The sequence below is a fragment of the Lentzea sp. NPDC036955 genome (assembly GCF_055608005.1).
On the sequence record NZ_JBVJRC010000009.1, the window covers coordinates 339,261 to 450,481 of the forward strand.

General features: G+C 70.9%; 111 protein-coding genes and 1 pseudogene (2 of these 112 cut by a window edge). 44 read left to right on the plus strand and 68 right to left on the minus strand.

Annotated elements, in window-relative coordinates:
* Positions 1-902, plus strand: the 3' portion of a protein-coding gene (locus tag ACZ7CF_RS30840; protein ID WP_470371227.1) for a GlxA family transcriptional regulator. Its footprint begins 43 nt before the window's first position; the window shows 902 of its 945 coding nt (coding positions 44-945); the start codon falls outside the window, past its left edge; it ends in the stop codon at positions 900-902.
* Here the strand turns inward: ACZ7CF_RS30840 and ACZ7CF_RS30845 are convergent.
* Positions 807-1,340 carry a MarR family winged helix-turn-helix transcriptional regulator gene (locus tag ACZ7CF_RS30845; RefSeq protein WP_360396302.1) on the minus strand — a complete coding sequence of 178 codons (534 nt, stop codon included), beginning with the start codon at positions 1,338-1,340 and terminating at the stop codon, positions 807-809. The two genes, ACZ7CF_RS30840 and ACZ7CF_RS30845, sit on opposite strands and share 96 nt — an antisense overlap.
* 95 nt (positions 1,341-1,435) lie before the next feature.
* Here ACZ7CF_RS30845 and ACZ7CF_RS30850 point away from each other — a divergent pair, with 95 nt between their 5' ends.
* Both ACZ7CF_RS30850 and ACZ7CF_RS30855 read left to right on the plus strand, forming a co-directional pair.
* Complete coding sequence (locus ACZ7CF_RS30850; protein ID WP_360396300.1) at positions 1,436-1,993, plus strand: YceI family protein; 558 nt, start codon at positions 1,436-1,438, stop codon at positions 1,991-1,993.
* 150 nt (positions 1,994-2,143) lie between these two features.
* On the plus strand, positions 2,144-2,794 hold the full coding sequence (locus ACZ7CF_RS30855) for a response regulator (protein ID WP_458431317.1): 651 nt from the start codon (positions 2,144-2,146) through the stop codon (positions 2,792-2,794).
* Positions 2,795-2,800: 6 nt separating this feature from the next.
* Here the strand turns inward: ACZ7CF_RS30855 and ACZ7CF_RS30860 are convergent, their stop codons facing one another.
* Positions 2,801-4,375, minus strand: coding sequence for a sensor histidine kinase (locus ACZ7CF_RS30860; protein WP_470371288.1), 1,575 nt, complete (start codon positions 4,373-4,375; stop codon positions 2,801-2,803).
* Positions 4,376-4,531: 156 nt separating this feature from the next.
* Between ACZ7CF_RS30860 and ACZ7CF_RS30865 the strand changes: the two genes are divergently transcribed.
* The gene (locus ACZ7CF_RS30865) at positions 4,532-5,185 is read left to right on the plus strand and encodes a hypothetical protein (RefSeq protein WP_470371228.1); all 654 of its coding nucleotides are present in this window, start codon (positions 4,532-4,534) and stop codon (positions 5,183-5,185) included.
* A 60-nt stretch (positions 5,186-5,245) separates the two neighbouring features.
* On the opposite strand, the gene ACZ7CF_RS30870 is transcribed toward ACZ7CF_RS30865, so the two are convergent.
* Positions 5,246-6,403 carry a hypothetical protein gene (locus ACZ7CF_RS30870; protein ID WP_470371229.1) on the minus strand — a complete coding sequence of 386 codons (1,158 nt, stop codon included), beginning with the start codon at positions 6,401-6,403 and terminating at the stop codon, positions 5,246-5,248.
* A gap of 110 nt (positions 6,404-6,513) precedes the next feature.
* Positions 6,514-7,068 (minus strand): CGNR zinc finger domain-containing protein, encoded by a 555-nt coding sequence (locus tag ACZ7CF_RS30875; RefSeq protein ID WP_360396292.1) that lies wholly within the window; start codon positions 7,066-7,068, stop codon positions 6,514-6,516.
* A gap of 85 nt (positions 7,069-7,153) precedes the next feature.
* On the opposite strand from ACZ7CF_RS30875, the gene ACZ7CF_RS30880 reads away from it, so the two are divergent.
* A complete protein-coding gene (locus tag ACZ7CF_RS30880; RefSeq protein ID WP_360396291.1) occupies positions 7,154-7,588 on the plus strand; it encodes a nuclear transport factor 2 family protein in 435 nt (144 codons plus the stop codon).
* A 4-nt stretch (positions 7,589-7,592) separates the two neighbouring features.
* Positions 7,593-8,273: an MOSC domain-containing protein gene (locus ACZ7CF_RS30885; RefSeq protein ID WP_360396289.1), complete on the plus strand. Its 681-nt coding sequence runs from the start codon at positions 7,593-7,595 to the stop codon at positions 8,271-8,273.
* Positions 8,274-8,303: 30 nt separating this feature from the next.
* Here the strand turns inward: ACZ7CF_RS30885 and ACZ7CF_RS30890 are convergent.
* Positions 8,304-9,427 (minus strand): annotated as a pseudogene (locus ACZ7CF_RS30890) (IS630 family transposase).
* Positions 9,428-9,735: 308 nt separating this feature from the next.
* Complete coding sequence (gene icmF, locus ACZ7CF_RS30895) at positions 9,736-12,954, minus strand: fused isobutyryl-CoA mutase/GTPase IcmF (RefSeq protein WP_470371230.1); 3,219 nt, start codon at positions 12,952-12,954, stop codon at positions 9,736-9,738.
* A gap of 185 nt (positions 12,955-13,139) precedes the next feature.
* Here icmF and ACZ7CF_RS30900 point away from each other — a divergent pair, with 185 nt between their 5' ends.
* The gene (locus ACZ7CF_RS30900) at positions 13,140-13,442 is read left to right on the plus strand and encodes an SH3 domain-containing protein (protein WP_360396285.1); all 303 of its coding nucleotides are present in this window, start codon (positions 13,140-13,142) and stop codon (positions 13,440-13,442) included.
* A gap of 83 nt (positions 13,443-13,525) precedes the next feature.
* Here the strand turns inward: ACZ7CF_RS30900 and ACZ7CF_RS30905 are convergent, their stop codons facing one another.
* Entirely contained in the window at positions 13,526-14,527 is a 1,002-nt protein-coding gene (locus tag ACZ7CF_RS30905; protein WP_470371231.1) for a polyprenyl synthetase family protein, read from the minus strand.
* A gap of 157 nt (positions 14,528-14,684) precedes the next feature.
* Here ACZ7CF_RS30905 and ACZ7CF_RS30910 point away from each other — a divergent pair, with 157 nt between their 5' ends.
* Positions 14,685-15,650: an aldo/keto reductase gene (locus ACZ7CF_RS30910; RefSeq protein WP_360396282.1), complete on the plus strand. Its 966-nt coding sequence runs from the start codon at positions 14,685-14,687 to the stop codon at positions 15,648-15,650.
* A gap of 47 nt (positions 15,651-15,697) precedes the next feature.
* Here ACZ7CF_RS30910 and ACZ7CF_RS30915 read toward each other — a convergent pair whose 3' ends face one another.
* The 7 genes from ACZ7CF_RS30915 to ACZ7CF_RS30945 form a co-directional block, all read right to left on the minus strand.
* On the minus strand, positions 15,698-16,888 hold the full coding sequence (locus tag ACZ7CF_RS30915; protein ID WP_458431310.1) for an acyl-CoA dehydrogenase family protein: 1,191 nt from the start codon (positions 16,886-16,888) through the stop codon (positions 15,698-15,700).
* A 1-nt stretch (position 16,889) separates the two neighbouring features.
* Positions 16,890-17,738: a 3-hydroxyacyl-CoA dehydrogenase NAD-binding domain-containing protein gene (locus ACZ7CF_RS30920; RefSeq protein WP_360396278.1), complete on the minus strand. Its 849-nt coding sequence runs from the start codon at positions 17,736-17,738 to the stop codon at positions 16,890-16,892.
* A complete protein-coding gene (locus tag ACZ7CF_RS30925) occupies positions 17,735-18,460 on the minus strand; it encodes an acetoacetate decarboxylase (protein ID WP_360396276.1) in 726 nt (241 codons plus the stop codon). The genes ACZ7CF_RS30920 and ACZ7CF_RS30925 overlap by 4 nt, the downstream gene beginning before the upstream one ends.
* A complete protein-coding gene (locus ACZ7CF_RS30930) occupies positions 18,457-19,203 on the minus strand; it encodes a crotonase/enoyl-CoA hydratase family protein (protein WP_360396275.1) in 747 nt (248 codons plus the stop codon). Before ACZ7CF_RS30930 ends, ACZ7CF_RS30925 begins: the two co-directional genes overlap by 4 nt.
* Positions 19,200-20,348 (minus strand): CaiB/BaiF CoA transferase family protein, encoded by a 1,149-nt coding sequence (locus ACZ7CF_RS30935; protein WP_470371232.1) that lies wholly within the window; start codon positions 20,346-20,348, stop codon positions 19,200-19,202. The genes ACZ7CF_RS30930 and ACZ7CF_RS30935 overlap by 4 nt, the downstream gene beginning before the upstream one ends.
* Positions 20,349-20,451: 103 nt before the next feature.
* Positions 20,452-21,357, minus strand: a complete 906-nt coding sequence (locus tag ACZ7CF_RS30940) for a LysR family transcriptional regulator (RefSeq protein ID WP_360396271.1) — start codon at positions 21,355-21,357, stop codon at positions 20,452-20,454.
* Between the two features lie 36 nt (positions 21,358-21,393).
* Entirely contained in the window at positions 21,394-23,940 is a 2,547-nt protein-coding gene (locus ACZ7CF_RS30945; RefSeq protein ID WP_470371233.1) for an AfsR/SARP family transcriptional regulator, read from the minus strand.
* Between the two features lie 116 nt (positions 23,941-24,056).
* Between ACZ7CF_RS30945 and ACZ7CF_RS30950 the strand changes: the two genes are divergently transcribed.
* Positions 24,057-24,518 (plus strand): hypothetical protein, encoded by a 462-nt coding sequence (locus tag ACZ7CF_RS30950; RefSeq protein ID WP_360396267.1) that lies wholly within the window; start codon positions 24,057-24,059, stop codon positions 24,516-24,518.
* Positions 24,519-24,539: 21 nt separating this feature from the next.
* Here ACZ7CF_RS30950 and ACZ7CF_RS30955 read toward each other — a convergent pair whose 3' ends face one another.
* Positions 24,540-25,136: a TetR/AcrR family transcriptional regulator gene (locus ACZ7CF_RS30955; protein ID WP_360396265.1), complete on the minus strand. Its 597-nt coding sequence runs from the start codon at positions 25,134-25,136 to the stop codon at positions 24,540-24,542.
* 99 nt (positions 25,137-25,235) lie between these two features.
* On the opposite strand from ACZ7CF_RS30955, the gene ACZ7CF_RS30960 reads away from it, so the two are divergent.
* Positions 25,236-26,177 carry a beta-ketoacyl-ACP synthase III gene (locus ACZ7CF_RS30960; RefSeq protein WP_360396263.1) on the plus strand — a complete coding sequence of 314 codons (942 nt, stop codon included), beginning with the start codon at positions 25,236-25,238 and terminating at the stop codon, positions 26,175-26,177.
* 110 nt (positions 26,178-26,287) lie between these two features.
* Entirely contained in the window at positions 26,288-27,607 is a 1,320-nt protein-coding gene (locus tag ACZ7CF_RS30965; protein ID WP_360396261.1) for a cytochrome P450, read from the plus strand.
* A gap of 112 nt (positions 27,608-27,719) precedes the next feature.
* On the opposite strand, the gene ACZ7CF_RS30970 is transcribed toward ACZ7CF_RS30965, so the two are convergent.
* From ACZ7CF_RS30970 to ACZ7CF_RS30995, 6 genes are all read right to left on the minus strand, one after another.
* A complete protein-coding gene (locus ACZ7CF_RS30970) occupies positions 27,720-29,957 on the minus strand; it encodes a type VII secretion system-associated protein (protein WP_470371234.1) in 2,238 nt (745 codons plus the stop codon).
* An 11-nt stretch (positions 29,958-29,968) separates the two neighbouring features.
* Positions 29,969-30,562, minus strand: coding sequence for a hypothetical protein (locus ACZ7CF_RS30975; RefSeq protein ID WP_360396257.1), 594 nt, complete (start codon positions 30,560-30,562; stop codon positions 29,969-29,971).
* A 249-nt stretch (positions 30,563-30,811) separates the two neighbouring features.
* Positions 30,812-32,179, minus strand: a complete 1,368-nt coding sequence (locus tag ACZ7CF_RS30980) for an NAD(P)/FAD-dependent oxidoreductase (RefSeq protein WP_360396255.1) — start codon at positions 32,177-32,179, stop codon at positions 30,812-30,814.
* Positions 32,176-33,003: a 4Fe-4S domain-containing protein gene (locus ACZ7CF_RS30985; RefSeq protein ID WP_470371235.1), complete on the minus strand. Its 828-nt coding sequence runs from the start codon at positions 33,001-33,003 to the stop codon at positions 32,176-32,178. Before ACZ7CF_RS30985 ends, ACZ7CF_RS30980 begins: the two co-directional genes overlap by 4 nt.
* Before the next feature lie 176 nt (positions 33,004-33,179).
* Positions 33,180-33,890: a DUF4142 domain-containing protein gene (locus ACZ7CF_RS30990; protein WP_360396252.1), complete on the minus strand. Its 711-nt coding sequence runs from the start codon at positions 33,888-33,890 to the stop codon at positions 33,180-33,182.
* A 91-nt stretch (positions 33,891-33,981) separates the two neighbouring features.
* Positions 33,982-34,557 carry a hypothetical protein gene (locus tag ACZ7CF_RS30995; RefSeq protein ID WP_458431301.1) on the minus strand — a complete coding sequence of 192 codons (576 nt, stop codon included), beginning with the start codon at positions 34,555-34,557 and terminating at the stop codon, positions 33,982-33,984.
* 115 nt (positions 34,558-34,672) lie between these two features.
* Here ACZ7CF_RS30995 and ACZ7CF_RS31000 point away from each other — a divergent pair, with 115 nt between their 5' ends.
* The 4 genes from ACZ7CF_RS31000 to ACZ7CF_RS31015 all read left to right on the plus strand — a co-directional run bounded on the left by ACZ7CF_RS31000 (position 34,673) and on the right by ACZ7CF_RS31015 (position 36,954).
* On the plus strand, positions 34,673-35,242 hold the full coding sequence (locus tag ACZ7CF_RS31000) for a sigma-70 family RNA polymerase sigma factor (protein ID WP_030468711.1): 570 nt from the start codon (positions 34,673-34,675) through the stop codon (positions 35,240-35,242).
* Entirely contained in the window at positions 35,239-35,982 is a 744-nt protein-coding gene (locus tag ACZ7CF_RS31005; protein ID WP_360396248.1) for an anti-sigma factor family protein, read from the plus strand. The genes ACZ7CF_RS31000 and ACZ7CF_RS31005 overlap by 4 nt, the downstream gene beginning before the upstream one ends.
* Before the next feature lie 157 nt (positions 35,983-36,139).
* On the plus strand, positions 36,140-36,481 hold the full coding sequence (locus ACZ7CF_RS31010; RefSeq protein WP_360396246.1) for a hypothetical protein: 342 nt from the start codon (positions 36,140-36,142) through the stop codon (positions 36,479-36,481).
* A gap of 2 nt (positions 36,482-36,483) precedes the next feature.
* Positions 36,484-36,954, plus strand: a complete 471-nt coding sequence (locus ACZ7CF_RS31015) for a YkvA family protein (RefSeq protein ID WP_360396244.1) — start codon at positions 36,484-36,486, stop codon at positions 36,952-36,954.
* Here the strand turns inward: ACZ7CF_RS31015 and ACZ7CF_RS31020 are convergent.
* Positions 36,889-37,374, minus strand: coding sequence for a GNAT family N-acetyltransferase (locus ACZ7CF_RS31020; protein WP_458434360.1), 486 nt, complete (start codon positions 37,372-37,374; stop codon positions 36,889-36,891). The two genes, ACZ7CF_RS31015 and ACZ7CF_RS31020, sit on opposite strands and share 66 nt — an antisense overlap.
* Positions 37,375-37,439: 65 nt before the next feature.
* Between ACZ7CF_RS31020 and ACZ7CF_RS31025 the strand changes: the two genes are divergently transcribed.
* From ACZ7CF_RS31025 to ACZ7CF_RS31035, 3 genes are read left to right on the plus strand one after another with little or no spacing between them, the layout of a single operon-like run.
* Complete coding sequence (locus ACZ7CF_RS31025) at positions 37,440-38,588, plus strand: PP2C family protein-serine/threonine phosphatase (protein ID WP_360396240.1); 1,149 nt, start codon at positions 37,440-37,442, stop codon at positions 38,586-38,588.
* Between the two features lie 7 nt (positions 38,589-38,595).
* The gene (locus ACZ7CF_RS31030; RefSeq protein WP_360396238.1) at positions 38,596-40,098 is read left to right on the plus strand and encodes a sensor histidine kinase; all 1,503 of its coding nucleotides are present in this window, start codon (positions 38,596-38,598) and stop codon (positions 40,096-40,098) included.
* The gene (locus ACZ7CF_RS31035; protein WP_360396236.1) at positions 40,095-40,535 is read left to right on the plus strand and encodes a response regulator; all 441 of its coding nucleotides are present in this window, start codon (positions 40,095-40,097) and stop codon (positions 40,533-40,535) included. Before ACZ7CF_RS31030 ends, ACZ7CF_RS31035 begins: the two co-directional genes overlap by 4 nt.
* Before the next feature lie 119 nt (positions 40,536-40,654).
* Here the strand turns inward: ACZ7CF_RS31035 and ACZ7CF_RS31040 are convergent, their stop codons facing one another.
* The 5 genes from ACZ7CF_RS31040 to ACZ7CF_RS31060 all read right to left on the minus strand — a co-directional run bounded on the left by ACZ7CF_RS31040 (position 40,655) and on the right by ACZ7CF_RS31060 (position 44,411).
* Positions 40,655-40,789, minus strand: coding sequence for a hypothetical protein (locus tag ACZ7CF_RS31040; RefSeq protein ID WP_360396235.1), 135 nt, complete (start codon positions 40,787-40,789; stop codon positions 40,655-40,657).
* A complete protein-coding gene (locus tag ACZ7CF_RS31045; protein ID WP_458431299.1) occupies positions 40,786-41,520 on the minus strand; it encodes a lysophospholipid acyltransferase family protein in 735 nt (244 codons plus the stop codon). The genes ACZ7CF_RS31040 and ACZ7CF_RS31045 overlap by 4 nt, the downstream gene beginning before the upstream one ends.
* Positions 41,521-41,544: 24 nt before the next feature.
* Positions 41,545-42,876, minus strand: coding sequence for a hypothetical protein (locus ACZ7CF_RS31050; protein WP_360396232.1), 1,332 nt, complete (start codon positions 42,874-42,876; stop codon positions 41,545-41,547).
* A gap of 240 nt (positions 42,877-43,116) precedes the next feature.
* On the minus strand, positions 43,117-44,106 hold the full coding sequence (locus tag ACZ7CF_RS31055) for an MBL fold metallo-hydrolase (RefSeq protein ID WP_470371236.1): 990 nt from the start codon (positions 44,104-44,106) through the stop codon (positions 43,117-43,119).
* A 35-nt stretch (positions 44,107-44,141) separates the two neighbouring features.
* Complete coding sequence (locus ACZ7CF_RS31060) at positions 44,142-44,411, minus strand: GNAT family N-acetyltransferase (protein ID WP_360396228.1); 270 nt, start codon at positions 44,409-44,411, stop codon at positions 44,142-44,144.
* A gap of 39 nt (positions 44,412-44,450) precedes the next feature.
* Here ACZ7CF_RS31060 and ACZ7CF_RS31065 point away from each other — a divergent pair, with 39 nt between their 5' ends.
* The 4 genes from ACZ7CF_RS31065 to ACZ7CF_RS31080 all read left to right on the plus strand — a co-directional run bounded on the left by ACZ7CF_RS31065 (position 44,451) and on the right by ACZ7CF_RS31080 (position 49,451).
* Positions 44,451-45,428, plus strand: a complete 978-nt coding sequence (locus ACZ7CF_RS31065) for an LLM class flavin-dependent oxidoreductase (protein WP_470371237.1) — start codon at positions 44,451-44,453, stop codon at positions 45,426-45,428.
* A 46-nt stretch (positions 45,429-45,474) separates the two neighbouring features.
* On the plus strand, positions 45,475-45,960 hold the full coding sequence (locus ACZ7CF_RS31070; RefSeq protein ID WP_360396224.1) for a hypothetical protein: 486 nt from the start codon (positions 45,475-45,477) through the stop codon (positions 45,958-45,960).
* 184 nt (positions 45,961-46,144) lie between these two features.
* The gene (locus tag ACZ7CF_RS31075; RefSeq protein ID WP_360396486.1) at positions 46,145-46,936 is read left to right on the plus strand and encodes an ABC transporter ATP-binding protein; all 792 of its coding nucleotides are present in this window, start codon (positions 46,145-46,147) and stop codon (positions 46,934-46,936) included.
* A complete protein-coding gene (locus tag ACZ7CF_RS31080) occupies positions 46,929-49,451 on the plus strand; it encodes an ABC transporter permease (protein ID WP_470371238.1) in 2,523 nt (840 codons plus the stop codon). The genes ACZ7CF_RS31075 and ACZ7CF_RS31080 overlap by 8 nt, the downstream gene beginning before the upstream one ends.
* 73 nt (positions 49,452-49,524) lie before the next feature.
* Here the strand turns inward: ACZ7CF_RS31080 and ACZ7CF_RS31085 are convergent, their stop codons facing one another.
* A complete protein-coding gene (locus tag ACZ7CF_RS31085) occupies positions 49,525-50,355 on the minus strand; it encodes a dienelactone hydrolase family protein (protein ID WP_470371239.1) in 831 nt (276 codons plus the stop codon).
* Positions 50,356-50,539: 184 nt separating this feature from the next.
* Between ACZ7CF_RS31085 and ACZ7CF_RS31090 the strand changes: the two genes are divergently transcribed.
* The gene (locus ACZ7CF_RS31090; RefSeq protein WP_470371240.1) at positions 50,540-52,465 is read left to right on the plus strand and encodes an endo-beta-N-acetylglucosaminidase; all 1,926 of its coding nucleotides are present in this window, start codon (positions 50,540-50,542) and stop codon (positions 52,463-52,465) included.
* Here the strand turns inward: ACZ7CF_RS31090 and ACZ7CF_RS31095 are convergent.
* Entirely contained in the window at positions 52,449-54,152 is a 1,704-nt protein-coding gene (locus tag ACZ7CF_RS31095) for a discoidin domain-containing protein (RefSeq protein WP_470371241.1), read from the minus strand. The two genes, ACZ7CF_RS31090 and ACZ7CF_RS31095, sit on opposite strands and share 17 nt — an antisense overlap.
* A 214-nt stretch (positions 54,153-54,366) precedes the next feature.
* Between ACZ7CF_RS31095 and ACZ7CF_RS31100 the strand changes: the two genes are divergently transcribed.
* From ACZ7CF_RS31100 to ACZ7CF_RS31110, 3 genes are read left to right on the plus strand one after another with little or no spacing between them, the layout of a single operon-like run.
* Positions 54,367-55,203 (plus strand): DUF1996 domain-containing protein, encoded by an 837-nt coding sequence (locus tag ACZ7CF_RS31100; RefSeq protein ID WP_470371242.1) that lies wholly within the window; start codon positions 54,367-54,369, stop codon positions 55,201-55,203.
* Positions 55,200-55,667, plus strand: a complete 468-nt coding sequence (locus tag ACZ7CF_RS31105; RefSeq protein ID WP_458431287.1) for a hypothetical protein — start codon at positions 55,200-55,202, stop codon at positions 55,665-55,667. The genes ACZ7CF_RS31100 and ACZ7CF_RS31105 overlap by 4 nt, the downstream gene beginning before the upstream one ends.
* A gap of 5 nt (positions 55,668-55,672) precedes the next feature.
* The gene (locus ACZ7CF_RS31110; RefSeq protein ID WP_470371243.1) at positions 55,673-56,644 is read left to right on the plus strand and encodes a LacI family DNA-binding transcriptional regulator; all 972 of its coding nucleotides are present in this window, start codon (positions 55,673-55,675) and stop codon (positions 56,642-56,644) included.
* Between the two features lie 4 nt (positions 56,645-56,648).
* On the opposite strand, the gene ACZ7CF_RS31115 is transcribed toward ACZ7CF_RS31110, so the two are convergent.
* The 12 genes from ACZ7CF_RS31115 to ACZ7CF_RS31170 all read right to left on the minus strand — a co-directional run bounded on the left by ACZ7CF_RS31115 (position 56,649) and on the right by ACZ7CF_RS31170 (position 68,224).
* Positions 56,649-57,308 (minus strand): hypothetical protein, encoded by a 660-nt coding sequence (locus ACZ7CF_RS31115; protein WP_470371244.1) that lies wholly within the window; start codon positions 57,306-57,308, stop codon positions 56,649-56,651.
* Positions 57,305-58,180 (minus strand): ATP-binding cassette domain-containing protein, encoded by an 876-nt coding sequence (locus tag ACZ7CF_RS31120; protein WP_470371245.1) that lies wholly within the window; start codon positions 58,178-58,180, stop codon positions 57,305-57,307. Before ACZ7CF_RS31120 ends, ACZ7CF_RS31115 begins: the two co-directional genes overlap by 4 nt.
* A complete protein-coding gene (locus ACZ7CF_RS31125; protein ID WP_458431283.1) occupies positions 58,180-58,545 on the minus strand; it encodes a GntR family transcriptional regulator in 366 nt (121 codons plus the stop codon). Before ACZ7CF_RS31125 ends, ACZ7CF_RS31120 begins: the two co-directional genes overlap by 1 nt.
* A gap of 327 nt (positions 58,546-58,872) precedes the next feature.
* Positions 58,873-59,067: an MbtH family protein gene (locus ACZ7CF_RS31130; RefSeq protein ID WP_470371246.1), complete on the minus strand. Its 195-nt coding sequence runs from the start codon at positions 59,065-59,067 to the stop codon at positions 58,873-58,875.
* A gap of 42 nt (positions 59,068-59,109) precedes the next feature.
* Positions 59,110-60,378: a lysine N(6)-hydroxylase/L-ornithine N(5)-oxygenase family protein gene (locus ACZ7CF_RS31135; protein ID WP_470371247.1), complete on the minus strand. Its 1,269-nt coding sequence runs from the start codon at positions 60,376-60,378 to the stop codon at positions 59,110-59,112.
* Between the two features lie 80 nt (positions 60,379-60,458).
* On the minus strand, positions 60,459-61,817 hold the full coding sequence (locus tag ACZ7CF_RS31140; protein WP_470371248.1) for a GH1 family beta-glucosidase: 1,359 nt from the start codon (positions 61,815-61,817) through the stop codon (positions 60,459-60,461).
* Complete coding sequence (locus tag ACZ7CF_RS31145) at positions 61,810-62,766, minus strand: ABC transporter ATP-binding protein (protein ID WP_360396200.1); 957 nt, start codon at positions 62,764-62,766, stop codon at positions 61,810-61,812. The genes ACZ7CF_RS31140 and ACZ7CF_RS31145 overlap by 8 nt, the downstream gene beginning before the upstream one ends.
* Positions 62,763-63,581: an ABC transporter permease gene (locus ACZ7CF_RS31150; RefSeq protein ID WP_360396198.1), complete on the minus strand. Its 819-nt coding sequence runs from the start codon at positions 63,579-63,581 to the stop codon at positions 62,763-62,765. The genes ACZ7CF_RS31145 and ACZ7CF_RS31150 overlap by 4 nt, the downstream gene beginning before the upstream one ends.
* Positions 63,582-63,587: 6 nt before the next feature.
* On the minus strand, positions 63,588-64,568 hold the full coding sequence (locus ACZ7CF_RS31155; protein WP_360396197.1) for an ABC transporter permease: 981 nt from the start codon (positions 64,566-64,568) through the stop codon (positions 63,588-63,590).
* Complete coding sequence (locus ACZ7CF_RS31160) at positions 64,565-65,473, minus strand: ABC transporter ATP-binding protein (RefSeq protein WP_360396196.1); 909 nt, start codon at positions 65,471-65,473, stop codon at positions 64,565-64,567. Before ACZ7CF_RS31160 ends, ACZ7CF_RS31155 begins: the two co-directional genes overlap by 4 nt.
* Positions 65,470-67,113, minus strand: coding sequence for an ABC transporter substrate-binding protein (locus ACZ7CF_RS31165; RefSeq protein ID WP_360396195.1), 1,644 nt, complete (start codon positions 67,111-67,113; stop codon positions 65,470-65,472). The genes ACZ7CF_RS31160 and ACZ7CF_RS31165 overlap by 4 nt, the downstream gene beginning before the upstream one ends.
* Before the next feature lie 115 nt (positions 67,114-67,228).
* Complete coding sequence (locus ACZ7CF_RS31170) at positions 67,229-68,224, minus strand: LacI family DNA-binding transcriptional regulator (RefSeq protein WP_360396193.1); 996 nt, start codon at positions 68,222-68,224, stop codon at positions 67,229-67,231.
* Between the two features lie 285 nt (positions 68,225-68,509).
* On the opposite strand from ACZ7CF_RS31170, the gene ACZ7CF_RS31175 reads away from it, so the two are divergent.
* The 3 genes from ACZ7CF_RS31175 to ACZ7CF_RS31185 all read left to right on the plus strand — a co-directional run bounded on the left by ACZ7CF_RS31175 (position 68,510) and on the right by ACZ7CF_RS31185 (position 70,112).
* The gene (locus tag ACZ7CF_RS31175) at positions 68,510-69,049 is read left to right on the plus strand and encodes an MOSC domain-containing protein (RefSeq protein WP_470371249.1); all 540 of its coding nucleotides are present in this window, start codon (positions 68,510-68,512) and stop codon (positions 69,047-69,049) included.
* Positions 69,050-69,115: 66 nt separating this feature from the next.
* The gene (locus tag ACZ7CF_RS31180; protein ID WP_470371250.1) at positions 69,116-69,961 is read left to right on the plus strand and encodes a helix-turn-helix domain-containing protein; all 846 of its coding nucleotides are present in this window, start codon (positions 69,116-69,118) and stop codon (positions 69,959-69,961) included.
* Positions 69,936-70,112: a DUF397 domain-containing protein gene (locus ACZ7CF_RS31185; protein WP_470371251.1), complete on the plus strand. Its 177-nt coding sequence runs from the start codon at positions 69,936-69,938 to the stop codon at positions 70,110-70,112. The genes ACZ7CF_RS31180 and ACZ7CF_RS31185 overlap by 26 nt, the downstream gene beginning before the upstream one ends.
* Here ACZ7CF_RS31185 and ACZ7CF_RS31190 read toward each other — a convergent pair.
* Positions 70,109-70,843, minus strand: coding sequence for an alpha/beta fold hydrolase (locus ACZ7CF_RS31190; RefSeq protein ID WP_470371252.1), 735 nt, complete (start codon positions 70,841-70,843; stop codon positions 70,109-70,111). The genes ACZ7CF_RS31185 and ACZ7CF_RS31190 overlap by 4 nt on opposite strands.
* A 273-nt stretch (positions 70,844-71,116) precedes the next feature.
* On the opposite strand from ACZ7CF_RS31190, the gene ACZ7CF_RS31195 reads away from it, so the two are divergent.
* The 3 genes from ACZ7CF_RS31195 to ACZ7CF_RS31205 all read left to right on the plus strand — a co-directional run bounded on the left by ACZ7CF_RS31195 (position 71,117) and on the right by ACZ7CF_RS31205 (position 74,198).
* Entirely contained in the window at positions 71,117-72,016 is a 900-nt protein-coding gene (locus tag ACZ7CF_RS31195) for an anti-sigma factor RsbA family regulatory protein (protein ID WP_360396185.1), read from the plus strand.
* 61 nt (positions 72,017-72,077) lie between these two features.
* On the plus strand, positions 72,078-73,376 hold the full coding sequence (locus ACZ7CF_RS31200) for a wax ester/triacylglycerol synthase family O-acyltransferase (RefSeq protein ID WP_470371253.1): 1,299 nt from the start codon (positions 72,078-72,080) through the stop codon (positions 73,374-73,376).
* A gap of 156 nt (positions 73,377-73,532) precedes the next feature.
* A complete protein-coding gene (locus ACZ7CF_RS31205) occupies positions 73,533-74,198 on the plus strand; it encodes an HAD family hydrolase (protein ID WP_470371254.1) in 666 nt (221 codons plus the stop codon).
* A gap of 154 nt (positions 74,199-74,352) precedes the next feature.
* On the opposite strand, the gene ACZ7CF_RS31210 is transcribed toward ACZ7CF_RS31205, so the two are convergent.
* From ACZ7CF_RS31210 to ACZ7CF_RS31220, 3 genes are all read right to left on the minus strand, one after another.
* Positions 74,353-75,639, minus strand: coding sequence for a serine/threonine-protein kinase (locus ACZ7CF_RS31210; RefSeq protein WP_470371255.1), 1,287 nt, complete (start codon positions 75,637-75,639; stop codon positions 74,353-74,355).
* A gap of 210 nt (positions 75,640-75,849) precedes the next feature.
* The gene (locus ACZ7CF_RS31215; protein ID WP_360396178.1) at positions 75,850-76,467 is read right to left on the minus strand and encodes a ScbR family autoregulator-binding transcription factor; all 618 of its coding nucleotides are present in this window, start codon (positions 76,465-76,467) and stop codon (positions 75,850-75,852) included.
* Complete coding sequence (locus ACZ7CF_RS31220; protein ID WP_360396176.1) at positions 76,464-76,877, minus strand: nuclear transport factor 2 family protein; 414 nt, start codon at positions 76,875-76,877, stop codon at positions 76,464-76,466. Before ACZ7CF_RS31220 ends, ACZ7CF_RS31215 begins: the two co-directional genes overlap by 4 nt.
* Before the next feature lie 251 nt (positions 76,878-77,128).
* On the opposite strand from ACZ7CF_RS31220, the gene ACZ7CF_RS31225 reads away from it, so the two are divergent.
* On the plus strand, positions 77,129-77,437 hold the full coding sequence (locus ACZ7CF_RS31225; protein ID WP_360396174.1) for a helix-turn-helix transcriptional regulator: 309 nt from the start codon (positions 77,129-77,131) through the stop codon (positions 77,435-77,437).
* Between the two features lie 447 nt (positions 77,438-77,884).
* Here ACZ7CF_RS31225 and ACZ7CF_RS31230 read toward each other — a convergent pair whose 3' ends face one another.
* Entirely contained in the window at positions 77,885-78,346 is a 462-nt protein-coding gene (locus ACZ7CF_RS31230) for a MarR family winged helix-turn-helix transcriptional regulator (protein WP_360396172.1), read from the minus strand.
* Between the two features lie 75 nt (positions 78,347-78,421).
* On the opposite strand from ACZ7CF_RS31230, the gene ACZ7CF_RS31235 reads away from it, so the two are divergent.
* Positions 78,422-79,594: an FAD-dependent monooxygenase gene (locus tag ACZ7CF_RS31235; RefSeq protein ID WP_458431265.1), complete on the plus strand. Its 1,173-nt coding sequence runs from the start codon at positions 78,422-78,424 to the stop codon at positions 79,592-79,594.
* Here the strand turns inward: ACZ7CF_RS31235 and ACZ7CF_RS31240 are convergent.
* The gene (locus ACZ7CF_RS31240) at positions 79,591-80,151 is read right to left on the minus strand and encodes a dihydrofolate reductase family protein (protein ID WP_470371256.1); all 561 of its coding nucleotides are present in this window, start codon (positions 80,149-80,151) and stop codon (positions 79,591-79,593) included. The two genes, ACZ7CF_RS31235 and ACZ7CF_RS31240, sit on opposite strands and share 4 nt — an antisense overlap.
* Before the next feature lie 87 nt (positions 80,152-80,238).
* On the opposite strand from ACZ7CF_RS31240, the gene ACZ7CF_RS31245 reads away from it, so the two are divergent.
* A complete protein-coding gene (locus ACZ7CF_RS31245; RefSeq protein ID WP_470371257.1) occupies positions 80,239-81,039 on the plus strand; it encodes a dioxygenase family protein in 801 nt (266 codons plus the stop codon).
* Here the strand turns inward: ACZ7CF_RS31245 and ACZ7CF_RS31250 are convergent.
* Positions 81,013-82,278, minus strand: coding sequence for a PucR family transcriptional regulator (locus ACZ7CF_RS31250; RefSeq protein ID WP_470371258.1), 1,266 nt, complete (start codon positions 82,276-82,278; stop codon positions 81,013-81,015). The two genes, ACZ7CF_RS31245 and ACZ7CF_RS31250, sit on opposite strands and share 27 nt — an antisense overlap.
* An 81-nt stretch (positions 82,279-82,359) precedes the next feature.
* Between ACZ7CF_RS31250 and gabT the strand changes: the two genes are divergently transcribed.
* From gabT to ACZ7CF_RS31270, 4 genes are all read left to right on the plus strand, one after another.
* A complete protein-coding gene (gene gabT / locus ACZ7CF_RS31255) occupies positions 82,360-83,643 on the plus strand; it encodes a 4-aminobutyrate--2-oxoglutarate transaminase (RefSeq protein WP_470371259.1) in 1,284 nt (427 codons plus the stop codon).
* Complete coding sequence (locus ACZ7CF_RS31260; RefSeq protein ID WP_470371260.1) at positions 83,640-84,950, plus strand: aldehyde dehydrogenase family protein; 1,311 nt, start codon at positions 83,640-83,642, stop codon at positions 84,948-84,950. Before gabT ends, ACZ7CF_RS31260 begins: the two co-directional genes overlap by 4 nt.
* A gap of 26 nt (positions 84,951-84,976) precedes the next feature.
* Positions 84,977-85,936 carry a LacI family DNA-binding transcriptional regulator gene (locus tag ACZ7CF_RS31265; RefSeq protein WP_470371289.1) on the plus strand — a complete coding sequence of 320 codons (960 nt, stop codon included), beginning with the start codon at positions 84,977-84,979 and terminating at the stop codon, positions 85,934-85,936.
* 62 nt (positions 85,937-85,998) lie between these two features.
* On the plus strand, positions 85,999-86,958 hold the full coding sequence (locus tag ACZ7CF_RS31270; RefSeq protein ID WP_470371261.1) for a zinc-binding dehydrogenase: 960 nt from the start codon (positions 85,999-86,001) through the stop codon (positions 86,956-86,958).
* 7 nt (positions 86,959-86,965) lie between these two features.
* On the opposite strand, the gene ACZ7CF_RS31275 is transcribed toward ACZ7CF_RS31270, so the two are convergent.
* Positions 86,966-87,436, minus strand: a complete 471-nt coding sequence (locus ACZ7CF_RS31275; RefSeq protein ID WP_360396157.1) for a hypothetical protein — start codon at positions 87,434-87,436, stop codon at positions 86,966-86,968.
* Between the two features lie 112 nt (positions 87,437-87,548).
* Here ACZ7CF_RS31275 and ACZ7CF_RS31280 point away from each other — a divergent pair, with 112 nt between their 5' ends.
* Both ACZ7CF_RS31280 and map read left to right on the plus strand, forming a co-directional pair.
* Positions 87,549-88,862 (plus strand): amino acid permease, encoded by a 1,314-nt coding sequence (locus ACZ7CF_RS31280; protein ID WP_458431259.1) that lies wholly within the window; start codon positions 87,549-87,551, stop codon positions 88,860-88,862.
* A 48-nt stretch (positions 88,863-88,910) separates the two neighbouring features.
* Positions 88,911-89,678, plus strand: coding sequence for a type I methionyl aminopeptidase (map, locus tag ACZ7CF_RS31285; protein ID WP_470371262.1), 768 nt, complete (start codon positions 88,911-88,913; stop codon positions 89,676-89,678).
* A 29-nt stretch (positions 89,679-89,707) separates the two neighbouring features.
* Here the strand turns inward: map and ACZ7CF_RS31290 are convergent, their stop codons facing one another.
* From ACZ7CF_RS31290 to ACZ7CF_RS31300, 3 genes are all read right to left on the minus strand, one after another.
* Positions 89,708-89,962, minus strand: coding sequence for a helix-turn-helix domain-containing protein (locus ACZ7CF_RS31290; RefSeq protein WP_360396151.1), 255 nt, complete (start codon positions 89,960-89,962; stop codon positions 89,708-89,710).
* Between the two features lie 295 nt (positions 89,963-90,257).
* Entirely contained in the window at positions 90,258-90,887 is a 630-nt protein-coding gene (locus tag ACZ7CF_RS31295) for a UdgX family uracil-DNA binding protein (protein ID WP_470371263.1), read from the minus strand.
* Positions 90,865-91,044, minus strand: a complete 180-nt coding sequence (locus tag ACZ7CF_RS31300; RefSeq protein ID WP_360396148.1) for a CsbD family protein — start codon at positions 91,042-91,044, stop codon at positions 90,865-90,867. The genes ACZ7CF_RS31295 and ACZ7CF_RS31300 overlap by 23 nt, the downstream gene beginning before the upstream one ends.
* Before the next feature lie 221 nt (positions 91,045-91,265).
* Between ACZ7CF_RS31300 and ACZ7CF_RS31305 the strand changes: the two genes are divergently transcribed.
* The gene (locus tag ACZ7CF_RS31305; RefSeq protein WP_360396146.1) at positions 91,266-91,610 is read left to right on the plus strand and encodes an ANTAR domain-containing protein; all 345 of its coding nucleotides are present in this window, start codon (positions 91,266-91,268) and stop codon (positions 91,608-91,610) included.
* Here ACZ7CF_RS31305 and treZ read toward each other — a convergent pair.
* The 6 genes from treZ to ACZ7CF_RS31335 form a co-directional block, all read right to left on the minus strand.
* Positions 91,529-93,202: a malto-oligosyltrehalose trehalohydrolase gene (treZ, locus tag ACZ7CF_RS31310; protein ID WP_360396145.1), complete on the minus strand. Its 1,674-nt coding sequence runs from the start codon at positions 93,200-93,202 to the stop codon at positions 91,529-91,531. The genes ACZ7CF_RS31305 and treZ overlap by 82 nt on opposite strands.
* Positions 93,199-95,292, minus strand: coding sequence for a malto-oligosyltrehalose synthase (gene treY / locus ACZ7CF_RS31315; RefSeq protein ID WP_470371264.1), 2,094 nt, complete (start codon positions 95,290-95,292; stop codon positions 93,199-93,201). The genes treZ and treY overlap by 4 nt, the downstream gene beginning before the upstream one ends.
* Positions 95,292-97,400 (minus strand): glycogen debranching protein GlgX, encoded by a 2,109-nt coding sequence (gene glgX / locus ACZ7CF_RS31320; RefSeq protein ID WP_360396142.1) that lies wholly within the window; start codon positions 97,398-97,400, stop codon positions 95,292-95,294. Before glgX ends, treY begins: the two co-directional genes overlap by 1 nt.
* A 171-nt stretch (positions 97,401-97,571) precedes the next feature.
* On the minus strand, positions 97,572-97,874 hold the full coding sequence (locus ACZ7CF_RS31325) for a hypothetical protein (RefSeq protein WP_360396140.1): 303 nt from the start codon (positions 97,872-97,874) through the stop codon (positions 97,572-97,574).
* 87 nt (positions 97,875-97,961) lie between these two features.
* Positions 97,962-99,788, minus strand: a complete 1,827-nt coding sequence (locus tag ACZ7CF_RS31330; RefSeq protein WP_470371265.1) for a 4-alpha-glucanotransferase — start codon at positions 99,786-99,788, stop codon at positions 97,962-97,964.
* 105 nt (positions 99,789-99,893) lie between these two features.
* The gene (locus tag ACZ7CF_RS31335; RefSeq protein WP_360396137.1) at positions 99,894-100,319 is read right to left on the minus strand and encodes a RidA family protein; all 426 of its coding nucleotides are present in this window, start codon (positions 100,317-100,319) and stop codon (positions 99,894-99,896) included.
* A gap of 62 nt (positions 100,320-100,381) precedes the next feature.
* On the opposite strand from ACZ7CF_RS31335, the gene ACZ7CF_RS31340 reads away from it, so the two are divergent.
* Positions 100,382-100,756 (plus strand): hypothetical protein, encoded by a 375-nt coding sequence (locus ACZ7CF_RS31340; protein WP_360396135.1) that lies wholly within the window; start codon positions 100,382-100,384, stop codon positions 100,754-100,756.
* On the opposite strand, the gene ACZ7CF_RS31345 is transcribed toward ACZ7CF_RS31340, so the two are convergent.
* Entirely contained in the window at positions 100,749-101,660 is a 912-nt protein-coding gene (locus ACZ7CF_RS31345) for a LacI family DNA-binding transcriptional regulator (protein WP_360396484.1), read from the minus strand. The two genes, ACZ7CF_RS31340 and ACZ7CF_RS31345, sit on opposite strands and share 8 nt — an antisense overlap.
* Positions 101,661-101,692: 32 nt before the next feature.
* On the opposite strand from ACZ7CF_RS31345, the gene ACZ7CF_RS31350 reads away from it, so the two are divergent.
* Positions 101,693-102,142 (plus strand): peroxiredoxin, encoded by a 450-nt coding sequence (locus ACZ7CF_RS31350; protein ID WP_360396134.1) that lies wholly within the window; start codon positions 101,693-101,695, stop codon positions 102,140-102,142.
* On the opposite strand, the gene ACZ7CF_RS31355 is transcribed toward ACZ7CF_RS31350, so the two are convergent.
* From ACZ7CF_RS31355 to ACZ7CF_RS31395, 9 genes are all read right to left on the minus strand, one after another.
* Positions 102,139-102,672, minus strand: coding sequence for a hypothetical protein (locus tag ACZ7CF_RS31355; protein WP_470371266.1), 534 nt, complete (start codon positions 102,670-102,672; stop codon positions 102,139-102,141). The two genes, ACZ7CF_RS31350 and ACZ7CF_RS31355, sit on opposite strands and share 4 nt — an antisense overlap.
* 43 nt (positions 102,673-102,715) lie before the next feature.
* Positions 102,716-103,285: a TetR/AcrR family transcriptional regulator gene (locus ACZ7CF_RS31360; protein WP_360396131.1), complete on the minus strand. Its 570-nt coding sequence runs from the start codon at positions 103,283-103,285 to the stop codon at positions 102,716-102,718.
* Positions 103,286-103,287: 2 nt separating this feature from the next.
* On the minus strand, positions 103,288-104,241 hold the full coding sequence (locus tag ACZ7CF_RS31365; protein WP_360396129.1) for an LLM class F420-dependent oxidoreductase: 954 nt from the start codon (positions 104,239-104,241) through the stop codon (positions 103,288-103,290).
* A 51-nt stretch (positions 104,242-104,292) separates the two neighbouring features.
* Positions 104,293-104,949, minus strand: coding sequence for an O-methyltransferase (locus ACZ7CF_RS31370; protein WP_470371267.1), 657 nt, complete (start codon positions 104,947-104,949; stop codon positions 104,293-104,295).
* 13 nt (positions 104,950-104,962) lie between these two features.
* Positions 104,963-105,721: an L-tyrosine 3-hydroxylase gene (locus ACZ7CF_RS31375; RefSeq protein ID WP_470371268.1), complete on the minus strand. Its 759-nt coding sequence runs from the start codon at positions 105,719-105,721 to the stop codon at positions 104,963-104,965.
* Entirely contained in the window at positions 105,718-107,244 is a 1,527-nt protein-coding gene (locus ACZ7CF_RS31380; RefSeq protein ID WP_360396123.1) for an HAL/PAL/TAL family ammonia-lyase, read from the minus strand. The genes ACZ7CF_RS31375 and ACZ7CF_RS31380 overlap by 4 nt, the downstream gene beginning before the upstream one ends.
* A 193-nt stretch (positions 107,245-107,437) precedes the next feature.
* The gene (locus ACZ7CF_RS31385; protein WP_458431250.1) at positions 107,438-108,160 is read right to left on the minus strand and encodes an SDR family NAD(P)-dependent oxidoreductase; all 723 of its coding nucleotides are present in this window, start codon (positions 108,158-108,160) and stop codon (positions 107,438-107,440) included.
* Positions 108,161-108,369: 209 nt separating this feature from the next.
* The gene (locus ACZ7CF_RS31390) at positions 108,370-109,194 is read right to left on the minus strand and encodes a M23 family metallopeptidase (RefSeq protein WP_470371269.1); all 825 of its coding nucleotides are present in this window, start codon (positions 109,192-109,194) and stop codon (positions 108,370-108,372) included.
* Positions 109,195-109,902: 708 nt separating this feature from the next.
* Positions 109,903-111,221, minus strand: the 3' portion of a protein-coding gene (locus ACZ7CF_RS31395) for a transglycosylase domain-containing protein (protein WP_360396118.1). It continues 766 nt past the right edge of the window; 1,319 of the gene's 2,085 nt are visible here — the last part of the coding sequence; its start codon lies beyond the right edge, outside the window; its stop codon occupies positions 109,903-109,905.

Here is a 111,221-nt window from a genome sequence, read left to right on the forward strand (position 1 = left end):
CGTTCGAGTTCGGCGTGCTCTGCGAGGTGTTCGGCGTCGACCGGACCGAGGAGGGCGTGCCGCTGATCGACTTCCGGGTCTGCGGCGAGCTCCCGAACGAACCGGTGCACACGGACGTCCCCGGCGTCTCCATCACCCCGGAGCACGGCTTCGAGGCCCTGCTCGACGCCGACCTGGTCGCGCTGCCCGCGGCCAAGATCCGCGAGGCCTACCCGGAGAAGCTGCTCAAGACGTTGCGCGAGACCGACGCGACGCTGCTGAGCGTCTGCAGCGGGGCGTTCATCCTCGGCGAGGCGGGCCTGCTCGACGACCGCCGGTGCACCACCCACTGGCGTGAGACGAAGGCGTTCCAGGAGCGCTTCCCCAGGGCCCAGGTCGACCCGGACGTGCTGTTCGTCGACGACGGCAACATCATCACCAGCGCGGGCACGGCCGCCGGCATCGACGCCTGCCTGCACCTGGTGCGCCGCGAGCTCGGCACCAGGGTCGCCACGACCATCGCGCGCAGGATGGTCGTGCCGCCGCAGCGCGACGGCGGTCAGCGGCAGTTCGTGGAGCTGCCCATCCCCGACTGCTCGGCCGACAGCCTCGAACCGGTGCTGGAGCAGGTGCTCGACACGATCGCGGACAACCACACGGTGGCGTCGATGGCGAAGCTCGCCGTCATGTCCGAGCGGACGTTCGCCAGGAGGTTCGTCGCGGAGACCGGCACCACGCCGAACAAGTGGCTGTCACTCCAACGGGTGCTGCACGCGCGCCGGCTGCTCGAGGAGACCGACCTCGACGTCGACGCGGTGGCGACCCGGTCAGGCTTCGGCACCGCCGCACTCCTGCGCCACCACTTCCACCGGGTCGTCGGCGTCGCACCGAGCGACTACCGCCGCACATTCGCCTGTCGTTAACCGCGTGAAGATCTTCTCTGAGATCGACCGCAGCGCCGCGACCTCCTCGTCACCGAGCAGGTCGAACACCAGGTGGTGGACCGTCTCGGCGTGCCGGGGCGCCGCCGCCTCGATGGCCGCGCGGCCCTGCTGGGTCAGCACCACGTAGGAGCCGCGCCCGTCGCTGGCGCACCCCTCGCGGGCGACGAGCCCGCGCTTCACCATCCGTCCGAGGTGGTGCGAGATGCGGCTCTTCTCCCAGTTCAGCGACCGGGCCAGCTCCAGCACGCGCACGCGTTCGTCCGGCGTGTCGGTCAGTTGGACGAGCACGGCGAAGTCGGCCATGGAAATGTCGGAGTCGGCGGACATCTGCCTGCTCAGGTGGGCGTTCAGCTCCCCTTGCATGCGGACGTAGGCACGCCACGCCAGCTGTTGTTCAGGTTCAAGCCATCGGGTCACACGCTCAGCATACGGGAATAGTTGACACATCATCCATGGTTGGTGCAAGGTAGATGACAGTTCAACCAACCCGACCGACCGAAGGACATACCGCCATGACCACGCCCACCAACCTCTCCGAACTGACCGGCGACTACGTCATCGACGCGTCGCACTCCCGCATCGGCTTCGTCGCCCGCCACGCGATGGTCACCAAGGTTCGTGGTGCGTTCAACGAGTTCGACGGCAAGATCAAGATCGACGGTGACAAGCCGGAGAACACCACCGCCGAGGTGACCGTGAAGGTCGCGACGATCGACACCCGCAACGCGCAGCGCGACGGCCACCTCACCACCAACGACTTCCTCGACGTCGAGACCTACCCGGAGATCAAGTTCGTCTCGACCTCCGCGAAGCAGGTCGACGACGGCAACTTCGAGATCACCGGTGACCTGACCATCAAGGACGTCACCAAGTCGATCACCATCCCGTTCGCGTTCGAGGGCGTGGCCGTGGACCCGTTCGGCAACACCCGCGTGGGCTTCGAGGGCTCGCACACCATCAACCGCAAGGACTACGGCGTCACCTGGAACGCGGCGCTGGAGACCGGCGGCGTGCTGGTGAGCGAGAAGGTCGTCCTCGAGTTCGAGATCTCGGCGATCAAGCAGGGCTGACCGCAGCAGGTCACGTCGTGACAGGTCCGGGCGCTTTCCAGCGACCCGGACCTTTCGCGTTCCAGCGGCCCCGGACGACGCCCGATCGGCCCAGTGCGGCGAGTGCCTCCAGGCCCCTCGGAGCAGTGTCCTTGGACTACCGTGAACCCCATGGCGACGCGTGTTTTCCTCGTCGACGACCACGAGATCGTCCGCCGCGGCATCGCGGACCTGCTCGGTGAGGAGCCCGACCTGGAGGTGGTCGGTGACGCCGCGACGGTCGCGGAGGCGCTGGCCGCGGTGCCGGAGGCCCAGGCCGACGTGGCGGTGCTCGACATCCGGCTCCCCGACGGCAACGGCATCGAGCTGTGCCGGGAGCTGCGCAGCCGCGTCCCCGGTCTGCAGTGCCTGATGCTGACGAGCTTCGCCGACGACGAGGCCCTGTTCGACGCGATCATGGCGGGCGCCTCCGGGTTCGTGCTCAAGCAGATCCTGGGCGCCGACCTGGTGAACGCGGTCCGCACGGTCGCCGCCGGCCAGTCGCTGCTCGACGCGCGCACGACCAGCGCCCTGCTCAACCGGATCCGCCGCGAACGCGAGGAGGGCGACCCGCTGCGCGTGCTCAGCGAGCAGGAGCGCACGGTGCTCGACCTCATCGGCGAGGGGCTGACGAACCGGCAGATCGCCGAGCGGATGTTCCTCGCGGAGAAGACCGTCAAGAACTACGTCTCGCACCTGCTGGCGAAGCTCGGCATGCAGCGCCGCACGCAGGCGGCGGTGTTCGCGTCGCAGTTCCGCAGGGACGGCGAGAAGCCCCGCTAGAACGGGCTAGGACGACCGGTCCAGCGGGACCCGCCACACCACGCGCGCTCCCCCGCCGTCGGCCGCGCGCACCGCGAACGTTCCGCCGAACTGCGCCGCCCGGTGCGCGAGGTTGCGCAGCCCGCTGCGCGCCACGTCGGGTGCGATGCCGATCCCGTTGTCCTGCACGGTGATCACCACGTCGTCGCCCGCGTCGACCAGCACCGTGAGCTCGGTGGCCTCCGCGTGCCGCACGGCGTTCGTGACGGCCTCGCGCACCACGGCCTCGACGTGTTCGGCGAGCTCGGGTGGCACGGAGTTGTCGACGGTGCCGGACATCCGCACGGCCGGGGACAGGTGCGTGGACTCGGTCAGGCCGGCGACGAGGTCGAGCAGGCGGCGGCGCAGCGAGGTGTTGTCGGTCGAGTGCAGGTCGAAGATCGAGGTGCGGATCTCGCGCACGGTCTCGTCGAGCTGCTCCACGGCGGTGCGCAGGCGGGCGGCGACCTCCGGTTCGGTGATGCGGCGCAGGGTGGCCTGCAGGGTCAGCCCGGTGACGAACAACCGCTGGATCACGTGGTCGTGCAGGTCGCGGGCGATGCGGTCGCGGTCCTCCAGCACGTACAGCAACCGTTGGGAGCGTTGCTGTTCCGCGAACTCCAGCGCCACCGCCGCCTGGTCGGCGAACGAGGCCAGCATCGGGACCTGGTCGGGCAGGAAGCGGGACTCGGTGCCGCGGCGCAGCACGACCAGGGCGCCGGTGACGGCGGAACCCGACCGCAGCGGCACCGCGAGCACGGAGCCGAAGGCGGCGGTGAGGTCGTCGGACAGCAGGGGTGTTCCGGTGCGGACCACCTCGTCGAGGGCGTAGTCGGCGGGGTCGAAGTCGCCGAGCCGCGCGCCCGCGTTCGCGGCCACCGCGAGCGGGGCGTGCCGGCCGTCGCCGAGCACCACCAGCGCCGCGTCGGCGGAGGCCAGCTCCACGGTCCGCTGGGTGATCAGGCGCAGCGCGTACTCACCGGACGCGCCGCCCAGCAGCTCGGAGTTGACCTCGCCGATGGCCTCCAGCCACCGTTCCCGCATCCGGGACTTCTCGAACAGCCGGGCGTTGTCGATCGCGATGCCCGCCGCCGCGGCCAGTGCCTGCAGGACCGCCTCGTCGTCGGCGGTGAACTCGGCGGCGTCGATCTTCTCGGTCATGTAGAGGTTGCCGAAGACCTCGTCGCGCACCCGCACCGGCACGCCGAGGAAGCTGTGCATCGGCGGGTGGTTCGGCGGGAAGCCGACCGACATGTCGTGCCGGGCCAGGTCGTGCAGCCGCAACGGGGTCGGGTCCTTGATCAGCAGCCCCAGCAGGCCCTTGCCCTCGGGCAGGTGGCCCATCTTCGCGCTCGTCTCCGCGTCCACGCCCACGTGGACGAACTCGGACAGGTCGTCGCGCGTCCCCAGCACGCCCAGCGCGCCGTAGCGGGCGCCGACGAGGTCGACGGCGGCCTGCACGATCCGCTGCAACGTCGAGTCGAGCTCCAGCCCGGACGCCACGGCGAGGACGGCGCCGAGCAGCTCCTGCATGTGGTCACGGGTGGTGACGATCTCGTCCATGCGATCCCGCACCTCGTCGAGCAGTTCGTCGAGGTCACGGCGGCCGGGAGGGGTGGGCACGCCGCTAGCGTCGCACACATCCCGCGATCACACGGCCCTGGCAAATGAGGACCTTCGGCCGTGGTCCGCGCACCGCGCTGCCCGGACAGTGAGGGCATGACCACCGTCGTGCCCGAATCGCTCGGACTGGCGGGTGAGGACGTGCGCGGGGTGCTCGCGCTCGCCACGCAGGCCGCGCCGCAGGTCCGGTTCGAGGTGCGGCCCGAGCGGATCGAGCTGCACACCACGAGCCCGCACAGCCGGGAGGCCAGGATCGCGTGCGGTGTGGCGCTGCTGAACGTCCGGCTGGCGTTGCAGGGCCACGGGATCCGCCCGCTGGTGACGCTGCTGCCGGGGGCCGGTGCGCACGACGCCGCCGCGGCCGTGCGGCTGGGCGGGCACCAGGACCCGGACCCGGACGTGCTCGCGCTGCTGCACGCCCTGCGCGCGCACCGTCGCACGTGGACGACGTTCCCCGGGGTGGGCCCCTGGCGCGGGCTGCTGTCGCGGGCCGCGGAGGTGGAACGCGCGTGGCTGCACGTGACACCCGGTGGGCAGGACCTGGTGCTGTGCACGTTCGCGCAGGGCGCCGCGGCGGAGATCCGTGCGGGGCAGGCGATGCAGCGGGTCGTCCTGACGGCGGCGACAGTCGGTGCGGCGGTGCTGCCCGCGCAGCCGCCGGTGAGCCTGTCCGCGTTGCGCGCGGACCTGCGCCCGTGCCTGGGCAGCACGCTGGTGCCGCAGGTGGTCCTGCGACTGGGCACGGGGTGACCGTGCCCGTCCCGTGCCGCGCGGGGGTCGAGCCCGCGGCACGGGACGGGCACGACCCCGTCAGCGGGCCAGCACGGCCCGCCACAGCACGCGTGCCAGCTCCGGGTGGCAGATGTCGTTGTGCGCACCCGCGATCCCGTCGCCGCGGCGGATCACCGACGAGCAGTCGACGTTGTGCACCTGACCCCTGACCAGGTCGCCGACCGACCCGACGTGGTGGCCGTGGACGTAGGTGCCTTGCACGCCATGGGCTCCGATGCCGCCGTACTTCGGGTACGCGTCGAGGTCGAGCTGCCGGCCCGACCGCGCGGCCAGCGGGTAGAACCGGCCGATCGCGTGGTCGTGCGCCGAGGTGGTCACGACGATCGGGCCGGGCACCCGGCCGAGCACGCCGCGGAAGTGACCGGCTCCCGGTTCGTCTGGCAGCCGTTCCGCGAACGACCACAGCGACATCGCGCCCTGCACCAGGGTGAGCGTCGCCGCCGGCACCGCGGTCGCCATGGCGGTCGCGGTGATGCAGCCGAAGCTGTGGCCCATCAGGTGGATGCGCGCGTCCGGTGCGGCTTGGGCGACCTCGCGGGCGATCCGGGCCGCACCGCTGTCGCCGAACACCCGCGCGCGTCGTTTCATCTTCCAGAACGTCAGGATTCGCAACGGCGACAGGATGCCACCGAGCGCGGGGTCCTCCAGGCACGCGCGGTAGAGCTGCTGGGGGTCGAACGGCATCCCGTCCTCGCCCGGCAGGTCCGGCACCGAGCCTTCGAGGTAGACGTAGGCCTCCTTGACGGCGGGCGACATCCGGCACGGGTGGTGCAGTGCGGCCTGCACGATCGTGCGCACCGCGGCCGTGCGGGCCGCTCCCCCGCCGAGCCGCGCGGCCGAGGCCCTGACGAACTCCTCCGACCTGACGTCCTCGTCGCCCCACGCCTTCGACGGCCAGTGCAGGCCGACCAGCAGTGCGCGGAACCCGCCCGGAAGCCGGTGCGCCGCCGCACGTTCCGCCCCGCAGGCGGCCATCGTCGCGACCCACTGGCCGTACTGGTGCCGGGCGGCCGGGACGTCACCGTTCCACCCGTGCACGAAGAAGAAAACATCGGTGACACCGGCGCGTGCGTCGCGTAGGACGTCCGCGCTGTCGTGCCCCCGCTCGTTGCCGGTCTCGTCGAAGCAGACGAGGTGATAGCTGATGTCGTGGCCTGGTACGGATTCTCGGGACATCGCGGATCACCACCACACAAAAAAGCGCTCCCTTGTCCACTTATCGGAACTCGGGCGGCTCACGTGTAGGCCGTGCGATCAGGAAAACCCGTTCGGACCAGGCGGTTCGCTCACTCGCCCGCCCGGTTGCGCCGGTAGTGCCTGGCCGCGCGGACCCGGTTGCCGCAGCCCGGTGAGCACCATTCCCGCCGCGGGTGGTCCTTCACGAAGTAGAGCACACACCCTGGCGCGTAACAGGCTCGCAACAGCACCTGCTGCTCGCCGGTGAACAGCTCCACCGCCTCGGCCGCGATAGAGGCCAGCGCGCGGTCGACCCGCGAACCGCCGACTTCGTTGCGCCGCACCAGTTTTCCGTCTTCCTCCGCGAGCTGCGGCCACTCGGTGGCGCGCTTGGCGGCGAGGTTGAGGTCGGTGACGGCCCGCGCGAGGTCGCGGTCCTGGGCGACCGCACGCGTGTCCTGCGTCAGCACGGCGGCGAGGTCCCGCAGGGCCTGGCGGAGCGTGCGGAACGCGCGCAGGTCGTCCTCGCCGGTCTCACCGGCGGCGAACCCGAGGAACCCGTTCAGCCCAGCGACGGTCACCAGGTCGTCGTTCACCTGCGACCGGTTCGCCCAGATCGTGTTCATGAGCAGGACCGGCCGGGGTTCGTCGGGCGTGAGCAACACGACCTAACGGTAACACGTCCTTGCATCCGTTAGTGCCATGTTCTAACGTTTGCGGCGTCTTCCAACCGTTGGAAAGGATGCCGCCGTGACCCTCGTGCCACCGTTCGACGCCGACACCGCCCGGCAGAAGGTGCAGGCCGCGCAGGACGCCTGGAACACCCGCGACCCGGAGCGCGTGGCCCGCGCCTACACACCGGACTCGGTGTGGCGCAACAGGTCCGAGTTCGTGCGCGGGACCGGCGAGATCGTCGCGTTCCTGACCCGCAAGTGGGAGCGCGAGCACGGCTACGCGCTCCGCAAGTCGCTGTGGGCGTTCGGCGACGACCGCATCGCCGTCCGCTTCCAGTACGAGTGGCACGACGACGACGGCCAGTGGTGGCGCAGCTACGGCAACGAGAACTGGGAGTTCGCTCCGTCCGGCCTGATGTCCCGGCGTGAGGCGAGCATCAACGACGTGCGGATCGCCGCCGCGGACCGGCGCGTCGACCCCACCTCCACCCACGACCTCCCGACGGAGTAGACCGATGCACGTCTCAGGACTGTGGCGCTACCCGGTGAAGTCGCTCGGCGGCGAGCAACTGGAGTCGGCGGCCTTCACCTCCGACGGGGTCGAGGGCGACCGGCTCGTGCACGTGCAGGGCCCGCGCGGGGTCCTGACCGGCCGCACCCGGTACGGCCTGCTGACCATCCCCGCGACGACCGGGCCGGACGGCCCGCTCGTGGACGGGCACCCGTGGGACAGCTGGGAAGCGCACGAGCGGGTGCTGCCGTTCGGCGGCCGGCTGACCCGCTACACCGGGCCGGAGCGCTTCGACGTGCTCAACGTCCTGGTGGCCACCGACGGCCAGGTCGCGGCGGCGGGCGTGGACGTGCGGCGGCTGCGGCCCAACATCCTCGTCGGCGGGGTCGAGGCCGGTGAGGAGGAGAGCTGGCCGGGGCACGCGCTGGTGGTCGGCGACGTCGTCATCGGCATGTACCGGCAGCGGGCGCGGTGCGTGGTGACGACGATCGACCCCGACACCGGGGCGCAGGACCTGGACGTGCACCGGCGGATCCGGCACGAGTTCGGCGGGGTGCTGTGCCTGGACAGCTGGGTGGTGCGGCCCGGCGTGGTGAACGTGGGCGACCCGGTCGAGCTGGTGCCGACCGACGAGCTGCCCGACCGGGTGGGCGGGTGGATCGTCGGCCGGCCCTACGCCGTCTAGTGCGTTGACCACATAGGTTCGCCGGGTTGGTCAGGCTGCTCGTGGTCGGCCCCAGCGTTGGTGGCGTTCGCTGCGGATGCGTGCTCGTTCGCGGCGTTGGGCGGCGAGGACGTCGGGGTGGCGGGCGTTGGCGTTGCGCCAGCGCAGGTGTTGTTGGAGCCGGCGTGCCAGAACCGTGTGGTTGGGGTGGTCGGAGTTGGCGATGACGAAAGTGCGCAGTGGTCCGAACTGCGGCTCGATGGGGTTGGCCCAGGAGGCGTAGGTCGGGGTCAGGCAGATCTCGACGTTGTTGTCGGCGGCCCAGGTGAGGATCTTCGGAGTTTTGTTGGCCGACAGGTTGTCCATGATCACGTAGATCGGTGCGCCGTCCGGTCTGGCCGCCCTGATCGATTTCAGGGCGGCCAGGCTGTGGTCACCGCCCTTGCGGCGGCGGGTGACGCCCCAGAGCGTGTCGTCGCCGATGGAGTAGCAGCCGTGGAAGTAGCGGATGCCGTGCGTGCGTCGGTAGGTCGCCGGAATCCGGTCGGGACGCGTGCGCGGTGCCCAGCCGCAGCCGTGGTGCGGGCGGATCGACAGCGGCCCGGATTGGTCGAAGGCGAAACACCGCCGTGGGAAGCGGGTCAGGACTTCGTCGATGCGGTCGAGCTTGGCGTCGAAGGCCGGATCGTTGGAGGTCTTCCAGGTCCGGGTGCGCTGGAAGCTGATGCCGTGACTGTGCAGGATCTGCCGAAGCCGCTCACGGCCGATCCGCACCCGCCGGCCGGGGTTGCGGTGCAGGTGGGCGGCGAGTTTGCGCAGGCTCCAGCGGGTGAAGGGCAGGCCCGCCCCGGCAGGGCGGGCCTTGGCCGTCGCCACGACGAACGCGATGTCGTCAGGGCTGATCAGGCGGGGACGGCCTCCCGCCCAGCTAGGGCCCAGCTAGGGCCCAGCGCCGCCAGGCCGCGGGCGTTGAAGTCATGAATCACGTCCCGCACCGTGTCGGCGTCCGCCGCGACCAAGCGCGCGATCGACGGCGCGGGCGTCCCGGACGACGAGGCCAGGATGATCATCGCCCGACGCATCCGGATCGTGCCCTGCTTGCCCCGACGCACATAGTTCAGCAGGCGGCGGCCCTCGTCCTCGGTCAATCGACGTGCTCTGACCGGCTCGGCCATCGACCCGTCCTCATGCTCGGCGGCCACTACGTCACCGCCGAGCATGGGATCACCACAAGCCTGCGTCAGGGATCTTGTCCGGCGTGTCCCCAACCCGGTGAACGTATCTGGTCAACGCACTAGCCCCTTGCCCCTGTCGGCAAGGGCGTCTGCAAGTACCACCAACCCTTGATCAAACCGCCGCCAACTACTACCAACATGTTCGTCGTCCACCGAATTAGGACCGCGTCGGCAGGCGGTCGGAGGCGCTGTTGGTAGTAGAAAAGTGCCTGTTGATGTTGAGTTGGTGGTACTTGCAGAAGCAGGGGTCAGATGTTGCGGCGGTACTGGCCGCCCACCTCGAAGAACGCCTCGGTGATCTGCCCGAGCGTGCACACGCGTGCGGCGTCCATCAGCACGGCGAACACGTTCTCGTTCGTCTGCGCCACCTCGCGCAGGCGTGCGAGGGCCTTCTGGGCCTCGTCGCGGTGCGCGGCCTGGAACGCGCGGGTCCGCTCGACCTGCGACTCCTTCTCTTCCTCGGTGGCGCGCGCGAGCTCGATCTTCACGACCTCGCGGGTGCCGTCCTCCGGCAGGAAGGTGTTGACGCCGACCAGCGGCAGCGAGCCGTCGTGCTTGCGCTGCTCGTAGAGCATCGACTCGTCCTGGATGCGGCCGCGCTGGTAGCCGGTCTCCATCGCGCCGAGGACGCCGCCGCGTTCGGAGATGCGGTCGAACTCCATCAGCACGGCCTCTTCGACGAGGTCGGTCAGCTCGTCGATGACGAACGAGCCCTGCAGCGGGTTCTCGTTGGCCGAGAGGCCCCACTCCTTGTTGATGATCATCTGGATGGCCATCGCGCGCCGGACGGACGACTCCGTGGGAGTGGTGATCGCCTCGTCGTAGGCGTTGGTGTGCAGGGAGTTGCAGTTGTCGTACAGCGCGCACAACGCCTGCAGCGTGGTGCGGATGTCGTTGAAGTCCATCTCCTGCGCGTGCAGCGAACGGCCCGAGGTCTGCACGTGGTACTTGAACTTCTGCGACCGCTCCGAGGCGCCGTAGCGGTCGCGCATGGCCACGGCCCAGATCCGCCGGGCGACGCGGCCGATGACGCTGTACTCCGCGTCCATGCCGTTGGAGAAGAAGAACGACAGGTTCGGCGCGAAGTCGTCGATGTTCATGCCGCGCGCCAGGTACGACTCGACGTAGGTGAAGCCGTTGGCGAGCGTGAAGGCGAGCTGGCTGATGGGGTTCGCCCCGGCCTCGGCGATGTGGTAGCCCGAGATGGACACCGAGTAGAAGTTGCGCACCTGCTGCTGGATGAACCACTCCTGGATGTCCGCCATCATGCGCAGCGAGAACTCCGTGGAGAAGATGCAGGTGTTCTGGCCCTGGTCCTCCTTGAGGATGTCGGCCTGCACGGTGCCGCGGACGTTGGCCAGCGCGAACGCCTTGATCCGGGCGTGCTCCTCCGCGGACGGCTCGCGGCCCTCCTCGGCGGTGAACTTCGCGACCTGCTGGTCGATCACGGTGTTGAGGAAGTACGCGAGGATCGTCGGCGCCGGGCCGTTGATCGTCATCGACACCGACGTCGTCGGCGCGACCAGGTCGAAGCCGTCGTAGAGCGCCTTCATGTCGTCCAGCGACGCGATCGAGACACCGGAGGTGCCGATCTTGCCGTAGACGTCCGGCGGGGTGTCGGGGTCGCGGCCGTAGAGCGTCACCGAGTCGAACGCGGTCGACAGGCGGGTGGCCGGATTGCCCTTCGACAGGTACTTGAAGCGGCGGTTGGTGCGGAACGCGTCGCCCTCGCCCGCGAACATGCGCGCCGGGTCCTCGCCCTCGCGCTTGAACGGGAAGACGCCCGCGGTGAACGGGAAGAAGCCCGGCAGGTTCTCCTTGCGCAGGAACCGCAGCAGCGAGCCCTCGTCGTCGTACCGGGGCAGGCTGACGCGGCGGACCTGGTTGCCGGACAGCGTCTCCCGCGTGAGCCTGGTGCGGATCTCCTTGTCGCGCACCGTGAACACGAGCTCGTCACCGCTGTACTGCTCGACGGTCGCGGGCCACGCACCGAGCAGGTCGGTGGTGTCGCGGTCGAGGCCGCGCTCGGCGGCGGAGGCGAGCTCCGCGATGTCCGCGACGCCCTTCCCCGCTGCCTCCAGCGCCTTCTGCGCCGCGGTGAGCTGGGTGTGCGCGCGGACCGCGGCGACCTGCTCCTCGGTGCGGCGGTGGTAGCCGCGCACGGTGTCGGAGATGTCGCTGAGGTAGCGGGCGCGGGAGGCGGGCACGACGGTGGACGCGCTGGTCGACGTCTTGCCGGAGACCGGTGCCAGCGCGCCGTCCTCGACGTGCAGGCCGTGCTCCTTCAGGCCGTCGCGCAGGAACTGGTAGAGCGCGGTGACGCCGTCGTCGTTGAACGTCGCGGCGGACGTGCCGTAGACCGGCATGTCCTCCCACTTCACGCCGAACGCCTCGCGGTTGCGGACCATCTGGCGGGCCACGTCGCGGCGCGCGTCCTCGGCACCGCGGCGCTCGAACTTGTTGATCGCCACGGCGTCGGCGTAGTCGAGCATGTCGATCTTCTCGAGCTGCGACGCGGCACCGAACTCCGGCGTCATCACGTACAGCGAGAAGTCGACGAACGGCACGATCGCCGCGTCGCCCTGGCCGATGCCGGGGGTCTCGACGATGACCAGGTCGGCACCGGAGGCCTTGCACGCCACGATCGCCTGCTCCAGGCCGTCCGGGATCTCGCTGCCGGCGCGGCGCGTGGCCAGCGAGCGGAAGAACACCCGGTCGCCGTCGAGGCAGTTCATCCGGATCCGGTCGCCGAGCAGCGCGCCACCGCCGCGGCGCCGGGTCGGGTCGACCGCGAGCACGGCGATGCGCAGCTTGTCCTGCTGGTCGAGCCGGAAGCGGCGGACGAGCTCGTCGGTGAGCGACGACTTGCCGGAGCCACCGGTGCCCGTGATGCCGAGCACCGGGACCTTGCGCGTGGCCTCCAGCGGCTCGGCCGTGCCCGCCTCGATGTGCGTGATCGCGCGCGCCAGGGCCTCGTCGGCTCCCGTCAGCAGCGCGTCGTGGCTGAACGGCGCGGTGAGCGCGTGGTCGCACTCCTCGATCATCAGGTTGATCATGCGGGCGAGGCCGAGCGTCTGCCCGTCCTGCGGCGAGAAGATCCGCGCGACCCCGCGGGAGTGCAGCAGCTCGATCTCCTCGGGCACGATGACGCCGCCACCGCCGCCGTAGACCCGGATGTGCCCGGCACCGCGCTCGTTCAGCAACTCGACCAGGTACGAGAAGTACTCGACGTGCCCGCCCTGGTAGGCGCTGATGGCGATGCCCTGCGCGTCCTCCTGGACCGCCGCGGTCACGACCTCGGCGACCGACCGGTTGTGCCCGAGGTGGATGACCTCCGCGCCCTGCGCCTGCAGGATGCGCCGCATGATGTTGATCGCCGCGTCGTGGCCGTCGAAGAGGCTGGACGCGGTCACGAAGCGCACCGGGTTGACCGGCTTGTGCAACGCGGGCGCGAGGGACGTCGTCATGAGAATAGTTTGACTTCCTACTATTGGACGTGCAACCGAGGGTGGTCCAGGTCTCTGTATCGAACCCGAACCCGGCACCCCGACTGTGCTCCGCACGCCTCAACCGGGACTCGGCGGGCGGTTGCGCTCCCGGCGACAGATCCGGTAGGCATGTATTCAGATCGTTCAAACCTGGGGGGTTTCGAATGTCTCTGTTCCGCATGCTCGCGTCCGCCACCGTGGTGTCCGCGGCTGCCATCACCCTCGTCGCCGCTCCTGCGAGCGCCGACCCGCTGCAGAACTCGGGCGACTTCAAGGTCGCCGGCGTCAACATCCGCTCCGGACCCGGCACGGGGTACACCGTCCTGGGCTCGGGCTACCCCGGTCAGTACGCGTACCTGTCCTGCGGGCAGGCCGTGTCCGGCTGGGAGTGGATCGAGGTGCAGAACGTGGCGACGGGTGTCCGCGGTTGGGCGAAGAACGACCTGATGTACGCCTACTGCAGCTGATTCCGGCCGGTGTTCCGGCAGGGCGGTCGTCCTGCCGGAACACGGTGGCCGACCGGGACCAGCGAGCAACCGAACCACCTACCTCACGACGGCACCTGATCCGCGGTCGCCTGAGCGGGCACGACGACCGCGGGAACGCGCACCGGCGAGAACCGGCCGGTCGTCACCGCCACCGCCAGCCCGGCCAGCTCGTCCACCGCCCGCTGCCGCACACCCGCCGCGCGCAGGTGACCGAGCGCGCTGTCCAGCAACACCCCGGCCTGCTGCTCGCACCACCGGCGCCCGCCCGCCTGCTCGACCGCGCGGGCCTGCTCCGCGGGTGAGCCGGTCAACTCGGCACCGGCGGCCAGCGCGGCCACCACGGGGAGCGTGCGGCGGTCGTGCGCCAGGTCGTCGTGCAGTGGACGGCCGGAGACCGCGGGGCCGCCCCACAGGGCGAGGACGTCGTCGACGTGCTTGCGCGCCAGGCCGAGGTGGTCGCCGAACGCGCGGAGGCGACCGGCTTGGTCACGGGTCGCGCCGGCGGCCAGTGCGCCCAGCTCGCACGCGCAGGCCGCGAGGGAGGCGTGCTGGGCGGCGGCGACGCGCAGGTGCTCGGTGACCTCGACGGTGCCGGGGCGTCCGGCCATCTCGACCTCCCGCACGTAACCGTCCACAACGGACAGCAGTGCCGCGTTGAGCGCCATCACCCCGGGCCCGGTGAGGTGGGTGAACGCGAGCGTCAGCAGGGCGTCCGCCGCCGAGACGGCCCGGCGGTCGCCGAACTCCACCCACGCGCTCGGCCGGGAGCCGCGGCGGGCCGCGCGAGTCATCAGGTCGGCGTGCACCTGGTCGTGCAGGTGCGCGAGCTGCAATGCCACGGCGACCTCGACAGCGGCATCCGCGCTGCCGACGGACTCCGCGGCGAGCAGGGCCAGAGCGGCGACGAGGGGGTCCTGCCCGGCCAGGTGGTGGCCGACGACCGCGCGGGTCTGGTCCGGCAACGTGGCGATGGCGGCCGTCAGCGGTGCCTCGACCACGGCACGGCTCCAGGCCAGCACCTCTCCAGCGGGTCGCGCCGCGGTGACCACGTCGGTGCTCGTCATGCCCACAGAAGCTAGACCCGCGAGCCGGTGCCTCCGGGTGCGCAGCCACTGTCGTGTCGAGAAGGGGCACGATCCGGCGATCGGGACTACGTTGATGTTGAACGGGTTGTTGTCGCCATCACCCGACCGTGACCGTCGTTTTCCTGAGGGGCTGAACGTGCGCTACACCAAGCTCGCCGGCATGGACGTGTCGGAGATCTGTCTCGGCATGATGAGCTACGGCGATCCGTCGCTGGGCACGCACCCGTGGTCGATGCCGGAGGAGGAGGCCCGGCCGTTCATCAAGAACGCCCTTGAAGCCGGCATCAACTTCTTCGACACGGCCAACGTCTACTCGGCGGGGTCGTCTGAGGAGTTCACCGGTCGCGCGCTCAAGGACTTCGCCCGCCGCGACGAGGTCGTGCTCGCCACCAAGGTGAACGGCCGCATGCACGCCGGCCCGAACGGCGCCGGCCTGTCGCGCAAGGCGATCCTCGCCGAGATCGACAACTCGCTGCGCCGGCTGGGCACCGACTACGTGGACCTGTACCAGATCCACCGCTTCGACCCCGCCGTCCCGCTGGAGGAGACCCTCGAGGCGCTGCACGACGTCGTGAAGTCCGGCAAGGCCCGCTACCTCGGCGCCTCGTCGATGTACGCGTGGCAGTTCTCCAAGGCGTTGTACACGCAGCGGGCGAACGGCTGGACGCGGTTCGTGTCCATGCAGAACCACTACAACCTCCTCTACCGCGAGGAGGAGCGCGAGATGCTGCCGCTGTGCGCGGACCAGGGCATCGCGGTCATCCCGTGGAGCCCGCTGGCGCGCGGGCGGCTGACCCGCGACTGGGACGCCACGACCGCACGCGCGGAGACCGACGAGTTCGGGTCGACGCTGTACGTCGAGTCGGACCGGGCGATCGTCGAGCAGGTGGCCGCGGTCGCCGCCGCGCGGGGCGTCTCGCGGGCGCAGGTGGCGCTGGCGTGGCTGCTGCGCAACCCGGTCGTGACGGCGCCGATCGTCGGCGTCACGAAGCCCGCGCACCTGGACGACGCGGTGGCGGCGCTGGACTTCGAGCTGACCGACGACGAGGCGCGCTCGCTGGAGCAGGCCTACCAGCCGCACCGCGTCGCCGGGCACGGCTGACATGGCAAGGGCCGCCGGTGCCCACCGGCGGCCCTTCTGCGCCGTGCCTACACGAACGCGCTCTCGCCCGTGATCGCCTTGCCCACGATCAGGGTGTTCATCTCCCGCGTGCCCTCGAACGAGTAGATGGCCTCGGCGTCGGCGAAGAACCGCGCCACGTCGTGCTCCAGCACGATCCCGTTGCCGCCGAAGATCTCCCGCGCCCACGCCACGACCTCGCGCATCCGCGCGGTGACGAACGCCTTGGCGAGCGAGGAGTGCTCGTCGCGGAAGATGCCGGCGTCCTGGAGCCGGGCGAGCTGCACCAGCATGCCCCAGCAGGCGGTGATGTTGCCCAGCGACTTCACCAGCAGGTCCTGCACCAGCTGGAAACCGGCGATCGGGCGGCCGAACTGCTCGCGCTCACGGGCGTAGGCGAGCGCGGCCTCGTAGGCTCCGATCATCACGCCAAGCGCCTGCCACGCGACACCGCCGCGGGTGGCGCGCAGGATCTCCGCGACGTCGCGGAACGAGTTGATGTTCTGCAACCGGTTCGCCTCGGGCACGCGGACGTCGGTGAGGGTGATCTCGGCGTTCTCGACGATCCGGAACGCGATCTTGCCCTCGATCTTGGCCGCGGTGAAGCCGGGCATGCCCTTCTCGACCACGAAACCCTTGACCTGGTTGTCGTCCAGGTCGCGCGCCCACACGACCACGTAGTCGGCGAAGGTGGCGTTGCCGATCCACCTCTTGGCGCCGTTGAGCACCCACGTGTCGCCGTCGCGCTGGGCCGTGGTGCGCATGCCGCCCGCGACGTCGGAGCCGCCGAGCGGTTCGGTCATCGCGAACGCGCCGATCTTGTCCATCGCTGCCATGGCGGGCAGCCAGCGGTCGCGCTGCTCCTGCGAGCCGCCGGAGTAGATCGAGTACATCGCGAGTCCGTTGTGGACGCCGAAGAACGTGGCGACCGAGGCGTCGGTGCGGGTGAGCTCCATCGCCAGCATGCCGGTGAGCAGGTTGCTGACGGCGGCCGGGTGCTCGCCGTAGCCCTCGTAGGACAGGGCGGTGAGGCCGGCGCCGCGGAACTTGTCGATGAGCTCCGGCGGGAACTCGCCGCGCGCCCAGAACTCGTTGACCATCGGCTTGACCTCGGTGGCCATGAACTCGCGGGCGTGCAGCAGGATCTTGCGCTCCTCGTCGCTCAGCAGCGCCTCGTAGTCGTAGAAGTCGGCGACGAGCTGGTCTTCGATGCGGTCCATGTCAGTTGTCCTCCACTGCGGTCAGAACGGCGAGCTGCTTGCGGTCGCGCGCCTCGGCCAGCGCCGAGTACGTGGAGGAGCCGTAAGCGTCTTCCACGGCCCTGATGAGCCGTTCGGGGTCGTCCGAGGGGGTGCCGAGCGCCAGGTCCCGCATGGACCTGCCGATGTGCTCGGCGAGGTGCCGGTACCCGCCGGGGCCGCCACCGAGGTGGGCGCCGAGGAACGGGCCGACGGTCGCCCAGCGGATGCCGAGCGAGCTGGTCACGACGGTGTCGAGGTCCTGCGGTGTGACGACGCCCTGCTCGACGAGGTAGGCGGCCTCGCGGGAGAGCGCGGCCTGCAGCCGGTTGCCGACGAAGCCGGGGACCTCCTTGCGCTCCACGACCGGCGTGCGGCCGACGGAGCGGTAGAACTCGACGGCGCGGCTGACCGACTCCTCGGTCGTCTGCTCGCCCGGCACGACCTCGACCAGCGGGATCACGTGCGGCGGGTTGAACGGGTGTCCGATCAGGACACGCGATCCGTCGATGCCCTCGGTGAACGCGGTGGACGGGATCGCGGACGACGAGCTCAGCAGCAACGCGTGCGCGGGGGCCTCGCGGACCAGCTCGGCGAACAGGGTCTTCTTGAACTCCAGGTCCTCCGGGCCGTTCTCCTGCACGAGGTCCGCGTCCCGCACCGCGTCCGCGACGGTCGCCGCGACCTCGACGCCGTCGGGGACCACCAGGTCGGGGCGGGGGTCGGCGACGCGCACGGTCAGGCCGTGCTCGCAGAACAGGCGGGCCCACGACAGGCCGATCACCCCCGCACCGATGACGGCGACGGTGCTGACCTTCTTCCCGGTGTTCACGCTTCCTCCAAGTAGTTGTGGACCGGCTTGGCGGGAGCGAGCGTCAGGTCGGTGACGATGTGGCTGGCGGACACGACCTCCAGCACGGGGAGGTCGGCGAGCGGTGCGAGGACGTGCTGGAACAGCTGCAGGCGCGCGGGCCCGGTGTACGCGGCCTTGACCACGACGTCCGTGATCCGCGTGCGCACGAGCTCCTGGACCCGCGGCGTTCCGTCATATCCGGGGATGGTCTTCAGCATGAACGTTGGAACCGTGATCTCCGCCTCAGCCAGACGGGTGTCCAGTTCGTACTGCTTGTACCCCATGGTCGCGGTGGCCACCCGGACGGTGCCGTAGTCGAGGGTCCCGACCAGGGCACCGCGGTCGGCGTAGAGCGACGGCGAGCCCATCACCTTCGGGTAGGCGCTCACCTCGCGGCCGGACGCGGTGGCGGCGAAGCTGTCGAGGTACATCGCGTGCAGGTACTCGCCGCGTTCGCCGTCGAACACGACCGGGATCGCCTGACCGGCCTCGGTGTAGGGGCCGTAGCCGGTCACGTCGGTCATCTTCATGACCTCGAACCGGACCAGCGGCTCGTCGACCTCCAGCGGCTGCGGCACGACGGCGCGCAGCGCCTCGGGATCGGTGCGGTAGACGATGTTGAGGTACTCGCGGTCGAAGAACCGGGGCTGCACGGCGGGAAACGCCGGTGCGCTCAACGGTGTGACACCCAGCACGGTCATTCTCCTGTCCACTGCGGAGCCCGGCGCTCGGCGAACGCGGTCATGCCCTCGCGCACGTCGGCGGTGCTCATCAACTTCGCGATCTCCTCGCGCTGGGCGGTCCAGCGGTCGGCGGACCGCACGACCGTCTTCACGGCGGCCAGCGCGAGCGGTGCGTTGCGCGCGATCTGCTCGGCCAGCTGCACTGCCACGGCGGCGGCCTCACCCGGTGCCACGACCCGGTTCGCCAGGCCCAGCTCACCCGCGTGGCGGCCGTCGATCGGCTCGCCGGTGAGCAGCAGCTCCAGCGCCAGGTGGTGCGGGATGCGGTCGGTGAGCCGCACGACTCCGCCGCCCGCGGCGATCAGACCGCGCTTGACCTCGGGCAACGCGAACCGCGCATCCTCGGCAGCGACGATCAGGTCGCAGGCCAGTGCCAGCTCGAACCCGCCGCCCAGCGCGACGCCCTCGACGGCGGCGACCAGCGGCTTGGTCAGCTCGGCCTCGGTCAGCCCGCCGAACCCGCGGCCGGGCACCGACGGCGACTCGCCCTTCAGCGCGGCCTTGAGGTCCATGCCGGCGCTGAACGTGCCACCGGCTCCGGTCAGCACGCCGGCCCGCAGCTCGGGTGTGGTCTCCAGCTCGTCCAGTGCGGCGGTGAGGCCACCGGCGACGGCCGCGTTGACGGCGTTGCGCGCCTGCGGGCGGTCGAGGGTGATGAGCAGCACCGAGCCGATGCGTTCGGTGCGGACTTCGGCGGTCATGCGAGCTCCTTCAGGACTTCCGCGGTGTCCTGGCCGGGCACGGGGGCGAGCCGGCGGACGGTGGCGGGGGTCGCGGAGAACCGGACGGGGATGCCGATCGAGCGGATCTCGCCCTCGGTCGGGTGCCGCACGGTGTCGAGCAGGTGACCGTCGCGGACGTAGTCGTCCTCGTGCGCCTTGTCGAGCTCCAGCACCGGCCCGAACGGGATGCTGTGCTTCGCGCACACCTCGGCCCACTCCTCGGTGGGCAGGGCGGCGGCGCACCCGTCGACGAGGCCCATGAGGTCGTCGCTGTCGCCGGGGTCGATCCGCTCACCGGCCACCCGCGGGTCCTCGACCAGGTCGGGGCGCCCGGCGGCGGCGAAGAAGTCGCGGAAGTTCTGCGGGGTGTACGGGACGACGCAGGCGAGACCGTCCGCGGTGTGCACGGCGTGGTGGCCCCTGGCCATCGACAGGCCGAACCCAGTCGGGCCCTCCTCCGGCACGAACGCGTGGCCCGACAGGTGCTCGACCAGGTTGAACGCGATCATCGTGTCCGCCATCGGCACCTCGACCCGCTGGCCCTGGCCGGTGCGGTCCCGGTGCACGAGCGCCGCGAGCACGCTGTAGGCGATGGTCAGCGACGACACCTTGTCGCCGATGATCGTCGGCAGGTAGACCGGCCGGCCCAGCGCGCGGTTCGCGATGTCGACCAGCCCGGACGCGCCCTGGATCGTCTCGTCGTAGGCGGCGGTGCCGGCGCGGTCGGAGTCGCCGCGGAAGCCCTGGGCGTGGGCGTAGACGAGACCGGGGTTGCGCCCGGCGACGTCGGCGTAGTCCAGGCCGAGCCTGCTCAGCGCGCCGGGCCGCATGTTGGTGATCAGCACGTCGGCGGTGTCGATCAGCTTGAGCGCGCACTCGCGGTCGTCCTCGTCCTTCAGGTTCAGGGCGATGCTGCGCTTGTTGCGGTTGACGTTGAGGCTGAGCGGCGTCATGCCGGGGGTGGTGCGGTGGCGGCCGTTGCGCACGGTGTCGACCGGGGACTCGATCTTGATCACGTCGGCGCCGAGGTCTCCGAGGATCTGGGCCGCGTACGGGCCCATGACCACGGTCGAGAGGTCGATCACCCGCACGCCGTCCAACGGACCGGTGGTGATGTCCTGCATCGTTCGTCCTTTCGAAGTTCCTGCACCACCGAAGTTAGTGCGGGTTTTCTCCGAAGGGAACGATCAAGTCGCTCACAATGGCATGACCACGGCGGTCACACCATTATTTCGCGATCGGTTCCGCGAACAGCTCTTGCGCGATCCGGACGATTTCCCGGAGGTCGCCCTCGCCGCGGTCGTGCCGCCACAGCAGGCCGGTGTCGAGCTGGGCGCGGAAGTCGGCGAACGGCAGGACCACCATGTTCTCCAGCTGGTAGCCCCGCATCGAGCTCTCCTCGTCGAGCATCGAGACGGAGAACGCGAGCCCGCCGGACACCAGCTCGCTCACGCCGCCGTAACCGGTGTTCGTGAGCTGGATGCGCTTCTTGATGCCCAGTTCGTTCAATTGCGCGTCGAGCTGCTCGAAATACGACGGCATGATTTCCTCGGGCGACCGCGCATAGGCGAGATCGGTGAGTTCGGCCAGTTTGACGGAGTCGTGCCCGGCGAACCGGTCGGCCGGGACGACCGCCCCGAGCCGTTCCGACATCACGTGCACCGTCGCGAGCGCGGGCTCCTGCACCGGCAGCCTGGCCAGCGTGAGCCCGAGCCTGCCGTCCTTCACCCCCTCGACGAGGTCCGTGCTCGACCCCGGCCACCGCTTGAGCTCGAACCGCCCGCACACCCGTTCCGCGAGGACCGCCACGCGTTCGCGCAGGGCCGGGTGCACGCCGGGGGGCATGCCGACGAACACCGTCGCGCGCTGCGGCCCGGTCGCCTCGTCGAGCCGCCACCGGATCGACCCGACCCGGTCGAGCACGTCCCGCGCGAGGGGCAGCAGCGCCGTGCCCGCCTCCGTGAGCGCGACGTGGTGGGTGCTGCGGTCGAACAGCTGCCTGCCCAGCTCGTGCTCCAGGTCCTTGATCCGCTGACTGAGCGGCGAGGCGGCCATGTGCAGCTTGCGGGCGGCCGCGGAGAAGTTGAGCTCCTCGGCGACCGCGACGAAGTACCTGAGGTGCAGCAGTTCCACGGACCCCAGACTAGGCCGTTCGGCCGCGCTCCCCGGTCAGCCGTCCAGCGCCGCCAGCTTGCGCGCCGCCTCCGACTCGCCCCAGCGGAACCCGATCCGCCGCGACAGCTCCCCGGCCTCCGCGTACGACTCCCGCGCCGGACCGGCGCGCCCGGCCAGCTCGTGCACGCTCCCCCGGTCGAGCAGCACCCCGGCCTCGATCTGCCGGTCCCCCACCGACCGCGCCAGCGCCAGCGCCTCGGCCGCCAGCTCCAGCGCCCGGTCGAGCGACCCCAGCCGGCGGTGCGCGTCGGCCGTGTTCGCGAGCGCGTGCAGCTCGCCGGAGCGGTCACCGCACGCCCGGAACGTCCGCAGGGTCTCCTCGTAGCACCCCAGAGCGGCCGGCAGGTCCCCCGAAGCGGCGTGCACCAGCCCGAGGTTCGTGCGGACGTACGCCGCACCCCGCGCGTCGGACAGCTCCTCCCGCAGGGCCAGCGAGGCACCCAGCGACACCAGGGCCGCCGCCAGGTCACGCCGCCGCCAGTGCACGATGCCGAGGTTGTTCAGCAGCACCGCCTCCAGCTGCCGGTCGTGCAACGACCGCGCCAGCTCCAGTGCCCCGGTCCAGTGTGCCAGCGCCTCGGCGAACCGGAACCCGCGCTCGCAGGCGGCGCCGAGCTCCTTCAACGCCAGGGCTTCCGCCCGCACGTCCCCCAGCGACCGCGCCGCCTCCAGCGCCAGCACGTTCAGCTCCGCCCAGTCGGCCAGCTCGGAGCGCCGCCGGAAGTACCACGACAGCCCGGCGGCGAAGGCGATCGCGTCGGCAGGGGACGCCTGGTGGGCGGCGGCGAGGAGGTTGTCGCGCTCCTCCGCGAGCCACAGGTCGCCCGGGTTGTCCGCCAGCGCCTCCAGGTAGTGCTTGTGCAGCCGTTCCAGCGCGAGCGCGCGCTCGGCCGGCGACTCCGCGGCGCGGCACCGCTCGCGGGCGAACAGGCGCAGCAGGTCGTGCACCGCGAACCGGCCCGGCACCGGTTCCTCGACCAGGTGCGCGCCGGCCAGCTCTGCGAGCAGCTCCTCCACGTCCGGCACGTCGGTCAGCGCCCGCGCCGCGGCCACCGCGAAGTCGGGGCCGTCGAGCAGCCCGAGCAACCGGAAGACCCGTGCCGCGGCAGGAGAACCCAGCTCGGCGTAGCTGACCGAGAACGCCGACCGCACCGCCACGTCACCGAGCCGCAGCTCGTCGAGCCGCCGGGTCTCGCCGGCCAGCCGCGCGGCCAGCACCCCGGCCGTCCACTGTGGACCTGCTGCCAGCCGGGCGCCCGCGATCCGCAGCGCCAGCGGCACCCCGCCGCACCACCGCACCAGCTCGGCGGCGCCACCGACCGGACCGGCCGCCCCGGACAGCAGCTGCGTGGCCTCGTCCAGCGGCAGCGCGCCGAGCCGGACGCAGGACGCGCCGGGCAACGCCGTCAGCGGCCGCCGCGACGTGATCAGCACGACCGAGCCGGGACCGGTCGGCAGCAGCCGCCGGACCTGATCGGCCGTGGCGGCGTTGTCGAGCACCACGAGCAGCCGCCGCCCCGCCGTGAGCGACCGGTAGCGCACCGCCTCCTCGTCACCGGGCCGGTCGCCCAGCGCCCGCAGGAACCGGCCGAGCACCCGGTCCGCGGCGCCGTCGGACAGGTCCGCGTACAGCCGGCCGTCCGGGAACGACCCGGCGATCTCGTGCGCCGCCCGCACGGCCAGCGCCGACTTGCCGATGCCCGCCTGCCCGGTGACCACGCACACCGCGACCCGGTCGGGCCGGACCTGCGAGCGGATCAGCGCGAGCTCGCGGGACCGTCCCGCGAACGCGACCACGTCCGGCGGCAGCTGCCGGACCGCCTGCGCGCCAACGGGTTTCGCCCGCAGCAGCTCGGCCTGCAACCGGCGCAGCCGCTCACCGGGCTCCACGCCCAGCTCGTCGGCCAGCACGCCGCGGCACTCCCGGTAGGCCGCCAGCGCCTCGGCCGGCCTGCCCGCGCGGTGCAGCGCGGTCATCTGCTGCTCGCGCAGCCGTTCGTTCAACGGGTGCTCGCGCACCCATTCGGAGAGGTCCGCGACGACCTCGACGTGCCGTCCCAGGTCCAGTTCCGCCTCGGCGCACTCGACCCGTGCCGCCAGCCGCAGCTCCTCCAGCCGGGCGACCACCCCGCGCAGCAGCCCGGACGCGGCGAGGTCGGCCAGCGCGGGCCCGCGCCACAGCGCGAGCGCCTCCCGGTAGCGCTGCGGGGTCCGCTCGCGGCGGGCCACCTCCAGCAGCCCGGTGAACCGGATCAGGTCGAGCTCCGCGGCGTCGACCGACATCAGGTAGCCGGGCGCGCGCGACAGCAGCCGTGAGCCGACGACCTTGCGCAGCTGGTAGACGTAGACCTGGAGGTTCTTCAGCGCGGTCTTGGGCGGTGCGTCGTCCCACAGCACGCTGATCAGCCGGTCGACCGGGATCACCCGCCCGGCCTGGGCGAGCAGCAGCGCGAGCACGGCCCGTTGCTTGGGCGGGCCCAGGTTCAGGCGCGCGCCGTCGTCGCCGTAGCACTCCACCGGCCCCAGCACCCGGAACTCCACAGCGCCTGATCGTAACTACCGGACGCACACCGGACACGTGCCACGCGCTCGTGGTGGTGGCTGGGACGGCGCAAGTACTTGACACAAGCCGTCAAGTACTTGCTATCTTCTGTCAAGTGAGCAGTCAGGAGCAGCTCGAACTGCGCGTGGACCTGATCCGCCTGGTGACCAGCCGGTTGCTGGACCCGCTGGAGATCCTGCTGCCCACCGCCGACCTCGACGCGCTGCACGACCAGGTGCACGCCGACGCGAACACGTGGGCCGAGCAGCTGCTCGGCGGCCGCGACGAGCAGGCGCGGCACCTGGCGATCCGGCTGATGACGGTGCTGTACCCCGGCGACACCCCGTTCGACCCGCCGGAGGGCTGGTGGGCCACCCCGCTGGGCCGGGTCGTCGCGCGCAGGGCCGGTCACCCGAGCCGGCAGCACGTGTCGTTCGGGGTGGCCGGGGCGATGCTCGGGATCACCCGGCAGGGCGTGCACGACCTCGTGAGCCGCGGCAAGCTGCAGCGGCACGCCGACGGCGGCGTGACCGTCGAGTCGATCCAGGTCCGGCTGGCGCAGCGGCGGAACACGTGAGTCCACTTCGGACCTGAGCGGTCAGCGGAACAGGCGCTCCAGCGCGCGACGGGCCCGCGCCGGTGCCGCCGGGTCCTTCTCCAGCTGCAGGAAGTGGTTGAGCGCCAGCATGATCCCGAGCAGCTCGTAGATCAGCTGCTCGACGTCGGTGTCGGGCGGCAGGTCCCCGTCGGACACCGCGCGCCGGATGTGGATGCGCAAGTCGCGGCGCCACAACGCGTTCATGCCCGCCAGCGCGTCGCGCACCGGTCCGCTGCGGCCGTCGAACTCGGCCGTGGCCGCGGTGAAGAAGCAGCCGCCGGGCAGCACGTTGCGTTCCAGGTAGGACACCCAGGCCTCGCAGACGTCCTTCAGCCGCGGCAGCCCGGACGGCAGCTGCTTGACCCGGCGCGGCACCTCGCGCAGGAACACCTCCGCGGCGGCGTCGACGACGGCGAGCTGCAACGCCTCCTTGGTGCCGAAGTGGCCCAGCAGCCCGGCCTTGCTCATGCCGAGCTCGGTCGCGAGCCGGCCGATCGTGAGCCCCTCCAGGCCTTCCTGCGAGGCGATCGCGAGGCTGTGGCCGAGGATGCGCTGCCGCGTCTCACGGGTGTCGGCGGCAGATCGGCGCGGGCTCACGGCCTGATGATAGCCGCGCCGACGATGATCACAGGCCCTTCAGCTACCGACCGATCGGTTGCTATATTCCCGGCGACCCGCCTGCTGAAGGAGCTGACCTTGTCCGGATCCCGTGTTGTCGCGTTCGGCCACCACCAGCCGGAACGGGTGCTGACCAACGCCGACCTGGAGCAGATGGTCGACACGAACGACGAGTGGATCCTGCAGCGCACCGGCATCGCCACGCGCCGCATCGCCGACGACGAGTCCGTCACGGACATGGCCGCCGCGGCCGCCGCCAAGGCCCTCGCCGCGTCCGGGGTGCCGGCGGCCGAGATCGGCCAGGTGATCGTGGCCACGTGCTCGGCGATCGACCGCAGCCCGTCGACCGCGGCCCAGGTCGCCGCCCGGCTCGGCATCCCCTCCGCGGTCGTGTTCGACCTCAACAACGCCTGCGCCGGCTTCTGCACCGCGCTCGCCACCGCAGACCACACCATCCGCGCCGGTGCCGCCCGGCACGCGCTGGTGGTCGGCGCCGAGAAGATGTCGGACCTGGTCGACTGGACCGACCGCAGCTCGTGCATCCTGCTCGGCGACGGCGCGGGCGCCGCCGTGCTCAGCGCCTCGGAAGACCCGGCGATCGGCCCGGTGGTGTGGGGCTCCGACCCGACCAGGAGCGGCGCCGTCCGGCTCGTCGACGAGTGGCAGCCGCGGTTCGCCCAGGAGGGCCAGGCCGTGTTCCGGTGGGCCACCAGCGAGCTGCCCGCGATCGCCAGGCAGGCCTGCGAGCGGGCGGGCATCGCCACCACCGACCTCGCCGGCGTCGTCACGCACCAGGCCAACCTGCGGATCGTCGAGGCGCTCACCCGCAAGCTCGACCTGTCCGATGACGTGGTCATCGCACGTGACGTCGTCCACTCCGGCAACACCTCCGCGGCCTCCGTCCCGCTCGCGCTGTCCAAAATGGCGGAACGCGGCGAGCTGCCCTCGGGTGCTCCGGTGCTGCTCTTCGCTTTCGGCGGCGGGCTGTCGTGGGCCGGCCAGGTCGTCACCACTCCCTGAGAACGGGCGTACCTACCTGGGTACTAGATCTCAGGTATGACGACACGCGCACGGTCCTGTCGCTATTGTCCGATCCCTCAGCCCCCTTGCCGCCGAAGGGAAACCGTCTCATGAAGCAGATGCTGCGGTCGGGCACGGACGTGCGCTCCCGACTGACCGAGTGGGTGGGACGGCGCCTGCTCGCCCGGCTCAGCCGAACCGGCTTCGACCTGGAGTCGTCGTGGTTCGTGCCGTCGCGCGTGCTGGCCCCGCTGCGCCGCAACGGTGTGGACCCGGTCCCGGAGCTCGCGCGGATGCACGCGCACGGCCCGGTGACCAGGCTGCCACTGCCCGTGCCGGTCTGGCTGGTGACCGGCCACGAGGCGTCCAAGCAGGTGCTCGTCGACGTCGAGGCGTTCAGCAACGACTTCGGCCACCTCAAGGAGCTGGGCCTGTTCGCCGACGAGGCGCCGGGTGGCCTGGGCTTCAGCGACCCGCCGGAGCACACCCGGCTGCGCAAGGTGCTGACGCCGGAGTTCACCATGCGCCGGCTGTCGCGGCTGGTGCCGCGGATCGAGCAGATCGTCGCCGACCAGCTCGACCTGATGTCGATGAAGGACGGCGCCGTCGACCTGGTCGAGGACTTCGCGCTGCCGGTGCCCGCGCTGACGATCTGCGAGCTCCTCGGCGTGCCGCTGAGCGAGCGCGAGGAGTTCCAGCGCCGCAGCGTCGCCCGCTTCGACCTGGCCGGCGCCGCCACCGCGTCGCTGTCGGCGGTGTCGGAGTCCATCGTCTACTTCCGCGAGCTGGTGCGCGCACAGCGGTCCAACCCGAGCGACGGCCTGCTCGGCGAGCTGATCCGCAAGCACGGCGACGACCTGGACGACGACGAGCTCGCCGGCCTCGCCGACGGCCTGCTCACCGGCGGCTTCGAGACCACCGCCAGCATGATCTCGCTCGGCACGCTCGCACTGCTGCGCTCCACCGAGCTGATGGAGCAGGTCCACGGCGACGAGAAGGCGGTGAGCTCGCTGGTCGACGAGCTGCTGCGGCACCACACGGTCGTGCAGGTCGCGTTCCCGCGCATCGCCCGCCGCGACGTCGACGTGGCCGGCACGCGGGTGAAGGCGGGCGACATCGTCGTGTGCTCGCTGTCGCAGGCGAACCGCGACACCGACGTGTACTCCGACCCCGACCGGATCTGCCCGTCCCGCGCGGCGGGCCAGCACCTGGCGTTCGGCTACGGCGCCCACCGCTGCATCGGCGCGGAGCTGGCCAAGATGGAGCTGCGGATCGCCTACCCGGCACTGGTGCGGCGGTTCCCGCAGATGCGCCTGGCCGTCGAACCGGGGGCGCTCGCGTTCCGCAGGCTGTCGATCGTGTACGGCCTGGAGTCGCTGCCGGTCCACCCCGGCAAACCGACGACGTCGGCGCACGAGCTGCTCAGCTGAGCCACGGCGGGCGGTCGTGCCGGTGTCCTGTTCGGACTGCGCCTGCGCGTGCCCGCTCGGCTCCCGGCCGTGACCACCTCCGGTGCGCCGTGCCCGACGCGGACCGTGCCGGTCATGGGCGCAAGGCGGCCGTCAGCAGCAGGAGCTGAGCGGTGTCACCGGGGTTGAGCAGGATCTCGACCTCGTCCGGGACCACCTCGGCCAGCCGGTCACCGACGACCCGGTGCCACCGCACCGCGGGCAGCCGCCGCTTGTGCAGCTCCGCCGTCACGACCGCGACGCACGGCCGGCCGTCCGGGGACCGCAGCAGCCGCAGGTGGCCCCGCTCGTCGGTGGCGATCTCGACGACGGTGCCGGCGAGCAGGCCGAGGAGCCGCGCACCGGCGGCCTCGTCGGTCAGGACCCGCCTCAGCAGTGCGTGCACCGGATCGGTCGGCAGCGCCCTGGTCTGCGGCACGTACAGCGGGTTCGGCTGGAACGGGCCGAGCCCACCGTCCCCGTCGACCGCGTACGCGCCCACGAGCGCGTCGACCGGCACCGGTGCGCCCGCCGTCCAGCCGGGGTCGGGCAGGCGGTACCAGCCGTCCTGCCGCACGGCGAGCCGGTGCGGCTCCAGCAGGTGGACCTCGGCCACCTGCGTCCAGTCCGGCTCGTCGGACAGCTCGTAGCGGGCGGCCCGGTGACCGGCGCGCGCCGCGAGCCGCAGCCAGTGGCCGCCCTCCTCGGCCTCGCCGCGGTAGCGCAACCGGATGCCGAGCGCGTACGCGGCCAGCACCTCCCCGGACTCCGCGAGGTCGCCGATCACGAAGCTGACCCCGTGCTCCCCGTCCAGGGCGAAGGTGCCGCGGGTCAGCGTCGCCGGCAACGCCGCGGCCGCGCGCCGCCACCAGAGCTCGGCCTCGGCGGCGTCCCCCTCCTCCTCGGCCAGCCGGCCCAGGTGGTGGGCGCTCAACGGGAACCCGGCCTCGGCCGACTCCCGCCACCACCGCCGTGCCGCGTCGAGGTCGCCGCGGTCGTGGTGCAGCTGCCCGAGCGAGTGCGCGGCGAGTGCGTTGCCACCGCGGACCGCCTCCCGCAGCACCTCGGCCGCCTCGTCGACGCGGCCCCGCGCCACCAGCAGGTCGCCCAGCAGACCCGCCGCGACGGCCGCGGCCTGCCGCACCCGGTGCGCGTACTCGTCGCCGGTGGTCCTGACCATCGCCTCGCCGGCCGGGGTGGTCATGGCCATCCGGAGCACGGCCTCCGCCTCGGGCGCACCGCGCCGCACGAGCACCACCCCCAGCCCGCTCACCGCGACCCAGTCGCCGACCTCGACGGCCCGCCGGTACCAGTGCTCGGCCTCGTCGAGGCGGCCGAGCCGGTTGTACAGCGCCGCGAGGTCGTTGAACGCGGGCCGGAACTGCCGCCGCGCCGCGAGGGTGTACCAGCGCACGGCGTCCTCGACGGCCCCGGTCACGTCGGCGAGGTGGCCCAGCCGGAACGCGGCGGCACCGCTGCCGGCCTCCGCCGCCGCGGTGTACGCGGCGAGCGCGGCGTCCCGGTCGCCCTCCTCCGCGATCCGGTCGGCCTCCGCGCACAGCCGGGTGGCCTCGGCGGGTTCCGGGTCCCCGTCCAGCTCCGGGAAGCGGACGAACCCGGAACCGTCCGCCGTCAGGTGGGCCGCGAAGGCGTAGAACTCCGCCGCCCCCTGCCGTGCCACGACGTCCTTCCGCGTGGCACCCCGGTGCCAGTGGTCCGGGTAGAACACCTGCACCGCGGCACGTTCCCCGGTGGCACCGTTCCCCATCGAGGTCTCCGCGGTGACCGCGAGCCCGGCGGTGACCGCGGCCGTGTCCTCGCCGCGGCGCAGGTGCACGACCAGCGTCCACCGCACCAGGTCGACCACGTTCGTCACCGGGGCCAGCACCAGCTCGGCGACCTCCCCCGCCGCCACCCGCAACGGCAGGGTCGTGGCGCCGTCGAGTCCGCGCGTGGTGCCGCGGTCCAGGTCCACCTCGACGTCGGGAGCCGCCAGCGGCGCGTACGCGGCGCCCGACCGCACCACCTCCTCGACGAAGTCCGGTGTCAGCGGCGCGGTGTGGTGGTTGTGGACCAGGCTGACCCCGTCGGCGTCCAGCGGCAGCTCCAGGACCTGCGCGATGCCGACCCGTTCGACCACGACCGCGCCGCGCACCCGCAGCACGACGTTGTGCCCCGTGAGCGGGACGTGCTCGGCCACCGGCCCGGTGACCGGTCCCGGAGCGATGACCGCGCTCATGTGGGTGCGGGTGCTGACCTCGACCACGCCGGCGAACGCGGGGTCCTCGACCACCACCGGCACGACCCGGACGGGGTGGGTCAGCACGTACACGCGACCTCCCGTCACCGCACCGCCCCGGGGTAGCGGGCGGCGGTGCGGAACGGCCAGTGCCCGAGCCCGACGCGCAGGGACCCGCTGCGCCGCCCGCACACCCAGTCCAGGTGCAGCACCCACTCGACGTCGCCCTGCTCGGTGACGACCTTGAGGTCGAACGCCTCCGACTCGTGCAGGCCGACCTCGTAGGGGAAGTCGGTGTCCCCCAGCGCACGCAGCCGTGGAGGCGTGGCGTCGAGCAGCACCTCGAACCGGCGGCGGGGCACCGCGGCGGCGTGCCGGTTCAGCGGCCCTGACCGGTCGGTCCTGGTGAGCACCTCGACCCGCAGCTCGGCGAGCACCACCGGAGTCCTGGACACGCCGGTGACGATCAGCTGCACGGAGTGGCCGCTGGCCGGCACGTCCACGACCCGGTCGCCGTCGGTGAGGGAGACGTAGTCGAGGTTGCGCAGCCGCACGTCGACCACGAGCGGGTCGGCGCCGGGATCGTCCTCGGGCACCTCGGGTGGCACGTGCACGGTGACCGGGCCGTTGATCGTGCCCACCTGGAGGGCGACGCCGTTGACGGTTCCGATCTCGTTGCGCACCGGCGGATCGCTCATGGCGACGACGTTATCGGGGCACCGGCGGGCCCAGTGGTGGATTCCACCTGACCGCGGGACTGGAAAGGCCGGTGTGGCGGCCCGGGAGCCCACCGGGCCGCCACACCGCTGTGGACGCGAGAGGGCGAGGCCGGCCCCACCGGCGCGGTACGAGCGCACGCCGCGGGCGTCTGGTCCGCCACCTGGCCGCGCGGCGCGTCGGAGTCGCTCGTCGCCGCTTGCCCTGTACCGGTGGGGCCGGCCTCGGATCTAGGGCCTCGCGCGTCCTCCGCCCGAGCGCACCATCTCCGGCCTCGACCGCGAGTGCCTCCGCCGCTGCAAAGGCGGGGACGTCGACGACGAGACCGACGGGGGAACCGACGATGCGCGGGCGGCGACTGGTTCGGGAACGGGGATCTGGGTGGTGGGCAGCGGCTGCGGGGTCTCCTCGGCCGGCTGGGTCCACACCGGACGGCTGAGGTCCACGGTGTTCTGCCGGAACAGCTCCGGCGTCTCGGTGATGATCTTGCCGGGTTGTTCGAGGCCGACGATGCCGACGAGCTTGCCGTCGGCGATGAAACCGGTCAGGCCGTTGACGTCGGTGGTGTCGGTGCCCAGCACGGGCAGGCCCGCGCCCTGCACGCGCATGCCGTACTGCTCGGTCCAGAACCGCGGGACCGGCGTGTAGGGCTTGGCGGAGTTGCGGCCCACCAACAGGTTCTCGGCTGCCGCGCGGCCGCCCTCGACCGCGTTCAGCCAGTGCTCGACGCGGCGGACGACGCCGTTGAAGCGCAGGTTCGGCCACCGGGCCACGTCACCGCAGGCCACGATGTTCTCGGCGCCGACGACGTGGTTGGTCGCGTCGCAGAGCACGCCGTCCTCGATGACGAGGCCGGAGCCGCGCAGCCAGTCGACAGCGGGCGAGGCGCCGACGGCGAGCACGACGCAGGAGGCGAAGAACACCTGGCCGTCGCTCAGGTGGATGCCGATGCCGCCGGGCTGGCGCACCCAGTGCTTGATGCCGACGCCGGTGGCCAGCCGCACGCCGTGCTCGACGTGCGCCTCGGTGATCTTCTTGCCGATGTCGTCGCCGACGACACCGCCCAGCAACGCGGGCGACCGGACGATGAGGGCCACGTCGCGGCCCATGTGCCGCACGGAGCAGGCGAGCTCGCAGCCGATGAAGCCACCGCCGATGACGGCGACGAGCCCCTGCGACTGGCGGATGTTCCTGCGGATCGCGACCGCGTCGTCCAGCGTGCGCAGCACGTGCACCCGCGGGTCGTGGCGCGGCGCCCCGCCCATCGCCCTGGCGTCCACGCCGGTGGCGATGATCATGCCGTCGTACTTGATCTCCTCACCGCCGGGCACCCAGACGGACTGCGTCTTCGGGTCCAGGTGCAGCGCGGGGGAGTTGAGGCGCCACTCGGCGTCGAGGTCGCCCGAGTACGACAGCAGCGAGTCGTCGGGGTGCCACTCCCCCGTGATGATCTGCTTGGACAGGCATGGGCGGTGGTACGGGAGGTGGCGTTCGGCCGACAGGATCGTGATCCTGCCGTCGAAGCCCATCTCGCGCAGCCGTTCCGCGGAGCGGACTCCACCGAGTCCGCCGCCGACGACCACAATCCGCTCGCTCACTTCACTCGCTCCCTGATCTCGATCGCGCGCATGGGGCACGCGCGGGCGGCCGACCGCGCCTGGGCGAAGTGCTCCTCCGGCGGGCGGCGGTTGTAGGTCAGGCGGTTGTCCTCGATCAGCTGGAAGACGTCGGGGGCCTCCGCCTGGCAGGTGCCGTAGCGGTGGCACTTCTCGTTGTTGACGCTGACGTCCATCGCGTCGCCCTCGCCGATGCCGGGCTCCTTGCCCCGCTCGGGCTCCAGCATGCCGATGCGCATCAGCACCTCCGGGGGCAGGAACCGCGCCAGGGCGAGGGTCGCGGTGGGGACGAGGATCGTGAGGCCGGCGAGCCACAGCACGGACAGGTTGCCGTTCGCGATGGCGCCGAACCAGGAGTGCACAACGGTGATCGCCACGGCGATGTACGCCGTCTGGTGGAACCGCAGCCACTTGCGGTAGAAGACCTTGTGCCGCATGGACGCCAGGATGGCGATAGCGGCCATGACCTCCAGTCCGAGGATGCCGAGGGCGTGCCGGAAGAGGCCGCCGTCGACGAAGGGCAGGATGAGCTTGACGTAGCTGAACGCCCCGTTCTGCAGCAACGTGAACGCAAAGGCGTGCACCGCACCGAACGCGATCGCGAGCGACGCGAGCACCATGTGCCCGTTCTTCAGTCCTTCCCGGCCGGTGAGCTTCTCGGCCCACCCGGTCGCGATGAGCACGCCCCAGGACAAGGTCGCGCACATGAAGACGTAAGCCAGCCTGGCGGAGAGTTGGGCCATCTTCTTCAGGCCCGAGTCGAACTCGGACGCCTGGGCCACCAGGAGCGGAATCTGGCTGGACAACAACACTTCCTCCGAACGAACTCCGAACGGGTGAAACTCTCGCGGGAACCCGCCCGGTCCTGCGGTGCAGGAGTGGGCACAGCAGGGCCGGGCGGGTGGGAACAGGTCCGCGTTGGAGTGCCTCTTACCCGGGGACACCACCTCCGTTTCCCGTTTTCAGACGGGGTCTTGCAGACTCACCGCACCGGCCGTCGCGGGCGGAGGACTCGGAGCAGGAGGATCGTCAGGACCACTCCCGCGGCGGTGACCGTGAGGATCACCCACATGTTCGGCCCCTCACCGGAGGCCAGGGTCGCGTTGATGATGCCGCCGGCGGGCACGGGCTCGGCGAACGCGGCGTCACCCGCGAGGCCGGTGCTCTCCAGCAACGTCATGTGCTTCATCACCACGTCGATGCCGACCTGCGCGAACGGCCGGATGAGGTCGTTGCGGGTCTGGATGCGCACCTTCGCGACGAACGCGAACACCGATCCGTGCGCCGCGCGCAGCCGGTCGGCGAACGCCTGGTCGAACGCGGCGCCCTCCAGGCCGTTCAGCTCGTCCATCCAGGACTGCTGCGCCGCGCTGGGCAGGTCGGGGATCGGGACGTTCAGCTGGGCCGAGAGCTTCTTCACCGCCTCGTCCAGCTTCATGTGGTCGAGCATCAGCTGCTTCCCGACCACCTTCACGCGCGGGTTCTGCGCCTTGGTCTGGGCGAGCTCGCCCATCGGCATCTCCCACAGACCGGCCTGGCGCACCTTCACCAGGAGGTCCCGGTCGTTCGCGGTCAACGGGCCGCCTTCGGCCTGCACCGTTCCCCCGGTGTCCGCGGGCTGGGCGGACGCGGTGACCGCACCGCCGGAGAACAGGAACAACATCGCCAAGACGGTGGCGAGGGCTCTGGTCATCGTCTTGAAGTCCTCGTTGTCCAGGAAGTTGGTTCTGGGAGTTGGTTCAGGAAGTTGGTTCGGGGAGTCGGTTCCGGGGATCGGCACGAGGTCAATAACCGGGTGCGGCCGCGGACGACGAGGGCGGTGGCGCCGTCGGCGTGGCACCGGTCGTACCGGTTTTCGCGTTGTTCTGGGCCTTGCCGCCGGTGATCTTGGCGCCGTTGGGGGCGGTGGCGAACCACACGCCGCCCTTGGCCTGGCCCTTGAGGTCACCGGCCGTCTCGTCCTCGGCGAACGTGTACTGCGGCCACCCGGCGATCGTGAGCTGCTTCGTGCCGTCGGACCTGGTCACGGTCCCGATGAGACCGGGGTCCACGCCGGCGGCCATCGGGTCGTTGTCGGCCTTCACCGGCTTCCACGCCTTCGCGCACTCACCCTCGCAGTTGGACTTCGCGGGTTTGGGCGTGTCCTTGTCGTACCGGTAGAGCGGCAGGCCGTCGCCGTCGGTGACGTGCCAGCCGACCTGCGCGGACTCCGCCACCGCGAGCAGCGTGACCTTGCTCAGGTCCGCCGGTGCGGCCTTGAGACCGCCATCGGGCGTGGTGGCGGGCGTTTGCGAGCTGCCGCACGCGGTGAGGCTGAGAGCCAGTGCCGCCAGGGCGGTGACGGCCTGTCCACGTCGCATCGGCAGGGTCCTTTCTCGGCTTGGGTACCGAGGAGTACGGACACGATCCGGCAACGGTTCACGAACTTCGTGAGGAATATTTGCCTCTCGACTTGAGACGGTTGATGGGGCAAGGATGTCCCCCGTGGCGCGGCATAGACGTCAACGTGAGTTAGACGAACAATCACCAAGACCGGGATCTCTCGAAGAAGAGTTGATCCGTCGGCTGTACGAGGAATTCGGCAGCGCCCTGCTGGGACACTGCATGCGGTTGACCGGCCATGATCGTCAATGGGCCGAGGACATCGTGCAGGAGACACTGGTCAGGGCTTGGCGCAACGCCGAGAAGCTCGAACGTGACCCCGTGCTCCTGCGGTCGTGGTTGTTCACGGTGGCAAGGCGGTTGGTCATCGACGACAGGCGAAAGCGGAGCGTCCGTCCGCAGGAGTTCGAACTGACCCCTTCGGACGAGTCGCCCTCGGGCGGTGAGGAGGACCGCACCCTCGCGGCGATCGTCGTCGCCGAGGCGATGAACGGTCTCTCCGAGGAGCACCGGGAGGCTATTCTCGAAACGTACCTGCGGGACCGCACCGTCGGTGAGGCCGCGGCGGCACTGGGCGTGCCACCGGGGACGGTCAAGTCGAGGGTGTACTACGCGCTGCGTGCGTTGCGGCGTGCGTTGCACGATCGGGGAGAGACGCGGTGACAACGGCACCAGACCACCTCGACGTCGCCGCCTACGTGCTCGGCATCCTCGATGCCGATGAGGTGGAGGCGTTCGAGAACCACCTGACCGAATGTCGGCGGTGTGCTCTTGACCTGCGCGACTTCGCGGTGGTGCCGGACCTCATCGACGAGGCCGACGCGGGCGGGATGCTGAGGGGGACGGCTCCGGAACGCCCGGACGGCAAGTCGGTGCGGGTCATGCTCGACGCGGTGGCGGCCCGGCGCAAGCGCAGGCGGTGGTTCATCGCGCAGGGCGTGGCCGCCGCGGCAGCCGGTGTCATCGCGGTGACCGCCGTGGTCACCACGCTGGTCGTCGGTGGCGACGACGGGTCGAACCAGGCGGGGGGCGGGCAGAACCCCAGCACGTCGACCTCGCAGACGCGGGTGGCCAACAACCAGGCCGACTCGTCGATGCAGGTGCAGCAGCAGGACCCGAACAGCGGTGTGTTCACGAAGATCACCGCGTCCGACGAGCCGTGGGGCACGTCGATGGACATCGAGGTCAGCGGGATGTCCGGCCCGTCCAAGGGCTCGCTCGTCGCGGTCGGCCGCGCGGGCCGCGTCGCCCAGGTCACGTCCTGGTTCGCACCGGAACCCGTGGCCGGCGACAAGAAGACGATCCGGTTGCAGGCGAACGTGGCCATGCGGTGGCACGAGATCGCCACCTTCCGCATCCACGACGAGAACGGCAAGGTGTTGCTCGAGGTCGTCGCTTCCTGACCCGAGCGGCGAAAAGCGCCCGGACCACCTGCCCCCGCTCGATCCGTGAGATCCTGTGGGGGCGGTTGTCGTTCTCGGGGAGGCTGTGCACGTGGCGATTGGCCCGTCAGCGGTCGAGCGTTGGCTCGATCTGTCCACATCGGAGCTGCGCGCTCAGGTGACGAAGCTCGTCTCGGCCCGGTTGCCGGGTGATCACGCGGTGTGGCAGGCGGTCCGGCGGCATCCCGCGCTGGTCGCGCGCATCCGCGGTGTCCTCTCCGGACTCGCGGCGTCCGCGGCCGGCAGCAAGGACGAGGCGATGCAGAAGGTCTGGATCTCCAAGGCGCGGCAGGCGCTCGACGTGTCCGCGCCACCACCGGTGAAGGCGGCGCGCAAGCCGGTGGTCAAGGAGGTTCCCGCGGAGGAGGCACCGGAGCAGGTGTTCGACTTCGCGCAGCCGGAACCGCAGCGGCAGCCGCCGAAGTCCATCCCGACGATGCTGTTCCAGGAGCCGAGTTAGCGATGGTCGTCTTCGGAGCGTTCATCTCCCTGTCCGGCCTGCTGATCCTGCTGCTGCGCGACGCGCCGCTCGGTGGCCTGAGCCCCACGCCGGTCGGCTGGGTGATGACAGCACTGGGCCTGGTGTTCCTGGCGCTGGGCGTCGTGCGCTACCGCCGCAGGCGCGCGCAGGGCCTGCCGGGGCCGGTCGGCAACCCGATCACCCGCGCCAAGGCCCTCCCGCGGTTGTGGAAGGCCTGGCGCAGCGGCGCGTACCGGGGGCTGCCCCGCAACCAGCTCGCCCTGTGGGCGGTGGCGCTGGTGTACCTGGTCTCGCCGATCGACCTGGTGCCGGAGCTGCTGCCGGTGATCGGCGTGACCGACGACGCGGGGGTGCTGGTGTGGCTGCTCAGCAGCCTGTCGGTGGCGTCAGGGACGTTCGTGCGCTGGGAGAAGGACCATCGCGACCCTGGTCGCGGGATCGAGGCCCCGTGAGGCCTCCTCGCGCATGAGCTCCGCGAGCCCCGGTGACGGCTCGGTGACCGTCCGGAACCCGAGCCGCTCGTAGTAGGGCGCGTTCCACGGCACGTCGCGGAACGTCGTGAGCGTCACAGCGCGGTCGGCCGGCGTGACGTGCTCGATCAACGCCGCGCCGATGCCCTGCCGTGCGCACGACGGGTGGACGCTCACCTGGTGGATGTGGGTGGCGTCGTCCACGGGGCCGACCGCGATGAACGCCACGGGCACCCCGCTGCCGCCCACCGCGACCCAGACCTCGTGCTCTGCCAGGGCTTCCAGCGACATCGGGGCGTCGGCGGCGATCTCGGGCATGCCGACGTCGGTGAACGGTTCGCCGGAGGCGACTTCGATCTCCTGGAGGTACGGCAGTTCGGCTGGTTGGGCGAGGCGGATCAACACGCCCGCCATCCTGATAGGCCGGACACCGACCGCGCAGCCGAATCGCGTTAAAGTCCGACGTGATGCGAACCAAGACCGTGCGCGTCCTCTTGGTCGAGGACGACGATGGTGACGCGGTCCTCGTCGAGGCGCTCCTCGAAGAGGCGAACGCGCCATTCCAGCTGACGCGTGCCCGCACGCTGGCCGAAGCGGAGACCCTGCTGGCCGACGCGGAGTGCGTGCTGCTCGACCTCGGCCTGCCCGACTCCCACGGCCTGAACGGCCTGCACCGGCTGCTGGGCATACCCCGCGCGCCCGCGATCATCGTGCTCACCGGCCTGGACGACGAGGGCGAGGGCATCGACGCGGTCGCGGCCGGTGCCGAGGACTACCTGGTCAAGGGTCAGGTCGACGGCGAGCTGCTGCTGCGCGGCGTGCGGTACGCGGTCGAACGGCGCCGGGCCGACGACGCCCAGCAGAAGCTGCGCGAGGCCACCCTGGTCGCTCAGGAACGCGCCCGCCTGGAACGCGGCCTGCTCCCTCCCCCGCTGCTCAAGGGCTCCGACCTGGACCTGGAGGTCCGCTACCAGCCCGGTGGCCAGCGGATGCTGCTCGGCGGTGACTTCTACGACGCGGTCGGCCTGCCCGACGGCACGGTGCACGCGATCATCGGCGACGTCTGCGGCCACGGCCCCGACGAGGCCGCGCTGGGCGTCTGCCTGCGGATCGCGTGGCGTGCGCTGGTGCTCGCGGGCGAACCGCCGGAGAAGGTGCTGCGGACGCTCGACCAGGTGCTGGTCGCGGAGCGGCACGGTGAGGGCATCTTCACCACGGCCTGCACCGTCACCGTGGCACCGGACCGGCGCTCGGCCCGGTACTTCCTCGCCGGTCACCCCGAACCGCTGCTGGTGGCCGGTCAGCAGATCGTGGACCTGCCCCAGTCGAAGATCGGCGTGCCGCTGGGCGTGCTGCCCGACTACGCGTGGACCGGCGTGGACGTGCCGCTGCCGCCCGGCTGGTCGCTCATGTGCTTCACCGACGGCCTGATCGAGGGCCGGGTGCCCGACGACACCGACCGCCTCGGTGTCGAGCGCCTGTGCGAGATCATGCAGGACGAGCTGCGCCGCGGCACCGCGTCGTGGCTCGATCCGGTGATCGCGGAGGTTACCCGGCTCAACGGCGGGGAACTAGACGACGACATGGCCGTCCTGCTGCTGAAAGACCCCAGGTGAAGCTCACGTGAAACTGTCCGACCGGATGCCGGCCAGCCGGATGCTGGTCGTCATCGTCACGGTGCTGCTCGTGATGACGGCGGTGGCGATCTCCTCGACCGTGGTGGCGCTCGACTCGCTTTCGACGGCCCGCCAGCGCGCGGTCGACGCGGTCGAGCCGGCCGCGCGGGAGGCGAAGGACCTCAACCGGGCGTTCCTCGACCAGGAGACCGGCCTGCGCGGGTTCGTCCTCACCGGTGAGGACGACTTCCTGCGGCCCTACCTCGACGGGCAGAACGCCGAGCGGGAGGCCGCGCAGCGGGTGCGCGACCACGTCGGTGACCCCGGCGGCCGGCTCGACCGCATCGGCCGGCTGGCGGGCCAGTGGCGTGCCGAGTACGCGGAGCTGACGATCACCGCGGTCCAGCTGTCCGGTCCCGGCAGCCCGAGCGACATCGAGCGCGGCAAGGTGCTGTTCGACCAGATCCGCGCCGAGCTGGCCGGGTTGCAGACCGACATCGGCGAGCTGGGCCGGCAGGCCAGGCAGGACCTGAGCGCCGCGGCGAACGTGGTGTTGTGGCTGGTCATCGGCATGGGCGTGCTGCTGGTCGCGGTGATCGGCGGCCTGTCGGCGCTGCTGCACCGCATGCTGATCGGTCCGCTCGCGAGCCTCGCCGAACAGGTCAGGGAGGTTGCGAACGGCGACTTCCAGCGCCGCATCGACGTGCACGGCCCGCGCGAGACGGTGATGCTCGGCGACGACGTCAACGCGATGCGCCACCGCATCGTGCAGGAGCTGGCGACGCTGGAGGCGGCGAAGACGGAGCTGCAGCGCTCGAACGCCGAGCTGGAGCAGTTCGCCTACGTGGCCTCGCACGACCTGCAGGAACCGCTGCGCAAGGTGGCGTCGTTCTGCCAGCTGCTGCAACGCCGTTACGGCGGGCAGCTCGACGAGCGCGCCGACCAGTACATCGACTTCGCCGTCGACGGCGCCAAGCGGATGCAGGGCCTGATCAACGACCTGCTGGCGTTCTCCCGCGTGGGCCGCATCACCCGCGAACGCACGATGGTGGACCTCAACCAGGTGGTGCGCCAGCTGGAGGACAGCTTCTCCGAGCGGATCGAGGAGACCGGCGCGACCCTCGTGGTCGCCGACCTGCCCCCGGTGCGCGGCGAGGCGACGCTGCTCAGCGCGGTGTTCCAGAACCTGATCAGCAACGCGCTGAAGTTCAGGGGCGAGGACCCGCCGGTCGTCACCATCGCGGCAGAACGCGACGGCGACATGTGGAGGTTCTCGGTGCACGACAACGGCATCGGGATCGAGCCGGAGTACGCTGACCGGATCTTCGTCATCTTCCAGCGCCTGCACCCGAAGGACGCCTACCCCGGCACGGGCATCGGACTGGCGATGTGCCGGAAGATCGTCGAGTACCACGGCGGCACCATCTGGCTGAACACCGGTGTGGACTCCGGTACGCGCTTCGAGTTCACGCTGCCCGCCACCGACGCACTGCCTGAGGAAACCGCATGAACGAGGCACCGCTGACCGTGATCGACGTCCTGCTCGTGGAGGACGACCCCGGCGACGCGCTGATGACGCAGGAGGCGTTCGAGCACCACAAGATCCGCAACCAGCTGCACGTGGTGAAGGACGGTGTGGAGGCGCTGGAGTTCCTGCGCCGCGAGGGCCAGTACGCGAACGCGCCGCGGCCGGGCCTGATCCTGCTGGACCTGAACCTGCCCCGCAAGGACGGCCGCGAGGTGCTGGCCGAGGTCAAGGCGGACGCCGAGCTGCGGTCGATCCCGGTGGTCGTGCTGACGACGTCGGAGGCGGAGGAGGACATCCTGCGCAGCTACAGCCTGTACGCGAACGCCTACGTGACCAAGCCGGTGGACTTCGACCGGTTCATCGACGTGGTGCGCCAGATCGACGACTTCTTCGTCACCGTGGTGAAGCTGCCGCGCTGATCACGGGCGGTTTCCCGGACAGCGCGGGCAGCCCCGCCGTTCTGGCGGGACTGGTCCACGGGGCTGCCTGCTCCGCCGAGCCCACCAGAGCTGGGCGGTAGCGGGTCCGTCGCCGGCGGTCAGTCGACGCTCAGCACGATCAACGGGTCGTCGTCCGCCTGCACGACCCACTGCTGCTCCTCGCGCGGTTCCGGGATCACGGAAGCCCACAAGCCGTCGCCGCCGGGCCTGATGCTTTCCTTGGGCAGAGTCATGTCCTTCGGCTACCCGGTTCCCCGGAACGTATGCCGGACAACGTGACCGCAATCGCATCCATCACCCGCGCGGTCGCCTCGTCCAGCACCTCGGCGGTCAGTTCGCGGTCGTAGAGGTCGCTCAGGTCGACCGGCGCACCCGCGACCACCTCGACCCGCTTGCGCGGCAGCAACCGCGGCAGCACGGTGCCCCTGGGCAGCAGGTCCTGGGTGCCCCACTCGGCGACCGGGACGACCGGGGCGCGGCTCTCCAGGGCCATCCGCGCGACGCCGGACTTGCCCTTCATCGGCCAGTTGCCGGGGTCGTCGGTGAACCTGCCCTCGGGGAACACCATCACGCACTCCCCCGCCTTCAGCGCCTCCACGGCCGGGCGCAGCGCCCTGGCGGCCTTGACGGTGCCCCGTTCGACCGGGATGTGGCCGCCTGAGCGCATGACCCGGCCGAAGAGCGGCGTGCGCCAGAGCGAGGCCTTCGCGAGGATGCGCGGGACGCGGTCCGACATCAGCGCGAAGACGACGGCGGCGACCGTGTCCGAGTTCGACAGGTGGTTGAACGCGAGGATCACGCCACCGGTGCCGGGCACGTGCTGACGGCCCCGCACGCGCAGGCGGACGAACAGCACGACGATCGGCCACAGGACGTCGATGGCCAGGGAGAACCAGAAACCTCTGCCTCGTCGTGGCATCTTCCACGTCCAGGCGGCGAGCTCGAGCGGGGTCACGCCCGCCATTCCAGCACGCGAGCCCGGGACGGATCAGGGATTGACGGAAAGATCGACGATCGTGACCGCGGGGCGGGTGCACCGGTCGAGTGCGGCCTGCGCCTGGCTCAGCTCGGCTTCTCCCGCTCTCCCGACGACGTCGTCGAGAACGGGTTCGAGCCTGCGCTCGGTCAGTCGTTTGACGACGCTTTCGGTCATGCCCGTGATGCCGGCGTCGTTGGCCACCGCGGTCACCTCCAGGCCGGGGCGCTCGCCGGCCGGTGCCGAACGCCGCCGGGGGACGAAGAGGAACCTCCTCGCCAGGCCCAGGTGCGCGGCGGCGCACAGGCCTGCCGCACGGTGGACAGCCCGTACCGCGAGCACGCCGGACAGCACCTGAGCCCGCCGGCTGCCGCCGCTGTCGTGGTCGGAGGAGAGGTGGCGCAGGCAGGCCCGCCGCACGACCTGTTCCAGGGAGGGGGACCGGAGGGCGTCCTCGACGCCTCGCACATCCCCTTCCAGCAGCTGTGGATACCTTCGGCGCACTTGGTCCACGTACTCGGGCGAGCGCTGACCGAGCATCATGTCGCGCTTGAGCCACTCCGCCTCGTGCGGACCGCTGGGGGCCTCCGCCCCGGGGTCCCAGGGAACGCCGTACTGGCGGATCTCACCCATGAAGACCTCGACCGACATGGAACCGCCGCCGGTCGGCCTCCTGACGGTGAACGAGCGCATTTCTTCGCGCATCCTGTCGATCAGCTCCGCGGCGAGGAGAGCCCGCCGGACGAACTCCGGGGACTCCACCTCCACCTCACCGGAGATCAGCGGCGACAGCAACTCGTTGGCGGCGGCACCGAGGGCGACGCTCTTCTTGAACAGCCTCCAAAGATTCGATTCGTCGCTCGTGCCCGTCCAGGTCCTCGTTCTTCCGTCGCCGTACGCGGATGCGATTCGGACGTCCGGCATGCCGTCGGCGCTCACGACGACCGTGGGCGCGTTCCACGTGACGACGGACGCGAAAGCCTGGCGTGGCGGATGCCCGGCTCCGGACGCTTCCGCCAGGTCGGCGTAGTAGCGCCGGAACGCGCACGCGGACCGCCCGACGCGGAGGTGCCCGAACGCCTGCTCGACCTCCTGCCCGGTCTCCACGGCGAACCGCGCCACCGCGCTGCCGCAGAACCCCAGGCCGACGAGCAAGCGCCGCGCCTCGTCCCGGCTGACCTCCGCCACCTCGGGCAGGCCGGCGAGCACTTCCGAGCTCAGCTCCCTCACGAGGTCCTCGGCCGCCGCCGCGCTCTTCCCGGCACCCCAGGCCGCCGTGGGCAGGCGCCGCAACACCCACTCGTCTGCCCGTGCGACGGCTCCCGATGCCGCTAGACCAATCATCGCAAACTCCACCGTGGGCCTGGAACACGACGAGTCGAAAAACAAAAGATGTGCGCCACACACCGGCGGAATTCACGACAAAGCCGAGGACCATTGACGCGATTCCGTCGAGGAAAGCCGGTGAGTCACCTCACCTCGTGGTATCGACTGTAGTTTCCCCGTCGAGAAGAATGAAGCGAAAATGGAGGAATGCCCGTTTGGTCATCGCTCTTGCCCGAAACTCCCTCAGGCCCTCCGCCGTCAGGACAGGTACTCGAACACGCCCCCGGACTCCGTCCGGGTCAGTTCGCCGCGTTCGACGAGGACGTCGAGGTGCGCGGCGGTCTCGCCGATCGCGAGCACCTGGTTGAACATGTCGAGGTCGTCGAACCGGCGTTGCCGGCGGGTCCAGCCGATCTTGCGGGCGGTCTCGAACGCGGTGCCCGCGACGGCCTTGCCGATCTCCTCCAGCCGCTGCTCGTGGAAGCCCAGCAGCTCGTCCACGCGGGCGTGGACGCTGTCGGTCACGGGACCGTGCGCGGGCAGGAGCTTGAGGTCGGGCAACCCGCGCGTGAGCCGCAGCGAGGTCATGTAGTCGCCCAGGGGCAGTTCGGGGCGCAACGGCTCGAAGCCGATCGACGGGGTGATGTGCGGCAGGACGTGGTCGCCGGAGAACAGGACCTTCGCGGTGTGGTCGACGAACACGACGTGGCCGCGGGTGTGTCCCGGCGTCGGGATGACCTCCAGGCTGCGGTGCTCCAGGTCGAGGGTCGACGCGGTGAGCCACTCGTCGGGTTCCTCGTAGTCGCGCAGCGCCTCGCCGCGGTCGACGCTGTGCATGATCTTGACCCACGTCTCCGCGAGCTCGCCGGCACCCCACTTGCGCAGGTCGGAGACGTGCTGGTCCTCCTGGCCGTGCAGCATGTGCCGCAGCGACGGCTGCTCGCCGAGGCCCAGGCCGATCTTGCTGCCGAACACCCTGCGCAGCGACACCGCCATCGTGAAGTGGTCGCGGTGCACGTGCGTGACGAGGAACCGGCGGATGTCCTCGAAGCCCTTGCCCAGGGTGCCGAGCGCGGCCTCCAACTGGTCGCGGGCCTCGTCGAGGGCCCAGCCGGAGTCGATCATCACCAGGCCGTCGCCGTCCTCGACCGCGTACACGTTGACCGCCCGCAGGCCGTCGTTGGGCAGCGGCAGCGGAATGCGGTGCACACCTGGTGCCACCTCGAACGCGCCCGGCTCACTCCACACGCCCGCTCACCCCGATCGTTAGCGCTCGCAACTATCTACCGGACGGTAACACGGTATTCGGGGTGCTTGTCGATGTACTTCGCCACGAACGGGCACAGGGGCGAAATCTTCACCCCGCGGGCCTGGACGTCGTCCAGTGCGAACTTCGCGAGCTGCCCGCCGAGGCCCTGCCCGGCGTAGGCGTCGTCGACCTCGGTGTGCACGAGCGCGAGGACGCCGCCCACGTCCCGGTACTCCAGGAAGCCCGCGAGCTTCCCGTCGACGTGGACCTCGTAGCGGCTCTCCGCGCGGTTGTCGGTGACCATGTCGACCATCTAACCCCGCGCGCTGGAAAAATGTCCGTCATGGACGTCTACCTGCTGATCCTCGGCGACCACCTGCCCAACCCGTGCACGGGCCGGGAGGTGCCGCAGGCCGAACGGCTGCGGGCGATGGTCGAGCAGGCGGTGGTGGCCGAGGATGCGGGGTTCGCCGGCGTCGCGATCGGCGAGCACCACTTCACCCGCTACATCGTGTCCGCCCCCGAACTGCTGCTGTCGGCCGTGGCGGCGCGGACGTCCACGCTGCGGCTGTCCACGGGCGTCACGCTGCTCGCCCACCGCGACCCGGTCCTGGTGGCCGAGGCGCTGGCGACGCTCGACGTGCTGTCGAGCGGGCGCGCGGAGCTGATCGTGGCGCGCGGGGTGGACCAGCAGACCGATGCGGCGTTCGGGGTGCAGCCCGGTGAGCTGCGGGCCCGGTTCGAGGAGCACCTGCGGCTGCTGCTCAAGCTGCTGGAGGAGCCGGAGGTGAGCTGGGACGGGCGGTTCCGCGGCCAGCTGACCGAGGTGACGACGACGCCGCGGCCGGTGCAGACGCCGCGCCCGACGGTGTGGATCGGGTCGGGATCGGCGGTGTCGGCCGATCTCGGGGCCGAGCTGGAGATGCCGCTGATGCTGCCCTCGACGCTGCGCGACCCGTCGATCTACCAAGACGTCGTGCAGCGCTACCGCGAACGCTTCCCCACCGGCCGCGTCGGGGTGCCCAGCCACGTGTTCGTGGCGGAGTCCGACGCGCGCGAGCGGTGGCGGCCGCACCTGGCCGAGTACGCGCGGTTCGCCGACCCGTGGCGCGGTGACGGTGACATCGATGTCGACGAGATCATGGAGGGTGCCGCGGTCTGCGGGACGCCCGACGAGGTGGCGGCGCGGCTGAACGCGTTGGCGCGGACGCTGTCCATCGACACGCACCTGGTGATGGTGGACATCGGGGGCATGCCCCACGAGTCGGTCATCGAGACGATCCGGCTCTTCGGTGCCGAGGTGCTGCCGAAACTTGTTTAACACCAACGGCGCCAAGGCTTAACACGGGCCGGTCAGGATCTGTCCCGTGGGCATCACCGTCATCGGCATCACGCACCCGGACCAGGTCGGGGCACTCCCCGGCGGCACGAACGTGCTGGTGCTGGCCGATGACGGCACGTGCGCCGACGAGTTCCTCGACACCGACTTCGGCGCGCACCAGCTGGTGGTGCGGGCCTCCGGGCGCGGGTCGGCGTTCTTCGCGGTGGCGGACAAGGCCCGTGAGGTGGGCGCGGACCGGGTCCTCTTCGGTGGCGTGCACGAGACCGCCACCGGGTTCGTCACCGGGGAGGACCCCGTGCTCGTGCTGGGCGTGCGCCCGCCGGGCGGACCGATCGCGCTCAACGCCGCGTTCGGGCGGTGGCTGGACCGCTGGCCGCGGCCCGCGAGCGCCTACCTCGGCGACGTGGACCACTGGCTCGCCGCGAACGCGCTGCGCGAAGGCCTGCGGGTGGAACTGGTTTCGTGGCGGATGGAACCCACCGTCCCCATGCGACGGAAGTTGACCGCCTAGTCATCCGAAGGCGGAAGACACTGTGCCGCCTGTGGAATACCGTTCCCCTCGCGACCACGCGATGACGCGCACCCGCCGGGGCTGAGAGCTCTCTCAGCATGCCGGTGCTGAGGTGTGGGGGCACACTGGTTCAGGGTTGATCTCAGGGGAAGACCTGACCCTCCGGTACGCCGCGTCGTCGAAGATGGTGCGCAAGAAATCCCACAGGAGGGGACAGACAGTGAGCACGTCCGATGGAGTCGCGGCGAGAGCCGTCGACGTGTGGAAGGAATACGGGTCCGGCGACGCCGCCGTGACCGCGCTCGCGGGGGTGAGCGTCGAGCTGGAGCGGTCGCGGTTCACCGCGATCATGGGACCGTCGGGGTCGGGCAAGTCGACCCTGATGCACTGCCTGGCGGGGCTGGACGACGTGACCCGCGGCGAGGTGTGGATCGGTGACACCAAGGTCACCGGCCTGAAGGACCGGGGGCTCACCGAGCTGCGGCGCGACCAGGTCGGGTTCATCTTCCAGCAGTTCAACCTGCTGCCGACGCTGACCGCCGAGGAGAACATCACGCTGCCGCTCGCCATCGGCGGCAAGAAGGTCGACCGGGAGTGGTTCGACGTCGTCATCGACACCGTCGGCCTGCGCGACCGGCTCTCGCACCGCCCGACGCAGCTGTCGGGTGGCCAGCAGCAGCGCGTGGCCTGCGCGCGTGCCCTGGTGTCGCGGCCCGAGGTCGTGTTCGCGGACGAGCCGACCGGCAACCTGGACTCGCAGTCCGGTGCCGAGGTGCTCGCGTTCCTGCAGCGGTCCGCCCGCGAGTTCGGGCAGACGATCGTGATGGTCACGCACGACCCGAACGCCGCGTCGTACGCAGACCGCGTCATCTTCCTCAAGGACGGCCACATCGTCCGCGAGCTGCTGGCGCCCTCGGCCGACGAGGTCCTGGAGACGATGAAGCACCTCGACGGTGTCGTGGTGCCACATGCTTAAGGCCACTATCAAGAGCTTGCTGTCGCGCAAGCTCCGGCTGGTGCTGTCCGCGCTCGCGGTGGTGCTGGGCGTGATGTTCGTGTCCGGGTCGTTCGTGCTGACCGACACGCTGCAGCGGTCGTTCACTGACCTGTTCTCGTCGGCGTTCGCCAACGTGGACGTCTCGGTGTCGCCGAAGCAGGAGAAGGGCAAGGAGCCCCAGCCGCTCACGCCGCAGGCGATCGCCGACGTGAAGGCGGTGCCGGGCGTGGCGTCCGCGGTCGGCGAGGTGCAGGGGTCCGCGCGGCCGATCGGCAAGAACGGCAAGGTCATCACGACCTCCGGCGCACCGCGGTTCGGCACCAACTGGACCGGCACCGGCCAGGAGAAGATCCGCGACGGCAAGGCTCCCGCGGCCGACGACGAGGTCGTCGTCAACGCCTACCTCGCCTCGACCGGTGGCTTCAAGGTCGGCGACGAGATCGGGCTGCTCACGCTGGAGCCGAAGAAGACCTTCAAGATCGCCGGTGTCTACGAGTACGCCGGTGGCCGCGAGTCGCTGGGCGGCGAGCTGTCCGTGGCGTTCACCGAACCCGTGGCGCAGCGGCTGTTGCTGGGCAAGCAGGACGCGTACTCCTCGGTCACCGTGACCGCCGCGGCCGGCACGTCCGACGACGCGCTGCGCGACGCCGTGGCCGCGAAGCTCGGCTCCGGCTACGACGTGAAGACCGGTGCGACGCTCGCGAAGGAGCAGGCCGACCAGATCAACGAGGGCCTGAAGTTCTTCAACTACGTGCTGCTCGGGTTCGCCGGCATCGCGTTGTTCGTCGGCATCTTCATCATCCTCAACACGTTCTCCATCATCGTCGCCCAGCGCACGCGGGAGCTCGCGCTGTTGCGGTCGATGGGCGCCTCCCGCGGCCAGGTCATCGGCTCGGTGGTGCTGGAGGCGTTCGTGATCGGCCTCATCGCGTCGATCGCCGGCCTCGGGGCAGGGGTCGGCGTCGGGGCGCTGCTGGCGACGATCTTCAGCTCGGTGGGCGGCACGAACCTGCAGCTCGCGGGCATCGGGGTGCCGGCGTCCGCGGTGATCTCGTCGTTCGCGGTCGGCATCGTCGTCACCGTGGTCGCGGCGGTCCTGCCTGCGCTGCGGGCGTCGCGGATCGCACCGGTCGCGGCCATGCGCGAGGCGGCCACGCCGGACCGGCCGCTGACGAAGATCACCGTCACCGGCGCGCTGGTCGCGGCCGCCGGTGGCACGGCACTGGCCTTCGGCTTCCGGCAGGCGTCGTTGCCGTTGATCTTCGGCGGCATCCTGGTGGCGTTCGTGGGCGTGGCGCTGCTGACGCCGATCCTGTCGCGGCCGATGGTGTCGCTGATCGGCCGGCTGCTGTCGTGGTCGATGCCGGGCCTGCTGGGCCGGCGCAACTCCGCCCGCAACCCGCGCCGCACCGCCATCACCGCCGCCGCGCTGATGGTGGGCATCTCGCTGATCACCGGCGTGAGCGTGGTGCTGACGTCGGCGACCAAGTCGATCGAGAAGCTGGCCTCCGGTCAGCTGCAGACCGACCTGATCATCTCCGGTGAGGGCCAGGCGGAGGGCCAGCCGGCGACGTTCCCGCGGGACGTGCTGTCGGAGGTCGAACGGACCGAGGGCGTGAAGTCGGCCGTCGGCTGGTCGCAGGACGGTGTGCTCCAGGGCGACAGCCAGCTGTTCGCGGTCGGCGTCAACGACGTGCCCGCACTGGCGACGATGTTCGCGCTGAAGCCGAAGTCCGGTGAGATCGCGCCGCTGAAGGACGACCAGCTCGCGCTGCCCGAGGAGATGGCGGCCGAGAAGGGCTGGACGGTCGGCAGCACGGTGTCGCTGCAGCTGGCCAGGGCCGCGCAGCCGCAGACCTTCACGGTCGGGTTCATCTGGGCCAAGTCCCAGGTGCTGCAGGGTGCGCTGGTGCTGCCGGAGTCGGCGGGCAAGAACTTCCGCTCCGACCGGGTCGCCCAGGCGTTCGTGCAGGTGAACCCCGGCACCAGTGCGGCGGACGTGCAGAAGCGGGTCGAGCCGCTGTTCGCCGACAACCCCGAGATCACCGTGCAGGACCGCAGCGCGTTCGTGAAGCAGACGACCTCGCAGTTCGACACGGTCCTGCTGATGATCCAGATCCTGCTGGCGCTCGCGATCCTCATCGCGGTGCTGGGCGTCATCAACACCCTGGCGCTGTCGGTGATCGAACGGACCCGCGAGCTCGGTCTGCTGCGCGCCATCGGCATGCGGCGCTCGCAGGTGATGCGGATGATCACCGTCGAGTCGGTGGTGATCTCCGTCTTCGGCGCGGTCCTCGGTCTCGCGGTCGGCCTCGCGCTGGGCGTCGCGACCGTGCAGGCGCTGAAGGACCAGGGCATCTCCGAGCTCGGTTTCCCGTGGGCCACGATGGTCCAGTACCTGGTGGTGGCCGCGTTCGTCGGCGTGGTCGCGGCGATCCTGCCGGCCATCCGCGCCGCACGGCTCAACGTCCTGGACGCCATCGCCTACGAGTGATCCTTGTTCTGGCGTCTGCAAGTACTGCCGACCACCGTGTCGGTAGTACTTGCAGACGCCTTGCCCACCGGGGTCAGGAGTGCGGGCAGGTGTCGCGGTACGCGCTGATGGCGGTGTTCGGCGCGGGGGCCGGGCACAGGAACTGGTCGTAGCGCAGGTCGTCGTCGACGAACCGCTTGAGCCACGACAGCGTGAACTTGCGGACGGTCACGTTGTCGCTGCGCGGGTCGGAGTGGTCGCCGCCGCGCAGTTCGAGGAACGCCTTGTCCGGTGCGGCGGTCATCGAGGTGTAGAACGGCAGCGAGTGCTGCGAGTTGGGTGCGGTCGGGTCGCTCTGGCCGCCGAGCACGAGGGTCGGGACGCCGACGGCCGACCAGTTCTTCGTGGTGTGCCAAGCGGCCAGCGGGATGGAGGCCTGCAGGGCGGGCCGGGAGACCGAGGCGCGCAGTGCGCCGCCGCCGCCCATCGAGTGACCCATCACGGCCAGGCGCGAGGCGTCGACGCGGGGGTTGGTGCGGACGGCGTAGTCCAGTGCCGCGAGCAGCTGGCGGCCGCGGCTGTCGGGGTCGTCGAAGCCGGACAGGGTGTTGATGGTGACCACCACGAACCCGAAGGACGCGAGCCGGGGACCGAAGTGCGCGACCGACGACTGGGTGGCGGTGAAGCCGGGTGAGACGGCGACAGCGCCGAACTTGAGGTCGCTGGTGGGGGTGTAGACGGTGCCGCCGCCGAAGTCCGGCTGGCGGGCGATGGTGGTCTGGGTGACGGCGAAGGTGCCGCGCGACGCCTCGACCGACGCGGCCGTGGGTGCCGGACCGCGTTCGTGGGGGTTGGCCAGCGCGGTGGCGGTGGCGGTGGGGGCGAAGGCCAGGACGAGTGCCGCGACAACGACTTTGATGCGCACGACGAATACACCTCAATTGGTTGCAGGGGAACCAAAACGGCGTCCCCAACGCTACCGCTCGGTAGGCTCGTCCGATTCGTCCGGTCGGATGGTTACCGAGCGCAGCTGAGCAGGGAATTGTCGTCCGATCAGGTCACCGTAGAGGCGGTATGCGACGAATCAGATGCCGCACAAGGGTGAGCGCGTGCCCACCAGGAGACAGTTCCTCGTACTGAGCTCAACGGCAGCGCTAACAGGTCTGCTGCCCGACGCCCCCGCTTCCGCGCTGGCCGATGTCGCCCAGCCGTACGCGTCCTACTGGCACCCCGCCACGATCCTCGACTGGGATCCGGCGACGGACCGGGACGCGCGGTACAACCGCAGCTCGGTCCCCCTCGCCCGGCGCGTCGTGCCCGCCCGGCCGGCCAACCCGCACGCCCGCGCGAACGAGGCGCGGGTGCAGGCGCTGGTCGCGTACGCGCCGACGAGCGGCAACCCCGCCCAGGGCGCGCTCGACATGAACTACTACGCCACCAACTACTGGCAGTACGTCGACGAGCTGGTGTTCTGGGGCGGCAGCGCCTCCGAGGGCCTGATCCTCGCGCCGAACCCGACCGTCACCGACGCCGCGCACCGCAACGGCGTGAAGGTGATCGGCAACGTGTTCCTGCCGCCCACCGCGTACGGCGGTCAGCTGCAGTGGGTGCGGGACCTCGTCCGGCGCGAGGGCGACCGGTTCCCGGTGGCGGACAAGATGGTCCAGGTGGCCCGCCACCACGGTTTCGACGGCTGGTTCCTCAACCAGGAGACCGCCGGCGGCAACGCCCAGCTGGCCGCCGACATGCGCGACTTCATCGTCTACCTGAAGAGGAGCGGCCTGCGGATCATCTGGTACGACGCGATGACCGACACCGGCAGCGTCTCCTGGCAGAACGCGCTGACCGCGCGCAACCGGATGTTCTTCGCCCCCTCCGACGAGATGTTCCTGAACTTCTGGTGGAGCGCGCAGGGCTTGCAGAACTCGGCGAACCTCGCCCGGCAGATGGGTCGCAGCCCGTACGACCTGGCGTCCGGTGTGGACGTCGAGTCGAACGGCTACAACACCAGCGTCGCCTGGGCCTCGATCTTCCCCGAGGGCGGGCCGCACACCACCTCGCTCGGCTTCTACCGTCCGGAGTGGACGTTCAAGTCCGCGACCGGTCCCGCCGACTTCTACGCGCGGGACAACAGGTTCTGGGTCGGGCCGAACGGCGACCCGGCCAACACGACGACAAACGCGGCGTGGAAGGGCGTCGCCCACCACATCACCGAGCTGACGCCGATCACCTCCCTGCCGTTCGTCACGAACTTCAACACCGGGCACGGCCGCAAGTTCGCCGTCGGCGGCACGGTCCGTTCGACGCAGCAGTGGAACAACCTGGCGTTGCAGGACGTGCTGCCGACCTGGCGGTGGAGCGTCACCGGCAGCGGCACGAAGGTCGTGCCCTCGCTGGACTGGGACGACCCGTACGACGGCGGCACCGCGCTGAAGATCACCGGCACACCCGCGTCCGCCAACGACGTGCGGCTGTTCGCGACGGCGCTCCCCCTCACCGGCAGCAGCCAGTTCGAGGTCGTGCACCGCACCGGCACCGGTCCGTCGCGGTTGCAGGCCGTGCTGCGGATCGGGACCACCGAGCGGGTGCTCGACCTCGGCAGCGTCAGCGGCGGGTGGCGGCGCAGCGTGTTCCCGCTCGGTGAGCACGCCGGTGCGACGCTCACCGAGATCGCGCTGCGGGTGCTGCCCGGCGGCCCGGTGACCGCCCTCGTCGGCCGCATCGGCGTCACCGACCCGGCCATGACCGCACCCGCCGCACCGGCGAACCCGCGGGTGGAGCTGGTGAGCCGCACCGACGCCGCCACGGTGTCGGCACGGCTCACCTGGACCCGCTCCCCCGGCCGGGTCCGGCAGTACCGGGTCTACAAAGCCGGTCCCGAACGGCTCTTCCTCGGTGGCACGCCGAACGACGCGTACTTCGTGCCCGCGATCCCGCTCACGAACGGCGAGACGGCGCAGATCGAGGTCGAGGCGGTCGACGAGGCGTTCGACGTCTCGCCACCCGCTCGCACGACGATCACTGGTACACCCTGACGTAGTCGAGCACCATGTCCTGCGGCAGCTGCGTCCCGGCCCCCGGCGGGCCGGGCCAGTCGCCGCCCACGGCGTTGTTGATGATCAGGAAGAACGGGTGGTCGTACACCCACGGCCCGCGGGTGGTCTCCAGGACGTTGCGGTCGACGGTGAAGAACCGGTTGCCGTCCACGCTGAACGTCATGTGGCTGGAGTCCCACTCGACGGCGAACGTGCGGAACGCCGCCGCCGCGGGCTGGCCGAGGTCGAGCGGGGAGCCGTACCCGCCCGCGCCGAAGTACGCCGGGGCGTGCAGCGTCGAGTAGACCCGGTTCGGCTCCTTGCCGACGTGCTCCATGATGTCGATCTCGCCGGTGTGGGGCCACGGCCGGCGCTGGTCGAAGAAGTCAGCGCCCAGCATCCAGAACGCGGGCCACAACCCCTGCGTGGACGACACCTTGATCCGCGCCTCGACCCGGCCGTAGGTGAACGTGAACTTGCCGTAGGTGTTGAGGCGCGCGGAGGTGTACTGGCAGGTCGTGCTGCCGCTGACCGGGTCGACCGGGCAGGCGCTGCCCGGCGTGACCTCGCGGCGGGCCTGCAGCACCAGGTTGCCGTTGCCGTCGTGGCGGGCGTTGTTGTTGTTCGTGTAGTACTGCAGCTCGTTGTTCACCCCGGGACCGGTCTCCGGCTGCCACTTCGAGGCGTCCGGCGCGGTGCCCGCGGGGGCGTTGAACTCGTCGGACCAGACGAGCCGGCCGGGGAACGACGGGTTCGGGGGCAGCGGTGGCGCGGGCGTCGGGTTGCCGCCGGTGCCGTAGACCTGGAACTCCCACAGCGAGTAGCCGTAGCCGTTCGACCGGGCCGTGCCGTACATCCGCACGTACCGGCCGGTGCCGCTGACGGTCAGCGTCTCCTTGAACCCGCGGCCGGTCGTGGTCGAGTAGAGCTGCCGCCAGGTCGCGTTGTCGTCGGACACCTCGATCCGGTACGCGGTCGCGAACGCCGGGTCCCACTGCAGCACGACCTTGGAGATCCGGGCCGTGGCGCCGAGGTCGACGGAGATCCAGCCGGGGTCGACCCAGCCGGTGGTCGCGCTGGTCGCCCACCGGGTGGCGGGGTCGCGGTCGAACGCCTTGGCCGGGGTGCAGCCACCGCAGTTCGGGTCGTCCTGGAACGTCGAGGCGGACCCGGTCTTGCCATACGACAGCAGGGTTTCCGCGCTGCCGGAGTCGCGGGTGCCGAACACCTGGAACTCCCACAGCGAGTAGCCGTACTGCGTGGCGCGCTGGGTGAGGTCGAGCCGCACGTACCGGCCGGTGCCGGAGACCGCGAGCGTCTCCGTGCCGCCGGGTCCGGCGGTGGTGCGGCGCAGCTCCTGCCACGAGTTGCCGTCGGCGGAGATGCTGAGCGTGTACGCCCTGGCGCTCGCGGCCTCCCAGGCCAGCACGACCTGGTCGACCTTCGCCGGGGAGCCGAGGTCGACCTGGATCCACTGCGGGTCGCTGAACTGGCTGGACCAGCGGGTGCCGGGGTCGCCGTCGACAGCGGCCGTCGCGCTGAACGCGGCGTTCTCGCTGCTGGAGGCGGTGACGGGACGGTTCTGGGAGAGCAGCGGGCCGGCGGCCTGCGCCGGCGTGATCGTGGCCGCGACCAGCGCCGCGGCGACGAGCAGGGGCAGTCTCGTGCGGTGGGGCCTTCCTGACATGGGTGCTCCTGAAGCCGATGAACGGGCGACGAGGCGTGAGAGAGCGCTCTCTGCGACAGGAGTTCAGCACTGAGAGTCAGGGCACGGGTGCGTGGTGTCAAGAAAACCGGGACTTCTGAACGTTTCTTGCGGATTGACGCCCGTTTGCGACCTGCGCCATGCTCGAATGGCGTGAGAGCGCTCTCCCAATCCTGCTGCGGAGAGGAAAGCTTCAATGAGGAAGCCTTTGTTACACCTGGCCACGATCCTCGCACTGGCCGCCGGGGTGCTGAGCGTCCCCGGCGCGGCGCAGGGAGCACCGGTGCGCGTCGCCGAGTTCCTCGCGGAGTGCCCGATCAGCCACCGGCTCCCGGACGACCCGATCGTCCTGCCGAACCTGCCCGGTGCCTCCCACTCGCACGACTTCTTCGGCAACCGCTCGACCAACGCCCGCACCACCCAGCAGTCGCTGGAGGGCTCGACGGGCAACTGCAACCCGGCGGCGGACATCTCCTCCTACTGGGTGCCGACGCTCTACCGCGACAACACCGCGATCGCACCGACCGGCGTCACCTTCTACTACCTCGGTGAGGGCGTGAACAACCCGGCGGCGATCCAGCCGATGCCCTACGGGCTGAAGGTCGTCGCGGGCAACGCGAAGGCCACCGGCGACGGCGACAGCAACGCGCGGTGGTCGTGCCTGCACGCCGGGCACGTGAACCCGTCCAAGAACTTCGTCGAATGCCCGTCCGGCACGATGCTGGAGACCTACCTGGACTTCCCGCAGTGCTGGAACGGCCGCGACCTCGACTCGTCCGACCACAAGTCGCACCTGTCGTACCCCGTCGCGGGCGGCTGCCCGTCCTCGCACCCGGTGCCGGTGCCGAAGCTGCGGATGGTGCTGCGCTACCCGGTGAACGGCACCACCTCGGGCCTGCGACTGGCCTCGGGCACCGGACAGACCATGCACGGCGACTTCTTCAACGTCTGGCCGCGTGCCGAGATGGAACGCCGTGTCCGCAACTGCATCAACGTGGTGATCAAATGCGACCACAACGGAAACCACGGGTGATCCTCTGCCTGCTGGCCGGCCTCCTCGCGGGCTGCCAGCAGGCACCTCCCCCCACCCCCGACACCCCGGTGAGCTCGGAAGCGCAGGGCGCGTTCGGGCAGACCGAACGCGCGTTCGTGGAGCTCTCGATCGGGACCAACGAACAGGTGCTGAAGCTGCTGGAGAACGGCGGCCCGGCCGAGATGGTGGCGCACCGCCGTGAGGAGCTGGAACGGTTGCGCGCGGTGCTGGACGTGCCGTACGTGAACAACCACGTCGGGCACGACATGCCGGGCATGCCGACCGACGCGGAGATCCAGCTGGCGGCGACCGACCCGCAGGCGCGTGACCAGTTCGTGCGCGCGCACCTGACGGAGTCGTTGAAGGTCCTGGAGAACGCGCGCGTGGACCTGAAGCACCCGCCGACGGTGGAGATCGTCGAGCTGATGGAACGCCACCGCACGGCGGAGCTGGCCGCCAGGTGAAACGCGTGACGCTGGAGGAGGTGGCGCGCGTCGCCGGGGTGTCGCGCGCCACCGCGTCGAGGGTCGTGAACGGCCTCGGCACGGTCGACGAGGCGCTGCGGCACGCGGTGCAGCGCGCCATCTCCAGCACCGGGTACCTGCCGAACATCGCGGCGCGCTCGCTGGTGACGCGGCGGGCCGACGCGATCGGGCTGGTGCTGCCCGACGAGCACCGGATGCTCGGCGACCCGCACCTGGCGAGCGTCGTGAGCGGCGTGACCCGCGTGGTGCGGCCGCTGGGCATCCACCTGGTGCTCATGATGACCGGGCCGGGGACGCGCGAGCAGGCGGTGAGCGACCTGCGCTGCGGCCGGTTGGACGGGGTGGTCCTCGTGCACACCGACCCGGCGGACCCGGTGCCCGGTCAGCTGATCGCGGCCGGGTTGCCGGTCGTGCTGGCCGGGCGGCCGTGGCAGCCGATGCCGATCACCTACGTCGACGTGGACCAGACGGCGGGCGGTGCGCTGGCCGGCGAACGGCTGCTGGCGCTCGGCTGCCGGCGCATCGCCACGATCACCGGCCCGCAGGACATGCCCACGGGCCGGGACCGCGTGCGCGGCTTCCTCGACGTCGTGCCGGACGCGGTCGTGGTGCACGGTGACTTCACCAGGGAGTCCGGGATCGCCTCGACCGAGGAGCTGCTCGCCCGCTGCCCCGACGTCGACGGCGTGTTCGCCGGCTCCGACCTGATCGCGACCGGTGCGATCGCGGTCCTGCACCGCCACGGCCGCACGGTGCCCGGTGACGTGGCGGTGGTGGGGTTCGACGACAGCAGCGCGGCGCTGACGTGCGAGCCGGAGCTCACGACCGTCCGCCAGCCGATCGCCGACATGGCGCAGGAGATGGCCCGTCAGCTGCTGCGGCAGATCGCGAACCCCGCCACGCCCGTCACGTCGGTGGTGTTCGCGCCTTCGCTCGTCGTGCGGGCGAGCGGCTGACCGCTCACGCGCTCTTGGACCTGACCGGCATGTTCTTGGCGATCAGCCACGTCGCCGCGACCGCCAGCAGCCACGCGACCGCGGACGCGACGTGCCAGCCGGCGCCGAGCAGGCTCATCTCGTTGCGCAGGAACGGGAGCTCGCCGGAGCCGGGTATCCGCACCTTGGCCATGACCGCGAAGGCGATGCCGAACGGCAGTGCGACGAGGCCCGCCGGTCCGGACGTGTCGAACGCCGCGGCGAGGAGCATGCCGACCGCGCACCACACGAGGTACATCAGGAAGTAGGCGTGCGGCAGCCCGCGGTCCCCCGCGGTCCAGTCCATCAGCGCGTAGACGCCGCCCTCGACGGCGAACCCGAGCCACGCGACCGCGGCCATCGCGGCCGCGAACACCACGCTGAACCCGGTCGCGGCGCCCAGCAGCTCCCGGCGGGTGCGGCCGTGCGCGACCGCGACGGGCAGCACGTTGTGGATCACGTGGACGCCGACGAAGAGCACGAACCAGGGCCCGACCTGACCGGCGGCCACCGACCACCCGCTGATCACGACGTCCTTGAAGAGCGACACGGCGAACGTGAGGGCGACGGTGAAGGCGAACACCCCGGCCGCGACGAGCGCGCTGAACCCGGCGAGCGACGTGGCCAGGTGGCGGAAGACCCTCACCGCAGCCCCCCGACCGGTTCGGTGAGGTGCACGAACAGGTCCTGCAACGCGATCGGCCCCAGCTCCAGCCCCAGCCGGCGGGCGTGGACGAGCTGCGCGTCGTCGAGCGTGCCGTAGACCATGACCGACTTGGTGCGCCCCAGCGACTTCTCGCTCAGCACGGTGAGCCCTGCGGTGAACGCGTCGACGTCGTCGGCGGTCCCGGTGACCTCGGTGCCGCGCGAGCGCAGGACGTCGGCCTCCTCCTGGAGCACGAGCCGGCCGTTGTCGATGATCAGGACCTCCTCCAGCAGGGAGGCCAGCTCCTCGATGAGGTGCGTGGAGATGACGATGGTGCGCGGGTGCCGCATGAAGTCCTGCAGCAGCGCGTCGTAGAAGGCGTACCGGGTCGGCGTGTCCATGCCGAGGTGCGACTCGTCGAGCATCGTCAGCGGTGAGCGGCTGGCGAGCCCGATCGTGACGCCGAGCGCGGACCGCTGCCCCAGCGACAGCTCGCCGACCTTGGTCTTGAGCGGCAGCCCGAAGAGCTCGACGAGCTCGCGGGCATAGGTGTTGTCCCACGTCTCGCGCCACGCCTTGCCGTACTCCAGCGCGTGCACGACCTTGTCGCCCTTGTCGGCGGCGTCGGTCGTGTGCCGGACCAGGCAGACGTTCCGCATCGCCCGCGCGTTCTCGAAGACCGGCGCACCGTCGAGCAGCACCGAGCCGACGGGCCTGCGGTAGCCGGCGAGAGCGGACATCAGGCTGGTCTTGCCGGAGCCGTTGCGCCCGAGCAGACCGTAGATCTTGTTGCCGGACAACGAGAAGCTCATGTCGTCCACAGCGGTGATGGTGCCGTAGCGGACCGTTAAACCCCGCACGTCGACCTGCATCACACTTCCCCCCTGTCGTGCTGCTCGATGCGCCGGATGACGTCGGCGAGCGGAATGCCGATGGCGCGCGCCTCGGCGACCATCGGGTCGACCACCTCGCCGAAGAAGGTCTCCCTGCCCTGTGCCCGCAGCATGTCGCGAGCCCGCGTGCTCACGAACATCCCGATCCCCCTCTTCTTGTAGAGCACCTTCTCGTCCACGAGCTGCTGGAACGCCTTGGCCGCGGTGGCCGGGTTGATCCGGTAGTAGGCGGCGTACTGGTTGGTCGACATGACCTGCTCGTCCGCCTTCAGCGCCCCGCTGACCACGTCCGCCTTGATCCGGTCGGCGATCTGCCGGTAGATCGGACTCCGGTCGTCGAACACGACTACTTCCCTGGTTCATTACTCATGTAATGAACCATAGCACCGCCGAGGCACGCCGGTCACCCGGTCCGACTCATGACTGGGGTGGTGGCCTTCATGTCGATCACCGCGGGCGCGACAGCCGGGCGCCCCGCCTCCACAAGCATCTGCAAGTACCACCAGCTCAACATCAACAGGCACTTTTCTACTACCAACAGCGCTTCCAGCCGCCCGCGAACCCCAGTCCTGGTTCGGCGAGCGGCGAACATGTTGGTGGTAGTCAGCGGCGATTTGATCAAGTGTTGGTGGTACTTGCAGATGCCGGAAGAGCAGGAGGGGGAGAGGGGGCTAGCGGATTGAGAGGGAGCGCATGTCGGTCCAGTTCTCCTCGACGTAGGCCAGGCACGCCTCACGGCTCTCCTCGCCGAAGACCTTCGTCCACCCGGCGGGCACCTCCGCGAACACCGGCCACAGCGAGTGCTGCTGCTCCTCGTTCACCAGCACGAAGAATCGGCCCTGCGGGTCCTCGAACGGGTTGGTCATGGCGGTTGGTCCTCTCCGGTTCCACTGACGAGTTAGGTCACCCTAACTCACGGGCGCGGCCACCTTCGCCACAGCGTCCTGCCCGACCGCGGGCACGGCCTGCGTCCGCCGCAGGATCGAGTCGAGGATCTCCCCCGCCCGCACCGCGGTGTTGGACAGCAGCGACGACGTGATGCCGTGCGTGTGCTCGGTGCCGCCCTGCAGGTAGATCCCGCCCGTGACGCCGGCGTCGGTGACCACCCGGTAGTCCCTGGTGACCTTCAACCGCCCGAGCTCGTCCCGCTCGCACCGGTCGCCGAGCTCCCCCAGCACCCGCACGGGGTCCGCCGGCCGGTACCCGGTCGCGTAGACGATCACGTCGGCGTCGACCGGCACGCGCACGCCGTCGGCCAGCGACTCGATCACGCACCGGCCGTCCGCGGTCACGTCCGTGAGCCGCGAGGTGTTGTGCAGCACCAGCCTTTGGCGGCCCAGCACCTTCTCCCGGTACACCCGCCGGTACAGCTCCTCGATCAGGTCTTGGTCCACGACGCCGTAGTTGGTGTTGGCGTGGTAGCCCATCAGCTTCTTCTTCACGCCCTCCGGCGCGCGGTAGAAGTCGTCCACCGCCGCGGGGTCGAAGATCCGGTTGGCGAACGGGCTGTCGTCCGCCGGGCTGTACCCGTACCGCGCGAACACCCCGTGCACCTCGGCACCGGGGAACCGGTCGTGGAAGAACGCCACGGTCTCCGCCGCGCTCTGCCCCGCCCCGACCACGACGACGCGCCGCGGGTCCTCCAGCTCACCGACCCGGTGCAGCAGGTCGCGGTTGTGCCAGATCCGCTCCCCCGCCTCGACCCCCTCCGGCAGGTTCACCTCCAGCCCGGTCGCGAGCACGAGGTTGCGCGTGCGCGTGACCTGGCCTTTCGCGACGAGCTCGAACCCCTCGGCGCACGGTCGGACGTCGGTGACCTCGCTGCCGTACGACACCTGGTGCGCGACCCGTTCCGCCGCCCACTCGAAGTAGTCGTGGAACTCCTTGCGCAGCGGGAAGAGGTTCTTGTGGTTGACGAAGTCGACCAGCCGCCCGCGTTCCCGGAGGTAGCACAGGAAGCTGAACCCGCTCGTCGGGTTCCGCAGCGTCACCAGGTCCTTGAGGAACGACACCTGCATCGTCGCGTCGTCGAGCAGCATGCCCCGGTGCCACCCGAACGCCGCCTGCTTCTCGAAGAACCGCGCCAGCACCGGCCGCTCGTGCTCCTGCACCGCGATGGCGAGCGCGAGGTTGGACGGCCCGAAGCCGATCCCGGCCAGGTCTGTCACCGGTTCCATCGCGCGGTCCTCCCGTGGCCGGATCCCTGTGCGTCGCGGTTCTCGCACGCAAAGTGACCCTAACCTAACTAAGGCACGCCTTAGCTAGTGCTTTCGGACGTGATCTGCACCGCCCGGAGCTCCGCGATCAGGTCCCGGAACCACAGCGCGCTCTGCTTGAGCGTCCGCTCCTGGGTCTCGTAGTCGACCCGCACGATCCCGAACCGCTTCTCGTACCCGTAGGCCCACTCGAAGTTGTCCATCAGCGACCAGGCGAAGTACCCGCGCACGTCCGCCCCGCCCCTGACCGCCTCGGCGACGGCGGCGATGTGCGTGCGGAAGTACTCGACCCGGTCGGCGTCGTCGACGAACCCGGACGGGGCGGCGGAGTCCTCGAACGCCGCGCCGTTCTCGGTGATCGCCATCGGCACCCCGTAGTCGCGGTGCAGCCGCAGGAGCAGCTCGGTGAACCGCTCCGGCACGATCTCCCAGCCCATGTGCGTCACCGGCCGCCCGGTCGGCACCACCTCGGGTGCGGCGGGGTCGTCGGTCGCCTTCACGACATGCGACGAGTAGTAGTTCACGCCGACCACGTCCAGCGGCGTCGAGATGACCTCCAGGTCGCCCTCGTGCACGGGCAGCGCGGCGCCGCGGGCGGCGATGTCGGCCAGCACGTCCTCGGGATACCGCCCGTGCACCAGCGGGTCCAGGTAGATGCGGGTGCCCAGGCCGTCGGCGCGGCGGGCGGCGTCCACGTCGCGCGGGTCGGCGGAGGCCGGGGTGGAGACGCCCAGGTTCAGCGTGATGCCGAGGTCGGTCACGCCGCGCGAGCGCAACGACCGCGCCGCGAGGCCGTGGCCCAGCAGCAGGTGGTGCACGGCGCGCATCGCGTCGGCGAAGTCCGTGCGACCGGGTGCGTGCCGGCCCACGTCGTAGCCGAGCATCGCCGAGCACCACGGCTCGTTCAGGGTCGTCCACGTGGAGACGCGGTCGCCCAGTGCGTCGTGCACCAGCTCCGCGTACTCGGCGAAGCGGTGGGCGGTGTCGCGTTCCGGCCACCCGCCCGCGTCCTCCAGCTCCTGCGGCAGGTCCCAGTGGTAGAGCGTCAGCCACGGTGCGACGCCCGCCTCCAGCAACGTGTCCACCAGGCGCGAGTAGAAGTCCATCCCCGCGGGGTTCACCGGGCCGCGACCGCCCGGCTGCACGCGCGGCCACGACACCGAGAAGCGGTACCGGTCGACGCCGAGCGAGGCGATCATCGCCACGTCGGCGGGCATGCGGTGGTAGTGGTCGCACGCCACGTCACCGTTCTCGCCGTTCACGACAGCGCCGGGCCGGCGGCAATATGTGTCCCAAATGGACGGTGTGCGGCCGTCCTCGTCGTGCGCGCCCTCGATCTGGTACGCGGACGTCGCGACGCCCCAGTAGAAGTCGGCGGGCAGACCGGCGAGCTCAGACATGGACCTCCTCCAACCAGCACGCCACGCGGCGGCGCTCGTCCACGGCGGTCAGCCGCGGCATCTCGGCGCTGCACACGTCGAGCGCGGACGGGCAGCGCGGGTGGAACGGGCAGCCGGACGGCATCGACCTGAGGTCCGGCGGGGAGCCGGGGATGCCGCGCAGCTCGCGGCGCGGACCGCGCAGGGCCGGGAACGAGCCGAGCAGGCCCTGCGAGTACGGGTGGCGTGCGGCGCGGTAGATCTCCGCCGCCGGTGCCTCCTCGACCACGCGGCCGCCGTACATGATCGCGATGCGGTCGGAGAACTCGACGAGCAGCGAGATGTCGTGCGTGATGAAGATGATCGAAAAGCCCAGCGTCTCGCGCAGCCGCATCATCTGGCCGAGGATCTGCCGCTGCACCACCACGTCCAGCGCGGTCGTCGGCTCGTCCATGATGACGACCTCGGGTTCCAGCGCGAGCGCCATCGCGATCATCACGCGCTGGCGCATGCCACCGGAGAGCTGGTGCGGATAGGCGGTCAGCCGGTCGGCGGGGATGCCCACGAGCGACAGGAGCTCACGGCCGCGAGCGGTCCGCGCGGACCGGTCCATCGAGGGCCGGTGCGTGCGCAGCACGTCGTCGAGCTGCGCGCCGACCGAGATGACCGGGTTCAGTGCGTTCATGGCGCCCTGGAACACGATCGCGATCTCGTTCCAGCGCAGCTCCCGCAGCTGCCGGTCGGTGAGCGCCAGCAGGTCGTGGCCCTTGAACCACACCTCGCCCGACGGCACCCGGCCGGGTGGTTGCAGCAGCCGGGTCGCGGCGTAGGCCAGGGTCGACTTGCCGGACCCCGACTCGCCGGCGAGGCCCAGCACCTCACCGGCGTTCAGGGTCAGCGAGACGTCGTGCACGGCCCGCAACGAGCCGTAGTCGACCGAGAGGTCGCGGATCTCCAGGACCGGGCTCATGCGCGCACCTTCCGCAGGCGGGGATTCGCGTACTCGTCGATCCCGAAGTTGATGAGTGCCAGCGCCGTGCCGAGCAGTGCGATGCACAGGCCGGCGGGGACGAACCACCACCACGCGCCCAGGCCGAGCGCCTGGTTCGACTGCGCCCAGAACAGGACCGTGCCCCAGTTCCAGGTCGACAGCGAGACGACGCCGACGAACGACAGCGTGATCTGCAGCATCACGGCGAAGATCACGGTGCCGACGAAGCCGGAGGCGATGACGGCCGTGAGGTTCGGCAGGACCTCGAACACGATGATCCGCCAGGTCCGCTCACCGGACGCGCGGGCGGCTTCCACGAAGTCCCTGCGGCGCAACGACATCGTCTGCGCCCGCAGCACCCGCGCACCCCACGCCCACGCGGTCAGCGAGATCACCGCCGCGATCAGCACGGTGTCCGCCGACGGCAGCATCGACGCCACGATGATGATCAGCGGCAGCGCCGGGATCACCAGGAAGACGTTGGACAGCATGGACAACGCCTCGTCGGCGGCGCCACCGAGGAACCCGGCGGTCACACCGACCACGATGGACAGGATCGTCGCGAGCACACCGCAGACGAGCCCGACGACCATCACGCCGCGGGTGCCGACGAGCACCTGCGAGAAGATGTCCTGCCCGGTCATCGTCGTGCCGAACCAGTGCGCGGCCGACGGCGGCGACAGCAGGTCGTTGCCCATCTCCGACGGGTCGTACGGCGCGATCCACTCGCCGACCACGGCGATCACGGCGAAGAACGCGAGGATGCCCAGTCCCAGGCGGGTCTTGAAGTTCATCTCGGCTCAGCCCTCCCGCCGGGTGCGCGGGTCCAGCAGCAGGTAGCCGACGTCCGCCAGCAGGTTCGCCACCAGCACCGCCAGGGTGATCACCAGGAACACGCCCTGCATCAACGGGTAGTCCTTCGCACCGATGCCCTGGAACAGCACGTAGCCGAGTCCCGGGTAGGAGAACACCATCTCGACCAGCAGCGCGCCGCCGACGATGAACCCGAGCGACAGCGCGAAGCCCGAGATCGACGGCAGGACGGCGTTGCGCGCCGCGTAGGCGAACATGATCCGCCGCTGCGACAGCCCCTTGGCCCGCGCGACCAGGACGTAGTCCTCGGCCGACACGGTGACCATCATGTTGCGCATCCCCAGGACCCAGCCGGCGACCGACGACACGACGATCGTGATGCCGGGCAGCACGGCGTGCTCCAGCACGCTGCCGACGAACTCCCACGACCACTCCGGCACGAGCCCCGCCGCGTAGCCGCCGGAGGCGGGCAGCAGCGGGAACGTCACCGAGAACACCGAGATCGCGATCAGCCCGAGCCAGAAGTACGGGATGGATGACAGGAACGTCGTCACCGGGATCAGCGAGTCGAGCCACGACCCGCGCTTCCAGCCCGCGTACACCCCCGCCAGGGTCCCGAGCACGAACGCGATGACCGTGGTGACGCCGACCAGCCCGAGCGTCCACGGCAGCGACTGCGACAGCACGTCGGCCACCGGCGTGGGGAAGAACGTGAACGACAGCCCGAGGTCACCGCGCAGCAGCGCGCCCCAGTAGTCGACGTACTGCTCCCACAGCGACTTCTTCTCGTCCAGCCCGAACAGGACGTACAGCGAGGCCATCGCGTCGCTGTTCAGCCGGCCGCCGAGCTTGGTGATCATCGCCTGCACCGGGTCGCCGGGCAGCAGCCGCGGCAGCAGGAAGTTCGCCGTGATCGCCGCCCACAGCGTGACCAGGTAGAACACGGCACGGCGCAGCAGGAACGTCATGCCGCCGCCTCCACGTACAGCCAGCAGGCCGCCCAGTGCCCGCGGGAGTCGACGTCCACCCGCGGTGGCGCGTCGGTCCAGCACCGGGCCTGCACCTTCGGGCAGCGCGCGGCGAACTGGCACCCCGCGGAGACCTCGGCGACGTCCTCGGCGGGCGCGTCGAGTGCGACGACGGCCCGGTCGGGGTCGGGCGCCGACTCGATCAGCAGCTGCGTGTACGGGTGCGCGGGCCGCTGCGTGACCGTCTCGCTGTCGCCGCCCTCGACGAGCTGCCCGCCGTACATCACGAACGTCTCGTCGGCGAAGTACCGCGCCGACGCGATGTCGTGCGTGATGTAGAGGATGGCCAGCTTGAGCCGTTCCTTGAGGTCCAGCAACAGGTTCAGCACCCCGAGCCGGATGGAGACGTCCAGCATGGACACCGGTTCGTCCGCGAGCAGCACCTCGGGGCTGGCGGCCAGCGCCCGCGCGATGGCGACGCGCTGGCGCTGGCCCCCCGACAGCTCGTGCGGGTACCGGGAGAGGAAGTCTGCGGGCAGGTGCACCCGCTCCATCAGCTCCTCCGGCGTCTCGGTCCGCTTGTGGATCTTCAGCGGCCGGACGAGGTGGTAGCGGATGGTGTGGACCGGGTTGAGCGAGGCGAACGGGTCCTGGAACACCATCTGCACCGAACGCCGGTACTCCCGGACCCGCCGCACCCGCCTGCCGTCCAGCAGGATCTCGCCGGACGTGGGGTCCACCAGCCGCGCCAGCAGCTTCGCCACCGTCGACTTGCCCGACCCCGACTCACCGACGAGGGCGGTCACGCGCCCGCGGCGCAGGACGAGGGAAACGTCCTGCACCGCGCGCACGCGCTTGTAGGTCTTGACCAGACCCCGTGCTTCCAGCGCGACCTCCTGAGTCATGACGCCGGCTGCAACTTCATGACGATCTGCAGGGCGTTGGGCAGCGTGGCCTGCGGCGGACCGTACGGGTCCTCCTCGGACGGCCAGCCGACCCAGCTCTTCGTGCTGTACTCCGCACCGATCGGACCGGCCGAGGTCGGGATCATCGGCACCTGCTCCACCATGATCTTCTGCAGCGTCGCCAGGCTCTTGGCACGGGCCGCGTCGTCCGTGGCGTTCGCGTACTCGGCCAGCGCGGCCGTGGCGTCGGGGTTGTTGTAGCGCCCGAAGTTCACCGCGGCGGTCTGGCCCAGCGCCTTGAGCTCCGCGCCGTCCATGATGTTCTGGTACATCTCGTACGGCGTCGCACCGGTGTTCGTCCACCGCAGCGAGCCCTGGAACTGGCCGTTCGCGAAGTCGGTGGTCCAGGCGTCCGCGGTCTGCGTGCGGACGGTCGCCTCGATGCCGATCTTCTTCAGGTCGCTCTTGATGATGTCGAGCACGGTCAGGTAGTCCGACCAGCCGGACGGGTTGGTGAGCTCGATCGTGACCGGCTTGCCACCGGGCGCCTTGAGCACGCCGCCGTCCAGCGTGAACCCGGCGGCCGTGAGCTTCTGCTTGGCCTTGTCCACGTTGATCTCGAACCGGGCGTCTTTGTACTCCGGCGCGAGGAACGAGTCACCGGCGGGCAGCGGCATGCCGGTGGGCGACTCCAGCTTCGGGAACAGCCGCGCCTCACCGCGGACGAAGATCGCCTCGCGGTCGATCACGTCGCTCATCGCCGAGCGCAGCGCGGCGTTGTCGAACGGCGCCACGGTGTGGTTCAGCCACAGGCCGTGGATGCCGAGACCGGCCGGGAACCACAGCTTGTGGTTCTTCGGGTCCTTGTCGACGTAGAGCTTCTGGTAGTCCGGGATGAAGACGTACGACCACTGGCTCGCGCCCGAGGCCAGCGCCGTGGTCTGCGCGGTGTTGTCGTTGTAGGAGGTGTACTGGATCTGCGGGACCTTGGGCAGTTCCTGCCAGTACTCGGCACGCCGCTCGATCGTGACGGTCTGCGAGGTGAACGACTTCAGCTTGTACGGGCCGGTGCCGACGGGGTCGGGGTTGGTGTAGGTCGTCGGGTCGGCGATCGTGCTCCAGATGTGCTGGGGCACGACCATCGCGCTGATGACCTTGTTGCGGGTCACGAACTGCGGGGTCGCGAACGTGACCTCGACCTTGCCGTCCGGCGTCGCCGTCGCGGTCTCGACCTTGAGCGAGTCGCGGTTGTTGAGCGCAGGGAACTTCTTCAGGATCTCGAACGAGAAGGCGACGTCGGCGGCCGTGAACGGCTTGCCGTCGGACCACTTCACGTTCTCCCGGAGCGTGAAGGAGACCTTCTTGTAGTTGTCGGTCCAGTCCCACTTGGTCGCGAGCCACGGCACGGGCTCCTGGGCCGGGCGCGTGTTGTTCACGAACGCCAGCGGCTCGTAGATCTGGTAGCGGTAGCCGAGCGAACCCGCCGCCGACGTGGGCAGGAACGGGTTGTGGTTCTCGGTCAGCGGCCCGTTGGGCATGCCCACCGTCAGTACTCCGGACGCCTTGGTGGTGCTGCCACCGGAGGAACACCCGGCCGCCGCGAGCGCCAGTGCCAGCGCGACGATGACTGTTCTGCGCATGGGGACTCTCCCGATACGAATGATGTGAGAGCGCTCTCTCACAGGCAGGCCGAAGACACCGGTCGCGTGCGGTGACCGGTGGGTTCGGTATTCGGATTTGTGTTCGCGTGCTTTTCTAGGGCGCGGATTCGCGCACGATCAACGAAGTCGGCAGCACCAGCGGGTGGTCGGGCATCGGCTGTCCTTCGAGCGTGGAGAGCAGCATCCGCGCGGCGGCGGCGCCCATCTCCTGGCCGGGCTGGCGGATCGTCGTCAGCCGGGGTTCGGTGTGGCCGGCGACCGGGACGTCGTCGAAGCCGACCACGGCCACGTCGTCCGGCACGACCCGGCCCGCCTCGCGCAACGCCCGCAGCACGCCGACCGCCGAGAGGTCGTTGTGCGCGAAGATCGCGTCGAACGGGATGCCGCTCGCGAGGAGCTTGTCGACGGCGACCTCGCCGCCCTCGGTGGTGAAGTCGCCGTCGACGATGAGGTCCGGGTGCAGCGTCAGGCCCGCTTCCGCCAAAGCGAGCCGGAACCCGTCCAGCCTCGCCTGGGTGCACCCGAAGTGCGGGGGCCCGGTGACGACGGCGAACCTGCGGCGGCCCGCCGCGACGAGGTGCCGTGCGACATCCGCGCCTCCCTGCCGGTTCGTCGTCGTCACCGAGGGGAACTCCGGGTGCGAGCCGCGGTCGTCGATCATGACGACGGGCAGCCCGGCCCGGTAGAGCGTGGAGATGTAGTGCAGCGTGTCCGGCGGCTCGACCACGAGCAGGCCGTCGAAGGCGTTGGCGGACACGTGGTTCGCGAACTGGTTCAGCGACTCCGGCCCGCGGTTGATCGTGTAGAGCAGCAGCCCGTAGCCGTCGGCCTCCAGGGTGTCCACGATGCCCTGCAGCACCTCGCCCATCCACGGCCAGGTCAGCGACGGCGCGAGCATGCCGACCGTGCGGGTGCGGCCCCGCGCCAGCCCGACCGCACGGGCGCTGGGCACGTAGCCGATCTCGTCGATGACCTTGCGGACGCGCTGCGCGGTGGAGGCGTCCACGTCGGGCTTGCCGTTCAGCACACGTGACACGGTCGCCTTGGACACCTGGGCGCGTTGGGCGACCTCAGCGATCGTGACACGCATGCCGAACTTCCTTCCGCCGCCTCTGGAACCGGTTCCGTAACCGGTTCCGCCGAGGTGTGACGCAGTCAACAGCCTCACGTGAGGATTAGTCAATAGTTCAGACGGAAGTTCGTGAGAGCGTTTCCACGCTCTCCGTGATCACCGCAGGTGACACTCCCGTCGCGTGGACGGAACCGGGACGTCCCGGTCTGCGCAATGCGTGCGGCAGCAACATTTTCCGGACGAATTCCGTTACGTCGAACGGCCCAGCAGCACGCCTCCGGATCATCGTGCACAATCGACGTCATGGGGGTTGTGACGGCGGTCAGCCGCAGCGAGGAGTACACGTTCACCAAGCCCGTCCGCGAGAGCATCACGCTCCTCGCCGGCCTTGGTGTCGAGGGCGACGTGCACCAGGGCGTGACGGTCAAGCACCGCTCGCGCGTCGCGCAGGACCCGACGCAGCCGAACCTGCGCCAGGTGCACCTCATGCACGAGGAGCTGTTCGACGAGCTGCGCGCCAAGGGTTACGCCATCGAGCCGGGCGCGATCGGCGAGAACGTCACCACCCGCGGCATCGACCTGCTCGGCCTGCCCACCGGCACGCTGCTCCACCTCGGGCCGGAGGCGGTCGTCGAGGTGACCGGCCTGCGCAACCCGTGCGTGCAGATCGACCGGTTCTCCACGGGGATGCTCAAGGAGGTCGTCGGCAAGGACCCCGGCGGGAAGCTGGTCCGGCGCGCGGGGATCATGTCGGTGGTGCTGACCGGTGGCGTCGTGCGGCCGGGCGACGAGATCCGGGTCGAGCTGCCCGCGGAGCCGCACCGGCCGCTGGAGAAGGTCTGACCTGGTCCGTTTTCACCCGAACGAGCCAGTACCTTGTTTTGAAATCAACGCTTAGCGTCCCTGGCCATGACCGCGATCTACTCCACCGCGTACAGCCGGGACCTGGGTGACGAGCTCCGCCTCATACGGGAGTCGTCGACGTCGATGCACGGCCGCGCCATGGCGGCACGGCTCGGCTGGGACCCGAGCAAGGTGTCCAACATCGAGCACGGCAAGGCGCACGCCAGCGAGATCGACATCGTCCAGTTCCTCAGCACGTGCGGCAAGGACATCGACTTCATCGAGGCGTTCCGGCAGCGCTACCGGCACGCCTTCGACCCGTACTTCGCGCAGATGCCCGAGAACCTGCGCACCCTTGCCATGACCGAGTCGCTGGCGACGAAGATCACCAGTTACGACCTCATCACCCCACCCGGCCTGCTCCAGACCCGGAACTACGCGCGGGAGCTGCTCACGGAAGGTGAAGCGCCGGAGGACGTCGACAGGTTCGTCGAGGCGCGCGCCGAGCGCCAGACGATCCTGCGACGCATCACGCCTCCCCAGTGCCTGTTCTACGTCCACGAGATCGCCCTGCGGGCGCAACTCGGCAGTGCGCGGGACATGGAGGACCAGTACCTGCGGCTGATGTTCAACACGCACATGGTGCGGCTGATCCCCGCGGACATCATGATCTCCAAGCTGGGGCCGGGCTGCGTGCTCTACGAGTTCGAGAAGGCTGCTCCGGTCGTGTACAGCGAGACCAACTCGGTCCAGGTGTTCGCGCAGGACAAGGCAGCTGTCAGGCGGAGCAGGCGGCTGTTCGAGCGACTGTCGGCCGTTGCCTTGGATGAGCAACAATCGAAGAGCAAGCTGATGGAGTACGTCAGTGGACTTCGAGAGGAACCTCATGACTCAGGAACGGATCTGGCGTAAGAGTTCTCGCAGTGGCACCAACGGCGCGGGCAACTGCGTCGAGGTCGCCCTGTCGCACGACGCGCTGGTGCGGGACTCCAAGAACGCGGACGGCGAGGTGCTGGCGTTCTCCACGACCGCGTGGCGTTCGCTGGTCGGCTGGATCGCCTAGGCGTCACCGAGGTGGCCGTCGAGGATCACCGAGATCGTCCTCGGTGCCTCGACGACGGCCAGGTGCGCGGCGTCGCCGACGATGTAGAGGTCGGAGTTCGGCAGGTCCTCCGCGATCTGCCGCGCGCACTCCGGCGGCGTCTCCTGGTCGCGTGCCGCGGCGATCACCACGGTCGGAGCGTCGATCTTCGCGAGCTCCGGCCGCAGGTCCGCGTCCCGGACGGCCCGCGCGCACGCGAGGTAGGAGGCGGTGTCGACCGCCAGCAGGTCCGTGCGGAAGCGCGTGACGGCGGCCGGGGAGAACGCCGGCGTGAACCAGCGCGAGACGATCGCGTCGGCGACCGCTGCCAGGCCCGACGAGCGGACGGCGCTGATCCGCTCGTCCCAGCCGGACTTGTCGGGGTGCCACGCGGACGTGCACACGAGCGCTAATCGGTCGATCCGGTCGGTGTTGGCGGCGAGCCACATGCCGAGCATGCCGCCGAGCGACACGCCGCAGTAGTGCACCCGGCGCAGCCCGAGGTGGTCCAGCAGCTCGACCACCCCGGACGCGAGCGACTCGACCGTGGCGTGCTCGGCGGGTGCGCTGCCGCCGTGGCCGGGGAGGTCGAAGCGCAGCAGCCGGAACGGGAGCGGGAAGTCGTTCCACAGGGCGGTGGTGGTGCCGGGAGCGTTGCCGAGGACCAGCACCGGGGCGTCCTCCTGGCCGCTCAGCGTGAAGTGCGGAATCATGCCCTCGCCTCCTCTTCGCCGGGATGATGCGCCGGTCCGCCGGCCTGCCGCAACTCCGCTCCACTTCGGACGTTCCACCGGTCGGGCGCCGCCGTCCGCGTGACGGGAGGTACCCGTGGGCCGGTGGTCGAGAACAGGACGCGCAAGTCCGCGCCGCCCGTCCCGCACGGTGGGCCGCCGTCTGCCGAAACCACCGGGCTGGCCCCCGCCGAAACGGTGTTACGGGTAGCAGAATGAAGCGTTGCCCACGCCACCGAAGCCCTCAGGTTGCTGATGAACTCCATTGCTCCGTTCGCACACGAGGCCCTGTTCTACCGGGATGAGGACGAGTTCCTCGTCAGCACGGCCAGATTCGCGGCGGACGGGGTCGACAGCGGCGAGCCGGTGCTGGTGGCCGTGCCGGAGCGCAAGATCGCGCTGTTGCGAGCGCGGCTGGCCGAGCGGGCCGACCAGGTGCACTTCATCGACATGACCGAGGCGGGCCGCAACCCCGGCCGGATCATCCCCGGTGTGCTGATGGCGTTCAGCGCGTCGGCGCCGCAGCGCCGCGTCCGGATGGTCGGCGAGCCGATGTGGCCGGGTCGCAGCGACCTCGAATATCCGGCGTGCATCCAGCACGAGGCGCTCGTCAACACGGCGTTCGAAGGGCGCCAGGGCGTCATTTTGTGCCCGTACAACGCCGGTTCGCTGCCGGAGCACGTGCTGGCGGACGCGCGCAGGACGCATCCGGTGGTGATCGACGGGTCGCGACGGGTCGCGTCCGAGTCGTACACGGACCCGGCGGGGCTGTCGGAGGTCTACAACGTGCCACTGCCGCCGCCGCCCGCGACGGCCGAGGAGCACGCGTTCTCCGTCGGGACGCTGGCGCACGTGCGCAAGCTCGTGTCCACGTACGCGCAGTGGTTGCGCCGCGAACAGGTTGACGACCTGGTGCTCGCGGTGAACGAGCTGGCCACGAACAGCATCCTGCACGCGTCCGGGCGGGGCGTGCTGCGGTTCTGGCGCGAGGGCGACACGGCGGTGTGCGAGGTGAGCGACTCCGGAACCGGCTTCCCGCCGTCGTTCACGGGCCTGTCGGGCTTCGGGATCGTGATGGTGAACCTGCTGTGTGACCTGGTTCGCACTCACACGAGTCACAGCGGCACCACCGTTCGGGTGTACTTGGGGCGGTAGGGAGTCGCCGCCATCTCATCGCAATGCGCAGGACACGCGGACCTGTTTTCCTTGCACACCTATGACCGACCACCTCTCCCCCCTCGACGTCGCCTTCCTCGCCATGGAGGGCAACAGCAATCCGCTGCACCTCGGCGCGGTGGCCACGTTCACGCCCACTAACCTCGTGCACCCGGCGCGCATCGCCGCCGTGCTCTGCGAACGCGCCGCGGAAGTCCCCCGCCTGCGCGCCCGCGCCCGCACCGGCCTGCTCGGCGGCGCGCGCTGGGTGGAGGATCCCGGTTTCGCGGCTGAAGATCACGTGTTCACGCACCACGTTCGTGGCCGCGACCGCTTCGCCACGCTGATCTCGCACCTGATGGCCCAGCCGCTCGACCTGGCGCGCCCGCCGTGGGAGCTGCACGTGGTCACGGGCCTGGCCGGCGCCCGGTTCGCGGTGTTCGCGAAGCTGCACCACTCGTTGTGCGACGGCATGAAGGCGGTCGGCCTGGGCCTGCGCCTGTTCGACGCGTCCCGACTGTCCATTCCGGATGCCGCGGAGCCGGCGCCGCGCCCGCTGCTCCCGTCGCTGCCGTCGTTGCGGGGCATCAGGGACACCCTGGACATCGCGTCCGCCGTGCTGCAGAACACCCGCCCGCCGACGCTGAACTCGCCGGTGCTCACCTCGTCCACGCGCCCGCGCCGGGTGGTCATGTCGCGTGTGGACCTCGCCGACGTGCACCGCATCCGCCGCGCGCACGGCGGCACGGTGAACGACGTGCTGCTGGCCCTGGTGACCGGTGCGCTGCGCCACTGGCTGACCGCGCACGACGCGGCCGGCCCGACCGCCGCGGTGCGTGCGCTGATCCCGGTGAACCAGCGCACGCGCTCCGGCGACGGCGCGGCCGGCAACTCGATCTCCGGTTTCTTGGTGTCCCTGCCGGTCGGCGAACCGGACCCGCTGGAACGCCTGCGCTCGGTGCGCACCCAGATGGAGTCCGCCAAGGCCGCCGGCCCCGACCGCGGCGCAGGCGCCCTCCCGCTGCTCGCCGACAAGGTCCCCGCCCTGCTGCACCGCCTGGCCGCCCCGGTGGCCGCGCGCTGCGCACCCCTGCTGTTCGACACGCTGGTCACCTCGGTCCCCCTGCCGTCCGTGCCGCTGTCGCTGGACGGCGCCGCACTGGCCGAGATGTACCCGGTCGCACCCGTCGCCCCAGGTCACGCGGTCGGGGTGGCGCTGTCGGTGTACCGGTCGTCGGTGCACGTCTGCCTGCACACGAACCAGTCGTGGATGTCGGACCCGCAGTGGCTCGACGGGGTGCTGCGGCGCGAGCTGGCGGCGTTGAGCGGAACCCGTTCGCTGGTGGGCTCGGTGCGCTGAGGTCTCACCCGACCGGGTGAAGCTCGTCCGGATTCACGCTTGGGTCCGTCTGGTAGATGTCCGAAACAGACCACCTCGCGCGCCCCGCAAAACGGAAACGCGGGAAGGAGGGCCCACGGGAGTTTGCTCCGACGAGGACACGGGCAGCCCACGCCCATGAGCAACACCCTGGTCCTCGACGTGGACGGAACCCTGGTCGACACCAACTACCACCACACCGTGGCGTGGCTGCGCGCGTTCCGCAGCCTCGACCTGACGGTGCCGGCCTGGCGCGTGCACCGCGCGATCGGCATGGGCGGCGACCGCATGGTGGCCGCGGTGGCCGGCGACCACGTGGAAGAACAGCACGGCGACACCCTCCGCACGACCTGGGAACGCTACTTCGACGAGCTGATCGACGAGATCCAGCCCTTCGAAGGCGCCCACCGCCTGATCCACGCCGCCACCGACATGGGCCTGTCCGTCGTGCTGGCGAGCTCCGGCAAGAGCAAGCACATCGAGCACTACCTGAAACTCCTCGACCCCGGCGAAGTCGCCTGGACCACCTCCGACGACGTCGACGCCAGCAAACCCGCCCCCGACATCATCCAAGCCGCCCTCCGCGAGGCGAAGGGCAACCGAGCGGTGATGATCGGCGACTCGGTCTGGGACTGCGAAGCCGCCCGCCGCGCGGGCCTGCCGTCCATCGGCATGCTGACGGGTGGGGTGAGCGAGGACGAGCTGATCGACAGCGGGGCGTCGGCGGTGTACCCGGACCTGGACACGGTTCGCGGGGAGCTGGCGGATCTGCCGTTCGGGGAGGTGGACGAGTCGGCCAGCTGATGGGCTGGGTGGCGGCGAACGGCGGTTGAGCCGGGGCGGCTGGGGTGGAGCTGCGGCGACCGTTGGGGTGCGCCGAATGCCGCGGCGGCTGTTGAAGCGAACAGAGCCGAGCCACTCCGAGCCAGAACCGTGCCAAGCGCGACCAGCCGACGCCCTAAGGCTTCTGCCCCTGCGTGGGCCGGGGCTTCGAAGTGGTCGCCGCCCGCTCCTTGCTCCGCCGAGTCGTGTCCGTCTCCTCCGCCACGACGACCTCACTGGTGGGCACGACGTCCGTGGTGGTCACCTCAGGCGGCACCACCCCGGGCGCCGAAGACCCGCTCGGCCCCGCACTCCCCGACTGCCCGGTGGGACGGACCACCCCGGGTTGGCCGGATTCCGCCGTGTGCACCACGGTCACCGTCGACGCTGAAACGGTCACGACCTGCGTGGACGGGTCCGATGCCACCTGCGGTGCCGCCGGGGCGTTGTCACCGCCACCGGCCAGCGCGAACACCACGGCCGCGACACCGACGGCCCCGACGGCGAACGCGGCGGCGGTCAGGGCCCAGCGGCGGGAGCGGGTGGGTGGGGTGGGGGTGTCGTGGGCGGCCACCGGTGCGGTGGGCAGGAGGGCGGGTACGCCGCGGCTGGCCTCGTGGGCGGCTTCCAGTGCGGTGCGGCACTCGGCCGCGGTGGGGCGGCGGGACGGGTCGGAGGCGGTCATCGCCGTCAGCAGCGAGATCCAGGACACCGGCAGGTCGACGGGGACGCGGGGTGGGCGGGCGAGGCGGGCGAGGGCGGCCTCCGCGTCGCCGCCGGGGTACTCGGCGCGGCCGGTCAGGCATTCGAGCAGGACCAGGCCGAGGGAGTAGATGTCGGCCTTCGGGCCCACCTCGGCGCCGCGGACCTGTTCGGGGGCCAGGTAGCCGGCGGTGCCGACGAGGATGCCGGAGGAGGTGACCCTGGTGAGCTCCGGCAGGAGGGCCAAGCCGAAGTCGGCGAGGTAGGCCTGCTTCTCGGCGTCGTCGAGGAGGATGTTCGACGGCTTCACGTCGCGGTGCACGACGCCGAGGCCGTGGACGTGGTCGAGGACCGCCGCGACCTGGCCGCCGATGCGGGCGATGAGGCGCGGGGGCAGGGGTTCGCGCATGCGCTGACGCAGGGTGCCGCCGGAGATCTCGCGCATCACGAAGTACGGGCGGCGGGCGACCTTGCCGGAGCTGTACACGGGGATGATGCCGGGGCACTCGACGGAGGCGAGCATCGTCGCCTCGCGCTGCAGGCGGATCTCGTCGTCGGGCAGGCCGGGGCCGGAGAACACCTTGATGGCGACCGAGCTCGTGGTCGAGCGGTCGTAGGCGCGGTAGACCTCGGCCATGCCGCCGGAACCGAGCAGCGAACCGACGACGAAGCGGTCGTCGATCACCGACCCGGTCAGGTCGCCGTCCCACGGCTCGTTCATGCGCCTCCGCTCATCGCGCAGCAACCTAACCGGTCGCGTGGAATCCCGGCTACCCGGTCACCGTGAAGATCAACCGGGTGGCGGACGGCCCGTGTGCCGTCCCACCAGCTCCTCATCGGTTCAGGCGGGGCCGGCGTAACTGAGCGGGACCTGAAGAAAATTCCACGTGCACCGGATGCCGCAACGCTTTGATGGGCCGATCGGGTGACGTCACTCGAAGCGCAGCTGGTGGCCGACGTCCGCCGTCACCAAGCAGCCGGACATCGACCGCCACAGCCGCACGAGCCGGGACCGCAGGTCACTGCCGCCGCTCAGCGCCTGGGCGACGAGCTGCGCGCCGAGCAGCTCCGCGACCATCTGCTCGGCGGCGTGCCGGATGTTCACGTCGGCCCTGAGCTCGCCGCGTTCCTGGGCCAGCGACAGCACCTCACGCACCACCGCGACCCAGCCGACGACCTGGGCGGCGGCTGCGATGTCGAAGAACACGGCCTCCCGCAACAGCTTCGCGCTCACCCGCACGCCGAGGTCGGTCTCCAGCCTGCGGACGAACTCGAACGACATCAGCACCAGCGCCTGCACCGGTGACTTCTCCGCGTCCAGGTACTCGTCGCGCAGCCGGTGCCACAGCAGGGACTGCTCCTCGACCAGGGCGACGCCGAGCGCCTCCTTCGAGCGGAAGTGGCAGTACAGCGCGCCTTTCGACACATCCGCCCTGGAGCACACGTCGGTCAGGCTGGAGCCGGCGAAACCGTCGCGGTCGAACACCTCGGCCGCGGCGGCCAGGAGCTTGGCGCGGGTACGTGCGGACTGCTCACGCCTGCTGTTCATGCCCCGGTCCGCGCGGCGGCACCGGTCGCGGTCGCGACGGCGAGGGTGTCGGGCATGTGCCAGTACTGCTCGATCTCCCCCAGGTGCACGGAGAGGACCGCGGCGAACTGCGCCAGCACCCGCTCGCCCGTCGCGAGCACCCGCCAGCGCGCCCTGCCGAACACGGCCGCGTCGCCTCCGTCGACGACGACCTGCCGCACCGCGAGCTGTTCCAGGTCGAACGTGGCGAACAGCGTCAGGAAGTGGGACTCGACCTCTCGCCGGGTGCGCGCGCCGAGGGCCCACCGGACGCCGTTCGGGTCGGCCGCCTCCCATTCCACGGTCGGTGCGCACAACCGCGCGATGCCGGAGGCGTCCTGTGCCGCGAGGCGCGCGAGGAACACCTGCACCACTTCGACCGTCGAGAGCATTTTTCCTACCTTGTCATCCAGGTCATTGCCTCGGCAACGATGCCCATGGCGGTCACACTACTGAGGGGTGCGGAATCCGAGTGCGCACACCCCATTGGCCCAGCTCAGTTCGGCCGAACATCCGATCGGTTGATTCCTGCGGTACGCGAACGTTCAACGACCGGCGGTATCACCGCAATGCACGGACCGAACTCCCGCGCTTTGCGGCAGTCTGGACGCACACCGGCATCTCACCGAAACGGAGCAGAACCGTGCTCAAGGCAGTCCGTGCAGCCCACGAGCACCAGGAGACCCCGCCGATTACCGCCTTGATTCCGCGGGCGCGGCGAGAGCAGGGCCTGACCCAGCGCGAACTGGCGGACCTGTTGTGCGAGATCTCACAGAACGACAGCGTGACCCGCGAAGAAGTGTCGAGGTGGGAACGCGGGAAGCGCATTCCCGGGCCCTACTGGCGCGCGTGGATCAGCGCCGCCCTCGACGTGCCGCACGACGAGGTCGACCGGGCAGCGCTGCTCGAACGGGAGTCGCGCAGGGCCAGGGCAGAGGACCACCCCGGTTAGCGGGAGCGGGTGGACGGCAGGGGTCCACCCGCCCGCGGGAGGGGCGGCGCCCGGTGGCCGTCACGGGCGCCGCCCCTCCGCAGGCCCTCGAAAGAAAGTCTTCGGCCCTTCTCCGGGATTTGCACTACTCGCGAGTAGCACGATTGGCGGTATGCCGGGGCCTTTCCCGGTGAAGGTGAACAGGATCGCACTCGGGTGAATACTTCGCCGTTGTCGGCAGCGCGTTCAGCGGTACGGTGCCGAGCGCACGCCGGCAGCGACTCGCGTGACACCGGCTACAACGCCACGAGCTTTGGCTTCCACATTCTCTCTCTGGGCGAGAACGAGCTCTGAGCTGTCTTCACAGACTCCTTTCGAGTCCGAACGAGTGAGCCGGAGCCGATCCAGTGGCAAGACCGGTGGGAATTGTCCCGCCCCACTCTTCGAAAGGACAGCACGCGGCGCCCGTTATTCGGCGGCGAAGTGCGCTTGGACGTCCTCCACGAACCGACCGAGCAGCCGGCCGAAGGTCTCCTGGTCCTCGGTGGACCAGTCGGCGATCGCGTCGGCGAACGACCCGAGCACCGCCTCCAGGTACCGCCCGGCCGCCGCGTCACCCGGCTCGGTCAGCTCGACGAGCCGCGCCCTCTGGTCGCCGGGGTCGGTGACGCGGCGGACCAGACCCGCGCGTTCCAGGTCGTGCAGGTGCCTCGTGACGTGCGGACCGGCGACCTGCATCCGCGTGGCGATCTCCCCGACCCGCAGCGGCTGACCGGCCATGCGCAGGGTGATCAGCACGGTCAGGCCCGGCCGGTCGAGCGGGATGCCGACGCGTTCCACGGCCCTCTCGACCAGGCGGCTCCGGTTGAGCACGGTGCCCAGGCGCAGGAGGTGCGGCAGCATCGCCGCGGGGTTCAGGCCCTCGCCCACAACTTACCTACCTAACTTAGGTATATGCTTGCGTCGGTCGTGAAACGATACCTAAGTTAGTTAACGGAGGCTTTCGTGAGCTCAGTCCTGATCTCCGGCGCCAGCGTCGCCGGTCCGTCCCTCGCGTTCTGGCTGCGGCGGCACGGCTTCGACGTCACCGTCGTGGAGCGGTCCCACACCCTGCGCGGCGGCGGCTACCCCATCGACATCCGCGGCACGGCGCTCGGCGTGGTCGAGCGGATGGGCCTGCTCCCCCGGCTGCGCGAGGCGCACGTCGACACCCAGCGGATCACGTTCCTCGACGCCGGTGGTGAGCGCGTCGCGTCGATCCGGCCGGAGACGATCACCGGCGGCGACGACCACCGCGACCTGGAGGTGCGGCGCGGTGACCTCGCCGAGATCCTCTACGAGGTCGTGCGCGACGACGTGGAGTTCCTGTTCGACAACTCCGTCGTGGCCATGGACGACCACGACGGCGGTGTGGACGTGACGTTCCGCAGCGGCCTTCAGCGCACCTATGACCACGTCGTCGGCGCCGACGGGCTGCACTCCGCGGTGCGCGCGCTGACGTTCGGCCCGGAGGAGCAGTTCCACCGCTACCTCGGGTACTGCTTCGCGGGCTTCACCCTGCCCAACCACCTCGGTCTCGCGCACGAGGCGCTGCTGTGGAACGAACCCGGCCGCGCCGCCGCGCTCTACGCCGTGGGCGAGGAGCCGACCGTGCACGGGTTCCTGAGCTTCACCCGCGCCGAGGCCCCGTTCGGCGCCTTCCACGACCCGCTGGCCCAGCGCGACCTGGTCGCGGAGGTCTTCGCGGGCGACGGCTGGGAGGTGCCGCGGCTGGTCGCGGCGATGCGGTCGGCCGAGGACCTGTTCTTCGACACGGTCAGCCAGATCCGCATGCCGCACTGGTCGTCCGGTCGCGTCGCGCTCGTCGGTGACGCCGCATACGCCCCGTCGTTCCTCACCGGGCAGGGGTCGAGCCTCGCGCTGGTCGGCGCGTACGTGCTGGCCGGCCACCTCGGCACGGCACCGGACCACGCGGCGGCGTTCGCGGCGTACGAACGCGGCACCCGGCCGTTCGTCGAGGCGAACCAGAACCTCGTGCGGGAAGGCGACGCGGAGCTGTTCCCCGGCACGGCGGAGGCCCTCGCCGCCCGCAACGCCGCGTTGCGGGAGCGGGAGACCATGGCGACGGGCGGCAGCCGTCCCGAGCACTCCGCGCTCGTGCTCCCCGAGTTCGGCTAACGCCGCTCGTAGCGGGTCATGACCACCCCGCCGGGGAACGTCCGCGTCTCCACGAGGGCGAGGTCCACCCGGCCGTCGAAGACGGGGAAGAACGGCGTGCCGCCGCCGACCAGGACCGGGTGGGTGACGACCTGGTACTCGTCGACCAGCCCGGCCCGCACGGCCGCCGCGGCCAGCGCCGCGCCGCCGACCCGCATCGGCCCGCCGTCGCCGTCCCTGAGCCGGGTGATCTCGGCGACCGCGTCGCCGGGCACCACGCGGGTGTTCCAGCCGGCCACCCCGACCGTGGAGGAGAACAGCACCTTCGGCGTGTCCCGCCAGTTCCGCGCGAACTCGACCTCGGCCGGGGTGGCGCCCGGCCGCTGGTCGCCCGTCGGCCAGTGGGAGCTCATCGCCTCCCACAACCCGCGCCCGTACAGGAACAGCTCGATCGCCTGCTCCTGTTCGAGCCACCACTCGAACAGCTCGTCGCTCGACACGCCCCAGCCGATGTCACCACCGGTCGCGGCGACGTGGCCGTCGAGGCTCACGTTCATGCCGTAGGTCAGCTTCCGCATGACGCCATCTTGCCGTCGAGGTACCGCACAACCGAGGAACAGGTTCCCCACAGGTGCCTCACAGGAACCGGCCGCAGTCTGGGTGCCATGACGGACAACCACGACCGCGGCCTCCAGTACGACCTCGCCACGCTCCTCGGGCGCCGGCGGGCGCTGACGCTGTTCGGCGGCGCGGGCCTCACCCTCGTGGCCTGCGCCCCGTCGACCACCACGACCACGTCGTCCCCCACGACCTCCACCTCGGCCGGCGCCCGGGGCGTCGCGCTGGAGGCGATCCCCGAGGAGACCGCCGGGCCGTACCCCGGTGACGGCTCCAACGGCCCGAACGCGTTGACGCAGAGCGGCATCGTGCGGTCCGACATCCGCTCCAGCTTCGGCTCGTCGACCCGCACGGCCGAGGGCGTGCCGCTGACGATCGAGCTGACCGTGCGGCACGAGGACGGCACGCCGTACCCCGGTGCGGCCGTCTACCTGTGGCACTGCGACATCAACGGCGACTACTCGATGTACTCCGACCGCGTGAAGGACGAGAACTTCCTGCGCGGCGTGCAGGAGACTGACGCGAGCGGGAGGCTCAAGTTCGTGAGCGTGTTCCCCGGCGCGTACTCGGGGCGATGGCCGCACGTCCACTTCGAGGTCTACCCGAGCCTTTCCGAGGCCACCGGGGCGGGCAACAAGATCACGACCTCGCAGCTCGCACTGCCGGAGTCGACGTGCAAGGAGGTCTACGGCACCACCGGCTACACGCAGTCGGTGCGCACCATGTCGCGATCCTCGCTGCAGCAGGACATGGTGTTCCGCGACGGCGTCGACCAGCAGATGGCGACCATGTCCGGCAACGTGTCCGCCGGCTACACGGCCTCACTCACCTTCGCGGTGCAGGGCTAGCCACAGCTCGGCACGCAGGCCGGGCGAGTCCAGGGAGCGGCCCAGCGCCTGCTCGGCCCTGCGCACGCGGCTCTTCAACGTGTGCCGGTGCACGCCGAGCCGGGCCGCCGCCGGGTCCCACGCGCCGTGGTGGCCCAGCCAGACCCGCAAGGCCTCCCTCGCCCCGGCGTCGAGCGGCCGCAGCAGCGCGGCGGCGAACCCGTCCGGCAACGGGATCCGGCCGGCCAGGTCCTCGAACGCGCGCACCCCCGCTTCCCGCGCCCGCACGGCCTCCCGGTAGCCGCGCACGACCTGCGTTCCGTCCACTTCGGACGACGAGAAGCCGTCGGACTCGGCCGCCAGCACCACGACGTCACCGTCGTGCTCGGCCCAGAACACGTCGTCGTCGTCCGGTGGCGAGGTGACGAGGTGGACGCGGAACCGCTCGGGCAGGCCGTCGACCGGCAGTCCCGCGAGGAGCAGCCGGAACTGCGCGGCGCGCAGCTCCCCGCGGGCCGCGTCGACGGCGTCGTTCCGCGCCAGGGCGAGGGTGAGCAGGGACGCCGCGGTGTTGACGATGCCGGGTTCGGGCCGGGTGGTGCCCACGGCGAGCACACCGCGTGCCCGGCTGCCGAGCACCTGGAGGAACACGTGGGTCCCCGCGAGCTCGAACGCGGCGCTCGCGAGCCCGCCGGCGGTCCGCAACCGGGCCAGCTCGGCGGTCAGGTCGGGCACCAGGCGCGGGTTGTGCGCGTGCACGGGGTGACCGGCGGCGTCGAGCAGCACGACCCAGCCGTCGACCCACTGGCCGAGCCGGCGCACCACACCCCCGACCCCGGCCCTGACCGCGGCACGGGTGAGCGCGCGCTGGGCCTCGCTGGTGCGGGTGAGGGCGGCGTACTCGTCGGCGGCCACGGCCCTCGACACGGCCTTGCTGATCGCGATGAACGGCACCTCGCGCGGCACCTCCACCAGCCCGAGCCCGGTGCGGCGGGCGGCGTCGACGAGCGCGGGCGGCACGGCGGCGTGGCTGAGCCCGGTGCCGAAACCGAGGCCGACGACCCCCGCGCGCACCAGCCGGTCGACGTAGTCCTCCCCCGGCTCGCCCAGTCCGGTGGTCAGCAGCAGCTCACCGCCCTCCAGGAACGGCGCCGGGTCGGCGAGCTCCGTGCCGTGCACCCAGCCGACCGGTCGTGACACGTCACCGGCGAGCACCGGCAACCGCAGCGCGGACGCGAGCTCCCGCAACGTGATCGGCATGTGCCAGTTTGTACAGCGAGGCCGCTGCTGATCGCCATTTCCGCCACTGCGCACCGCGCTGACCAGGACCATGCTGACCCCATGACCCGACTGCGCACCTCGCTGCCCGGCCCGAAGTCGCTGGAGCTCCAGGCACGGCGCACGAACGCCGTCGCCGCCGGGGTCGGCTCCGCGCTGCCCCTCCACATCGACTCCGCCGACGACGGCCTGCTCGTCGACGTCGACGGCAACCGGCTGATCGACCTCGGCTCCGGCATCGCCGTCACGAGCGTCGGCAACCCCGCGCCCGCGGTGGCCGAGGCCGTGCACGCGCAGATCGACCGGTTCAGCCACACCTGCTTCATGATCACCCCCTACGAGGGGTACGTGGCGGTGTGCGAGGAGCTCAACGCCCTGACCCCCGGCACGCACGAGAAGCGGTCGGTGCTGGTCAACTCGGGCGCGGAGGCCGTGGAGAACGCGGTCAAGATCGCCCGGCACGTCACCGGCCGGGCGGCGGTCGTCGTGTTCGACCACGGCTACCACGGGCGCACGAACCTCACGATGGCGCTGACGGCCAAGAACATGCCGTACAAGCACCGCTTCGGGCCGTTCGCGCCGGAGGTGTACCGGGTGCCCACGTCTTACCCGCTGCACGACGGCCTCACCGGTGCCGAGGCGGCTGAACGGGCGATCACCGCGATCGAGAAGCAGGTCGGCGGCGACAACACCGCGGCCGTCGTGGTCGAACCGGTCCAGGGCGAGGGCGGGTTCATCACACCCGCGCCCGGTTTCCTGCCCGCCGTCGCGCGGTGGTGCCGCGAACGCGGGGTGCTGTTCGTGGCCGACGAGATCCAGACCGGGTTCTGCCGCACCGGGGAGTGGTTCGCCTGCGACCACGAGGGCGTGGTGCCGGACCTGGTCACCACGGCCAAGGGCATCGCGGGCGGTCTCCCGCTGGCCGCCGTCACGGGACGCGCCGAGATCATGGACGCCGTGCACGTGGGCGGACTCGGCGGTACCTACGGCGGCAACCCGGTGGCGTGCGCTGCCGCGCTGGGCGCCATCCGCACGATGCGCGAGCGGGGCCTCAACGCCGCCGCACGCCGCATCGAGGAGATGGTGCTCCCCCGGCTCAGTGCGGTCGCGGAGAAGACCGGCACGATCGCCGAGGTCCGCGGCCGTGGCGCGATGCTCGCCATCGAGCTCACCGAACGCACGCCCGAAGTCGCCGCCCGCGTGGCGAAGGCGTGCCACGAACAGGGTGTCGTCGTGCTGACGTGCGGCACTTACGGCAACGTGATCCGTCTGCTGCCCCCACTCGTCATCCCGGACGACCTGCTCGCCGAAGGCCTCGACGTTCTCGAAGGAGCTTTGCTCGCATGACCGACTTCCACACCCCAGAAGACGTCGAGAACGCGGTCGCGCAGGCGCACGCGGTCGCTCCCGAGCTGGCCGCCCTGCCGGCCCACCGCAGGGCCACCGCGCTCGACCACGTGTCGACGCGGCTGGCCGAGCGCGCGGAGGAGTTCGCGCAGGCCATCACCGACGACTCCGGCAAGCCGCTCAGGTGGTCGCGGGTCGAGGTGACCCGCGCGGTCTCCACGTTCCGCTGGGCCGCCGAGGAGGCCCGCCGGTTCTCCGGCGAGCTGCAGCGCCTCGACACCGACCCGGCCGCCGAGGGACGGCTCGCGCTGGTGCGGCGGGTGCCGCGCGGGCCGGTGCTGGGCATCGCGCCGTTCAACTTCCCGCTGAACCTGGTGGCGCACAAGGTCGCGCCCGCGCTGGCCGTCGGTGCGCCGATCGTGCTGAAGCCGGCGCCCGCCACGCCGAAGGCCGCGTTCCTGCTCGGGGAGCTGCTGGCCGAGACGGACCTGCCCGGGGGCGCGTGGGCGGTGCTGCACCTGGCCAACGAGGACACCGCGCGGCTCGTCGAGGACCCGCGGCTGCCGGTCGTGTCGTTCACCGGCTCCGGCCCGGTCGGGTGGGGCATCAGGGACCGGGTGCCGCGCAAGCACGTCACGCTGGAGCTCGGCGGCAACGCGGCCGCGATCGTGGCGCCGGACTGGACCGACGTCGAGTTCGCCGCGCAGCGCATCGCCACGTTCGCCATGTACCAGGCCGGGCAGTCGTGCATCTCGGTGCAGCGCGTGTACGTGCACACCGACGTCTACGACGCGGTGGCGGACGCCGTTGTGGCGCAGGTGAAGAAGCTCGACGTCGCCGGCGACGTGGGTCCGTTGATCAACGACGCCGCCGCCGACCGGGTCGAGGCGTGGGTGGCCGAGGCGGGGGCCACGGTGCTGACCGGCGGCACCCGCGACGGCCGCACCTACGCGCCGACCGTGCTCACCGACGTGCCCGCGACCGCGAAGGTCAACGCCGAGGAGGTGTTCGGCCCGGTCGTCACGCTGACCCGCGTCGACAGCGTCGAGGAGGCCTTCGACCTGGTCAACGCGTCCCGGTACGGCCTGCAGGCCGGGGTGTTCACGACCGACGTGCGGCTCGCCTTCCGCGCGGCGCACCGGCTCCAGGTCGGTGGCGTGATCGTCGGCGACGTGCCGAGCTACCGGGCCGACCAGATGCCGTACGGCGGGGTGAAGGAGTCCGGTGTCGGGCGCGAGGGGCTGCGGGCGGCGATGGAGGACCTGACCGAGCCGCGCGTGCTGGTGCTGACGGGCCTCGAACTGTGAGCTGAGCCGGTCGCGGTGCTGCCATGATGGCTCGCGTGGCCGTCACGATCAGGGATGTCGCTCGCCAGGCGCAGGTCTCCGCGTCGACGGTCTCGCGCGCGCTCAGCGCACCCGGTCTGGTCAGCGAGGCCACCCGGCAGCGGGTGCTGGAGGTCGTGCGCGGGCTGGGCTACCAGCCCAACCGCGCCGCCCGCAGCCTGATCACCGGGCGCACCGGCAACCTCGGCATCGTGGTGCCCGACCTGGAGAACCCGTTCTTCCCCGCGGTGCTGCGCGGCGTGCAGACGCGGGCGGGCGAGGCGGGCACCTCGGTGTTCTTCTGCGACAGCAGGAAGGACGCGCTGGTCGAGGCCGAGCTGGTGCGGACGATGGCCGCGCAGGTCGACGGCCTGGTGCTGTGCGGGTCGCTGCTGTCCGACGAGCAGGTCGCCGAGCTGGCGGACGCCACACCGCTGGTGCTGCTCAACCGCGTCGTGCCCGGTGTGTCGTCGGTGCTGATGGACAGCGCCCTCGGCATGGACCAGGTCGTCGCGCACCTGGAGTCGCTGGGGCACGCGCACCACGTCTACCTCGGCGGCCCGGCCGGTTGGTCGAACCACCGGCGGGAGCAGGGCCTGCGGGGCCGTGCGGAGCTGCTCGGGTCGTTCGAGCCGAACTTCGCCGGCGGGCTGGTCGCGGCCGAACGGGCGCTGGCGACCGGTGCGACGGCGTTCATCGCCTACAACGACCTGGTCGCGCTCGGCGTGCTCAGCCACCTGGCGGCGCGCGGCGTGCGGGTGCCCGAGCAGGTGAGCGTGACCGGGTTCGACGACATCCTGTACGCGGCGATGTGCTCGCCCGCGCTCACGACCGTGACGATGCCGACCGAGGAGGGCGGTCAGGTCGCCGTCGACCTGCTGACGGACCTCCTCGGCGGTGGCGAGGCCCGGACGCGGGAGCTCCCGACGACGCTCGTGGCCCGCGCGAGCACCGGGCGAGCGCCTTGATCTCCAGCTAAGTGGAGCTCCTGGGGTCGGCGTCCTGACCGGTCGTCGAGGTGGGGGTTGTGATGCGGGCTGTTCGCGTGCACGGGTTCGGTGGTCCCGAGGTGCTCGTCGCGGAGGAGGTGCCGGACCCGGTCGCCGGGCCGGGACAGGTCGTGGTCGGGGTGGCGGCCGCGGACGTGATCTTCCTCGACACGCTGCTGCGGCGGGGCTGGGGCCACGAGCACTTCCCCACGCACCCGCCCTACGTGCCCGGTGGGGGCGGTGCCGGACACGTGCTGTCGGCAGGCGAGGGCGTGGACCCGGCGTGGGTCGGCCGGCACGTCGTCGCGCGCGGCCCCGCGGGGTACGCGGAGCAGGTCGTCGTGCCGGTCGGTGACGTCGTCGCGGTGCCGGACGGCCTGGGCTCGCCCGAGGCGGCGGCGCTGCTGCACGACGGCGTCACGGCGCTGAACCTCCTGCGCCGCGTGGAGATCGGCGAGGGTGACTGGGTGCTGGTGGCCGCCGCGACGGGTGGCGCGGGCTCCCTGCTCGTGCAGCTGGCCCGTGCTGCCGGGGCCCTGGTCGTGGCGGCGGCCCGCGGTGACCGCAAGCTCGCCCTGGCGGAGGACCTGGGAGCGCACGTCACCGTCGACTACTCGGCCGAGGGCTGGCAGGACCGCGTGCTCGACGCGACCGACGGCGTGCAGGTGGCCTTCGACGGTGCGGGCGGGCCGCTCGGCCGGGCCGTGTTCGAGACCGTGGCCGCGGGTGGGCACTTCGTCACCTACGGCACGTCGGACGGCTTCGCGGACATCGACCCCGAGCTCGCGCGGCACCGGCAGGTGCACGTGGACTACCCGTTGGCAGACGGTCCACCCGCTCCGGCCACGGTGCACGAGCTGCTCACGGAAGCGCTCGCGCTCACGGCACGGGGCCGGCTCCGCCCGGTGATCGGTGCGACCTACCCGTTGACGCAGGCCGCGAAGGCGCACCGGGCGCTGGAGGAGCGCACGACGCTGGGCAAGTCGCTCCTGCTCGTCTGAGGCGGGGTCAGCGCAGCGCGGCGGTCTCCGTGACCGCCCGCAGCGCGGCCACCACGGCCGAGAACGGCGGCAGGAACGGCCGGTCCACCGGCGTCTCCCCCAGCCAGCCGACACCGCCGCGGTCGATCCGCGACGGCGGCAGCGGCACGAGCGTGCCCAGCCGGTGCGTCAGCGCGCCGCGGGCCCGCAGGCGGATCAGGTTCACCTGCGACGCCTCGTCGGCGGACTCGGTGAGCAGGAGCCACCGCCCGGGAGCCCCCGGCAGCGCCACCACCGGTCCGCCGAGCATCCGCAGGGCGAGGTAGTGCCGCACCTCCTCGCCGATCGCGGAACCGAGCTCGACGGCGGAGACCTGGTGGTCCGTGGTCAGCAGCAGCCTGTTCTCGGAGCGCAGCACGAGCCAGCCCCAGTCCGAGTAGCGCTGCTGGGCCGCGGAGAACGTGTCGGGGTGCGGTAGTACTCCCTTAGGCGAGCTCATGGATCTCACCCTCACTTGATCGAGGTGTAACGCCGATCACACGATTTGACTCCCCGCCGCCATGAACTCACTATCGGGCCGCCATCGGCACACTCGAACGGGGCTGGAGAGCGTGACTCACCTGCGTGAACGCCACCTGACCATGATCGCACTGGGCGGCGTGATCGGCGCCGGTCTCTTCGTCGGGACAGGGGCGGGAATCGCGATCGCCGGACCGGCGGTCCTCATCTCGTTCGGGCTCGCCGGGCTGCTCGCGCTGCTCGTGATGCGCATGCTCGGGGAGATGGCGGCCGAACACCCCAGCGGGGGCGCGTTCTCGGTGCACGCGGAGAAGGCGATCGGGCCGTGGGCCGGGTTCACCGTCGGCTGGGGCTACTGGTCGGCGGTCGTCGTGGTGCTCGCGGTCGAGGCGACCGGGGCGGCGAAGATCGCGTCCGGGTGGCTGCCCGCCGTGCCGCAGTGGGCCTGGGTGCTGGTGTTCATGTCGGTGCTGACGGCGGTGAACCTGGCGAACGTGCGGAACTTCGGCGAGTTCGAGTTCTGGTTCGCGGGCCTCAAGGTCGCCGCGATCGTGCTGTTCCTGCTGCTCGGTGGTGCCGCGGTCCTCGGTCTGCTGCCCGGTGTGGACTCCCCCGGCGTGAGCAACCTGCGCGACTTCCTCCCGCACGGCTGGGGCGGCGTGGTCGCCGGGCTGATGGCGGTCGTGTTCGCGTTCGGCGGACTGGAGGTCGTCACGATCGCCGCCGCCGACGCCGAGGACCCCAAGCGCGCCATCGGCAAGGCGGTGCGCACGTCGGTCACCCGGCTGCTGGTGTTCTACCTCGGCTCGATGGCCGTCGTCGTGACCCTGTTGCCGTGGAACGACTCCGAGGTCGGTGCGAGCCCGTACGTGGCGGTGCTCACCAGGATCGGCATCCCGGGCGCGGCGCAGATCATGAACGTCGTCATCTTCGTGGCACTGCTGAGCGCCATCAACGCCACCCTGTACGGCGCGGCCCGGATGCTGTCCTCGCTCGCCGACCGCGGCGAGGCGCCGAAGTCGTTGCTGCGGCGCAGGAACGGCGTGCCGCGCAACGCCGTGCTGGCGTCGGTGGCGTTCGGCTTCGTGTCGGTGGGGCTCAACTACCTGTGGCCGGACACGGTGTTCCTGCTGCTGCTCAACGCCGTCGGCTCGGCCCTGCTGGTCGTGTGGGGCTTCATCGCCGTGTCGCAGCTGCGGATGCGCCGCGGCATCGCCGACCCGGTCGTGCCGATGTGGGGCTACCCGTACCTGTCGTGGCTCGCGCTGGCGGCGATCGTGGGGATCGTCGGGCTGATGCTGGCCGACTCCCAGGCCCGCGGCCAGATCCTGTCGACCGGCGTGCTGTTCGCGGTCATCGCGGCCGTCGGCGTGGCCAGGTCGGCACGGCGGAGCACCGCCGGCTGAACCGCTTGCGGCACAGGCCCTGCTTGCCCGGTTCGGTATAGTTATACCGTGATCGAACTGAAGTCCGCCGCCGAGCTGGACGTCATGCGCGAAGCGGGTCGCGTCGTCGCACGGGCCCTCGCCGCGTGCCGTGCCCACGCCGCACCGGGGGTCACCCTGCGCGAGCTCGACGAGGTGGCCAGGGAGGTGATCTTCGGGGCCGGTGCGACGTCGCCGTTCCTCGACTACCACCCGCGGTGGTCGCCCAGCCCGTTCCCCGGTGTCATCTGCGCGTCGGTGAACGACGCCGTCGTGCACGGCATCCTGGGCCCGCAGGTGCTCGGTGACGGCGACCTGGTCAGCATCGACTGCGGCGCCGTGGTCGACGGGCTGTGCGGTGACGCCGCCACCAGCTTCGTGATCGGCACCGCCACCGACGCCGACCTCGCGCTCATCGACTGCACCGAACGCGCCCTGCGGGCCGGGATCGACGCCGCCCGGCCGGGCGCGCGGATCGGTGACATCTCGCACGCCATCGGTTCCGTGGCCCGTGCCGGCGGCTACGGCCTGCTCCGGCACCACGGCGGTCACGGCATCGGCCGCGCGATGCACGAGGAACCGTTCGTCCCCAACGAGGGCAAGCCCGGCGAGGGCTTGAAGCTCGTGCCCGGCGTCGTGCTGGCCCTCGAACCGATGCTGCACGCCGGCGGCCGTGACGGCTACAGCAGCGACGACGACGGCTGGACCCTGCGCACCGACGACGGCTCACGCGCCGCCCACGTCGAACACACCGTGGCCATCACCGCCGACGGCCCCGTAGTCCTCACCCTCCCCTGACTCCCTCTTGCCTGAGCAGCAGAGGGGGATCAGGCGGACTTTTGAGGGGTCAGGAGTTCGTTGAGCGCGTCCAGGGAGATGCCCAGCGCGCCGGCGAGCGCCGCGATCGTGAAGAAGGACGGTGTGGGGGCGCGACCGGTCTCGATCTTGCGCACCGTCTCGGCGGACAGACCGGCCCTGGCGGCGATCTCGACCATGCTCTCCTGGCCGCGCGCGTCGCGCAGCAACTGCCCGAGCCGCCTGCCCCGCTCCCGCTGCAGCGAACTCAAGGGGATGCGCACCATGCCCGCGGATTCTACGCGAACTCCGCCCTCCGGTCGGCGTGAGAAAAGTCCGTTGCACGGGCGGCCGACCAACGCATAGGTTCGAAGTACACAAGAGAGGAGGTGGTCCAAAGTTGTATAGCTATCGGACTCGTGAGGTGGCTGTCCGCTAGGACCAGCCCTCGGTGACGCCTGGCGAAACCCAGGCAGCCACCCGACCCCCGGACTTCGAGCGCTGGTCCCGCTCGGCCCGCTCACGCGGGAGTCGTCCGGGGGTTGTCCCATTTCCGGGGAACCGCACCGAGACGACCGAACCTCAGAGCGCCTTCTTCAGCACCGTGAGATCGGCGACGAACGCGTCGTAGGACTCGGTGAAGTCCTCGGCCCTCAGCACGGCCGACGGGTGCACGGTCACGCCGACCCGCAGCCCGTCGTGCTCCACCACCCGGCCCCGGTTCTCGGTGAGCTTGAACGACGGGCCCAGCAACGCCTTCGCCGCCACGGCACCCAGGCACACCACCAGGTCGGGCTTCACCACCCGCAGCTCCTCGCGCAGCCACGGGAAGCACGCGACGACCTCGGAACGCCGTGGCTGCTGGTGAATCCTGCGCTTGCCGCGCGCGGTGAACCTGAAGTGCTTCACCGCGTTCGTGAGGTAGACGTCCGGCCGGTCGATGCCCGCGGCAGCCAACGCCTTGTCCAGCAACCGGCCCGCCGGGCCGACGAACACGTGGCCCTCGACGTCCTCGCGGTCGCCGGGCTGCTCCCCCACCATCATCAGCCGGGCTTTCACCGGCCCCTCGCCGAACACCGTCTGGGTGGCGTCGCGGTACAGCTCGCAGCCGCGGCAGTCGGCGGCGGCAGAACGCAACGCCGCCCAGCTCTTCCCCTCGGGGACGAACTGGGCGGCGGACGCGGTGTCTTTACTTGGTCGAGCGGAAGGCATCCTTGACCTTCTCGCCGGCCTGCTTCAGAGCGCCCTTGGCTTGCTCCGCGCGGCCCTCGGCCTGCCACTGCTCGTTGTCCGTGGCGTCGCCGACCGCGGCCTTGGCGCGGCCCTTGAGCTCCTCGGCCTTGTTCTCGAACTTCTCGTCGGCACCCATGGATCAGGCTCCTCCACTAGCGGTCAGCTACGCCGACCGGTTACCCGGCGAGCAGCGATCCAAACAGTTGATAAGGTGATCACTCGCGGTTGAGAACCCAGCCGCAAGCCGATGAGACGGCTTGCTCTGGGTGTGCCCGCCCTTCGCAAGATGAGCTACCTGGAGCGTCGTCGTCCCACCGGCATGCCGCTGTGACCATGACGACGTGAAAGGAGCCGGCGGTGTCGTCCGCGAGAATCACCGCCCTCGAGGCCGAGGTGGCAGGGTTGCGCAAGGCCCTGGCGTCACGGACCGTCATCGGGCAGGCCACGGGCCTGATCGCCGCACGCAAACCCTGCACACCCCAGCAGGCGTTCCAGCTGCTGGTGCAGATATCACAGCACCACAACATCAAGCTGCACGTCGCGGCCGACCGCCTGGTCGCCGCGTTCGTGCACGCCCACCTCGGCCGGCCGGTGAACCCGGCCGACCAGGTGTTGTGGGATCACGTCAACGCGACCACGGCGAACGAGTCCGGAGGAAGCGACGACGGGTTCGCCGAGGAGGTCAGCAGCACATCCCCGTGAGGCAGCGGGACGGGGGTCGTGCCCAGGTTGACCACCACGCGGGTCTGCCCGCGGTGCAGCACGAAGCACTCCCCGTCCTGCTCCACCACGAACCGGTCGAGTCGCGGATCGGCCAGCTCGGGGCGGGAGCGCCGCAACGCGATCAGCGCGCGATAGGTCTCGTACACCTTCGCGTGCTCCCCCTCACCGACCTCGTCCCACCTCAGCCGCGAGTTCTCCACGGTCTGCGGCGACATGGGGTCCGGTACGTCTGATTCGCCCCACCCGTGGCGGGAGAACTCCCTGCGCCGCCCGGTCCTGACCGCCTCGGCGAGCTGCGGGTCCGGGAAGGACGCGAAGAACTGCCACGGCGTGGAGGCCGCCCACTCCTCCCCCATGAAGATCATGGGCGTGTAGGGCGAGCACAGCACGATCGCCGCCGCGCACAACAACTTCCCGGTGGGCACGGATGCGGGCAACCGGTCACCGGCCGCCCGGTTGCCGACCTGGTCGTGGTTCTGGGTGTAGGCCAGGAACCGGTGGCCGGGGATCAACGCCGTGTCGACCGGCTTGCCGTGGTGCTTCTCCCGGAACGACGACCAGGTGCCGGCGTGGAAGAAGACACCCTCCAGCGTGTTCTTCAGCGCTCCCGGTGCCGCGAAGTCCGCGTAGTACCCGAACGTCTCACCCGTCAGGGCGACGTGCAGGCAGTGGTGCAGGTCGTCCGACCACTGCGCGTGCAGGCCCGTTCCCCCGCCCTCCCGCGCAGTCACCAGTCTCGCGTCGTTCAGGTCGGACTCGGCGATCAGCGTCAACGGCCGCCCGACCGCCGCCGACAACGCGTCCACCTCGACCGCGAGCTCCTCCAGCAGGTGCACCGCGCTCCGGTCGGCCAGTGCGTGCACCGCGTCGAGCCGCAGCCCGTCCACGTGGAAGTCGCGCAGCCACTGCAGGGCGTTGTCGAGCACGTACCGGCGCACCTCGTCGGAGCCGGCGCCGTCGAGGTTGAGGCCGGGACCCCAGTCGTTGCTACCCGCGAAGTACGGGCCGAACCGGTCGAGGTAGGCCCCCGACGGACCGAGGTGGTTGTAGACGACGTCGAGCAGCACGGCCAGGCCGCGGGCGTGGCAGGCGTCGACGAACCGCTTGAAGCCGTCCGGCCCGCCGTAGGGCTCGTGCACCGCGCCCCACAGCACGCCGTCGTAGCCCCAGCCCTCGACGCCGTCGAAGCTGTTGACCGGCATGACCTCGACGAACGTGATGCCCAGGTCCACCAGGTGGTCGAGCTTCCCGATCGCCGCGTCGAACGTGCCCTCGGGCGTGAACGTGCCGATGTGCAGCTCGTAGATCACCCCGCCGGGCAGCGCGCGGCCGGTCCAGCCGCCGTCCTGCCACTCGTAGGTGTGCTCGTAGACGCGGGACGCCTCGTGCACGCCGTTCGGCTGCCACAGCGACCGCGGGTCCGGCAGCGCCTGGCCGTCGACCACGAACGCGTAGTCGGTGCCGCTCACGTCGCAGTGCCACCAGTCGCCGTCGCGCTTCATCCCGTGGTCGACGCCGTCGACCCGGACGTGCACGGACTCGGGCTTCGGTGCCCACACGGAAAAGCTCACGATTCCCCTCGCACGAGCAGAGCCACCGGGTAGCGGTCGAGCAGCGCGGCCAGGTCCTCGGTCGCCGGCCGCCCGGTGAGCACGTCCGTCCACTCCGGACCGGGCAGCGGCAGCGCGGTGCCCTGCCAGCCCTTGCGCGCCAGCCCGACCGGGAGCCGGGTCGCGACGGTGATGACGTGCTCGCGCTGGAACGCGAGCACGTGCTCGGCGGCGGGTCCCTCCGCGCGCAGCGGGCGGTAGCCGTGGAAACCGCGGGCCTTGGCCTGCAACGCCCGGTGCACCACCAGCAGCTTCGCGGCGCCGGTCTCGTCGACCTCCGGCACCCAGCCGTCCTCGATGCGGGCCAGCAGCTCCCTGCGCAGCTCGTAGTCGACCGGCCTGCGGTTGTCCGGGTCGACCAGCGAGTAGTCCCACAGCTCGGTGCCCTGGTAGATGTCCGGCACGCCGGGCGCGGTGAGCTGGACCAGCTTCTGGCCCAGCGAGTTCGACCAGCCCGGCACCGTGAGCCGCTCGGCGAACGCGGCGACCTCGGGCAGCCCGAGCACCTTCGCGGGCCACGCGGCCACCTCGGCGTCGAACTCGGCGTCGCGGTCGACCCACGAGGTCTTGACCTTCGCCTCGCGCGAGGCCTTCTCCAGGTACTGCGCGAGCCGGTCCTCGGTGATCGGCCACGCGCCGAGCAGCGACTGCCAGGCCAGCCGGTTGAGCGACGGCTCGGACAGCCCGTGCCGCGCGGTCATGGTCTCCTCGAACGCCAGGTACTCGTCCGGGATCTCGGCCAGCACGGCGAGCCGGGCCCGCACGTCCTCCGACCGCTTGGTGTCGTGGGTGGTCAGCGTCGTCATCGACCGCGGCCAGCTGGCCTCGCGGGCGGCGGCGCGCTGGTGGAACTCCTCCACCGGCATGCCGAACCGGTCTGGTGAGCCACCGACCTCGTTGAGGGCCACGAAGTTCGTGTACCGGTAGAACGCGGTGTCCTCGGTGCCCTTGGCGACGACCATGCCGGAGGTCTGCTGGATGCGGGTGGCCAGCTCGCCGTGCGGGTCGGCGCGGACCTGCTCGTCCAGCGCCTCGACCGCGGGCGAGGACGACAGCCGCACCGCGGTGTCCCAGTGCTCCAGGCCCTCCGGCAGGTAGGACCGGTACACCGGGAAGTTGACCATCACCTCGGCGACGGCCGCGCACGCGTCCTCGAACGGCACGTCCTTCACCAGCCGCGCGATCCGGCGCACCTCGGCGACCAGGATCGAGTCGGCGACCTGGCGGCGTGACGCGTGCTCGACCTCGTGGAAGGTCGGCTGCCCGTCACGGGGTTCGAACGCGTCCGTCGGCGCGATGAACACGCCGCAGATCTCGCGCAGCGCGTCGTAGCCCGTGGTGCCGTCGACCGGCCAGCTCTGCGGCAGCGTCTCGTCCGGCCCGAGGATCTTCTCGACGACGATCCAGCCGTCGAACTTCGCGCGCAGCGCCCGGAAGTAGCCGCCGGGGTCGGCGAGGCCGTCCGGGTGGTCGATCCGCAGCCCCTCCGCGCCCCACCGCAGCACCTCGTAGTGGGTCATGTCGAACACGTCCGGGTCCTCGACCCGGATCGCGGCCAGCTCGGTGATGTCGAAGAACCGGCGGTAGTTGAGCTCCTGGTTGCCGCGCCGCCAGTTCACCTTGACGAAGTGGTCGTGCTCCTCGTCCTCGGCGTCCTCGGCCAGCACCGGCAGCAGCACCCGCCCCGAGGACCAGTCGATGTCGAAGTACTTGGCGTACTCCGACTCCTGGCCCTTTTCGAGGACGTCCTCCCACCACGGGTTCGGCACGGCCATGTGGTTCGGCACGATGTCGACGTACAGGCCGATGCCGAGTTCGGTCAGCTTGTCCTGCAACGCTTCGCGCGCCTGCTTGCCGCCGAGCTCCTCCCGCGTGCGGGTCGGGTCGGTGACGTCGTAGCCGTGCGTGGAGCCTTCGCGCGCCTCCAGCAGCGGTGACGCGTAGAGCCCGTGCACGCCGAGGCGGTGCAGGTAGTCCGCGATGTTCTCGGCGTCGGCGAAGGTGAAGCCGGGGGTGAACTGGATGCGGTAGGTGGAGTACGGGGCGCCCATCAGGCGGTCCTCTCCAGCACGACCAGCGAGCGCGCGGTCAGCGCGAGGCTGCCCGCCGCCGCGATCGGCTTCTTGCCGGCACCGCCGACCTGGCCGGTCGCGGTGTCGACCACGACCGTCCACTCGGTACCGTAAGAGCTGTCGGGCAATGTCACCTGGATGTCCTCGTGGTGTGCGTTGAACGCCATCAGGAACGAGTCGTCGACCACGCGCATGCCGCGCGAGTCGAGGTCCGGCATGCCTTCGCCGTTGAGGAAGACGACGATGCACTTGCCGAAGTCGTCCTCCCAGTTCTGCTCGGTCATCTCCTCACCGGAGGGGGTGAACCACGCGATGTCGCGCAGCTCGTCGCCCTTGCGGATCGGCCGGCCCGCGAAGAACCGCTTGCGCCGGAACACCGGGTGGGCCTTGCGGAACGCGGTCAGCGCCGAGGTGAAGTCGACCAGCTCGGCGTGCCGCTCCAGCAGCGACCAGTCGACCCAGGAGACCTCGTTGTCCTGGCAGTAGGCGTTGTTGTTGCCGTTCTGCGTGCGGCCGAACTCGTCGCCGTGCAGGATCATCGGCACGCCCTGCGACAGGATCAGGGTGGCGATGAGGTTGCGCCGCTGGCGGGCCCGCAGGTCCACGACCTCCTCGTCGTCGGTCGGTCCCTCGACGCCGCAGTTCCACGAGCGGTTGTGGCTCTCGCCGTCGTTGTTGTCCTCGCCGTTGGCCTCGTTGTGCTTCTCGTTGTACGACACCAGGTCGTTGAGGGTGAAGCCGTCGTGGGCGGTGACGAAGTTGATCGACGCGTACGGCCGGCGGCCGTCGTCCTGGTACAGGTCCGACGACCCGGTGATGCGCGAGGCGAACTCGCCCAGCGTCGCCGGCTCACCGCGCCAGAAGTCCCGGACGGTGTCGCGGAACTTGCCGTTCCACTCCGTCCACAGCGGCGGGAAGTTGCCCACCTGGTACCCACCGGGACCGACGTCCCACGGCTCGGCGATCAGCTTGACCTGCGACACCACCGGGTCCTGCTGCACGACCTCGAAGAACGTCGCCAGCCGGTCCACGTCGTAGAACTCCCGCGCCAGCGTCGCCGCCAGGTCGAACCGGAAGCCATCGACGTGCATCTCGGTGACCCAGTACCGCAGCGAGTCCATGATCAGCTGCAACGTGTGCGGCGTCCGCACGTTCAGGGAGTTACCGGTGCCCGTGTAGTCCATGTAGAACTTGGGCTCGTCGTCCATCACCCGGTAGTAGGCCAGGTTGTCGATGCCCTTCATGGACAGCGTCGGCCCGAGGTGGTTGCCCTCGGCGGTGTGGTTGTAGACCACGTCGAGGATGACCTCGATGCCCGCCTGGTGCAGGGCGCGGACCATGCCCTTGAACTCCTGCACCTGGTTCAGCGGCATGGCCGCGTAGCCGTCGTGCGGCGCGAAGAACCCGATCGTGTTGTAGCCCCAGTAGTTGCTGAGCCTGCGCTCCTGCAACGTGTGGTCGCTGATGAACTGGTGCACGGGCATCAGCTCGACCGCCGTCACGCCCAGCTTGATCAGGTGGTCGATCATCACCGGGTGCGCGAGTCCCGCGTAGGTGCCGCGCAGTCGCGGCGGGATCTCCGGGTGGTCGATCGTGAGGCCGCGGACGTGCGCCTCGTAGATGACGCTCTCGTTGTACGGCGTCCTGGGCGAGCGGTCGTTCGTCCAGTCGAAGAACGGGTTGACCACCACGGACTTCGACACGAACGGCGCCGAGTCCGCGTCGTTGCGCTCCTCGGGCGCGCCGAACTTGTAGCCGTAGAGCGCTTCATCCCACGCGAGGCCGTTGGAGATGGCCTTCGCGTACGGGTCGATGAGCAGCTTGTTGGGGTTGCAGCGAAGGCCCCGCTCCGGGTCGTACGGCCCGTGCACGCGGTACCCGTACCGCTGGCCGGGGCCGACGCCGAGCAGGTAGCCGTGGTGCACGAAACCGTCCACCTCGGGCAACCGGACGCGTGTCTCTGTGCCGTCGTCGTCGAAGAGGCAGAGCTCCACGTACTCGGCAACTTCGGAGAACAGGGCGAAATTCGTTCCTACGCCGTCATAACCAGCGCCTAGCGGATACGGCCTGCCGGGCCAGGGTCGCACGATGCTCCTCACGCGGTAGCGATACCCACACGACCCTATCCGTCTAACCGAGATGCGGCATTCCGCGCGGGTGGCGTTGCGCGGAGGCGCGGGTTAGTTCCCGCGGCCGTGCCGGGGTCCGGTCCACCGTGCGGGCAGCACGGGGTGCACCAACCCCGGCGCGTCGAGCGGTCACGCCCTTGCGTGCGCCAGCACCAGCTGCCCACGTGCGGCCATGAGCAACGTGCGGGCTTCCTGGATCTCGCAGTACTTCAGGTGTTCGACCGCCGCCTCCGCGCACGCCAGCGCGTGGGTGAGGGCCTCGTTGTCCGGTGCGGGACCGGCGTCCCGCAGCGCGTCGCGCAGCGATTCCTCCGCACGCCGTGCCCCGGCCAGCGGGTCGCCGAGCGTGGTCGGCCGCACGGCGGCGAGGACCTGCTCGACAGCCAGTTCCAGCACGTCGGTCGGTGTCCGCGTGCTCACGGCTGAGCTCATCTGGTACGCCACCTCCAAAAGATCCGGGCTTCGTCGTCCGCCGTCGGGTGACGGCCCAACAGTACTCCGCAGGTCGGCGACCTGCCGTTAAGCGGGTGTTTCCGGTGTGCGTTGACGCAGGGGGCGGGTGATGTCCCTGACCAGTGGGAAGAACTCGTCCAGCGGCACGGGGAGGGGGATCCGCCAGTTCGGGTGCTCGTCGACCGTGCCCGGCACGTTGGGCTGCCGGGTGTCCCCCAGCGCGTCCTGCGGTGAGGTCAGCACCAGCGCGCAGGGCGCGTGGGCCAGCAGCTCGTGGGCACCGGCGACGCGGTCGCCGGGGTCGATGCCCTCCGCGCGCATCAGCTCGTCGAAGTCGGGACCGTCCTCACCGGCGAAGAACGTCGCGGCGGTCGGCAGGTCGTGGGTGGAGATGCTGGCCATCGCCTTCGGGTTCCACTGCGCGGGCGGGACCAGCGGGTGGCCCTCCGCGTAGTAGTCGCGCTGGAAGTAGAGGACGGCGCTGGTGAGCATGCCGTTCTCCTGCAGCGTCTTCGTGACGACCGGCTCGACCGTGCCGAGGTCCTCGCCGACGACCACGGCACCCGCGCGGTAGGCCTCCAGCGCGAGCACGCCGAGCATCGCGTCCGCGTCGTAGTGGACGTACGTGCCGCGCGACGGCGGTTCGCCCGGCGGGATCCACCACAGCCGCCACAGGCCGGCGACGTGGTCGATGCGGATGCCGTCGGCGTGCCGCAGCACGCTGCGCAGCACCTGGCGGAACGGCCGGTAGCCGGTCTCGGCGAGCTTGTCGGGGCGCCACGGCGGCAGTCCCCAGTCCTGGCCGTCGGCGCTGAACGCGTCCGGTGGCGCACCGACCTTGACGTCGATGGCGAACGCGTCCGGGTCGGCGAAGGTGTCGGCGCCGCCGGGGTGCACGCCCACCGGGAGGTCGTGGATGACGCCGACGGCCATGCCGGCCTCGTGCGCGGCGAGCCGGACGTCCTGCAGCTGGCGGGTGCACAGGTGCTGGACCCAGGCGTGGAACGCGACCCGTTCGGCCGGTGGTTCCGCGCGGTCGGCCGGCCACGTGCGCCAGTCGCTGCCGTGGACCTCGGCGAGCGCGCAGTAGGTCGCGAACCGCTCCAGGTCGGCGTCCATCTCGATCTCGCCGCCGGGGAAGAGCAGCTCCAGCGCCTGCCGCTTCGCGTCCCACACGGCGTCGTAGTCGATCAGGTCCTCGTTGGCGGGGCGCAGGTCGCGGATGAGCTGCCGGGTCCGCGGGCAGGCCTGCAGGAACTCGGCGGTGTCGGTGATGCGCAGGTACAGCGGGTTCGCGAACCGCCGGCTCGTCGGCGAGTACGGCGAGCGCTCGACCGGGTGCGTCAGGCTGGGCGCCTGCACCGGGTTGACCAGCACGACGCCCGCGTCGAGCTCCTGGCTGCTGCGCCGGGCGACGGTCGCGAGGTCGGCGAAGTCGCCCATCCCCCACGACTCCTGCGAACGCGCGGCGTACAGCTGGAGCATCCAGCCCCAGGTGTGCGGCACGTCCGGCAACGTCCTGGGCGCCACGGCCAGGGTGACGGTCTGCGCCTGCGTGCGGATCGTGTGCCACCCGAGCGGCAACGAGTCCGGCAGATGCCGCTCGACGCCGACCGTCCCGCCGTCCTCCAGCTCGACGGTCGCGGGCCCGCGCAGGTCGTACGTCTCCTGCTCGCGGATCACGATCGTCGGCGGCAGCGCCTGCTCCGCCCGCCTGCGTTCGACCAGAGCCAGCTCGCGCTCGACGGAGTCCGGAGTGGACGCGTCCACGCCGAACTGCGCGAGGACAGCGACGACGACGTCCGTCTCGACGGTCACCTGCTGCTGATCGGAGTTCTCGTACCTCGTGGCGACGCCCCAAGCGTCCGCCAGCCGCGCCACCAACTCCTCCACAGGTACAAGCTATGTCACAGGTGCGCGTCCATTGCCAGAGCAAATGGACCCCGGTCACCCGAAGGGTGCACACCGGTCGGGCACCACCCCGCACACCTGTTTTCGTCAAACATCCGATCGCTGATCGGGAATGGCGACCACGGCCTCGACCTCGACGAGAAATTCCGGCCCGAACAACGCCGCGACCTGGACGAGCGTGCTCGCCGGGTTGTGCACGTCTCCCAGCACCGGCCGCAGCATTTCGTCACGCACGTCCCGGACGGTCTGCACTTCCGACGCGTCGAGCACGTACCACGTGAACTTCACGACATCCGACCAGTCGGCGCCAAACCTCGAAATGACGTGATGAAGATTGCTCAGCGCCTGCCTGGTCTGCGCCGCCAGGTCGTCCACCCCGACCACACGTCCCGTCTCGTCCACCGCGACCTGACCGGAGACGAACAGGAGCCTCCCGCTCACCGCCACCGCGTGGGCGTAGCCGGGGGTGTCCGGCAGGGCGGGCAGCCGGGTCAGGCGCTCTTCGGCGGGCATGGCGCCACAGTACTTCCGCGGATGCGCCCCGCGGGGTCGCGCGGCGGCGGTACCGTCGGCCCATGGGGGCGTTGCGGATCGGCGTCAGGGTCGTGCTCGGTGTCGTGGCGCTCGTCGTCGTGGCGGTGCTGTGGACGGTGTTCTCCTGGGGTCTCGCGAGCACCCTCGCCGACCGCGAGGTCGACCGGATCACGGCGGCACTCCGGACGGCGGCGGCCGACGGCGAGCTGACCCCGGACGAGATCCGCTCGGCGGGCGGCTCCAGCTCGATGCGCTCCGGCGACGGCACCGTGTACGTGACCGCGGACAGCGGCGAGCCGCCGTGGTGGTCGCCGATCGACTGGCACCTCGTGCGGTACGCGGACTGCACGGTGCGCGGCAGCGCGGTCGAGGTCAGCCGCAGCACGCTCGGCGGCACGTACGGCGGGATCAGCTGACCGGGCCGCTGGAGTTGCGCACCACCAGCCGCGCCGAGTGCTCCACCGGTTCGATCTCGCCGCCCCTGATCAGCGTGAACAGGTCCGCGACGGCCCGCTCGCCCTGTTCCTTCGCGGCCCCCTCGACCGCGGTCAGGCCGACGACGCGGGTGAGCTCCTGGCCGTCGAGCGACACGATCGACAGCTCGTCCGGCACGGCCCGCCCGTCGCGCTGCATGCGCAGGAAGATCCCGACGGCCGCGGCACCGCTGGAGCTGATCACGGCGGTGGGCAGGCGCTCGCCGTCCAGGAGCACGTCGACCACCTGCTCGCCGCCGTCGACCGTGGGCGAGCACCAGACCGTCCACTCGGGACGCACGGTGAGCCCGGCGGCCACCAGGATCTCGTCGTAGGACTCGTCCACGCCGTCGGCGAGCACCAGCGCCACGTCCTCGTGGCCGAGCAGCTTCAGGTGCTCGACGGCGGTCTGCAGCGCGTGCCGCAGGTCGGTGTCGTCGACGGTCAGGTGCGGGACCTCCAGCGCCGTGAGCGCGGCCCGTTCCGCCTCGGCCAGCGCCATCGACAGCAGCAGCACCCCGTCGACCCGGCGGCCCAGCGGCATTTCGTCGAAGAACTTCGCGCGCGCCTCCCGCGTGCCCAGCACGTACAGCAGCACGTCGTACCCGGCCGCCCGCAGCGCGCCCTCGGCTCCGGCGAGCACCGGACTGACCTCGGCGGTCACGACCGCTATCGCATAACGCCGGCCACCGGCCAATGAGGAGGCATCACGCGCGATGGCGTACTTCATCCGCCGCGCGACCTCGCTGACGTGTTGCCTCGTCGCCTCCGACACACCCGGTTCGCCGCGCAGCGCGCGCGATACGGTCGCAGCGGACACCCCTGCGGCCTTGGCCACGTCGGACATGCTGGTCACGGCCCCGAGCGTATTGGAGATCCATGAAGCCCGGCGACCTCGCCCCCGACTTCACCCTGCCCGACCAGGACGGAGTCGCCCGCACGCTGTCCGAACTGCTCGGCGACGGCCCGGTCGTGCTGTTCTTCTACCCCGCCGCGATGACCACCGGCTGCACCGCGCAGAGCTGTCACTTCCGCGACCTGGCCGCCGAGTTCGCCGAGGCCGGGGCCCAGCGCGTGGGCATCTCCACCGACGACGTGGCCAAGCAGAAGCAGTTCGCGGAGCTCAACGGCTTCGACTACCCGCTGCTGTCCGATGTCGAGGGTGAGGTCGCCGAGCAGTTCGGCGTGAAGCGCCGGTTCGGGCCGCTGCCGGTCAAGCGGCACACGTTCGTCATCGGCACCGACCGCAGGGTAATGGAGGTCGTGAAGAGCGAGTTCTCGATGAACGCGCACGCGGACAAGGCGCTGGCCGCGCTGCGCGCGCGTTAGCTGTCGGTGATCGTCAGCACGCCGTAGGGCCCGGAGGCCTTGCCCTCCCGGACGGTGGTGCCGTCGATCGTGTACCGGCCGTGCACCTCGGCCCCGTCGGCACCGGCCACGACGACGAGCATCACCGACTTCGAGAGCTCGTCGGCGGGCACCTCGACGGTGCGGGTCCACGGCAGCCGGACACCGGTCTCGTTCTGCACGGAAGCCCCGACGGTGGTGGCGACGGTGAACGCCGTGCCGGTGCCGGTCACCTCGAACACGACCACGCGCTTGCCGGGTGCGGGCGGCGGTTCCTGACCGGTCGGTTCCTGACCGGTCGGTTCCTGACCGGTCGGTTCCGCGACCGCCACCTCGCCGCTCGTCATCTCGCCGGCCGCCTCCCGCACCGCGTCGACGACCTTGCCGCCGTGGAGCACTCCGCCCACGGCCAGCACCGCGACCACGAGCAGCAGGACCCACGGCCACCGCGGTGACGGCGGGACCTCGTGCATCGGCGGTGCGACGCCGTACTCCGGTGGCTGCTTCGACATCGGTGCCTCCCCAGCAGAGAGGTCGATCTCCCGCGGCTCCCCGTTACCGCAGCCCGGCCAGCACGAAGTCCGCGATCTCCCCCGCCAGGGCGGCCGGTGACTTCGGCCCGTCCGGCCGGTACCACGTGGGCAGCTGGTTCACGACGCCGAACGCGATCCGCGCGACGGTCTCCGCCGGCACCGTCGAGCTGAACTCGCCGGAGGCCTGGCCCTTCTCGACCACCGCGAGGAACGTCTCGTGGTAGCGGCGGCGCTCGGCGCGGAAGTCGGTCATCCGCTCCTCGCCGAGCCGCGGCATCTCCCGGACGAACACGGCGGTCTCGTCGGCCCGTTCCGCGGTGGAGACCACCAGCGACGTCAGGATCTCCCGCACCGTCTCGGCCGCGGGCAGGCCCGCGGCGATGATCCGGTCCATGTCCGCGGACTGGGCGGTGATGAGCAGCCGGTAGATCTCGAAGAGCAGGTCGTCCTTGGAGCGGAAGTAGTGGTACAGCGCGCCCTTGGTGACCTCGGCGGCCGCCACGATCTCCTGCACCGAGGTCGCGTCGTAGCCCTGCGACGCGAACAGGCGGACGGCCGCGTCGATGATCCGCTGCTCGGTGGTGCCCGGCACCGCTACCCCTTGGGTGCCAGCGCGCGCACCTGCTCGACCTGGTCGCCACCGGTCGGGAGCAGGGCGATGATCGGGGTGTCCACGCCGGCGGCCTGGTACTCGGCGACGCGCTCGCGGCAGCGGTCGGCGGAACCGTGCACGACCAGGGCGTCGACCACGGAGTCGGGGATCGACCTCGCGGCGGCCTTGCGGTCGCCCGCGGCCCACGCCTCGTGCATCGGGCGCAGCTCCTCGCCGCGGCCCAGCCAGTCGTGGAACGCCGCGTAGGCGGGCACGGTCAGGTAGGTGCTGATCAGCATGCGGCCCAGCGCGCGTGCGGCGTCGGCGTCCTCGGTCGGGCAGACGAAGATCCGGGCGGCCAGCTCGGAGTCCGCGCCCAGCTCGGACCGGACCTGTGCGACGTCGGTGGCGGCGAGCCAGTTCGTGATGGCGCCGTCGGCCTCACGACCGGCCAGGCGCAGCATGTTCGGGCGCAGCGCCGCGAGCATGATCGGCACCCGCTCGGCCGGCGGGCGTTCCAGCTTGAAGCCCTTGACGGAGAACGTGTCGTAGTCGGCGCTGACCTTCTCCCCCGCCAGCGCGGACTTCAGGAACCGCAGGGTGTCGCGGGTGCGCTTGAACGGCTCCTCGAACGGGATCGCGTTCCAGCGCTGCACGATCGCGGGCGAGGACGAGCCGATGCCCAGCACGAACCGGCCGCCGGTCACCTCGGCCAGCGTCGCCGCCGTCATCGCGAGCGTCGCGGGACCGCGGGTGTAGACGGGGGCGATCGCGGGGCCGAAGCGCAGCGACGACGACCACTGGGCGGCCAGCGCGAGCGGCGTGAAGGCGTCCGTCCCGGTCGTCTCGGCCGACCACACGTCGGTGTAGCCGAGGTCGGCCAGCTCGCTGACCAGCGCGCGGTGGTCGAGCACCGGCACGCCGATCAGCGGCAGCGTGATTCCCCAACGAGCCATGAGCGCCTCCCAAGTCCACTTGGGCGACACCCTACCGACCGGTCGGTATGCCTACAACTTCCGCGCGAGGGTCAGGCCGTCGGCGATGGGCACGAGCACCGACTCCACCCGCGGGTCGGCCAGCACGAACCGGTTGAACGCGTCGATCGCCGCCGCGTTGCCCTCGGGCTGCTCGTCGGCGGCGTCGCCGTAGTAGAGGGTGTTGTCCGCGAGCAGCAGTCCGCCCTGCCGCACGCGCGGCACCAGCAGGTCCCAGTAGTGCGCGTACCCGACCTTGTCCGCGTCGATGAACACCAGGTCGATCGTGGGCTCCTCGGGCAGCTCCGCGAGCGTCTGCCCGGCGGGGCCCAGCCGCAGCTCGATGCGGTCCCGCACGCCGGCGGCCTGCCACGCCTCCTCGGCGATGCGGGTCCACTCCGGCGAGACGTCGCAGGTGATGACCTTGCCCGACGGTGGGAGCGCCTGCGCGAACGCGAGCGTGGAGTACCCGGTGTAGGTGCCGACCTCGACCACGGTCTGCGCGCCGGTGAGCTTGACCAGCAGGGAGAACAGGACCGCCTGCTCGTGCGGGACCTGCATCTCCGCCGAGTCGCCGAGCTCCAGCGTCCGCGCGATCAGCTTCTCCTGCACCGCACTGGGCTGGCCTGCCTGCTCGCGCACGTAGCGGTAGATCTGCGGGGTCATGACCACGGCCTTGAAGTCGTTCACGCGCGGCCTTCTCTCATAGTCGGGTGGCGAACGTCCTGAGGGTGTCGGCGTACTCGGGTCGCACCGGGTGCTTCGCGAGGTCGCGGTCCATGGCGGCGAAGACGGCGGCGCGGTGTGCACGGTAACGGCTGGAGCACACGTTTTCGCGGCTGACCAGGAAGAACTCGTCGAACCTGTCTCGTTCTGCGTCGGTGGTGGACATGCGCGCACGACCGGACTCGCGCAGCAGCGAGTCGCCGTCCGGCACGAGTCTGCGCATGACCTCCATGTGTGCCAACAGGTTCGCCTTGCTCGCGGAGGACAGGGGTGCGGCCGCCGCGGGCCCCAGTGCGGCACGGGCCCTGCGCAGCAGACCGGGCACGGGCTCGTAGTCACGGGCCCAGCGCCCGCTGAACGCGAGGTCGAACGACGTCATCAACGGCCGGATGACGTCCTCGTAGACCTCACGGGAACAGCTGCCCGAATACGCCAGCAGCACCGAGTACGCGTCGTATCCAAGCGCAGTGAGGCGGACTAGTTGCGAATCACGCTCGCGTATCAGCCTATCGAGTGAAGCCGAAAGAAACCTCCAGACGAAAAATGCGCCGTGGTGCCCCAGGAACCACCGGTGGACGGCCCGTCCGACCTCGTCATCGGGGACGCTGATCTCCAGCGGGATCTGGTAGCAGTCATCCGCGCACGGAATCAGTTCCGAACCGGGCATCGGCAGTCGCAGCACCGGCAGGTCGACGGCCGCGTGCCCCCAGACCGGGCTGAAAACGGGCGCGCTCATCCCACACCGTCCTTCTCCGTCGCGCTCTCGGCGGCGACGATCTCGTCCAGCAGGTCGGCCACCCGGCCGATCGCGGTGTCCAGCGGCCGGTCCTCCTCGATCGCCGGCACCTCGGCGGCGATCCGGTCGACCACGTCCGCGAGCCTCGGGGCGCGCGGGCGGCGGGCGCCGACGTGGACGGCCTGGCGCAGCGCGACGGCGAGCCCGCCGTGCAGGTAGCGCAGCAGCCTCGTCTGGTCGAGCGCGGTGAGCGCGGCCTGCGTGCCGAACGGGACGACGTCCTGGTTGTGCAGGTTGGTCGGCAGGCTCTGCGCCGAGGCGGGCAGCGTGGCCCTGCGCATGGCGGCGACCGTGGCGGTCGCGGAGATCTGGATGCCCTGCACCGCGTGCTGCTGTCCCGGCGCCGGGCTGAGCATGGGCGGGAGGCCGCCGGTGCGGTGCGGGTCGACCAGCAGGTCGAGCTGGCGTTCGGCCAGGTTGCCCAGCTGGGCCAGGGCGAGGCTGAGCGCGTCGGCGGCGAAGGCGCTGGGCTGGCCGAAGAAGTTGCCGCCGTGCAGCACCTCCCCGGTCTCGGGGAAGAACAACGGGTTGTCGCTCACGCCGTTGAGGTCGCGGCGCACCACCTCGTCGGCGTGCCGGATGCTCGTGCGGGCCGCACCGGCCAGCTGTGGCACGCACCGGATGCTGTACGCCTCCTGCAGGGGGCGTTGACCGGAGGGGGTGCTGCCGCGCAACCAGGTCCGCAGCGCGGCACCGACGTCGGCGACGTCCGGGTGGCCGAACGCGGCGAGCAGCGCGGGTGACGCGAACTCCGTGCCGCAGCCGAGGACGTCGGTCAGCAAGGCGGACAGCAGTTCCGCGACGCGGTGCGACCGCTGTGCCTGCGCGACGGCGAGACCGAGCACGGCGGCGGTGACCGAGATGCCGTTCACGACGGCGAGGGCGTCGCGACCGTCGAGCTCGACCGGGCGCAGACCAGCCTCGCGCAGCGCGTCGGCCGCGGGCACCAGCCGGCCGCCGAGGAACGCGTTCCCGTTGCCGCGCAACGCGTGTGCCACGTAGGCGAGCGGTTGCAGGTCGCCGCTCGCACCGACCGAGCCGAGCCGCGGCACGGCGGGCGCGAAGTCCGTCGCGAGCATGGCGACCAGTGCGTCGACGACGTGCTCCGAGACGCCGGAACGCCCGTGTGCCAACGAGAAGAGCCGGGCCAGCACCGCGGCCCTGGTGACCTCGGGCGGCAGCAGCTCGCCGTGGCCGACGATGTGGTGCAGGATCGTGTTGTCGCTCTGGCTGCCGCTGTCCTCGCGACCCCCGAACTCGACGAGCGGCCCGAAACCCGTTGTGACACCGTAGATCGCGCGGCCGGAGCCGCTGACCTCGAGCACGAACGCACGGCAGTGCGCGATCCGCGCCCGCACCTCGTCGGGCAGCGCGACGTTCAGCGGTCCTCTCGCTCGCTCCAGGTGCTCGGGTAGCAGGGCCGCCGTCAGGCTCAGGGCAGCAGCGGGTGTTCGCACGGGCACGACGCCTCCAGGGGGATCGGGCGTTGGTTCAGCGCATGTCGTTCGGCGCGACACGAAACCGTGCCGCGCAACGACCTCAGCAGCACCCGCGACGATCCCCGGTTGACCCGCCGGCGAGGAAGGGCCTTCCGTACCAACTGGTCAGATTGCCTGTTGACGATCGGGTGACAGCGCTCTCCCGTGCGGCGGTGTCTCAGTCCGCGGGAGTGACGAGCCCGCCGGAGCGGTGGTCGAACTCCCCGTCGACGATGCGCGCCAGGACGCCGGCCGACTGCTCCACGGGGGTGAACCTGCCCTGCTCCCGCTGCGACCTCGCCCACCGCGCGACGCTGCGGCCCGCTTCGTCGTCCGGTGCGGCCCTGCTGCCGCGGCCCATCAGGCCGACGTCGACCATGCCGGGGTCGTAGCTCAGCACGGCGATGGGCCGGTCCCTCAGCTCGGCGGCGAGGTTCTCCCCCAGCTTGAGCACGGCCGCCTTGGACACGGAGTACGCCGACAGCAGCGGCCAGCGGTGCACACCGGCGTTGCTGACGATGTTGACGATCCGGCCGCTGGTCATCGTGCGCAGCGCCGCGGTGGTGGCGAGCGCGAGCCCGCGCAGGTTGACCTCGAAGGTCCGCCACCACTCGTTCTCGTCGACCTCCCACGTCGGCCCGACCGGCCCGCCGAGCGCGGCGTTGTTGACGAGCACGTCGATCGGCCCGACGCTCTCGATGAGCTTGGGCGTGGCCTGCGGGTCGGCGAGGTCGGCGACGTGCGCCTCGACCTCGACACCACGGGCCCGCAGCTCCTGCTCGGCCACGGCCAGCGCGCGTTCGTCGCGGCCGGTGATGACCAGCCGGTGCCCACGCGCGCCCACGGCGTCGCTGAAGGCCCGGCCCAGCTCCTTGGCACCGCCGGTGATGAGAACGCGCATCAGCCGTCGTTCCCCGGCAGGCGGCGGAGGATCTGGCCGGACGCGGACCTCGATGTCTCTTTCACAGACACAACCTGGCGCACGTCCTCGCACGGCGCCACCTCCGCGGTCACGCACGGCCAGGTGACGTCGCCCTGCGTGACCGCGAACTCCTCGCCGTTGAGCCGATCGGGCCTACCGGCGTGAACCACCTCGGCGTCCGGCCGCGCTCAGAGCGAGATGCCCCGCGCCGCCAGCCAGCCCACCGGGTTGATCTTCTGCGACCCGTCGACCCACACCTCGAAGTGCAGGTGCGGCCCGGTCGACTGACCGCGGTTGCCCATGGTCGCGATCTGCTGCCCGGCCTTCACCACGGCACCCTGCGCGACGTCGATGGTGTTGACGTGCCCGTAGACGGTGATGGTGCCGTCCGCGTGCTGCACCCGCACCCACAGCCCGAACCCGCTGGCGGGTCCGGCCTCGACCACCGTGCCGTCCAGGACGGACAGGATCGGCGTGCCGATGGCGTTGGCGATGTCGACGCCGTTGTGGCTGGTCCCCCACCGGGCACCGAAGCCCGAGGTGAACGACCCCTGCGCCGGCTTGACCGCCTTGGGCCTGCGGGCCTCTTCCTCCGCCGCCTTGCGCGCCGCCTCACGCGCCGCCTCGGCCGCCACGCGTGCCGCCTCGGCCCTGATGGCCTCCTGCCGCTGCGCGTACGCACCCTCCGCGGCCTTCATGGCCTCGCGGACGTTGAACTGCACCTGGAGCTGCTCGGCCTGCAACAGGTGGCGCGTCTCCACGGCGGTGTCGACGGCGTGCACCGTCTCCACCGCTCCTGGCTGGTGCTGCTGCTGGGTCATCGCCGCCGCCAACTCGGACGTGGCGGCGACGGGAACGATCCGGTCGACGGGGGTGACCGTGGCCATCGCCTGGGTGAAGCCGGCGCCGACGAGGGCACCTGCGGCGACGACCGCCGTGACGGCCTTCTTGCGGTCCAGGTCCACTCTGCCGATCACGTCGATCAGCGGACCCTTCGCACGATGCCGTGCCAAAACTGCCTCCATGCACACTCGGGGGGAGTCCGATCCGCCTGCTGTGCGTGCCGGGGTTTCGGGGACCCGGATGGCGCGCGGTGGACTGGACCCCTTCGGGGGTGGGTCCGTGTCCTGGCGGTTATCGAACCGTGACATGCGGCAGGGAACGTAACCTCGCGTTATCGCCGGAAGCAAGCGATGTGGTTATTTGGGTGACGGAGCCCACTCATGACTACTTTGAGTAGTCGAGTGAGGTCAGCGGTTGATAACAACCACTAGACCAATGCCGTTCTTCGGTGTTTGTACTGGTCAGTCGCTTTATCGAGAAAGGCCGACGGGGTGGTGTGAGGGGTCCGCCAGCCGTACGCGACCGGCAACCCCCGCTTGTCGCCGCTTCGCGACGATCGCGGCGCCGACCTCGCGAAACTGTCAGACCCCGCGCGTACGTTGGGTCGCGGGGGACCCGAAACGCGAGGGGACCCCTGCGCGAGCGTGCCTGACGGCATCAGCCGAGCAAGACGGACGCCACGGACGCGATCGTCCGCCACCCGCCACCTGGCACCCATGCGCCGAAGCTCCCGCAGAGGCGCGAGCCCAGCCCTCGCCGCCCACCCCTCCCCTCTTCCCCCAGCGAACCGAGGACGGGTGCAACCCCCACCCACCGGCGCAACGCAAAGGGCCGCCGGACGCATCACGCGTCCGACGGCCCGGAGAAAGCGGAAGGAGCTACTTGTAGCGCGCCGCCGCCGGGGGGAGCGGGGCCGGGTCCAGGCCCTCGTGGATCACCTTCATCGCGTTGAACCAGGTCGGCGCGGCCACCTGGCCGCCGTAGACGCCCGAGTTGGAGCCGGGGCAGAAGCGGATCGGGTTCGCGCAGATGACCTCGGGGCGGTTGCCGTCGGCGTAGGTCATGACGGCGCCCGCGTACTGCGGGGTGGCGGCCATGAAGGCGACCGACTTGTGCTCCTCGGTGGTGCCGGTCTTGCCGATCGTCGGGCGGGTCCAGCCGGCGGCGCGGGCGGCGTCGGCGGCGGTGCCGGAGCCGACCGTGTCGTGGGACAGGCCCTGCGCCAGCGAGTTGGCGAGGTCAGGGGTGACGGCCTGCTCGCAGGGCTTCTCCTTCAGCGGCATGGGGTTGCCGTGGCGGTCCAGGACCTGCTCCACCGGGGTGGGCGGGCACCAGCTGCCGTTCGAGACGATGGTGGCGGCGACGTTCGCCAGTTCCAGGACGCTGGTCGCGCCAGGGCCGAGGGTGTAGGAGCCGGCGTTGTTCTGCTTGGTCCAGTCGCCCTGGGAGGGGCCGTTGGAGCCGTCGGACTTCAGGGGCTCGGCGCCGCGGTTGTGGGTGGCGAGGGTCTCGCGCATGCCGAGGCGGTAGCCCATGTCGACGACGCGGTCGAGGCCGGTCTTCTCCTGCAGGATCACGAAGCCGGTGTTCGGCGACGTGGCGAGCGCCTGGGTCAGCGACATCTTCTCCGCGTAGCCGCTGCCCGCGTTCTCGACCTTCCACGCCGAACCGCCGTTGGGGTACACGCGGGAGTAGTGGACCTTCGGGACCGGGATCTCGCGGTCGATGCCCGTCACGCCCTGCTCGAGCGCCGCGGCGGCGGTGAAGACCTTGTTGACCGAGCCGGGGCCGAACGGGAGCACCTCGGCGGGCACGGGGCGGGCGACCTGGCCCAGGTCGGCGTTGTTGCCGTAGTCGCGGGAGGCGACGAGGGCGCGGACGCGGTGCTTGTCCTTGCCGGGCTGGACCACGGACATGACGTTCGCGATGCCGTTCTGCATCTTCGGCACCTGCTGCTCGGCGGCCGTCTTGGCCGCCTTCGTGGCCTTCGGGTCCATCGTCGTCTTGATCGTGAGGCCGCCGCGCTGCAGCTGCGCCTTCGTGATGCCCGCGTCCTGCAGGTAGTCGAGCAGGTAGGAGCAGAAGAAGCCGTAGATCGGGCCGTCACCGGCGCCGACGCAGCCCTTGGGCAGGATCTGCAGGTCGTCGGTCACGCCCAGCGGCTCGGCCTTGTACTCGTCGGCCTTCTTCTTCGCCT

Excerpts from the sequence above, each read along its gene's own strand:
- ACZ7CF_RS31290 (WP_360396151.1), bottom strand. The coding sequence starts at position 89,962 with ATGGTGCGCATCCCCTTGAGTTCGCTGCAGCGGGAGCGGGGCAGGCGG.
- ACZ7CF_RS31080 (WP_470371238.1), top strand. The coding sequence starts at position 46,929 with ATGCTTAAGGCCACTATCAAGAGCTTGCTGTCGCGCAAGCTCCGGCTG.
- ACZ7CF_RS31015 (WP_360396244.1), top strand. The coding sequence starts at position 36,484 with ATGGTCGTCTTCGGAGCGTTCATCTCCCTGTCCGGCCTGCTGATCCTG.
- ACZ7CF_RS31295 (WP_470371263.1), bottom strand. The coding sequence starts at position 90,887 with ATGCCTTCCGCTCGACCAAGTAAAGACACCGCGTCCGCCGCCCAGTTC.
- ACZ7CF_RS30995 (WP_458431301.1), bottom strand. The coding sequence starts at position 34,557 with ATGCGACGTGGACAGGCCGTCACCGCCCTGGCGGCACTGGCTCTCAGC.
- ACZ7CF_RS31195 (WP_360396185.1), top strand. The coding sequence starts at position 71,117 with ATGAACTCCATTGCTCCGTTCGCACACGAGGCCCTGTTCTACCGGGAT.
- ACZ7CF_RS31075 (WP_360396486.1), top strand. The coding sequence starts at position 46,145 with ATGGTGCGCAAGAAATCCCACAGGAGGGGACAGACAGTGAGCACGTCC.
- ACZ7CF_RS30855 (WP_458431317.1), top strand. The coding sequence starts at position 2,144 with ATGGCGACGCGTGTTTTCCTCGTCGACGACCACGAGATCGTCCGCCGC.
- ACZ7CF_RS31130 (WP_470371246.1), bottom strand. The coding sequence starts at position 59,067 with ATGACCAACCCGTTCGAGGACCCGCAGGGCCGATTCTTCGTGCTGGTG.
- ACZ7CF_RS31325 (WP_360396140.1), bottom strand. The coding sequence starts at position 97,874 with ATGAGCTCAGCCGTGAGCACGCGGACACCGACCGACGTGCTGGAACTG.
- ACZ7CF_RS31095 (WP_470371241.1), bottom strand. The coding sequence starts at position 54,152 with ATGTCAGGAAGGCCCCACCGCACGAGACTGCCCCTGCTCGTCGCCGCG.
- ACZ7CF_RS31160 (WP_360396196.1), bottom strand. The coding sequence starts at position 65,473 with ATGACTCAGGAGGTCGCGCTGGAAGCACGGGGTCTGGTCAAGACCTAC.
- ACZ7CF_RS31060 (WP_360396228.1), bottom strand. The coding sequence starts at position 44,411 with ATGGTCACCGACAACCGCGCGGAGAGCCGCTACGAGGTCCACGTCGAC.
- ACZ7CF_RS31165 (WP_360396195.1), bottom strand. The coding sequence starts at position 67,113 with ATGCGCAGAACAGTCATCGTCGCGCTGGCACTGGCGCTCGCGGCGGCC.
- ACZ7CF_RS30900 (WP_360396285.1), top strand. The coding sequence starts at position 13,140 with ATGTCTCTGTTCCGCATGCTCGCGTCCGCCACCGTGGTGTCCGCGGCT.
- ACZ7CF_RS31300 (WP_360396148.1), bottom strand. The coding sequence starts at position 91,044 with ATGGGTGCCGACGAGAAGTTCGAGAACAAGGCCGAGGAGCTCAAGGGC.
- ACZ7CF_RS31200 (WP_470371253.1), top strand. The coding sequence starts at position 72,078 with ATGACCGACCACCTCTCCCCCCTCGACGTCGCCTTCCTCGCCATGGAG.
- ACZ7CF_RS30850 (WP_360396300.1), top strand. The coding sequence starts at position 1,436 with ATGACCACGCCCACCAACCTCTCCGAACTGACCGGCGACTACGTCATC.
- ACZ7CF_RS30975 (WP_360396257.1), bottom strand. The coding sequence starts at position 30,562 with ATGAGCGATCCGCCGGTGCGCAACGAGATCGGAACCGTCAACGGCGTC.
- ACZ7CF_RS30860 (WP_470371288.1), bottom strand. The coding sequence starts at position 4,375 with ATGGACGAGATCGTCACCACCCGTGACCACATGCAGGAGCTGCTCGGC.
- ACZ7CF_RS30915 (WP_458431310.1), bottom strand. The coding sequence starts at position 16,888 with ATGGACCGCATCGAAGACCAGCTCGTCGCCGACTTCTACGACTACGAG.
- ACZ7CF_RS30990 (WP_360396252.1), bottom strand. The coding sequence starts at position 33,890 with ATGACCAGAGCCCTCGCCACCGTCTTGGCGATGTTGTTCCTGTTCTCC.
- ACZ7CF_RS31335 (WP_360396137.1), bottom strand. The coding sequence starts at position 100,319 with ATGCCCGCCGAAGAGCGCCTGACCCGGCTGCCCGCCCTGCCGGACACC.
- ACZ7CF_RS31040 (WP_360396235.1), bottom strand. The coding sequence starts at position 40,789 with ATGACTCTGCCCAAGGAAAGCATCAGGCCCGGCGGCGACGGCTTGTGG.
- ACZ7CF_RS30935 (WP_470371232.1), bottom strand. The coding sequence starts at position 20,348 with ATGCAGGACATCACCACCGGTCCGTTGGACGGCGTGCGGGTGATCGAC.
- ACZ7CF_RS31190 (WP_470371252.1), bottom strand. The coding sequence starts at position 70,843 with ATGATTCCGCACTTCACGCTGAGCGGCCAGGAGGACGCCCCGGTGCTG.
- ACZ7CF_RS30885 (WP_360396289.1), top strand. The coding sequence starts at position 7,593 with ATGCACGTCTCAGGACTGTGGCGCTACCCGGTGAAGTCGCTCGGCGGC.
- ACZ7CF_RS31350 (WP_360396134.1), top strand. The coding sequence starts at position 101,693 with ATGAAGCCCGGCGACCTCGCCCCCGACTTCACCCTGCCCGACCAGGAC.
- ACZ7CF_RS31000 (WP_030468711.1), top strand. The coding sequence starts at position 34,673 with ATGTCCCCCGTGGCGCGGCATAGACGTCAACGTGAGTTAGACGAACAA.
- treY (WP_470371264.1), bottom strand. The coding sequence starts at position 95,292 with ATGGGCGCCCCGTACTCCACCTACCGCATCCAGTTCACCCCCGGCTTC.
- ACZ7CF_RS31345 (WP_360396484.1), bottom strand. The coding sequence starts at position 101,660 with ATGTCCGACGTGGCCAAGGCCGCAGGGGTGTCCGCTGCGACCGTATCG.
- ACZ7CF_RS31265 (WP_470371289.1), top strand. The coding sequence starts at position 84,977 with ATGGCTCGCGTGGCCGTCACGATCAGGGATGTCGCTCGCCAGGCGCAG.
- ACZ7CF_RS31175 (WP_470371249.1), top strand. The coding sequence starts at position 68,510 with ATGGGGGTTGTGACGGCGGTCAGCCGCAGCGAGGAGTACACGTTCACC.
- ACZ7CF_RS31275 (WP_360396157.1), bottom strand. The coding sequence starts at position 87,436 with ATGAGCTCGCCTAAGGGAGTACTACCGCACCCCGACACGTTCTCCGCG.
- ACZ7CF_RS31270 (WP_470371261.1), top strand. The coding sequence starts at position 85,999 with ATGCGGGCTGTTCGCGTGCACGGGTTCGGTGGTCCCGAGGTGCTCGTC.
- icmF (WP_470371230.1), bottom strand. The coding sequence starts at position 12,954 with ATGACGACGTCCCTCGCGCCCGCGTTGCACAAGCCGGTCAACCCGGTG.
- ACZ7CF_RS30930 (WP_360396275.1), bottom strand. The coding sequence starts at position 19,203 with ATGACCGCCGAAGTCCGCACCGAACGCATCGGCTCGGTGCTGCTCATC.
- ACZ7CF_RS31100 (WP_470371242.1), top strand. The coding sequence starts at position 54,367 with ATGAGGAAGCCTTTGTTACACCTGGCCACGATCCTCGCACTGGCCGCC.
- ACZ7CF_RS31245 (WP_470371257.1), top strand. The coding sequence starts at position 80,239 with ATGACGGACAACCACGACCGCGGCCTCCAGTACGACCTCGCCACGCTC.
- ACZ7CF_RS31260 (WP_470371260.1), top strand. The coding sequence starts at position 83,640 with ATGACCGACTTCCACACCCCAGAAGACGTCGAGAACGCGGTCGCGCAG.
- ACZ7CF_RS31385 (WP_458431250.1), bottom strand. The coding sequence starts at position 108,160 with ATGCGCGTTCTCATCACCGGCGGTGCCAAGGAGCTGGGCCGGGCCTTC.
- ACZ7CF_RS31340 (WP_360396135.1), top strand. The coding sequence starts at position 100,382 with ATGGGGGCGTTGCGGATCGGCGTCAGGGTCGTGCTCGGTGTCGTGGCG.
- ACZ7CF_RS31050 (WP_360396232.1), bottom strand. The coding sequence starts at position 42,876 with ATGATTGGTCTAGCGGCATCGGGAGCCGTCGCACGGGCAGACGAGTGG.
- ACZ7CF_RS31240 (WP_470371256.1), bottom strand. The coding sequence starts at position 80,151 with ATGCGGAAGCTGACCTACGGCATGAACGTGAGCCTCGACGGCCACGTC.
- ACZ7CF_RS31135 (WP_470371247.1), bottom strand. The coding sequence starts at position 60,378 with ATGGAACCGGTGACAGACCTGGCCGGGATCGGCTTCGGGCCGTCCAAC.
- ACZ7CF_RS31220 (WP_360396176.1), bottom strand. The coding sequence starts at position 76,877 with ATGCTCTCGACGGTCGAAGTGGTGCAGGTGTTCCTCGCGCGCCTCGCG.
- ACZ7CF_RS30870 (WP_470371229.1), bottom strand. The coding sequence starts at position 6,403 with ATGTCCCGAGAATCCGTACCAGGCCACGACATCAGCTATCACCTCGTC.
- gabT (WP_470371259.1), top strand. The coding sequence starts at position 82,360 with ATGACCCGACTGCGCACCTCGCTGCCCGGCCCGAAGTCGCTGGAGCTC.
- ACZ7CF_RS31210 (WP_470371255.1), bottom strand. The coding sequence starts at position 75,639 with ATGAACGAGCCGTGGGACGGCGACCTGACCGGGTCGGTGATCGACGAC.
- ACZ7CF_RS31045 (WP_458431299.1), bottom strand. The coding sequence starts at position 41,520 with ATGGCGGGCGTGACCCCGCTCGAGCTCGCCGCCTGGACGTGGAAGATG.
- ACZ7CF_RS31155 (WP_360396197.1), bottom strand. The coding sequence starts at position 64,568 with ATGACGTTCCTGCTGCGCCGTGCCGTGTTCTACCTGGTCACGCTGTGG.
- ACZ7CF_RS31035 (WP_360396236.1), top strand. The coding sequence starts at position 40,095 with ATGAACGAGGCACCGCTGACCGTGATCGACGTCCTGCTCGTGGAGGAC.
- ACZ7CF_RS31215 (WP_360396178.1), bottom strand. The coding sequence starts at position 76,467 with ATGAACAGCAGGCGTGAGCAGTCCGCACGTACCCGCGCCAAGCTCCTG.
- ACZ7CF_RS30865 (WP_470371228.1), top strand. The coding sequence starts at position 4,532 with ATGACCACCGTCGTGCCCGAATCGCTCGGACTGGCGGGTGAGGACGTG.
- ACZ7CF_RS31065 (WP_470371237.1), top strand. The coding sequence starts at position 44,451 with ATGGACGTCTACCTGCTGATCCTCGGCGACCACCTGCCCAACCCGTGC.
- ACZ7CF_RS31250 (WP_470371258.1), bottom strand. The coding sequence starts at position 82,278 with ATGCCGATCACGTTGCGGGAGCTCGCGTCCGCGCTGCGGTTGCCGGTG.
- ACZ7CF_RS31145 (WP_360396200.1), bottom strand. The coding sequence starts at position 62,766 with ATGAGCCCGGTCCTGGAGATCCGCGACCTCTCGGTCGACTACGGCTCG.
- ACZ7CF_RS31120 (WP_470371245.1), bottom strand. The coding sequence starts at position 58,180 with ATGCAGGTCGACGTGCGGGGTTTAACGGTCCGCTACGGCACCATCACC.
- ACZ7CF_RS31185 (WP_470371251.1), top strand. The coding sequence starts at position 69,936 with ATGACTCAGGAACGGATCTGGCGTAAGAGTTCTCGCAGTGGCACCAAC.
- ACZ7CF_RS31205 (WP_470371254.1), top strand. The coding sequence starts at position 73,533 with ATGAGCAACACCCTGGTCCTCGACGTGGACGGAACCCTGGTCGACACC.
- ACZ7CF_RS31170 (WP_360396193.1), bottom strand. The coding sequence starts at position 68,224 with ATGCGTGTCACGATCGCTGAGGTCGCCCAACGCGCCCAGGTGTCCAAG.
- ACZ7CF_RS30905 (WP_470371231.1), bottom strand. The coding sequence starts at position 14,527 with ATGACGAGCACCGACGTGGTCACCGCGGCGCGACCCGCTGGAGAGGTG.
- ACZ7CF_RS31375 (WP_470371268.1), bottom strand. The coding sequence starts at position 105,721 with ATGAGCGCGCCCGTTTTCAGCCCGGTCTGGGGGCACGCGGCCGTCGAC.
- ACZ7CF_RS31150 (WP_360396198.1), bottom strand. The coding sequence starts at position 63,581 with ATGAACTTCAAGACCCGCCTGGGACTGGGCATCCTCGCGTTCTTCGCC.
- ACZ7CF_RS31355 (WP_470371266.1), bottom strand. The coding sequence starts at position 102,672 with ATGTCGAAGCAGCCACCGGAGTACGGCGTCGCACCGCCGATGCACGAG.
- ACZ7CF_RS31365 (WP_360396129.1), bottom strand. The coding sequence starts at position 104,241 with ATGGCTCGTTGGGGAATCACGCTGCCGCTGATCGGCGTGCCGGTGCTC.
- ACZ7CF_RS30965 (WP_360396261.1), top strand. The coding sequence starts at position 26,288 with ATGAAGCAGATGCTGCGGTCGGGCACGGACGTGCGCTCCCGACTGACC.
- ACZ7CF_RS31180 (WP_470371250.1), top strand. The coding sequence starts at position 69,116 with ATGACCGCGATCTACTCCACCGCGTACAGCCGGGACCTGGGTGACGAG.
- ACZ7CF_RS31025 (WP_360396240.1), top strand. The coding sequence starts at position 37,440 with ATGCGAACCAAGACCGTGCGCGTCCTCTTGGTCGAGGACGACGATGGT.
- ACZ7CF_RS30925 (WP_360396276.1), bottom strand. The coding sequence starts at position 18,460 with ATGACCGTGCTGGGTGTCACACCGTTGAGCGCACCGGCGTTTCCCGCC.
- ACZ7CF_RS31140 (WP_470371248.1), bottom strand. The coding sequence starts at position 61,817 with ATGTCTGAGCTCGCCGGTCTGCCCGCCGACTTCTACTGGGGCGTCGCG.